Origin of the sequence: Frigoribacterium sp. NBH87 (assembly GCF_014217665.1) — a bacterium.
Classification (GTDB): Bacteria; Actinomycetota; Actinomycetes; order Actinomycetales; family Microbacteriaceae; genus Frigoribacterium; species Frigoribacterium endophyticum.
In genome coordinates, this window is the sequence record NZ_CP043650.1 from 2,442,908 (window position 1) to 2,554,224 (window position 111,317).

105 protein-coding genes, 2 tRNA genes and 1 pseudogene are annotated in these 111,317 nt (G+C 74.4%); 60 read left to right on the plus strand and 48 right to left on the minus strand.

Translation table 11 applies throughout. The annotated features are described in order from the left end of the window. Positions 1-13 precede the first annotated feature (13 nt). Positions 14-1,843, minus strand: a complete 1,830-nt coding sequence (locus F1C15_RS11375; protein WP_185231248.1) for a serine/threonine-protein kinase — start codon at positions 1,841-1,843, stop codon at positions 14-16. A gap of 275 nt (positions 1,844-2,118) precedes the next feature. Between F1C15_RS11375 and F1C15_RS11380 the strand changes: the two genes are divergently transcribed. Continuing rightward, entirely contained in the window at positions 2,119-3,558 is a 1,440-nt protein-coding gene (locus F1C15_RS11380) for an LCP family protein (RefSeq protein ID WP_235491119.1), read from the plus strand. 512 nt (positions 3,559-4,070) lie between these two features. Further along, positions 4,071-4,160 (plus strand) — tRNA-Ser (locus F1C15_RS11385). Positions 4,161-4,261: 101 nt separating this feature from the next. Here F1C15_RS11385 and F1C15_RS11390 read toward each other — a convergent pair. Further along, positions 4,262-4,891 carry a Pr6Pr family membrane protein gene (locus F1C15_RS11390; protein ID WP_185231250.1) on the minus strand — a complete coding sequence of 210 codons (630 nt, stop codon included), beginning with the start codon at positions 4,889-4,891 and terminating at the stop codon, positions 4,262-4,264. Between the two features lie 113 nt (positions 4,892-5,004). Here F1C15_RS11390 and F1C15_RS11395 point away from each other — a divergent pair, with 113 nt between their 5' ends. The 3 genes from F1C15_RS11395 (at position 5,005) to F1C15_RS11405 (ending at position 10,412) form a co-directional block, all read left to right on the plus strand. After that, entirely contained in the window at positions 5,005-7,617 is a 2,613-nt protein-coding gene (locus tag F1C15_RS11395) for an ATP-binding protein (RefSeq protein WP_185231252.1), read from the plus strand. Continuing rightward, complete coding sequence (locus tag F1C15_RS11400; protein WP_056052098.1) at positions 7,614-8,324, plus strand: response regulator; 711 nt, start codon at positions 7,614-7,616, stop codon at positions 8,322-8,324. The genes F1C15_RS11395 and F1C15_RS11400 overlap by 4 nt, the downstream gene beginning before the upstream one ends. A 138-nt stretch (positions 8,325-8,462) precedes the next feature. Continuing rightward, entirely contained in the window at positions 8,463-10,412 is a 1,950-nt protein-coding gene (locus F1C15_RS11405; RefSeq protein WP_056055491.1) for an APC family permease, read from the plus strand. 103 nt (positions 10,413-10,515) lie between these two features. Here F1C15_RS11405 and F1C15_RS11410 read toward each other — a convergent pair whose 3' ends face one another. Then, on the minus strand, positions 10,516-11,562 hold the full coding sequence (locus tag F1C15_RS11410; protein WP_056052101.1) for a hypothetical protein: 1,047 nt from the start codon (positions 11,560-11,562) through the stop codon (positions 10,516-10,518). A 277-nt stretch (positions 11,563-11,839) separates the two neighbouring features. Here F1C15_RS11410 and glgX point away from each other — a divergent pair, with 277 nt between their 5' ends. After that, entirely contained in the window at positions 11,840-13,906 is a 2,067-nt protein-coding gene (gene glgX, locus F1C15_RS11415; RefSeq protein WP_185231254.1) for a glycogen debranching protein GlgX, read from the plus strand. A gap of 183 nt (positions 13,907-14,089) precedes the next feature. Here the strand turns inward: glgX and F1C15_RS11420 are convergent, their stop codons facing one another. Then, the gene (locus tag F1C15_RS11420) at positions 14,090-14,368 is read right to left on the minus strand and encodes a hypothetical protein (RefSeq protein WP_167257940.1); all 279 of its coding nucleotides are present in this window, start codon (positions 14,366-14,368) and stop codon (positions 14,090-14,092) included. Between the two features lie 359 nt (positions 14,369-14,727). On the opposite strand from F1C15_RS11420, the pseudogene F1C15_RS11425 reads away from it, so the two are divergent. Continuing rightward, positions 14,728-15,201 (plus strand): annotated as a pseudogene (locus tag F1C15_RS11425) (DUF4383 domain-containing protein). Here the strand turns inward: F1C15_RS11425 and F1C15_RS11430 are convergent. The 5 genes from F1C15_RS11430 to F1C15_RS11450 all read right to left on the minus strand — a co-directional run bounded on the left by F1C15_RS11430 (position 15,198) and on the right by F1C15_RS11450 (position 19,317). Then, positions 15,198-16,106 (minus strand): aminodeoxychorismate lyase, encoded by a 909-nt coding sequence (locus tag F1C15_RS11430; protein WP_255465202.1) that lies wholly within the window; start codon positions 16,104-16,106, stop codon positions 15,198-15,200. The pseudogene F1C15_RS11425 and the gene F1C15_RS11430 overlap by 4 nt on opposite strands. Positions 16,107-16,411: 305 nt before the next feature. Then, positions 16,412-16,687 carry a hypothetical protein gene (locus F1C15_RS11435; RefSeq protein WP_185231256.1) on the minus strand — a complete coding sequence of 92 codons (276 nt, stop codon included), beginning with the start codon at positions 16,685-16,687 and terminating at the stop codon, positions 16,412-16,414. A gap of 94 nt (positions 16,688-16,781) precedes the next feature. Beyond that, positions 16,782-17,798, minus strand: coding sequence for an NAD-dependent epimerase/dehydratase family protein (locus F1C15_RS11440; protein WP_185231258.1), 1,017 nt, complete (start codon positions 17,796-17,798; stop codon positions 16,782-16,784). A 125-nt stretch (positions 17,799-17,923) separates the two neighbouring features. Next, positions 17,924-18,817, minus strand: coding sequence for a metallophosphoesterase (locus tag F1C15_RS11445; RefSeq protein ID WP_185231260.1), 894 nt, complete (start codon positions 18,815-18,817; stop codon positions 17,924-17,926). Between the two features lie 68 nt (positions 18,818-18,885). After that, positions 18,886-19,317, minus strand: coding sequence for a hypothetical protein (locus F1C15_RS11450; RefSeq protein WP_056052120.1), 432 nt, complete (start codon positions 19,315-19,317; stop codon positions 18,886-18,888). 130 nt (positions 19,318-19,447) lie between these two features. Between F1C15_RS11450 and F1C15_RS11455 the strand changes: the two genes are divergently transcribed. Beyond that, complete coding sequence (locus F1C15_RS11455; protein WP_185231262.1) at positions 19,448-19,864, plus strand: YchJ family protein; 417 nt, start codon at positions 19,448-19,450, stop codon at positions 19,862-19,864. An 84-nt stretch (positions 19,865-19,948) separates the two neighbouring features. Here F1C15_RS11455 and F1C15_RS11460 read toward each other — a convergent pair whose 3' ends face one another. Both F1C15_RS11460 and F1C15_RS11465 read right to left on the minus strand, forming a co-directional pair. Then, positions 19,949-20,338 (minus strand): hypothetical protein, encoded by a 390-nt coding sequence (locus F1C15_RS11460; RefSeq protein WP_167257952.1) that lies wholly within the window; start codon positions 20,336-20,338, stop codon positions 19,949-19,951. Positions 20,339-20,389: 51 nt separating this feature from the next. Next, complete coding sequence (locus F1C15_RS11465; protein ID WP_185231264.1) at positions 20,390-21,850, minus strand: GNAT family N-acetyltransferase; 1,461 nt, start codon at positions 21,848-21,850, stop codon at positions 20,390-20,392. Between the two features lie 166 nt (positions 21,851-22,016). Between F1C15_RS11465 and F1C15_RS11470 the strand changes: the two genes are divergently transcribed. The 3 genes from F1C15_RS11470 (at position 22,017) to F1C15_RS11480 (ending at position 29,105) form a co-directional block, all read left to right on the plus strand. Continuing rightward, entirely contained in the window at positions 22,017-23,225 is a 1,209-nt protein-coding gene (locus F1C15_RS11470; protein WP_185231266.1) for a VIT1/CCC1 family protein, read from the plus strand. 202 nt (positions 23,226-23,427) lie between these two features. After that, positions 23,428-24,918 (plus strand): LCP family protein, encoded by a 1,491-nt coding sequence (locus F1C15_RS16305; protein WP_185231268.1) that lies wholly within the window; start codon positions 23,428-23,430, stop codon positions 24,916-24,918. Between the two features lie 185 nt (positions 24,919-25,103). After that, entirely contained in the window at positions 25,104-29,105 is a 4,002-nt protein-coding gene (locus F1C15_RS11480) for an Ig-like domain-containing protein (protein WP_185231270.1), read from the plus strand. A 117-nt stretch (positions 29,106-29,222) separates the two neighbouring features. Here the strand turns inward: F1C15_RS11480 and F1C15_RS11485 are convergent, their stop codons facing one another. Further along, positions 29,223-29,903, minus strand: a complete 681-nt coding sequence (locus F1C15_RS11485) for a response regulator transcription factor (protein WP_185231272.1) — start codon at positions 29,901-29,903, stop codon at positions 29,223-29,225. 118 nt (positions 29,904-30,021) lie between these two features. On the opposite strand from F1C15_RS11485, the gene F1C15_RS11490 reads away from it, so the two are divergent. Then, complete coding sequence (locus F1C15_RS11490) at positions 30,022-30,300, plus strand: GlsB/YeaQ/YmgE family stress response membrane protein (RefSeq protein WP_056052134.1); 279 nt, start codon at positions 30,022-30,024, stop codon at positions 30,298-30,300. Positions 30,301-30,375: 75 nt separating this feature from the next. On the opposite strand, the gene F1C15_RS11495 is transcribed toward F1C15_RS11490, so the two are convergent. The 3 genes from F1C15_RS11495 to F1C15_RS11505 are packed head-to-tail and all read right to left on the minus strand — an operon-like array spanning position 30,376 to position 33,247. Next, entirely contained in the window at positions 30,376-31,239 is an 864-nt protein-coding gene (locus F1C15_RS11495) for a phosphatase PAP2 family protein (RefSeq protein ID WP_056052137.1), read from the minus strand. A gap of 35 nt (positions 31,240-31,274) precedes the next feature. Next, entirely contained in the window at positions 31,275-32,654 is a 1,380-nt protein-coding gene (locus tag F1C15_RS11500) for an MFS transporter (RefSeq protein ID WP_185231291.1), read from the minus strand. Beyond that, a complete protein-coding gene (locus F1C15_RS11505) occupies positions 32,651-33,247 on the minus strand; it encodes a helix-turn-helix domain-containing protein (protein WP_185231293.1) in 597 nt (198 codons plus the stop codon). Before F1C15_RS11505 ends, F1C15_RS11500 begins: the two co-directional genes overlap by 4 nt. Before the next feature lie 129 nt (positions 33,248-33,376). Here F1C15_RS11505 and F1C15_RS11510 point away from each other — a divergent pair, with 129 nt between their 5' ends. Next, on the plus strand, positions 33,377-33,649 hold the full coding sequence (locus tag F1C15_RS11510) for a hypothetical protein (protein WP_185231295.1): 273 nt from the start codon (positions 33,377-33,379) through the stop codon (positions 33,647-33,649). A gap of 87 nt (positions 33,650-33,736) precedes the next feature. Then, positions 33,737-33,809 (plus strand) — tRNA-Arg (locus F1C15_RS11515). A 258-nt stretch (positions 33,810-34,067) separates the two neighbouring features. Here the strand turns inward: F1C15_RS11515 and F1C15_RS11520 are convergent. Together F1C15_RS11520 and F1C15_RS11525 are read right to left on the minus strand one after the other, a co-directional pair. After that, a complete protein-coding gene (locus F1C15_RS11520; RefSeq protein ID WP_185231297.1) occupies positions 34,068-35,306 on the minus strand; it encodes an acyl-CoA dehydrogenase family protein in 1,239 nt (412 codons plus the stop codon). A 24-nt stretch (positions 35,307-35,330) separates the two neighbouring features. Further along, the gene (locus F1C15_RS11525) at positions 35,331-35,957 is read right to left on the minus strand and encodes an AmiS/UreI family transporter (RefSeq protein WP_185231299.1); all 627 of its coding nucleotides are present in this window, start codon (positions 35,955-35,957) and stop codon (positions 35,331-35,333) included. Between the two features lie 287 nt (positions 35,958-36,244). Here F1C15_RS11525 and F1C15_RS11530 point away from each other — a divergent pair, with 287 nt between their 5' ends. From F1C15_RS11530 to F1C15_RS11555, 6 genes are all read left to right on the plus strand, one after another. Then, the gene (locus F1C15_RS11530; protein ID WP_185231301.1) at positions 36,245-37,264 is read left to right on the plus strand and encodes a LacI family DNA-binding transcriptional regulator; all 1,020 of its coding nucleotides are present in this window, start codon (positions 36,245-36,247) and stop codon (positions 37,262-37,264) included. Between the two features lie 238 nt (positions 37,265-37,502). Further along, the gene (locus tag F1C15_RS11535) at positions 37,503-39,062 is read left to right on the plus strand and encodes a sugar ABC transporter ATP-binding protein (protein ID WP_255465205.1); all 1,560 of its coding nucleotides are present in this window, start codon (positions 37,503-37,505) and stop codon (positions 39,060-39,062) included. A 179-nt stretch (positions 39,063-39,241) separates the two neighbouring features. Continuing rightward, positions 39,242-40,225, plus strand: coding sequence for an ABC transporter substrate-binding protein (locus tag F1C15_RS11540; RefSeq protein WP_185231305.1), 984 nt, complete (start codon positions 39,242-39,244; stop codon positions 40,223-40,225). A 116-nt stretch (positions 40,226-40,341) separates the two neighbouring features. Continuing rightward, positions 40,342-41,916: a sugar ABC transporter ATP-binding protein gene (locus F1C15_RS11545; RefSeq protein ID WP_185231307.1), complete on the plus strand. Its 1,575-nt coding sequence runs from the start codon at positions 40,342-40,344 to the stop codon at positions 41,914-41,916. After that, the gene (locus F1C15_RS11550) at positions 41,913-43,004 is read left to right on the plus strand and encodes an ABC transporter permease (protein WP_185231309.1); all 1,092 of its coding nucleotides are present in this window, start codon (positions 41,913-41,915) and stop codon (positions 43,002-43,004) included. Before F1C15_RS11545 ends, F1C15_RS11550 begins: the two co-directional genes overlap by 4 nt. Further along, on the plus strand, positions 43,001-44,059 hold the full coding sequence (locus tag F1C15_RS11555; RefSeq protein ID WP_185231311.1) for an ABC transporter permease: 1,059 nt from the start codon (positions 43,001-43,003) through the stop codon (positions 44,057-44,059). Before F1C15_RS11550 ends, F1C15_RS11555 begins: the two co-directional genes overlap by 4 nt. A 247-nt stretch (positions 44,060-44,306) precedes the next feature. Here F1C15_RS11555 and F1C15_RS11560 read toward each other — a convergent pair whose 3' ends face one another. Then, positions 44,307-44,945 carry an isochorismatase family protein gene (locus F1C15_RS11560; protein WP_185231313.1) on the minus strand — a complete coding sequence of 213 codons (639 nt, stop codon included), beginning with the start codon at positions 44,943-44,945 and terminating at the stop codon, positions 44,307-44,309. Between the two features lie 114 nt (positions 44,946-45,059). Between F1C15_RS11560 and F1C15_RS11565 the strand changes: the two genes are divergently transcribed. After that, a complete protein-coding gene (locus F1C15_RS11565) occupies positions 45,060-46,124 on the plus strand; it encodes a GlxA family transcriptional regulator (protein ID WP_255465206.1) in 1,065 nt (354 codons plus the stop codon). Here the strand turns inward: F1C15_RS11565 and F1C15_RS11570 are convergent. Next, positions 46,094-47,323, minus strand: coding sequence for an ATP-binding protein (locus tag F1C15_RS11570; protein WP_185231315.1), 1,230 nt, complete (start codon positions 47,321-47,323; stop codon positions 46,094-46,096). The genes F1C15_RS11565 and F1C15_RS11570 overlap by 31 nt on opposite strands. Before the next feature lie 103 nt (positions 47,324-47,426). Then, a complete protein-coding gene (locus F1C15_RS11575) occupies positions 47,427-47,816 on the minus strand; it encodes a hypothetical protein (RefSeq protein WP_185231317.1) in 390 nt (129 codons plus the stop codon). A 108-nt stretch (positions 47,817-47,924) separates the two neighbouring features. On the opposite strand from F1C15_RS11575, the gene F1C15_RS11580 reads away from it, so the two are divergent. Continuing rightward, positions 47,925-48,404 carry a nucleoside deaminase gene (locus tag F1C15_RS11580; protein ID WP_185231319.1) on the plus strand — a complete coding sequence of 160 codons (480 nt, stop codon included), beginning with the start codon at positions 47,925-47,927 and terminating at the stop codon, positions 48,402-48,404. Positions 48,405-48,545: 141 nt separating this feature from the next. Here F1C15_RS11580 and F1C15_RS11585 read toward each other — a convergent pair whose 3' ends face one another. Continuing rightward, complete coding sequence (locus F1C15_RS11585) at positions 48,546-48,689, minus strand: hypothetical protein (RefSeq protein ID WP_156369870.1); 144 nt, start codon at positions 48,687-48,689, stop codon at positions 48,546-48,548. Between the two features lie 270 nt (positions 48,690-48,959). Between F1C15_RS11585 and F1C15_RS11590 the strand changes: the two genes are divergently transcribed. Then, entirely contained in the window at positions 48,960-52,460 is a 3,501-nt protein-coding gene (locus F1C15_RS11590) for a TIM-barrel domain-containing protein (protein ID WP_219731545.1), read from the plus strand. A 109-nt stretch (positions 52,461-52,569) separates the two neighbouring features. Here the strand turns inward: F1C15_RS11590 and F1C15_RS11595 are convergent, their stop codons facing one another. Further along, positions 52,570-52,923: a hypothetical protein gene (locus F1C15_RS11595; RefSeq protein ID WP_185231321.1), complete on the minus strand. Its 354-nt coding sequence runs from the start codon at positions 52,921-52,923 to the stop codon at positions 52,570-52,572. Between the two features lie 224 nt (positions 52,924-53,147). Between F1C15_RS11595 and F1C15_RS11600 the strand changes: the two genes are divergently transcribed. Then, positions 53,148-54,116, plus strand: a complete 969-nt coding sequence (locus F1C15_RS11600; protein ID WP_185231324.1) for a nuclease-related domain-containing protein — start codon at positions 53,148-53,150, stop codon at positions 54,114-54,116. A 232-nt stretch (positions 54,117-54,348) separates the two neighbouring features. Here the strand turns inward: F1C15_RS11600 and bla are convergent, their stop codons facing one another. Continuing rightward, positions 54,349-55,365, minus strand: a complete 1,017-nt coding sequence (gene bla / locus F1C15_RS11605; protein ID WP_185231326.1) for a class A beta-lactamase — start codon at positions 55,363-55,365, stop codon at positions 54,349-54,351. Between the two features lie 218 nt (positions 55,366-55,583). Between bla and F1C15_RS11610 the strand changes: the two genes are divergently transcribed. Beyond that, entirely contained in the window at positions 55,584-55,742 is a 159-nt protein-coding gene (locus F1C15_RS11610; RefSeq protein ID WP_167257980.1) for a hypothetical protein, read from the plus strand. A 203-nt stretch (positions 55,743-55,945) separates the two neighbouring features. On the opposite strand, the gene F1C15_RS11615 is transcribed toward F1C15_RS11610, so the two are convergent. Beyond that, the gene (locus F1C15_RS11615) at positions 55,946-56,458 is read right to left on the minus strand and encodes a hypothetical protein (RefSeq protein WP_185231329.1); all 513 of its coding nucleotides are present in this window, start codon (positions 56,456-56,458) and stop codon (positions 55,946-55,948) included. A 206-nt stretch (positions 56,459-56,664) separates the two neighbouring features. On the opposite strand from F1C15_RS11615, the gene F1C15_RS11620 reads away from it, so the two are divergent. After that, a complete protein-coding gene (locus F1C15_RS11620) occupies positions 56,665-57,507 on the plus strand; it encodes a hypothetical protein (RefSeq protein ID WP_185231331.1) in 843 nt (280 codons plus the stop codon). Positions 57,508-57,552: 45 nt separating this feature from the next. On the opposite strand, the gene F1C15_RS11625 is transcribed toward F1C15_RS11620, so the two are convergent. Beyond that, on the minus strand, positions 57,553-57,801 hold the full coding sequence (locus tag F1C15_RS11625) for a zinc-ribbon domain-containing protein (protein ID WP_056052225.1): 249 nt from the start codon (positions 57,799-57,801) through the stop codon (positions 57,553-57,555). Between the two features lie 114 nt (positions 57,802-57,915). Between F1C15_RS11625 and F1C15_RS11630 the strand changes: the two genes are divergently transcribed. From F1C15_RS11630 to F1C15_RS11655, 6 genes are all read left to right on the plus strand, one after another. Beyond that, a complete protein-coding gene (locus F1C15_RS11630) occupies positions 57,916-58,236 on the plus strand; it encodes a hypothetical protein (protein ID WP_185231333.1) in 321 nt (106 codons plus the stop codon). A gap of 234 nt (positions 58,237-58,470) precedes the next feature. Next, a complete protein-coding gene (locus F1C15_RS11635) occupies positions 58,471-59,787 on the plus strand; it encodes an ice-binding family protein (RefSeq protein WP_185231335.1) in 1,317 nt (438 codons plus the stop codon). Positions 59,788-59,911: 124 nt separating this feature from the next. Continuing rightward, positions 59,912-60,352 carry a hypothetical protein gene (locus F1C15_RS11640; RefSeq protein WP_185231337.1) on the plus strand — a complete coding sequence of 147 codons (441 nt, stop codon included), beginning with the start codon at positions 59,912-59,914 and terminating at the stop codon, positions 60,350-60,352. Beyond that, complete coding sequence (locus F1C15_RS11645; RefSeq protein WP_185231339.1) at positions 60,349-61,500, plus strand: Vms1/Ankzf1 family peptidyl-tRNA hydrolase; 1,152 nt, start codon at positions 60,349-60,351, stop codon at positions 61,498-61,500. The genes F1C15_RS11640 and F1C15_RS11645 overlap by 4 nt, the downstream gene beginning before the upstream one ends. 131 nt (positions 61,501-61,631) lie before the next feature. After that, positions 61,632-61,964 carry a hypothetical protein gene (locus F1C15_RS11650; protein WP_185231341.1) on the plus strand — a complete coding sequence of 111 codons (333 nt, stop codon included), beginning with the start codon at positions 61,632-61,634 and terminating at the stop codon, positions 61,962-61,964. Between the two features lie 104 nt (positions 61,965-62,068). Then, entirely contained in the window at positions 62,069-62,323 is a 255-nt protein-coding gene (locus F1C15_RS11655; protein ID WP_185231343.1) for a DUF4287 domain-containing protein, read from the plus strand. 39 nt (positions 62,324-62,362) lie between these two features. Here F1C15_RS11655 and F1C15_RS11660 read toward each other — a convergent pair whose 3' ends face one another. Further along, the gene (locus F1C15_RS11660; protein ID WP_255465212.1) at positions 62,363-63,583 is read right to left on the minus strand and encodes an MFS transporter; all 1,221 of its coding nucleotides are present in this window, start codon (positions 63,581-63,583) and stop codon (positions 62,363-62,365) included. A gap of 278 nt (positions 63,584-63,861) precedes the next feature. On the opposite strand from F1C15_RS11660, the gene F1C15_RS11665 reads away from it, so the two are divergent. Further along, a complete protein-coding gene (locus F1C15_RS11665; RefSeq protein ID WP_185231345.1) occupies positions 63,862-64,314 on the plus strand; it encodes a VOC family protein in 453 nt (150 codons plus the stop codon). A gap of 21 nt (positions 64,315-64,335) precedes the next feature. Here the strand turns inward: F1C15_RS11665 and F1C15_RS11670 are convergent, their stop codons facing one another. Both F1C15_RS11670 and F1C15_RS11675 read right to left on the minus strand, forming a co-directional pair. After that, positions 64,336-64,548 (minus strand): hypothetical protein, encoded by a 213-nt coding sequence (locus tag F1C15_RS11670; RefSeq protein ID WP_185231347.1) that lies wholly within the window; start codon positions 64,546-64,548, stop codon positions 64,336-64,338. Beyond that, complete coding sequence (locus F1C15_RS11675) at positions 64,545-64,904, minus strand: ATP-dependent DNA ligase (RefSeq protein ID WP_185231348.1); 360 nt, start codon at positions 64,902-64,904, stop codon at positions 64,545-64,547. Before F1C15_RS11675 ends, F1C15_RS11670 begins: the two co-directional genes overlap by 4 nt. Positions 64,905-65,117: 213 nt before the next feature. Between F1C15_RS11675 and F1C15_RS11680 the strand changes: the two genes are divergently transcribed. The 5 genes from F1C15_RS11680 (at position 65,118) to kdpC (ending at position 69,985) form a co-directional block, all read left to right on the plus strand. Next, positions 65,118-65,327, plus strand: coding sequence for a hypothetical protein (locus F1C15_RS11680; protein WP_185234446.1), 210 nt, complete (start codon positions 65,118-65,120; stop codon positions 65,325-65,327). Then, positions 65,324-65,413 carry a potassium-transporting ATPase subunit F gene (locus tag F1C15_RS11685; protein WP_167258001.1) on the plus strand — a complete coding sequence of 30 codons (90 nt, stop codon included), beginning with the start codon at positions 65,324-65,326 and terminating at the stop codon, positions 65,411-65,413. The genes F1C15_RS11680 and F1C15_RS11685 overlap by 4 nt, the downstream gene beginning before the upstream one ends. After that, positions 65,413-67,086, plus strand: coding sequence for a potassium-transporting ATPase subunit KdpA (kdpA, locus tag F1C15_RS11690; protein ID WP_167258003.1), 1,674 nt, complete (start codon positions 65,413-65,415; stop codon positions 67,084-67,086). The genes F1C15_RS11685 and kdpA overlap by 1 nt, the downstream gene beginning before the upstream one ends. Before the next feature lie 3 nt (positions 67,087-67,089). Continuing rightward, positions 67,090-69,306 carry a potassium-transporting ATPase subunit KdpB gene (gene kdpB / locus F1C15_RS11695; protein ID WP_185231350.1) on the plus strand — a complete coding sequence of 739 codons (2,217 nt, stop codon included), beginning with the start codon at positions 67,090-67,092 and terminating at the stop codon, positions 69,304-69,306. 73 nt (positions 69,307-69,379) lie between these two features. After that, entirely contained in the window at positions 69,380-69,985 is a 606-nt protein-coding gene (kdpC, locus tag F1C15_RS11700) for a potassium-transporting ATPase subunit KdpC (RefSeq protein WP_185231352.1), read from the plus strand. 134 nt (positions 69,986-70,119) lie between these two features. Here kdpC and F1C15_RS11705 read toward each other — a convergent pair whose 3' ends face one another. Next, positions 70,120-70,812: a YceI family protein gene (locus tag F1C15_RS11705; RefSeq protein WP_185231354.1), complete on the minus strand. Its 693-nt coding sequence runs from the start codon at positions 70,810-70,812 to the stop codon at positions 70,120-70,122. Positions 70,813-71,010: 198 nt separating this feature from the next. Between F1C15_RS11705 and F1C15_RS11710 the strand changes: the two genes are divergently transcribed. Next, positions 71,011-71,520: a sigma-70 family RNA polymerase sigma factor gene (locus F1C15_RS11710; RefSeq protein WP_056052262.1), complete on the plus strand. Its 510-nt coding sequence runs from the start codon at positions 71,011-71,013 to the stop codon at positions 71,518-71,520. Continuing rightward, on the plus strand, positions 71,517-72,353 hold the full coding sequence (locus F1C15_RS11715; RefSeq protein ID WP_185231356.1) for an anti-sigma factor: 837 nt from the start codon (positions 71,517-71,519) through the stop codon (positions 72,351-72,353). The genes F1C15_RS11710 and F1C15_RS11715 overlap by 4 nt, the downstream gene beginning before the upstream one ends. Positions 72,354-72,593: 240 nt before the next feature. On the opposite strand, the gene F1C15_RS11720 is transcribed toward F1C15_RS11715, so the two are convergent. Then, complete coding sequence (locus F1C15_RS11720; RefSeq protein ID WP_056052267.1) at positions 72,594-73,049, minus strand: Hsp20/alpha crystallin family protein; 456 nt, start codon at positions 73,047-73,049, stop codon at positions 72,594-72,596. A 239-nt stretch (positions 73,050-73,288) separates the two neighbouring features. Between F1C15_RS11720 and F1C15_RS11725 the strand changes: the two genes are divergently transcribed. The 4 genes from F1C15_RS11725 to ppk2 all read left to right on the plus strand — a co-directional run bounded on the left by F1C15_RS11725 (position 73,289) and on the right by ppk2 (position 77,402). Beyond that, positions 73,289-74,635 (plus strand): sensor histidine kinase, encoded by a 1,347-nt coding sequence (locus tag F1C15_RS11725; protein WP_185231358.1) that lies wholly within the window; start codon positions 73,289-73,291, stop codon positions 74,633-74,635. Positions 74,636-74,654: 19 nt separating this feature from the next. Continuing rightward, a complete protein-coding gene (locus F1C15_RS11730) occupies positions 74,655-75,305 on the plus strand; it encodes a response regulator transcription factor (RefSeq protein WP_255465213.1) in 651 nt (216 codons plus the stop codon). Further along, positions 75,302-76,303, plus strand: coding sequence for a hypothetical protein (locus F1C15_RS11735; RefSeq protein ID WP_185231362.1), 1,002 nt, complete (start codon positions 75,302-75,304; stop codon positions 76,301-76,303). The genes F1C15_RS11730 and F1C15_RS11735 overlap by 4 nt, the downstream gene beginning before the upstream one ends. A gap of 187 nt (positions 76,304-76,490) precedes the next feature. Continuing rightward, positions 76,491-77,402: a polyphosphate kinase 2 gene (gene ppk2 / locus F1C15_RS11740; RefSeq protein WP_185234307.1), complete on the plus strand. Its 912-nt coding sequence runs from the start codon at positions 76,491-76,493 to the stop codon at positions 77,400-77,402. 79 nt (positions 77,403-77,481) lie between these two features. Here ppk2 and F1C15_RS11745 read toward each other — a convergent pair whose 3' ends face one another. Continuing rightward, the gene (locus tag F1C15_RS11745) at positions 77,482-77,949 is read right to left on the minus strand and encodes a hypothetical protein (protein ID WP_255465215.1); all 468 of its coding nucleotides are present in this window, start codon (positions 77,947-77,949) and stop codon (positions 77,482-77,484) included. 175 nt (positions 77,950-78,124) lie between these two features. Continuing rightward, positions 78,125-78,700 carry a CGNR zinc finger domain-containing protein gene (locus F1C15_RS11750; RefSeq protein ID WP_185231364.1) on the minus strand — a complete coding sequence of 192 codons (576 nt, stop codon included), beginning with the start codon at positions 78,698-78,700 and terminating at the stop codon, positions 78,125-78,127. Between the two features lie 72 nt (positions 78,701-78,772). Between F1C15_RS11750 and F1C15_RS11755 the strand changes: the two genes are divergently transcribed. Next, positions 78,773-79,756 (plus strand): DMT family transporter, encoded by a 984-nt coding sequence (locus F1C15_RS11755; RefSeq protein ID WP_185231366.1) that lies wholly within the window; start codon positions 78,773-78,775, stop codon positions 79,754-79,756. A gap of 114 nt (positions 79,757-79,870) precedes the next feature. Then, on the plus strand, positions 79,871-80,326 hold the full coding sequence (locus F1C15_RS11760; RefSeq protein ID WP_185231368.1) for an SRPBCC family protein: 456 nt from the start codon (positions 79,871-79,873) through the stop codon (positions 80,324-80,326). A gap of 112 nt (positions 80,327-80,438) precedes the next feature. Here the strand turns inward: F1C15_RS11760 and F1C15_RS11765 are convergent, their stop codons facing one another. Together F1C15_RS11765 and F1C15_RS11770 are read right to left on the minus strand one after the other, a co-directional pair. Next, positions 80,439-80,618 carry a hypothetical protein gene (locus F1C15_RS11765; protein WP_056052278.1) on the minus strand — a complete coding sequence of 60 codons (180 nt, stop codon included), beginning with the start codon at positions 80,616-80,618 and terminating at the stop codon, positions 80,439-80,441. A gap of 246 nt (positions 80,619-80,864) precedes the next feature. Further along, positions 80,865-81,575: an SDR family oxidoreductase gene (locus F1C15_RS11770; RefSeq protein WP_185231370.1), complete on the minus strand. Its 711-nt coding sequence runs from the start codon at positions 81,573-81,575 to the stop codon at positions 80,865-80,867. Between the two features lie 154 nt (positions 81,576-81,729). Here F1C15_RS11770 and F1C15_RS11775 point away from each other — a divergent pair, with 154 nt between their 5' ends. Both F1C15_RS11775 and phoA read left to right on the plus strand, forming a co-directional pair. Further along, a complete protein-coding gene (locus tag F1C15_RS11775) occupies positions 81,730-82,332 on the plus strand; it encodes a TetR/AcrR family transcriptional regulator (protein ID WP_185231372.1) in 603 nt (200 codons plus the stop codon). Between the two features lie 185 nt (positions 82,333-82,517). Further along, positions 82,518-84,440 carry an alkaline phosphatase gene (phoA, locus tag F1C15_RS11780; RefSeq protein ID WP_185231374.1) on the plus strand — a complete coding sequence of 641 codons (1,923 nt, stop codon included), beginning with the start codon at positions 82,518-82,520 and terminating at the stop codon, positions 84,438-84,440. An 88-nt stretch (positions 84,441-84,528) separates the two neighbouring features. Here phoA and F1C15_RS11785 read toward each other — a convergent pair whose 3' ends face one another. Then, the gene (locus tag F1C15_RS11785) at positions 84,529-84,915 is read right to left on the minus strand and encodes an MmcQ/YjbR family DNA-binding protein (RefSeq protein WP_185231376.1); all 387 of its coding nucleotides are present in this window, start codon (positions 84,913-84,915) and stop codon (positions 84,529-84,531) included. 440 nt (positions 84,916-85,355) lie between these two features. Between F1C15_RS11785 and F1C15_RS11790 the strand changes: the two genes are divergently transcribed. Continuing rightward, on the plus strand, positions 85,356-85,760 hold the full coding sequence (locus F1C15_RS11790) for an ATP-dependent DNA ligase (RefSeq protein WP_185231378.1): 405 nt from the start codon (positions 85,356-85,358) through the stop codon (positions 85,758-85,760). Between the two features lie 31 nt (positions 85,761-85,791). Here F1C15_RS11790 and F1C15_RS11795 read toward each other — a convergent pair whose 3' ends face one another. The 5 genes from F1C15_RS11795 to F1C15_RS11815 form a co-directional block, all read right to left on the minus strand. Further along, positions 85,792-85,989 carry a hypothetical protein gene (locus F1C15_RS11795; protein WP_185231380.1) on the minus strand — a complete coding sequence of 66 codons (198 nt, stop codon included), beginning with the start codon at positions 85,987-85,989 and terminating at the stop codon, positions 85,792-85,794. Between the two features lie 202 nt (positions 85,990-86,191). Next, positions 86,192-87,886, minus strand: coding sequence for a ribonuclease J (locus F1C15_RS11800; protein ID WP_056052293.1), 1,695 nt, complete (start codon positions 87,884-87,886; stop codon positions 86,192-86,194). Positions 87,887-88,221: 335 nt separating this feature from the next. Continuing rightward, the gene (locus F1C15_RS11805; protein ID WP_156369877.1) at positions 88,222-88,569 is read right to left on the minus strand and encodes a hypothetical protein; all 348 of its coding nucleotides are present in this window, start codon (positions 88,567-88,569) and stop codon (positions 88,222-88,224) included. A gap of 102 nt (positions 88,570-88,671) precedes the next feature. Next, positions 88,672-88,908, minus strand: a complete 237-nt coding sequence (locus F1C15_RS11810; RefSeq protein WP_056052299.1) for a hypothetical protein — start codon at positions 88,906-88,908, stop codon at positions 88,672-88,674. Beyond that, a complete protein-coding gene (locus F1C15_RS11815) occupies positions 88,880-89,845 on the minus strand; it encodes a helix-turn-helix transcriptional regulator (RefSeq protein WP_185231382.1) in 966 nt (321 codons plus the stop codon). Before F1C15_RS11815 ends, F1C15_RS11810 begins: the two co-directional genes overlap by 29 nt. Before the next feature lie 180 nt (positions 89,846-90,025). Between F1C15_RS11815 and F1C15_RS11820 the strand changes: the two genes are divergently transcribed. Continuing rightward, positions 90,026-91,513: an alpha/beta hydrolase gene (locus F1C15_RS11820; RefSeq protein ID WP_185231384.1), complete on the plus strand. Its 1,488-nt coding sequence runs from the start codon at positions 90,026-90,028 to the stop codon at positions 91,511-91,513. Positions 91,514-91,524: 11 nt separating this feature from the next. Then, entirely contained in the window at positions 91,525-93,108 is a 1,584-nt protein-coding gene (locus F1C15_RS11825) for a GMC family oxidoreductase (RefSeq protein WP_255465218.1), read from the plus strand. A 113-nt stretch (positions 93,109-93,221) separates the two neighbouring features. Here F1C15_RS11825 and F1C15_RS11830 read toward each other — a convergent pair whose 3' ends face one another. Both F1C15_RS11830 and F1C15_RS11835 read right to left on the minus strand, forming a co-directional pair. Beyond that, positions 93,222-94,190 carry a hypothetical protein gene (locus F1C15_RS11830; protein WP_185231388.1) on the minus strand — a complete coding sequence of 323 codons (969 nt, stop codon included), beginning with the start codon at positions 94,188-94,190 and terminating at the stop codon, positions 93,222-93,224. A 49-nt stretch (positions 94,191-94,239) separates the two neighbouring features. Continuing rightward, positions 94,240-95,085, minus strand: coding sequence for a Cof-type HAD-IIB family hydrolase (locus F1C15_RS11835; RefSeq protein WP_255465220.1), 846 nt, complete (start codon positions 95,083-95,085; stop codon positions 94,240-94,242). 220 nt (positions 95,086-95,305) lie between these two features. Between F1C15_RS11835 and F1C15_RS11840 the strand changes: the two genes are divergently transcribed. Next, a complete protein-coding gene (locus F1C15_RS11840; protein ID WP_185231390.1) occupies positions 95,306-95,884 on the plus strand; it encodes a PadR family transcriptional regulator in 579 nt (192 codons plus the stop codon). Between the two features lie 69 nt (positions 95,885-95,953). Here the strand turns inward: F1C15_RS11840 and F1C15_RS11845 are convergent, their stop codons facing one another. Both F1C15_RS11845 and F1C15_RS11850 read right to left on the minus strand, forming a co-directional pair. After that, the gene (locus F1C15_RS11845) at positions 95,954-97,615 is read right to left on the minus strand and encodes a HAMP domain-containing sensor histidine kinase (RefSeq protein ID WP_185231391.1); all 1,662 of its coding nucleotides are present in this window, start codon (positions 97,613-97,615) and stop codon (positions 95,954-95,956) included. Further along, positions 97,612-98,280 (minus strand): response regulator transcription factor, encoded by a 669-nt coding sequence (locus F1C15_RS11850; RefSeq protein WP_185231392.1) that lies wholly within the window; start codon positions 98,278-98,280, stop codon positions 97,612-97,614. Before F1C15_RS11850 ends, F1C15_RS11845 begins: the two co-directional genes overlap by 4 nt. Before the next feature lie 149 nt (positions 98,281-98,429). On the opposite strand from F1C15_RS11850, the gene F1C15_RS11855 reads away from it, so the two are divergent. Together F1C15_RS11855 and F1C15_RS11860 are read left to right on the plus strand one after the other, a co-directional pair. After that, positions 98,430-99,080, plus strand: coding sequence for a hypothetical protein (locus tag F1C15_RS11855; RefSeq protein ID WP_185231393.1), 651 nt, complete (start codon positions 98,430-98,432; stop codon positions 99,078-99,080). Between the two features lie 327 nt (positions 99,081-99,407). Then, the gene (locus F1C15_RS11860) at positions 99,408-100,070 is read left to right on the plus strand and encodes a hypothetical protein (RefSeq protein ID WP_167258047.1); all 663 of its coding nucleotides are present in this window, start codon (positions 99,408-99,410) and stop codon (positions 100,068-100,070) included. A 35-nt stretch (positions 100,071-100,105) separates the two neighbouring features. Here the strand turns inward: F1C15_RS11860 and F1C15_RS11865 are convergent, their stop codons facing one another. Together F1C15_RS11865 and F1C15_RS11870 are read right to left on the minus strand one after the other, a co-directional pair. Next, a complete protein-coding gene (locus tag F1C15_RS11865) occupies positions 100,106-101,431 on the minus strand; it encodes a glycosyltransferase (protein ID WP_185231394.1) in 1,326 nt (441 codons plus the stop codon). Beyond that, on the minus strand, positions 101,428-103,698 hold the full coding sequence (locus tag F1C15_RS11870; RefSeq protein WP_185231395.1) for a glycosyltransferase: 2,271 nt from the start codon (positions 103,696-103,698) through the stop codon (positions 101,428-101,430). The genes F1C15_RS11865 and F1C15_RS11870 overlap by 4 nt, the downstream gene beginning before the upstream one ends. Positions 103,699-103,857: 159 nt before the next feature. Here F1C15_RS11870 and F1C15_RS11875 point away from each other — a divergent pair, with 159 nt between their 5' ends. Then, positions 103,858-104,799, plus strand: a complete 942-nt coding sequence (locus F1C15_RS11875) for a serine hydrolase (protein WP_185231396.1) — start codon at positions 103,858-103,860, stop codon at positions 104,797-104,799. A gap of 188 nt (positions 104,800-104,987) precedes the next feature. Here the strand turns inward: F1C15_RS11875 and F1C15_RS11880 are convergent, their stop codons facing one another. Both F1C15_RS11880 and F1C15_RS11885 read right to left on the minus strand, forming a co-directional pair. Then, positions 104,988-105,812, minus strand: a complete 825-nt coding sequence (locus F1C15_RS11880; RefSeq protein ID WP_185231397.1) for a hypothetical protein — start codon at positions 105,810-105,812, stop codon at positions 104,988-104,990. After that, positions 105,805-106,401, minus strand: a complete 597-nt coding sequence (locus tag F1C15_RS11885) for a sigma-70 family RNA polymerase sigma factor (RefSeq protein ID WP_185231398.1) — start codon at positions 106,399-106,401, stop codon at positions 105,805-105,807. Before F1C15_RS11885 ends, F1C15_RS11880 begins: the two co-directional genes overlap by 8 nt. Positions 106,402-106,594: 193 nt before the next feature. Between F1C15_RS11885 and F1C15_RS11890 the strand changes: the two genes are divergently transcribed. The 5 genes from F1C15_RS11890 (at position 106,595) to F1C15_RS11910 (ending at position 111,161) form a co-directional block, all read left to right on the plus strand. Further along, positions 106,595-107,317, plus strand: a complete 723-nt coding sequence (locus F1C15_RS11890; protein ID WP_185231399.1) for a CHRD domain-containing protein — start codon at positions 106,595-106,597, stop codon at positions 107,315-107,317. 5 nt (positions 107,318-107,322) lie between these two features. Continuing rightward, entirely contained in the window at positions 107,323-107,991 is a 669-nt protein-coding gene (locus tag F1C15_RS16215) for a class F sortase (RefSeq protein ID WP_255465222.1), read from the plus strand. 143 nt (positions 107,992-108,134) lie between these two features. Beyond that, on the plus strand, positions 108,135-109,418 hold the full coding sequence (locus F1C15_RS11900) for a polysaccharide pyruvyl transferase family protein (RefSeq protein WP_185231401.1): 1,284 nt from the start codon (positions 108,135-108,137) through the stop codon (positions 109,416-109,418). A gap of 251 nt (positions 109,419-109,669) precedes the next feature. Continuing rightward, positions 109,670-110,434 carry an SDR family NAD(P)-dependent oxidoreductase gene (locus tag F1C15_RS11905; protein WP_185231403.1) on the plus strand — a complete coding sequence of 255 codons (765 nt, stop codon included), beginning with the start codon at positions 109,670-109,672 and terminating at the stop codon, positions 110,432-110,434. Positions 110,435-110,570: 136 nt separating this feature from the next. Then, complete coding sequence (locus F1C15_RS11910) at positions 110,571-111,161, plus strand: sigma-70 family RNA polymerase sigma factor (RefSeq protein ID WP_255465223.1); 591 nt, start codon at positions 110,571-110,573, stop codon at positions 111,159-111,161. The last annotated feature ends 156 nt before the right edge of the window (positions 111,162-111,317 follow it).

The window sequence follows — 111,317 nt, forward strand, 5'->3', positions numbered from 1 at the left end:
GGGGCGCGCGGGCTCAGTCGGTCGCGGTGCCGGGGCCCTTCCCCTTGTCCTTCCCGTTGCCGGGGCCGGTGACGACCGTGGCGTCGACTCCGGGAACGGCGGCGCCGGCGCCGGTGGGCTTGCCGTTGCCGTTGCCGTTGCCGTTGCCGTTGCCGGTGCCGGTGCCCTGGCCGGGCACGGTGCCCGACGGCGGCGTCGCCTGCCCGGGCCCGCCCTCGTCCTCGTCGGGCTCGTTCTCGTCCTCGTCCGGCTCCTCCTCCGACGGGGCGGGCGCCGTCGTCTCCGGCGCGGGGGCCGGGGCGACGGTGGGCTCCGTGCTCGGCGACTCCTCGGCGGGAGCCTCCTCGGTCGGGGCGACGCTCGGCTCCGGGCTGGTCTCGGTCGTCTCGACCGGGGCGGTCGGGTCACCGGCGGGGTCGCTCCCACGCCCTGCCCCGAGGGCGAGGGCCACGGCGGCCAGCACGGCGAGCAGCACGACGGCGACGACCACGCCGACCAGCACGCGACGGCGGCCCGGTCGCTCGTCGTCGCCGCTGCTGCGCGCGGCCCCCGAGGAGGCGCGGGTCGACCCGAGCGGTGAGGTCGCGGCCCCGGCGGCCCCGGCCCCCGCGGCGACCCCGGCCGATCCGGCAGGCGCGAAGCGTCGCGTGGGGGCGTCGTCCGACGGCAGCGCCCGAGTCGGGGCGTCGCCGGCCCCGGCCGCGGGGTCGAGACGGGCCGTCGGGGAGTCCCCGACGGGGAAGCGGGCGGTGGGGGCGTCGCCGGCGGGCATCGCGCCGGTCGGCTGGTCGGCGCGGGCGCCGGCGCCGGCTCCTGCGCCGGCTCCTGCTCCGGTGGCCGCGGCTGCGGCGCCGGCACCCGCGGCGAGACCGGCCCCCGCGGCGAGGCCGGCCCCGGCGGCGAGGCCCGCCACGGCAGCGGCGCCGGCCCCGCGCCCGTCGCCGGTCGCCCCGGGGGCCGCCACCGCGCCTCCGGCACCCGCTCCCGTGGCCACGACGGGCGCGGCCGCACCGCGCGCCTCCCGCAGCACGTCGAGGGCGGTCGGGCGGGCCGCGGGGTCGCGGGCCGTCATCGCGGTGAGCAGGGCCTGCCAGTCGGCGCCGACCGACGCCGGCACGACCGGGTCGCGGCTGAGGCGCGCGCTCAGCGACTCCATCAGCGTGCCCGGGAACTCACGGCGGCCCGTGACGACCTCGAGCAGCACGAGGCCGAGGGACCAGATGTCGGAGGCCGTGCCGACCTCGCCGCCGAGGGCCTGCTCCGGGCTGAGGTAGGCGGCGGTGCCGAGCACGGAGCCCGGCGCCGTGAGGCGGGTGGCCCCGCTGAGCTGGGCGATGCCGAAGTCGGCGAGCAGCGCGCGGAACTCCTGGCCCGGGACGGGCGACGGCGCCAGCAGCACGTTGCCCGGCTTGAGGTCGCGGTGCACGATGCCGGCGGAGTGGACGACGTGGAGGGCCTCGGCGAGGTCGGCGGCCATGCGCTGCACCTCGTCGCCCGCGACGGGGCCGTCGTGCAGGCGCCGGTCGAGCGTGGGGCCGTCGACGAGCTGCATGACGAGGTAGGGGCGCTCGTCGCCGTCGACGACCGCGACGTCGGCGTCGTAGAGGGTCACGAGGGCGTGGTGCTCGAGCGAGGCGAGCAGGTCGATCTCGGAGTGCGCCCGCCGCAGGTCGTCGGCGTCGCCGCTGTTCGGCGCGAGCAGCTTCAGCGCCACCGGGCGCCGGAGAGCCGTGTCGACGGCGCGGTACACGGTGGCCATGCCCCCGCGCCCGAGGACGCCGTCGAGTCGGTAGCGGTCGCCCAGGAGGGCTCCGCTCAGGTCACGGCTGCGGTCGTCGCCCATGTCGTCCCTCCGGCAGGTCGACTCCCCACTCTAGGCGGGGCCCCGGCTCCCGCGTGCGTCCGGGCGGACCGGCGCAGGGCCGTCGGCCGCCTCTCGTCGACGGGGTCGGCCTCCGCGGTGCGGCACCCCCAGTGAGGGGCTGCGCCGGTCCGTTCCTGTGGCGGGCACCTAGGGCGCTCTGTCTACAATGCCTTCTGCCCGCCCATCGCACGGGCGCCGCCGGCCTCCTCGTGAGCGCCCTGGCCGCGTGCCCGCGACGACCGAGAGGACCCTGCGTGAGCGATCCCCGCGACCGACGAGACCGACGTGACCGACGTGACCGCTCCCCGAGACGCGACCGCGCGACCGGGGGCCACGGCGCGGGTCGGAGCCGCACCACGACCGGGCAGGCCACCGAGACGGCGCACCTCTCGCGGCGAGCCGCGAGGTCGGGCTCGACCGGCATCGCGCGCCACGGCCGCCTGCGCTCGGGCGGGCCGGTCGGCGGCGTCGCGAAGATCCTCGCGGGGGCGCTCGCCGTCGTGCTGGTCAGCGGGGCCTCCGTCGGCGCCATCGCGGCGTACCAGGTGAAGAGCGACCTCGGCGAGGGCGTCGCCCTGCCCGCGGCCAAGGGAGAGACCAAGGCCCCCGAGGTGCCCTCGATCGCGGCCTACGAGGGCGGCTTCAACATCCTCGTCGTCGGCACCGACAACGACGCCTCACAGGACTCCTCGGCGTTCGGGGAGCGCGACGCCACGTTGAACGACGTGAACATCCTGCTCCACGTCTCCGCCGACCACTCCAACGCGACGGCCGTGAGCATCCCGCGCGACATGGTCGTGCCCATCCCGGCCTGCGCCCGCGAGGACGGCAGCGGCTACTACTCGGCGATGGCGGCCCGGCCGATCAACGAGGCCTGGTCGTACGGCGGCCTGAGCTGCGTCGTCTCGACGGTCTCGTCGCTCACCGGCCTCGACATCCCCTTCGCGGGGATGATCTCGTTCAACGGCGTCATCGAGATGTCGAACGCCGTCGGGGGCGTGCCCGTCTGCGCCGCGACCCCGATCACCGACCGCTACACGGGGCTCAACATCCCCGCCGGCGAGACCGTGCTGTCCGGAGCGGACGCCCTGGCCTTCCTCCGCACCCGGCACGGCGTCGGCGACGGCTCCGACCTCGGCCGCATCAGCAGCCAGCAGGTGTACCTGTCGTCGTTGCTGCGCACCGTGAAGAGCGCCGACACCCTGGGCGACCCCACCAAGCTCTACTCGCTGGCCCGCGCCGCAGCGAGCAACATGACCCTCTCGGAGGGGCTCACCGACGTGACGACCATGGTCCAGATCGGCAGCGCCCTGAAGGACCTCCCGCTCGACGCCGTGAACTTCGTGCAGTACCCGGGCACGACCGACGGCAGGGGCGTCTACGCCGGCAAGGTGCAGCCGACCACCTCGGTGGCCACGCAGCTGTTCGACGCCATCCGGGCCGACGTCCCGTTCGCCATCCCCGAGGGCAGCACGGGGATCGGGTCGGAGACGACCGGGACGGCCGCTCCGGTGGACCCGGGTGCCGCGGCTCCGGCGCCCGCCGACACCGCGACTCCCTCAGCTCCCGCCGAGACGACGGCCCCCGCGGAGACGACGGCTCCCGCGGCGCCGGCGGTGCCGGCCGAGGTGATCAGCGGGCTCACGGGCCAGACGGCGGCCGACCAGACGTGCTCGGTGGGCTTCGGCAACTAGCGCAGGCCGTGGCCTGCCCGGGAAGTCGTCCCGGCGAGTAACCAGCTCGCCGGGACGACCCGGGTCTCACGCGGCGGCCCGAACCGGCACGCATGAGGGGCCCTGCGGCGCCGGGATCAGGGGTTCGGCGCCGCAGGGGGACGGAGTCGACGTCGCTGTCGGCGGGGGTGTGCCCACCGCGGGCGTCGGGTACGCTCGCGGAGTCGGGGTGGCACGCTGACGCGCTCGGGCAGCGGGGGAGTGTCCGGCAAGGGGTGGACGAGCTCGTGCTGTCGAGCTGCCGCACCTCCGCCGTCGTCGGCGTCAGGGGTACTCTATGTGTCCGCATAATGGCGGACAAGCCGGTCGTGGCCCCCAGGAGGGGGGCTTGCGGGTGAATCGCGGGTGAGAGACCACGGCCCCGGCCGGCCGTCGAGCGGCGGGGCACGCGGTGCGGGAGGCGCGGTTCGGCAGATCGCGCTCGGCCCGCTATGATCGTCGGTGCGCGCTGTCGTCCACGACGCAGCGCTCGAGGAGCCGTCGCATAGTTCGGCCTAGTGCACCACCCTGCTAAGGTGGAGTTCCCTTTGTGGGAACCGTGGGTTCAAATCCCACCGGCTCCGCTGGAAAGCCCCGATCGACCACCTCTCGCCAGGTGCCGACCGGGGCTTTCCTTCGTTCACGGTGGTCGTGTCCAGGGTGTCCGTGTCGAGGGTGGCCGTGCTCAGGGCGTCGGCGTGGTGCTCGTCCGGCGGCGGCGGCCGACGAGCACGACCAGCGTCGCCAGCACCGCCAGGGCGACGACCAGCACCACCAGGTAGAGCGCGACTCCGCCCGCCCCGCCGACTGCCGACGGGTCGTAGAACGGGTACGGGTAGAACCCGATGACCGCTCCGCGGACGAGCGAGTACACGCTGTAGACGACCGGATAGACGAGGCAGACCGCGGCCGCCCACCAGGGCAGGCGCCGCTCGGGAGGCCACACGACCCAGTCGACCAGCACCGCCACCGGCATCAGCATGTGCACCACGACGTTGACCCACGGCACGAGGGCCCCGACGTCGAGGCCGGCCAGCAGCACGTTGAAGACGATCCCGACGAAGACCATGGCGACGACGGTGCCGGCCCGCACGACCGACCAGGCGCGGGAGTCGGGGGTGCCGCGGGCGACCCTGATCGCCCCGACCGTGAACACCACGGTCGCGAGCAGGTTGCTGAGGTTCGTGAAGTACGAGAAGAAGTTCGCGATCGAGGAGTCGTTCACGAGCGTGACCCGGAACTGCGCGGCCACCGCCGTGAGGGTGAGCGCCGCGAAGACGAGACGGTAGACGATCGTGACGGGGCCGGGGCGCATGGGCCGACCCTAGCGCTCGACGTGCGTCCTCCCCAGGCGGACGCTTCGCGAGGTCGTCCCCGGCGCGACGGGCCCCCGACGCCCCGGTCGTGCACGGGTGCGATGCTGAGCGCATGACACGAGGACGACTGCGGGTGCTGCTCGGCGCGGCACCGGGGGTGGGCAAGACCTACACGATGCTCGAGGAGGGGCGTCGGCTGCGCGACGAGGGCAAGGACGTCGTCGTCGCGGTCGTCGAGACGCACGGCCGCGCCGCGACGGCCTCGGTACTCGGCGACCTCGAGGTCGTCCCGCGCCGCGTCGTCGAGCACCGCGGCGTCGAGCTCGACGAGATGGACCTCGAGGGCGTGCTCGCCCGTCGGCCCCAGCTCGCGCTCGTCGACGAGCTCGCCCACACGAACGCCCCGGGCGGCACGCACGACAAGCGCTGGCGTGACGTGCAGGTGCTGCTCGACGCCGGCATCTCCGTGATCTCTACCGTCAACGTGCAGCACATCGAGTCGCTCAACGACGTCGTCGAGCAGATCACCGGCACGGTGCAGCGGGAGACCGTGCCCGACGCCGTCCTCCGGTCGGCCGACCAGCTCGAGGTGGTCGACCTCGCGCCCCAGGCGCTGCGCGACCGCCTGGCGGCGGGCGACGTCTACCCCGCCTCGCGCGTCGACGCCGCCCTCTCGAACTACTTCCGGCTCGGCAACCTCACCGCCCTCCGAGAGCTGGCGCTGCTCTGGCTCGCCGACGAGGTCGACAGCGCCCTGAAGGCCTACCGGGTCGAGCACGGCATCGACAGCCCGTGGGAGGCGCGAGAGAGGGTCGTCGTCGCGCTCACCGGCGGTGCCGAGGGCGAGACGCTCGTACGGCGGGCGGCCCGCATCGCCGCGCGGTCGGCCGGGGGAGAGCTCATCGCCGTGCACGTCAGCAGCCAGGACGGCCTGCGGCAGGGCGTGCCGGGAGCGCTCGCGGCGCAGCGCGCCCTCGTCGAGAAGCTCGGCGGCACCTACCACCAGGTCGTCGGCGACGACGTGCCCCGGGCCCTCGTCGAGTTCGCCCGCGGCACGAACGCGTCGCAGCTGGTCATCGGCGTCAGCCGGCGGGGGCGCCTCGCGACGGCGCTCACGGGCCAGGGCATCGGCGCCACCGTCATCCGCGAGTCCGGCCAGATCGACGTGCACATCGTCAACCACGGCTCGGCGGGGCGGGGCTGGGCGCTGCCGCGCATCGGCGGTGCCCTGTCGCGCGGGCGCGTCCTCGCCGGCTTCGCCCTCACGCTGCTCGGCGGCCCGCTGCTGGCGTGGCTGCTGGTCGGGCACCGCAGCGAGGACGGCATCGCGGGCGACGTGCTGCTCTTCCAGCTGCTCGTCATCGTGGTGGCCGTCGTCGGGGGCCTCTGGCCCGCGCTCGTCGCGGCCCTGCTCTCGGGCGTGGCGCTCGACCTCCTCTTCATCGCGCCCGTCTACGAACTGACGATCGCCGAGCCCCTGCACTTCCTCGCGCTGGTGCTCTACGTCGTCAACGCCGCGCTGGTCAGCTGGGTCGTCGACCAGGCGGCCCGGCGCAGCCGGGCGGCGGCGCGGGCCCTGGCCGAGACCGAGCTGCTCGCCACCGTCTCGGGCAGCGTGCTGCGCGGGCAGGACGCCGTGCAGGCGCTCGTCGAGCGCACGCGGGAGGCGTTGGGGCTGACGCGGGTGCGGGTGCTGCAGGGCGACGTCGAGCTCGCGTCCTCCGTCGCCCCGGGCGGCGGCGTCGTCGGGGCGGATCCGCGCCCCGACCAGCACTCTGGCCCGCCCCTCGACTCGGACTCGATCGCGACGCTGCCCGCGGGCTCGGGGGCGGCCCTCGAGCTGACCGGCGGCGGGCTCCAGGCCGCCGACCGCCGCCTCCTCGTGGTGGTCGCGGCGCAGGTCGAGGCGGCGCTCGAGCACTCCGCCCTGAGCCGCGAGGCCGGCCAGGTGGCGCCGCTCGCCGAGGTCGACCGCATGCGGAGCGCCCTGCTCGCCGCCGTGGGGCACGACCTCCGACGCCCGCTGGCCGCGGCGACGGCGTCGATCAGCGGGCTGCGCCAGGCCGACGTCGACTGGAGCGACGCCGACCGCGACGAGCTGCTCTCGACCGCGTACGAGAGCCTCGAGTCGCTCGCCGCCCTCGTGACCAACCTGCTCGACGTGAGCCGCGTGCAGGCCGGCGCCCTCGCCGTCTCGACCGACGACGTCGACGTCGACGAGGTCGTGCTCGGGGCGCTCGACGAGCTCGGGCTCGGCCCCGCCGACGTCGAGCTCGCCCTGCGCGCGTCCGTGCCGCCCGTGCGGGCCGACCGCGTGCTGCTGCAGCGGGTCCTGGTCAACCTGCTCGACAACGCCCTGCGGTTCTCGCCGGAGGGGCAGCGGGTGCGCATCTCGACGAGCGGCTTCGCCGACCGGGTGGAGGTGCGGGTCGTCGACCGGGGGCCGGGCATCCCTCCCGAGCGGCGCGGCGAGATCATGACGGCGTTCCAGCGGCTCGGCGACACCGACAACGCGACCGGCCTCGGCCTCGGGCTCGCGCTCAGCAAGGGCTTCACCGAGGCGATGTCGGGCACGCTCACCCTCGACGACACCCCGGGCGGCGGTCTGACGATGGTGGTCTCGCTGCCGGACGGCGACGGCCCCGGCGATCCTGACGGGATCCCTACGCCGGTGGCCCTCGCCGCGGCTCGGGCGTCGGGTACGGTCGGCGAGGAGGAGCCGTGAAGATACTGATCGCCGACGACGACCCGCAGATCCTGCGGGCGCTCAAGGTGACCCTGGGGGCCCGGGGGTACGAGATCCACACCGCGGCCGACGGCCGCGAGGCGCTCGACGCGGTCGTCGCGCACCGCCCCGACCTGGTGATGCTCGACCTCGGCATGCCCCGGCTCGACGGGGTCGAGGTGATCGCGGGCATCCGCGGCTGGTCGACCGTGCCGATCCTCGTGGTCTCGGGTCGCACCGACGCGGCCGACAAGGTCGAGGCGCTCGACGCGGGCGCCGACGACTACGTGACGAAGCCGTTCGCGATGGAGGAGCTGCTGGCGCGGCTCCGGGCGCTCACGCGGCGGCTCGCTCCCGGCGACGACGACGCCCCCGTCGTGGCCTTCGGCGACGTACGGGTCGACCTCTCGTCGACCACCGTCACCCGGGGCGGCGAGACGGTGCGGCTCACCCCGACCGAGTGGCGCGTGCTCGAGCTGCTGCTGCAGAGCCCGGGCAAGCTCGTCACCCGCGAGACCCTGCTGACGCAGGTGTGGGGGCCGTTCCACGCGAAGGACACCGGGTACCTCCGCCTCTACTTCGCGCAGCTGCGCAAGAAGCTCGAGCCCGTGCCGGCGACTCCGCGCTACCTCGTGACCGAGCTCGGCATGGGCTACCGCTTCCTGCCCGACGAGACCCCCGCGGGGGAGGCTCGCCCCGAGTCCTAACGCGATCCTCACGCCCGCTCGGCTCCCGGCGCACCACCGGGGCTTAGCGTTGTGTGCGCGCGCCGTCCCGAGGCCGCGCGAGCGAGAGGTCCGACCGTGTCCACAGTCTCCGAGAAGTCCGGCAGGGACGCCGATGCGCTGGAACCGCAGCCGACCCCGGTGGCCGGCGCGCGCCTCCGGAACTGGCTGCTCGACGGCCTGACCGAGAACTCCGGCGCCCACCAGGGCCCGCACGCCGAGAAGGTGGAGAAGACCCACTCGTGGTGGCGCGTCATGTGCCTCACCGGCGTCGACTACTTCTCGACCCTCGGCTACCAGCCGGCCATCGCCGCCGTCGCGGCGGGCCTCCTGTCGCCGCTCGCCACGATCGTGCTCGTGGTGCTGACGCTGCTCGGCGCGCTGCCCGTCTACCGTCGCGTCGCCCGCGAGAGCCCGCGCGGCGAGGGCTCGATCGCGATGCTCGAACGCCTGCTGCCCTGGTGGGGCGGCAAGCTGTTCGTGCTCGTGCTGCTCGGCTTCGCGGCCACCGACTTCATGATCACCATCACGCTGTCGGCGGCCGACGCCACGGCGCACGCGGTCGAGAACCCCTTCACGCCCGAGTGGTTCCACGGAGCCGAGGTGCCGATCACGCTCTTCCTGGTCGCCCTCCTCGCGGCGGTCTTCCTCCGTGGGTTCAAGGAGGCGATCGGCATCGCCGTCGTGCTGGTCGGCGTCTTCCTGGTGCTGAACCTCGTCGTGATCGCCGTGTCGATCTTCCACGTGGCCGAGAACACGGTCGTGATCGGCAACTGGTGGCAGGCGCTCACGGTTCAGCACGGCAACCCGGTCGTGATGGTCGGCATCGCACTGATCGTCTTCCCGAAGCTCGCGCTCGGGCTCTCCGGTTTCGAGACCGGCGTCGCGGTCATGCCGCAGATCACCGGCGACCCCGACGACACGGACGAGCGGCCCACCGGGCGCATCCGCGGCGCCCGGCGACTGCTGACCACGGCCGCCTTGATCATGAGCTCGTTCCTCATCCTGTCGAGCTTCGTCACGACGCTGCTGATCCCGCAGGAGGAGTTCCAGTCGGGAGGGTCGGCGAACGGCCGGGCCCTGGCGTACCTGGCGCACGAGTACCTCGGCAACGGCTTCGGCACGCTCTACGACGTCAGCACCATCTGCATCCTCTGGTTCGCCGGCGCCTCCGCCATGGCCGGGCTGCTGAACCTGGTGCCGCGCTACCTGCCCCGGTACGGCATGGCTCCGCAGTGGGCCCGGGCCGTCCGGCCGCTCGTCCTGGTCTTCACGGTGATCGCGTTCGTCATCACCATCGTGTTCGACGCGGACGTCGACGCCCAGGGCGGGGCCTACGCGACGGGCGTGCTCGTGTTGATCACCAGCGCCTCCGTCGCGGTCACGCTCTCGGCCCGACGGGCCCGGCAGCGCAAGCGCACGATCGGCTTCGGGGCCATCGCGCTCGTCTTCGTCTACACGACGATCGTCAACGTGGTCGAGCGGCCCGACGGCGTGCGGATCGCCGCGATCTTCATCGTGGGGATCATGGCCGTCTCGCTCATCTCGCGGGTGCGGCGGTCGTTCCAGCTGCGGGCGACGTCGATCACCTTCGACGACACGGCCCTGGGGTACGTGCGGGAGGACGCCGACGAGTACGGCTCGATCCGGCTCATCGCGCACGAGCCCGGTCGCGAGGTCGCCGAGATCTACAAGAAGAAGCTGACCGCGGAGCGGCGCTACAGCGGGATCCCGCAGCGGGCGCCCGTGATCTTCGTCGAGGTGCACCCGGGCGACTCGTCGAACTTCGAGGAGGACCTCGTCGTCACGGGCCACGTCGTGCACGGCTACCGGGTGCTGCGGGTGACGAGCGGCGCGGTGCCGAACACGCTCGCCTCGGTGCTGCTGGCGATCCGGGACGAGACCGGGGTCGCGCCCGACATCTACTTCGAGTGGACCGAGGGCGGGCCGCTGTCGAACATGGGCCGGTTCCTGGTCACGGGCGCCGGCGAGGTCGCCCCGGTGACGCGCGAGGTGCTCCGCCGCGCCGAGCCGAACCGCTCCCGCCGCCCCGACGTGCACGTCAGCTAGCCCGCCGCCGCCGTCCCCTGTCCCGTCCCCTGCGTCGTCCCCGAAGAACCCGCGATCGGACAAAACACCCCTGCGCGCACGGGTTCTTCGTCCGGAACGAGGTTCATCGAGGCCCGACGCCGTCGAACCTGGCACGGGCAGCACGAGCAGCGGCCCGGATCCGCCGGGGATCGAGGGAGACGCCGCCCGCCCTCAGCAGCTCCGCCAGCTGCTCAGGCCGGACCACGTCGACGTAGTCGCAGTGGATGACCGTCCTCACGTCGGGCAGGGCGAGGAGGGCGCGGTCACGTGCCTTCTGCTCGCGGAGCGCCTGGGCGGTCGAGCGGCCGGCGAGCATGCGACCGTCGACGAGCTTCTCCATGCCGTCGAACTCGAGCACGGCCCCGTCGGGGAGCTGGACATCGGCGCGAGCGACGACGCGCCCGTGCAGGCGGAAGACCTTCTGGAGGACGGGCTGCGCGACTCCCAGCTCATGGAGGGCGATCCGCAGCAGCGACTCGCCCCCGTTCTCGGCCCACGGTGACGCGAAGGCGATGATGCGCCTCGCCGCGCGCCCGCCCCTGTGCCCAGGCGGTCCGACCCGGGACACGAGCTCTGCTCGGACCTGCGTCAGCCTCTCGTCGACGTCGGGGCCATCGCGGTGCTCGCCCCCCAGCACGACGCGGCGGAGGACGGCGTCCACGCAGAGCACCCCCTCGGCGAACGACGCGGTCCTGGCCATGTCGGCTGCCGTCCTCAGCAGCGAGGTGGCCCGGACGCCCGCCACCTCGACGACGTCGTCGTCGGTGAGGAGGCCCGGCCGGACCAGGCACGTCGGCGTGCGCTTGACCGTCGTCCGGTGCTCGTCGATCGTGCGGACGATGTCATCGAGTCGGCGCCCCACCGTCGGGAGCCCATGGAGGGCGACGGCCGACTCGTGCGACACCGCGATGCCCGGGGACGCCCCGGCCACGCTGGCACGGACCGTCACGACGTGCCTGCCCCGCGCCTCCAACGCTGTCCAGTCGGCGAGGTCGACGTAGACGCCTCGGCGCACGCGGTGCAGCAGGCCACGCTCGGCCCCGCGACGCAGAGCCCGAGCTTCGCGGGACGAGTCGCCGTGGGTCGCGACGCGCAGCAGGGGCAGCTGGGTGGGATCGGGACTGGCCATGCCCGAGTGTGCGCGAGTCGCGGCCGGGAGCGCCGCTGACGGGAGTGGCCCTGTGGACGGGGGAGGCGCCTCCCGGGCTGGGGAGGGTCACGGAAGAAGCCGGGATCGGACATCGCACCCGTGCGCACCGGGGTGCGATGTCCGATCGCGGGTTTGACGAGGACCGGAGGGGGGCGAGGAGGCGCGGGGCGGGTTTGAGGGGGCGGGGCGAGGGGTACGGAGGCGAGCGGACCGCTCAGCTTGGCCCGCGCCTCCCGCGCTCCTGTACATCTGAGTGATGACCGCATCTCGTTCCAAGCCCTACCCCCTCGGCGTCACGCCCCTCGACGGCGGCGGCGCCCACGTCGCCGTGTACTCCGAGACCGCCGACCACATCTGGTTCTGCCTGTTCGACGACGACGCGGCCGACGGCACCCCCGGCGCCGAGCACCGCACCGAGCTCGTCGAGCGCACCGGCCACGTGTTCCACACGGTCGTGCCGGAGGCGCGGGTCGGCAGCCGCTACGGCTTCCGTGTCGCAGGCCCCTGGGACCCCGCCGCGGGCCTCCGCCACAACGAGCACAAGCTGCTGCTCGACCCGTGGGCCACCGCCCTCGACGGCACCTTCGACTGGGGCCAGGCCGTCTTCGGCCACGACATGGACGACCCCGAGACGATGGACACCACCGACTCCGCCCCCGCCATGCCGCGCAGCGTCATCGCCGACCGCAGCTTCGACTGGGGCGACGACGAGCGCCCGCTCACGCCCCTCGAGGAGACGGTCGTCTACGAGGTGCACGTGAAGGGCTTCACGCGCCAGCACCCCGAGGTGCCGGAGGAGATCCGCGGCACGTACGCGGGCCTCGCGCACCCCGCCGCGATCAAGTACTTCACCGACCTCGGCGTCACCGCCGTCGAGCTGCTGCCGACGCACCAGTTCGTGCAGGACAGCCACCTCGAGGAGAAGGGCCTCCGCAACTACTGGGGCTACAACTCCATCGGCTTCTTCGCCCCGCACGACGAGTACGCCTCGAAGGCCGCCGGCACCCGCGGCGGCCAGGTCGCCGAGTTCAAGGCCATGGTCAAGGCCTTCCACGAGGCCGGCCTCGAGGTGTGGATGGACGTCGTCTACAACCACACCGCCGAGGGCAACCACATGGGCCCGACCCTGTCGTTCAAGGGCATCGACAACGCGGCCTTCTACCGCCTCGTCGAGGGCGAGGAGTCGGCCTACTTCGACACCACCGGCACCGGCAACAGCCTCAACGTCAGCCACCCCGCCGCGCTCGCCCTGATCATGGACAGCCTCCGCTACTGGGTGACCGAGATGCACGTCGACGGCTTCCGCTTCGACCTCGCCACCACGCTGACCCGCCAGGGCGGCGAGGCGAGCGAGCACAGCGCCTTCCTCACCCTCATCCACCAGGACCCGGTGCTGAAGAGCGTCAAGATGATCGCCGAGCCCTGGGACACCGCGGGCTACCAGGTCGGCGGCTTCCCGGCCGACTGGTCGGAGTGGAACGGCAAGTTCCGCGACGACGTCCGCGAGTTCTGGAACGGCGAGCCCGGCGTGCTGTCGACCTTCTCCGACCGTGTGCTCGGCAGCCCCGACGTCTACGAGGACTCGCGGCGCTCGCCGCTCTCCAGCGTCAACTTCGTCACGGCCCACGACGGGTTCACCCTCGCCGACCTGACGATGTACCAGGAGAAGCACAACGAGGCCAACGGCGAGGACAACCAGGACGGCGAGAGCGACAACAAGTCGTTCAACGGCGGCATCGAGGGCCCGACCGACGACGGCGCCGTCAATGCGTACCGCGACCGTCAGCGCCGCAACTTCCTGGGCACGCTGCTCGTCAGCGCGGGCGTGCCGATGATCCTCGGCGGCGACGAGATCGCGCGCAGCCAGGGCGGCAACAACAACGCCTACTGCCAGGACAGCGAGATCTCGTGGTTCGACTGGGAGCAGGCTGACCTCGAGCTGCTCGAGTTCACGCGCGAGCTGATCACGCTCCGTCGCGAGAACGCCGCGCTGCGCCCCGACTGGTTCCGCTACGCCCCCGAGGTCGAGAGCGACGACCACGTGCAGGTGCGCCGGGCCGACGACCACTCGTTCTCGAGCGGCGACTGGCAGCAGGGCGAGAACAAGGCGATCACGTTCGTGCTGACGCACAAGGACGCCGACGCCTTCGCCTTCCTCACCAACGGCTCGACGAGCGTCGTCGAGTTCCAGGTGCCCGAGGCGCCCCACGGCGAGTGGGAGCTGGCCAGCTCGAGCGACCCCGACCAGGTGGTCGAGGGCCCGGTGACCACGCTGCTCGTGCGCGACGCGAGCTTCACGCTGCTGCGGAGCCGCGCCTCCTAGGGGGCCTGCCGGAGGCGCGGGCCGGCCACCCGGGGGAGACCCCGGTGGCCGTGCCCCCGCCTCCGCTCCCGCCCCCCGCGTCGTCGGCGGGGGCACGACGAAGGGCGGGTGCCCGTCACCGTGGTCGATCGAGATCGACCCGGCGACGGGCACCCGCCCTCCGTCGTGCGGTGCGGCGGCCCGCTACGCGGTCGCGAGCTGGCGCGACGTCTCGAGCCGCAGGAAGTCCGCGTAGGTCGGCTCGGCGACCGCGGCGGGGGCAGCGTCGACGCGGATGGTCGTCAGCTCCGACGACAGGCGGCGACGCTTGGGGTAGGGGTGGATGCGGGCGGCGGGCACGCGCTCGTCGCGGAGGTAGGAGCTGTCGCTCGTGACGTCGACGCGCGACCGGACGTGGCGGACGAGCTGCTCGGCCGAGAGCCCGGCGAGCTGGCGGGCGGAGGGGTGCAGCGAGGTGGTCATGTTCATCTCATTCCTGGCGGTCCTGCGAACGCCTAGAGGGGAACTCGGGGCTGGTGACGCCGCCGTGAATCGGCGTCGAGACGAGTGTGGCACGCAGATGTCTAGAGAAACTAGTTAGCGCCATGAACGTTCGCTTCGTGGATACCGGTGTACCCCGCCCGGACGCCGGGGAGCCTCTCGAGGCGTCGCCGGGGCCGCACGTCGGCGTCGGGCCGGGCTCTCCCCTGAGCTCGCCCCTGCGCTCGCTCGCCCGCGCGTGCCCCGTGCTCCCCGCCCCTGTCAAGGCCCGGACACCGCCGGGCCGGGCGGCCTCCATGGGACGGGACCGACCACCAGGGCCCACCACGAAGGAGATCCCCATGAGCACCTCAGCTCGGACCACCACCGCCCGTCACCGCTTCGCCGAGACCCCCGTGCAGAAGGCCTCGCTCGTCGTCGGCGTCGTCTTCCTCGTCGTGGGGCTGGCCGTGTTCATCCCCGGCCTCACGACGAACGTCGGCGAGCTGCACGGCGCCGGCCACGGCTCGGGAGCCCTGCTGCTCGGGGTCTTCCAGGTCTCGGTGCTGCACAACGTCGTGCACCTGCTCTTCGGCGTGCTCGGCGTCGCGCTGGCCCGCGCCGTGCGGAGCGCCCGCCTCTACCTGATCGTCGGCGGCGTCGTCTACGCCGTGCTCTGAATCTACGGCCTCGTCATCGACAAGGAGAGCCAGGCCAACTTCGTGCCGCTGAACTCGGCCGACGACTGGCTGCACTTCGTCCTCGCGATCGGCATGGTCGCGCTCGGCCTCCTCCTCGGCCTCCTCCTCGGCCGCCGCGCCGCACGGCGCCGCTAGTCGCGCCGCGCCTCCATGGCGTCGGCGAGGTCCTGCGAGAAGTCGCGGTCGAACGCGACGGGGACGCCGTCGAGCGACGAGATCGGCGAGATCTGCCGACCGCTCGACGCGAGCCAGAGGGCGTCGGCCGCGCGGACGCTCTCCATCGGCAGCAGCTCGTACGCCGTCTCGTGGCCGAGGGCCTCGAGCGTCTCGAAGACCGCGGCCTGCGTCGTGCCCTCGAGGATGCCCTGGTCGGTGCTCGGCGTGACGAACCGGTCTCCGAAGCGCGCGATCAGCGACGCCGAGGGGCCCTCGAGCGCGTAGCCGTCGCTGCTCACGAAGATCACGTCGTCGGCCCCGCGGCGGGCGGCCTCGCGCAGCACGCTCTTGTTGACGGCGTACGAGAGCGTCTTGGCGCCCTGCAGCAGCCAGGGCGAGGTCTGCGCGACGTCGTGGCGGTAGCCGCGGTCGAGCGCGACTACGGCGATGCCGTCGCGGCGCTCGTGGGAGTGGTCGGGCATCGCGTCGGTGCGCACCCACGCGGTGGGCGTGCCGTCGCCGCCCTCGACGCCGCGGGTGACGACGAGCTTCTGCAGGAGGAACGGCGCGGGCGCGTGCAGCCGCGCCGAGGCCAGGCAGGCCTCGCGGACCACGTCGAGGTCGAGCTCGGGCAGGTCGAGCATCGCGGCGGACCGGGCGAGGCGCCGCAGGTGCGGCTCGAGGGCCTGGATCGCCCCGTCAGCGACTCCCAGCCCCTCGAAGACGCCGTCGCCCCGCGTCACGCCGAGGTCGGCGACGTCGATGACGGGATCGTGCGCGTCGACGACGTGCCAGCCCGTCTCGCCCTCGGCCAGGGGCGGTCCCCCCGCCGTGGCCTTGTCGATCAGCACGAGGACGGGCGCGGAGGCGGGGGAGTCGGTCACGTCGTCAGCATAGGAGTCGCGGGTCGGGTCGGGCCAGGACCTCCCGGAGCCGCACGCCGAGCACCTGTCCGCCCGCAGCCCCGGTGGGCCGCTAGACAGCCTCGTTAGGCCGTCTAGCTAAAAAAGGATGCTGATCAGCTTTTTCTGGGGTACGCAACCCCTGGTGGCTCCCAGTTCGACGCCGTACCGTGGGCTGTGCCCGCCTAGGCCGGCTCGTGGTTCCCCACAGGGTGCGGAGCTTCACACGCAGGGGCGTCTCCTGTGGGGGACCACCACGAGCCGGGGCCACGCGGCGGTGCAGCGGCCTACTCGGGCTTCGGGTGCCCCGGGATCGAGTCCCCCGACAGGTTGAGCTCGGAGGGATCGACCTCGATCTCGCCCACGTCGTCCGGTCCGCCGGTGCCCGGCAGGGTCTTCACGGCGTCGGAGTCGATCTCGTCGTCGTCCATCGCCGGCGAGTCGCCCGGCTCGGTCGACTGCATCTCGCGGATCGTGCCGTCGCTGCGCGGGCTGTCGAACGTCGGGTCGGCGGTGGTCTCGGTCGCCTCGTCGAGGCCCTTGGAGTGATCGTCGTTGGTCATGCCGTGACGCTACGCCGCGGTCGCCCGCGGGCGTCCGGGTGGTGCCCAGCCAGCCGCCGCGGCCACCAGCAGCCGCCAGCCGCTGTCGACGCCGTCAGCCGCTGAGCGGGTGCGAGCCGTCGTGCGAGTCGCGGAAGGCGACCGCGCGGGCGAACTCGCGGAGCGTCGCGTCGGAGCTGTGCCGCGGCGCCCAGCCGAGCACGCGGCGCGCACGGTCGGTCGACATCACCGGGATCTTCGCCGCGATGTCGAGCCAGCCCGGCTCCGTCGGCTGCAGGCGCAGCAGCCAGGTGACCGAGACGAGGGCACGCATCGCCCGGTACGGCACGGGCAGCAGGCGCGTGCCGAAGGCCTCGGCGACGTGCTCCGGGGTGACCACCGGCTCCGCGGCCAGGTTGAACGCGCCTCCGGCCTGTCGGTCGACGGCACGCCAGAACGCGTCGGCGACGTCGTCGGCGTGGACGACCTGCGACACGAAGCGTGGGGCGAGCGGGAGGAAGGGGAGGCGGTGACGCTGCATCCAGCGCGTGGGCACCCAGCGGCCGAGGAAGAGGCCGACGATCTCGCTCGCGGCGGCCGGCTGGAAGACCAGGCCGGGGCGCATCCGGGTGAGGGTCACCTCCGGGTGCTCGCGCTCGAAGTCGTCGAACGCGCGCTCGTTGGCGGCCTTCTGCCGGGAGTAGCTCGAGCGGCGCACGCCCTTCGTCCGGTACGTCTCGTCGACGCGGCGGCGCTTGGGGCCGCGGCTGTAGGCACCGACCGACGAGGCCGCGAGCACGTGCGGCACGCCGGCGCGGACCGCCGCGGCGAGGACGTGGGAGGTGCCGGTCACGTTGGTGCGCCACATGCCGTCACGGTCGTGGCTGGGCTGCAGGGCCCAGCCCAGGTGGACGACGGCGTCAGCGCCCTCGAAGGCGTGCGCGAGCTGCGCCACCGCGACGTCGTCGCCGACGTCGATCGAGAACCAGGCGACGCCCCCGTAGGGCGGCGAGGCGGTGCGGGGCGCCCGGCGGGCGACGCCCGCGAGCTCGGTCACCTCGGGCTCGGCCTGGAGCCGGGTCAGCAGGGCGGTGCCCAGGTTGCCCGTGGCTCCGACGACGACCACGCGCATGCGGGCTCTCTTCCTGTCCGGGGCGGGGGCGACGACGGCCCCCGAGTGCTGCGTCGAGCGTACGCCGGGGCGCCTGGGCGCGGCGCGGGCGGGGGTGCGCCGCCGCGCGGGCGGCGCGCGGGTGCTCAGCGCGGCGGAGCGGCCGGGCCGGCCTCCGCGGCGATGCGGCGCACCGCCTCCTCGTCGAGCACGAAGACCTCCTCGCCGTCGCCGCGGGCGTGCGCCCGCACCACGGTCGAGCGCACCGGGCCCTCGGCCAGCACGTCGACGACGAGGAAGGCCGAGCCCCGCACCGCCCGCTCGGTGCCGTGGGGCGCCGCGACGTCGGTCTCGTTCGTCACGCCCGGCGCCACGAGCACGGGCACCCCGGCCAGCGAGCCGACGATGTGGTGGTGGTAGTGCCCGGCCAGGACGACGCGGACGTCCGTTCCCTCGATCACCGCGCCCAGCGCCTCCGGGGCCTGCAGCGCCAGCGACTCGTGCAGAGTCGTCGGTGCGGGCACGGGCGGGTGGTGCAGCACGAGCACCGTGCCGCGCTCGGCCGGCGTCGCCAGCAGCTCGCCGAGCCAGGCGAGCTGCGCGGGGCGGAGCGAGCCCCAGCCCGCCCGCGGCACCGAGCTGTCGAGCGTCACCACGCGCCACCCGTCGAGGTCGGTCACCCCGTCGATCGGCACCTCGACGGAGTCGGGCGCCGGCCCGCCGTGCCCGTCGCCGAGCACGGCGCCGAAGCCCTCGCGCACGTCGTGGTTGCCCGGGGCCAGCACGACCGCGGCGTCACGACGGCCCGCCCACGTCTCGAGGCGCCCGCGCAGCAGGGCGTAGGAGTCGCGGGTGCCGTCGTCCGACAGGTCGCCCGAGCCCACGAGCAGCCGCACCCCCTCGACCCGGTCGGCCTCGGCGAGGACGCGGTCGAGCGCCGCGGTCGTGTCGACGACCCCCTGGTGCAGGCTGCCGTCGCCGGAGAGGTGGGTGTCGCTGAGGTGGACGAGGCGGAGCGCTCCCGCGGGCAGGGCGTACATGGGGGGAGCGTACTGCCGGGGGCGTGCTGCGGGCGGGGCGTGCGTGCTGCGCGCGCTGCGGGGCGTGGCTAGGAGCTGAGCTCGTCGACAGGGCAGAGCCGCGCGTCGAGCAGGCGGCCGAGGCGGTCGAACATGCCGGTGACGCTCGCCCACTGGTCGGGGGTCGGCGCGGTCGGCTCGACCCAGAGGCCGTAGAAGCGGCGGCCGAGCGAGAGGGACTCGAGCAGGATCGTGCCGGTGAAGTCGGTCAGCACGGTGCCGTCGCGCTTGAGGTCGGCGGCGAGCACGAGGTCGCCGGCGTCGGTGCGGAAGCCGTTCGCGGCCAGGGTACGGGCCGTCCTCGCCGCGGAGAGCCGGGGCAGGTGCGCGCGACGGGCGAGCGCCCCAGCCCGGGTGCGGTCGCCGTCGAGGGCCGCGGCGCCGTCGAGCCGGGCGCGCACGTGCGCGAACACGAGCGCGGGCTCGTGCACGGGGCGGGCGGCACGGTCGTCGGGGAACATGCGCCCAGCGTGGCAGCACAGCGGGCTCCCGGGCGACGCCCAGTTCGGGGAGCCCCGGGACGGGGGAGGCGCGGGTCGGGCCGCGGCCGGGCCGCGGTCGGGTTGCCGCCGACGCGGCAGGATGGTCGCCATGGACGACGCCACCCGCTGCCCCTGCCTGAGCGGCGAGACCTTCGGGGCCTGCTGCGGGCCGCTGCTCCGCGGCGAGCGGCCCGCCCCGACCGCCGAGCGCCTCATGCGCAGCCGCTTCACCGCGTTCGCCCTGCACGACGTGGCGTGGCTGCTCGCGACCTGGCACCCCTCGACCCGGCCGGGCGACCTCGAGCTCGACCCCGGCACCCGCTGGTACCGGCTCGACGTGCTCGGCACCCGTGCCGGCGGCCCGTTCGACGACGACGGCGTGGTCGAGTTCGCGGCGCACCACCGCTCGGCCGACGGCGCCGGGGTGCTGCACGAGGTCAGCCGGTTCGTGCGTGAGCAGGTGCCGGGCGACGCGGGCGGCCCGGACGGCCGCCGCTGGCTGTACGTCGACGGCGACGTCGGGTGACGCTGGCCCCGCGCTGACGTCGGGTCGTCAGGCCCGGTGCGGTGTCGCGTCCGGCCCGGCGCGGGGCCGACGACGCGCCGTCCGTCAGCGCTGCGGCGTGCCGCCCTCGACGTGGCCGGCGCTCGCCGCGGCGGCGTGGCCGAGCGCGGTGGCGACGTCGACGAAGGCCGAGTGCGCCTTGGAGGCGCCGATCGCGCCGCCCTTGACGGCGGCCGTCCCGAGGTCGCGCGAGATGCGGGCGACGAGCCGGCCCTGGTCGTCGACGAAGTAGGCGAGCCAGAGCGTGACGTGGAACCCCTTGCCGGCCAGCCCGCCGAACAGCAGCGTCGTGGCGAGGTTGCCGCGGACGGCCTTGGTCGTGCCGTTCGGCATCGCCTCGAGGGCGAAGCCCTGGGCCTGGACCGTCGAGTCGATCAGGTGCCTGGCCGCGTCGTGCGGCCCGCTGAAGAAGTAGTCGTAGCTGCTCTCGGCCATCGTGGCCCCCCGGTCCGGCTGGCGCGACGCCCCCGCCGGGCGTCGTCGGGCTCACTGTAGCGGCAGGCGCAGCTCCCGCTCGAGGGCGGTCGGGTCGAGGGGGTAGGGCGAGGTCGCGCCGGTCGGGGCGAAGCCGCGGCGACGGTAGAACGCGATCGCCCGGTCGTTGGCCTCGTGCACCTGGAGGAACAGCGCGTCGCCGTGCCCCCTCGCCCACTCGACGACGCCGTCGAGCAGCGCGTCGGCCACCCCGGCGGCGGCGCCCCGCGACGTCGGCGTGACGTAGACGCCGACGAGCACGGGGTGCCCGGGCTCGGGCAGGTACCCGCCCATGGTGCCGAGCCAGTGGCCGTCGGCCTCGTCGACCGCGGCCAGGAAGACCCCGGTCGCCGAGGTGCCCCGTGCCGCCCGCAGCCGCCAGGCCTGCTCGTCGAGGGGCTGTGCGGCGGCCAGCGTCTCGCCGAACGCCCGCGGGGTGTCGGCGAGCATCTCGAGCCGGAGGTCGCGCACCTCCCGCCAGTCGTCCGCCGTCGTGGGCCGCACGGTGACGCCGCCCCGCGGCCCGGACGGGGTGCCCGGCGCGGCTGCCGAGGCGACCGGGTGCCCCCGCAGCGGCTGCGGCGCCGGCTGCCGACGCTGCCCGTCTCGGCAGGGCGTGAGGATGGTAGCGCGACGTCCCCGCGCATCCGGCTCGGTCGCGTGCCCCAGCACCTGCAGCCGACCCGGGGCCTGCGCCCGCAGCGACGCCGTCCACGCGCAGAGCAGGGCGTCGAGCAGGTCCTCGCGGTGCTTGTAGGCCCGGTCGACGAGCGGCGACGGCTCGTCGAGCAGGAGGCGCGACACCGGGTGCGAGCGCAGCTGCAGCGCCGGGGCGGCGGCCGAGAGCGTGCCCAGCCGACGCAGCAGGTCGTCGCAGACCGCCGCGCGGGCCTCGCGCCGCGCCTCCGGCGGGAGCGTCGTGTCGGGCCGCTTGTAGCGCGGCCGGCGCTCGTCGTAGCCGAGCTCGGCCGCCCCCACGAGCGTCGTGTAGGGGTAGCACTCGAAGTAGCTGGTGCGGCCCTCGGGCACGGACTGCACGCCGTCGTCGAGCACGATGCCGGCGCGCTCGAGGCGCTCGCCGAGGTCGCGACCGCCGAGCCAGGGCAGGGAGGCGCTGCTCGCGTTCGCCGCCACGTGCCACCGGCCGTACGACCGCGAGACCTCGCGCTCGCTCGCGCGCATGCCGGTCGCGTTCGGCACGAGGACCGGCGCGTCGATGGCGACCACCGAGCCGGGGGTCGCCCAGCGCAGCACCCACTCCTCGACGGCGTCGACGCCGCGCGCCCAGCCCGCGTCGAGCACGGTGCCGTCGGCCGCGACGACGGCGAGGCCCGTCTCGTTCGCGGGCCGCCCCGGCGTCGAGTCGCGCCAGGCGAGGTCGACCCCGAGGTAGCGCGGGGCGGGCCCGGCGGCCGCGGCGGGCCCGGCGGCCGCGGCGGGCCCGGCGGGGGAGTCGGCGGAGGCGCGGGTCACCCCGGTCACGCTAGTCGCGTCGTCGGCCGGTCACCCCCGGCGCTCGGGCCTGCCTCCCGGCCCCGCGGCCGGTCCGGAGGTCGTGGGGCGCGCCTCCCGCCGGTCCGAGCAGCGCTCCGTGACGGGTCGGCACGCGCGGGCGGGCCGGAGGAGGCACGATGAGGCCATGACCGACACGAGCGACCTCCGCCGCTGGCGCCGCTACCTCGCCGACGAGCGCGCCGAGGAGGCCACCTACCGCGACCTCGCCCGTCGCCGCACCGGCGAGGAGCGCGCCATCCTGGTCGCCCTCGCCGACGCCGAGGCGCGGCACGCGCAGCACTGGCTCGACCTGCTCGGCGACGACGTCGGGCGGCCGGTGCGCACCGACCTCCGCACCCGCGTGCTCGGCCTGCTGGCCCGCCGCTTCGGCTCGATCTTCGTGCTGGCCCTCGTGCAGAGCGCCGAGGCACGGTCGCCGTACGCGACCGACGCCGACGCGACCGACGCGATGGCGGCCGACGAGCGCATCCACGGCGAGGTCGTGCGGGGGCTCGCGGAGCGCGGGCGCAACCGCCTCTCGGGGTCGTTCCGGGCCGCGGTCTTCGGCGCGAACGACGGGCTCGTGAGCAACCTCGCGCTCGTGCTCGGCATCAGCGCCTCGGGGGTGCCGAACCGGGTCGTGCTCGCCACCGGCCTCGCGGGCCTGCTCGCCGGGGCCCTGTCGATGGGGGCCGGCGAGTACGTCTCGGTGCGGTCGCAGCGCGAGCTGCTCGACGCGTCGACCCCCGACGCGGCGGCGCGGAGCGTGCTGCCCGACCTCGACGTCGACGCGAACGAGCTCGCGCTGGTCTACCGGGCGCGGGGCATGTCGCCGGCCGACGCGGAGGCGCGGGCGCGCGACGTGCTGCGCGCCGTCACGCCCGTGACGTCGCCGTTCCGGCTGCCGGGCGAGGCCGTCGCGACGACCCGCCGGGCCGAGCCGACGGGCGACGGGGCCGACACGGCCGACGCCCTGCCCGGCGACGCTGTCGAGGCGGGCGGTGCCGGGGGCGCAGGAGGCGCCTCCCGCGCCCCCGAGGCAGCCGCGGCCCCCGCCCCGGTCGAGCACGAGACCCTCGGCACCGCCCTCGGCGCGGCCGGCTCGAGCTTCTGCTTCTTCGCGTCGGGGGCGGTGATCGCCGTGCTGCCGTACCTGTTCGGGCTGCAGGGGCTGGTGGCCGTCGTCGTCGCCGCCGTGCTCGTCGGGCTCGCGCTGCTCGGCACGGGCGCCGTGGTGGGGCTGCTCTCCGGGGCGAGCCCGCTCCGGCGCGCGCTGCGCCAGCTCGCGATCGGCTACGGCGCGGCCGGGGCGACGTACCTCCTCGGGCTGTTGCTCGGCACCGGGGGGCTCTGAGCGGGACCGCGCCGTCTCCGTCTCCGTCTCCGTCGGAGCCGGGCCCGGGAGGCACCCCGTCCTCGCTCGCGAACCCTGCCGCGACGGGGTTCGCCGGCGAGGACGGGGTGCCTGTCGCTCGGCCGGCGCCGAGACCGCCCTCGGCAGCCGCGCCGGCGGCCCGGCTATGCTCGCCCGACCACGAGCCGGCGCGGGGGAGCACATGGCAGGGACCGACCACGACGAGCACGTCGAGCACGACGACCCCGACCACGCCGTCGAGCACGACGACCCCGTCGACCCCGTCGACCCCGTCGACACCGACCACTCCGTCGAGCACGTCGACCCCAATCACGCCGTCGACCCCGTCGACCCCGACGGCGACGACCGCGACCCGGCCGCGAGTGGTGCCGCTCGCGGCCGCGGCGTCGCCCGGCACGGACGGCTGCGCCGTCGCGGCCCGTGGCGCGGGCTCGCCGCCGGCGTGGGCCTGGTCGCGGCGGTCGCCGTGGCGGGTGCGACGTCCCTCGCGGCCGTCGCCACCTGGCAGGTGCTCGACGGGGCGCCTCCGCCCGTCAGCCTCGCCGCTCCCGGAGCGACCTCGTCGCCGCCGCCCGCCCTCACCGCGCAGTCGGGCGAGGTGACGCTGCTGCTCGTCGGGTCGGACACCCGTGAGGGGCAGGGGGTCGCCTACGAGGACGCCGCGAACCAGGCGGCGAGCGTGGGCGTGGGCAAGAACGACTCGACCGTGCTCGTGCGCATCAACGCCGACCACACGGCGATGGCCGTCGTCAGCTTCCCGCGCGACCTGCTGCTGCCGATCCCGGCCTGCACGAACGACGAGGGCGGCGTCACCCCGGCGAGCTCGCGGGCGATGCTCAACACGGCGCTCGAGCGCGGCGGACGCGAGCACGGCCTCGCCTGCGTGGCCGCCACGATCGGGCAGCTGACCGGGCTGCAGGTCGACTACGCCGGCTCGGTCGAGTTCGACGGCGTCGTCGCCATGGCCGACGCCGTCGGCGGGGTCGAGGTGTGCCTGGCGACCCCGCTGCGCGACGACGACGTCGACCCGGCGCTGGACCTCCCGGCCGGCACACGGGTGCTGACGGGCAGCGAGGCGGGCTCCTTCCTGCGCTCGCGACACGGCGTCGGAGATGAGAGCGACCTCGCCCGCGTCAGCAACCAGCAGACCTTCCTCTCGGCGCTCGCCCGGCAGACGGTGTCGGCGGGCACGCTGACCGACCCCGCCGCGGTGCTCCGCCTCGCGACCGTCGCGTTCGACTCGATGACCCTCAGCGACACCCTCGCCGACCCCGCCACCCTGGCGCGGATGGCCCTGGCGATCGACACCGTCGGCCTCGACCAGATGGTCTTCGTCACCTACCCGGTCGTCGACGACCCCAGCGACCCGAACCGGGTCGTCGAGGCAACCGAGCCGGCGGCGGTGCTCAAGGCGGCCCTCCAAGCCGGTCAGCCGATCGAGCTCGCGGAGGACAGCCTCGGGCGGTCGGCCGTGCTCGACCCCGCGGCGCCCGTGAAGCCCGCACCGCCCGCCGCGGAGCAGCCGGGCGCCCCCGTCGGGTCGACAGACCCGGCCGACCCCACGGCCACGGCCCCGGCCACGGCGGCGCCCGCGCCGCTGCCGGCCGCCGAGCTGCCGTCCTCCGTCTCGGGCCAGAGCGCCGACCAGGTCACCTGCGCCGCGAAGGGCTGACCGGAGCGGCGCCTCGGCGCGTGACGGGGCGCGCGGGCCTGGCCGATCGGCGGTGCAGCCTGCGCAGATCGGACGCCGCCCCTTCCGATGTTTGCGCAAACACCGTACGCTCCCGTTCGGGGGTCGACGACGACCGCCCGGTCGCCGTCAGGGGCGACCGTCAGCACGACAGAGGGGCTGCATCGATGACGATGCGACGATCACGATCTGTAGTACGACGAGCACTCGCGGGGGCGAGCGTCACGGCGCTCGCGGCCGTGGGGCTGGTCACCGGGCTCCCGCCCGCCGACACCGCAGCGGCCGCGGCGACCGCCGAGGGGGTGACCATCACGCCGAACCCCTGGTACGCGGGCGACCCGTTCCAGGGCTGGGGCACCAGCCTCGTCTGGTTCGCCAACGCCACGGGCGGCTACCCGGAGGAGCTCCGCGAGGACCTCTACCAGGCCGTCTTCGGCGAGGAGGGGCTCGACCTCAACATCGCCCGGTACAACATCGGCGGCGGCAACGCGACCGACGTCGTCGACTACCTCCGCGCGGGCGGAGCGGTCGACGGCTGGTGGGCGCCCGACGCCGACGGCAGCGAGGGCACCTACGGGGGCGCCTCCACCGCGTACGCGGACCGCGAGGCCGTGCGCCAGGCCTTCGACCCCGACGACCTGTCGCAGTACGACCTCGACGCCGACGCCACGCAGCGCTGGTGGGTCGACCGCCTCGCGGCCGACGACCAGATCACGCACTGGGAGACGTTCGCGAACTCCGCGCCGTACTTCATGACCGAGAGCGGCTACGTGTCGGGCGGGTTCGACTCGACGGCGCAGCAGCTGAAGACGGCCTCCGAGGCCGACTTCATCACGTACCTCACGCGGGTCACCGAGCAGCTCGAGCAGACCTCGGGCATCGAGGTCGAGTCGATCGACCCGTTCAACGAGCCGAACACCAACTACTGGGGCACGACGATCCGGAACGGCCAGCCGACCGGGCGCCAGGAGGGCATGCACGTCTCGCCCGACCAGCAGGTGCGCATGATCGCCGACCTGCAGGCCGAGCTCGCCGAGCCCGGCACGACCACCGACGCGATGATCGCGGCGATGGACGAGACCAACCCCGGCATCTTCGCGACCAACTGGGCGGCCTACCCCCAGGAGGCGCGGGACGCGGTCGGGCGCATGAACGTCCACACCTACGGCACCAGCGGCCGCCTCACCGTCCGCGACCTCGCGAAGCAGGCGGACTCGCCGCTCTGGATGAGCGAGATCGAGGGCAGCTGGGTGAACGGCTGGGATCCCTCGAACATCGAGAACGGCCTCGGCATGGCCGGCCGCGTGGCGGACGACCTCCGCGAGCTCGAGCCCGACGCCTGGGTGCTCTGGCAGCCCGTCGAGGACCTCTACAACATGGAGCCGCAGGGCGAGGACCTCAACTGGGGCTCGATGTTCATCGACCTCGACTGCGTGCCCTTCACCGAGGGCGGCGTCGAGGTCTGGAAGAGCGAGCGCCGCGTCGCCGACGCGGGGGGCGACTCCACCACCGTCGAGCCGTGCTCGGTGAAGGTGAACTCCAAGTTCTCCGCGCTCCGCAGCTTCACGAAGTTCATCCAGGAGGGCGACCGCCTGGTCGCCGTCGACGACGTCGACACCACCGCGGCCGTGCGCCCCGACGGTGACGGCGCCACGCTCGTGCACCGCAACACGACCGACGCCCCCCGCACCGTCACGCTCGACCTGTCGCGCTTCGGCGCGATCGCCGACGGCGCGGCCGTCACGCCCTACACGACCACCGAGGCGCCCGAGGGCGCCGAGGTCACGTCGACCGGCGTCGTCCCCGGCGCCCCGGTGGCCGTCGACGTCGCCCGCGGCACCGCGACCCTGACGGTGCCCGCGAAGTCGGTCACCACCTTCGAGGTCGCCGGCGTCTCCGGCGTCGCCGCCGACGCCCCCGCGGTGCTCGACGGCCACGACTACCAGTTCGTCGGCGTGCAGAGCGGCAAGGCCCTCAGCACGGGCACCGGCACCGGTGCGGCCACGACCCTCACCTCGTCGGCGACCACGACGGAGGCGGCGGGGCGGCAGTCCTGGACGGCCCGCACCGTGCCCACCGAGTCCGGCGACGAGCGCCGGGTCACCCTCCGGGCCGCCGACGGCCGCTACCTCGCGGCGACCTCCCGCGGCACCGAGCTGAGGAGCGTCGACGAGGCCACCGCGGCCGGCGACCCCGCCTCGCGCTGGTGGGTCACCACGACCGACGGATCGACCTTCTCGCTGGTCGGCGAGGGAGTCGCGCAGTCGCTGGACGTCAACGGACAGTCGTCCGCAGAGGGCGCGGGCGTCGGCGTCTACGGCTCGAACGGCGGCGCGAACCAGCGCTGGGTCGTGCGTGACCTGGAGCCGGCCGTCGGGCAGACCGTCGCGCTCCGGACCGACGTGGGCGTGCCTCCGGCGCTCCCCGCCACGGTCGTGGCCGGCTACTCGTGGGGCTCCGGCGCCGCGGCGAGCGTGGTCTGGGGCGCGGTCGACGCCGCGGCCTGGCAGACGCCCGGCCGCGTCGAGGTCGGCGGCACCGCCACCGACGTGTTCGGCCGCGAGTTCGCGGTCACGGCGCTCGTCGACGTCGGCGGCCTGACCGTCACCGACCCCGTGTCGCTCACCGTCGCGGTGGGCAGCGCGGTCGAGGGGGTCGTCGCGGCCCTGCCCGAGACCGTGCCCGCCCGGGTCGGCGCCTCGGAGCAGACCTTCGACGTGCCCGTCACCTGGAGCTCGTCGAGCCTCACGGCCGACGACCTCGCCCGGCCCGGCGTCGTCACGCTGGCCGGCACGGCGACGGTCGACGGCGGCGAGCTGCCCGCCGAGGTCTCGCTGATCGTCACCACGGCGACCCTGCGCAACTTCGCCCCCGACCAGGGAGTCGCGGCCTCGGCCTCGTCGACCGAGTCGGGCTACCCCGCCGACCGCACCCGCAACGGGGTGTCGGGCGACAAGGGCTGGTCGAACTGGGTGTCGTCCAACAAGCCCGCGCAGAGCTGGCTGCAGTACTCGTTCGACGCTCCCCGCGACGTCTCGGGGATGACCGTCCAGTTCTACCCGGACGGCTCGGCCACCAGCTGGGCCCAGACGATCCAGCTGCAGCAGCGGGCGACCGACGGCAGCTGGCAGCCGCTGCCGGGCTACGAGACGCCGCAGCCCGTCGCGGTGCCGACCGCCGGCGCCCCCGTCGTGACGGCGGAGTTCCCGACGGTGACCACCTCGGGCGTCCGCGTCGTGATGGACGCCTACGCGAACACGCACCTCACCGTGAGCGAGGTGCAGCTCTTCGAGCCGGTCGCCTCCGACTCGTCGGTGAGCACGGCCGCGACCCTGCGCCTCGACGGCGTCGAGGTCGAGGGCTTCGACCCCGCCACGTCGGCCTACGCGGCGACGGTGCAGGGCGAGCGCTGGCCGCTCGTCTCCGCGATCGCCACCGACACGACGGCCGACGTGGTCGTCGAGCAGGCGTCGGAGGCCACCGACGGCGTCGCCACGGTGACGGTCACCTCGCCCGACGGCACGACCACGACGACCTACACGGTCGACGTGACGCGCCAGGTCGCGCTGGGCTCCGTCGTCGTCACCGGCGAGGCGCGCGTCGGGTCGGAGCTGCGCGTCGTCGCGGTCGCCGACCCGGGCGAGGCCGAGCTGACGGCCGAGTGGCTGCTCGACGGCGAGCCCATGGCCCCGGCCGCGGCGCCCGGCGACGAGCCCGCGACCCGCGCCGCCGCACCGGTCGAGAGCGCGACCTTCGTCGTGCCGGCCGGGTCGGAGGGCCGTGTGCTGAGCGTGCGGGTCACCGCCCGCGCGGCCGGCTTCGCCGACTCGGAGCCGGTCACGAGCGACGGCGTCACGGTGCTCGCCGCACCGGTCGACCCGCCCGTGGACGGCACCGACCCCGGCACCGGCACGCCCGGCACCGGCACGCCCGGCACGCCCGGCGGCACGGCCCCCGGGACCGGAGCGGGTGCCGGCACCGGCACCGGAGCGGGTGCCGGGACCGGCACCGGAGCGGGAGCGACCGACACCGCCGCCCGCACCGAGGCCCGCCGCCTCGCGATGACCGGCTCGGGCCCCGCGCTCGGCGTCGGGCTCACCGCGGCGCTCGCGCTGCTCACGCTCGGCGGGGCGCTCGTCGCCCGCCGACGGGGGCGCGCCGCCGAGTAGCGGACAGCACCACCTCAGGGAGGCGCGGGTCGGGCACCAGCCCGGCCCGCGCCTCCTGCGCTGTGCTCCGCGCTCGTGCCCCCCCGCCGCCGCACCTCCCGTGCCGCGCCGCCGGCCTCAGGGCCCGCCGAGCCAGTGGTCGATGCGGTGGTGGTCGGGCGTGAACCCGTTCTGCACGCCCCAGAGCACCGCCTGGGTGCGGCTCGTCGCGCCGATGCGGCGGTACACCGAGCGGATGTACGACTTGACCGTGTTGGGGCTGAGGTACGTGAGCGCGGCGACCTCGGCGTTGCTCTTGCCCTGGGTGATGAGGGCGAGGATCTCGCTCTCGCGGTCGGTGATGCCCTCCTTCTTGCCCGGCCAGTCGAGCCCCGGCGCGCTGGGGGCCCGGTGCCGGACGTCGCTGACGACGAGCTCCCCGCGGTGGACGGCCTCGAGCGCCTCGACGAGCTCGCGGGCCCCGAGGGTCTTCGAGAGGTAGCCGTGCACGCCCTGCGCGAGGGCCGACTCCACCAGCTCGGGGTGGAAGTTCCAGGTGTAGACGACGACGCGCCGCGCGGAGGGGTTCGCGACGAGGGCCGCGAGCTCGTGGTGGTCGGACTCGGGCTGGGCGAACGAGTCGTAGAGCACGATGTCGACGCTGTCGGAGAGCGAGGTGGTCGCGTCGATCTCGGCGACCGTCACGCGGTCGCGGTACTGGTCGAACATGTGGGCGAGGCCGGTCAGCACGACGTCGTAGTCGTCGACGAGGGCGACGGTGATGTAGCTGGTCTGGACGGGCAGCTCCGCGGTGGTCATGGGCTCACCATCCCACCCCGAGGGGTGTGCCGCCACACCTTCAGGGGTGGTCTGCTGTGACACGGCGACAGCACGGCACCGACGGTGCCGGTCGCCGCCCCCCTAGAAGGAGAACACCATGCTCGGTCTCATCGTCAGCCTGCTCGTCATCGGCCTGGTCGCCGGCTTCATCGCCCGCGCCGTCGTCCCCGGGAAGCAGAACCTCTCGATCGTCGCCACGATCGTGCTCGGCGTCGTCGGCTCGTTCGTCGGCGGGCTGCTCGGCTTCCTGCTCTTCCAGCACGACCCGACCGACGGCTTCTTCCAGCCCGCCGGCATCATCGGCTCGATCATCGGCGCCATCGTCGTGCTCGTGATCTGGGTGTCGGTCTCGGGTCGTCGCGGCGCTCGCCGCTGACCGCTGCTCGTCGCACCTCCAGGCCCCGCTCGGCACGCGCCGCAGCGGGGTCTGCGCGTCGTGCGGGGGCGCGGCTCAGAGCCGGCGGTCGAGCTTCCAGGCCAGCCAGCCCGTGACCAGCACCACCCCGGCCGCGGCGAGGCGGGCGCCCATCAGCACCCCGTCGCCGGTCGACGTGGTGACGCTCATGTCGCTGCCGATGCCGATGCCCCAGGTCGCTCCCGACGCGGCCAGGCAGACGACGAGAGCGAGGCCCAGGACGCCCGACGTGACTCCGTGCGCCTTGGTGCCGACGGACTCGTCGCGGCCCCGACGGTCGCCCGTGTAGCGGGCGGCGACCCCGCGGACCACGCCCAGCCAGAGCAGCGCCACCGCGCAGGCGCCGACCACGTCGCTGCAGCGGTGCCAGCCGTAGGCGACGGTCTGCTCGGCGACGATCGCCGCGAAGGCGGTCGCCACGACGTACACGACGGGCCGCGAGCGACGGCCGAAGGCGGTGAGCACGGCGAACATGGCGGCCACGGCGACCGTGGTGTGGCCGCTCGGGAAGCTGTTGGCGTACACGTCGCCCGTGAGCTCGGGGCGCGGCACGACGATCTTGAGCACCTGCGTGGTCACCGTGGCGCCGATGACGAGGGCGCCGGCCTGGAGCGCGGCCCCGGGGCGACGGCGCGCGAACGCGACGAGCATCGTCACGCCGACGACCAGCATCAGGGCCGAGGGCGAGATGGCGTCGAGGGCCGAGCCGGACTGCAGCAGCGTGTCGCCGTCGACCGAGCGGAGGATGCTGTCCTCCATCGCCTGGCCGGTCGGCGTCAGGACAGCGACGACGTACACGCCGACGAGGCCCGCGGCCGAGAGGCCCGAGGTCAGCATCCACCGGTGGGCCACGCGACGGCGGACGGCCGTGCTGGCTCGGGCGGTGGTCGATGCGGTCACGGGACCATGGAACAACACCGCCCCTGGAAGCAGCCTCACACCGACCTCCCAGAGCCCGGAGTGCGGGCGGACTCACAGGCTGCCGGGGCGCGCTCCATCTCCCGCCACGCGCCTCCCGTCAGGGGAGAGAGCGTGACGACGACGTAGACGGTGGCGACGACGCCGAACGCCACGGCGAGGCCGACCGTGTCGGCGGCGACGCCCCCGAGCAGTGCCCCGAGCGGCACCCCTGCCCACGCCCCGGCCGTGATCAGCCCGAAGACCCGGGCCCGCAGGTGCTCGGGCACGCGCTCCAGCTCCACCGCGCCCAGGATGGGGTTGATCGCCCCCGCCGCCAGCCCGGAGACCGCCGTGGCCGCGACGAGCCACGCCAGCGGCAGGTCGAGCGCGAACGCGGCCGACGAGGGGCCGCCCGCGAGGGCGAAGCAGACCGCGAACGTGACGCGACGAGGCACGCGGTGGGCCACCAGGCCGAAGCCCACGCTGCCCACGAGGGCGCAGTCGCCCATCACCGCGACGATCAGCCCGAGCGCGGCGGCGCCGCCCAGCCGGTCGTCGGCGTAGATCGGCAGCAGCGTCGAGCTGCGGGCGGCGTCGAGCAGGTTCGTCACCAGCACCAGGGCGACCACGAGGCGCATCAGCCGGTCGCGGGCGACGAACCGGGCCCCCTCCGCCAGGTCGGTCCAGAAGGAGGCGCGGTCCGCGTCCGTCTGCCCTGCCGCACCCGCCGTCGACGAGCCGGCCCGTGACCCCGCCGTCGCTCGCGGCACCAGCAGCAGCGTCAGCAGCGCCGAGACCGCGAACGACGCCGCGTCGACGACGAGCGTGCCGAGGGGCCCGAGCAGGGCGACGAGCAGGCCCGCGAGCGTGGCGCCGACGAGCTTCGCCAGCCGCTCCGAGCCGTCGAGGAACCCCACGCTCCGTTCGAGGCGCACCCCGGCCGCCGTCGAGAGGGACGGCAGCATGACGCGGCGAGCGGTCTGCCCCGGGGCGTCGAACAGGCCGCTGACGAAGACGAGGGCGAGCAGTGCCCAGAACGGCAGGCCGACCGTCACGGCGAGGACGGGCACCGCCAGCACCGTGACGCCGCTCACGACGTCGGCGACCACGGCGCTCCGACGGTGACCGACGCGGTCGGCGACGACGCCGCCCAGCGGCCCGCCGACGACGACGGGGAGGGTCGCGGCGAGGGCGGCCACGCCGACCTCGACCCCGCTGCCGCCGGTGCCGAGCACGTAGAAGGGGACGGCGAACGAGGTGACCACGTTGCCCGTCTGGCTGACCGCGTGGGCGGCCAGGAGGGCGGTCAGGGCCGTGCGGGGGCGGGCGTGGGGCGCGGTGTGCGCCGCCTCCCCGGTGCCTCCGTCGGCTGCTGCGGGCTCCGAGGCGCCGGCTGGGACCCTCGGCTCCGTCACGGCGCCGTGGGCCGCCGGTACGCCTGGTGGGCCCAGGTGACGGGCTCGACCGCGGGGTCGCCGGGCTCGTGGGCGGCGGAGACGTCGAGCCACCTCTCGGTGAGCCCCTCGAGCTCGTCGCGCAGGGCGGCGAGCTCGTCGACGGTGAGCCGGAGGGTGCGGTCGCCGAGCGCGGCCGCGGCGACCCACTCGCGGGGGAAGGACGGCGCCTCGTCGAGGTAGCGCCCGTACTGCGCGGCGAGGACCTGCGCGATCGAGCGCTGGAACGCGGTGGACGCGGAGGCCCGCTCGGGGTCGTCGAGCATGTCGGCCGGCTCCCACGCGGTCAGGTCGCTCGTGGCCCGCCACCAGCGTTCACGGCGGTCGGGCCCCTGGGCGTCGGCCTGCTCGATCAGGCCGACCGCGGCGAGCTTGCCGAGGTGGTAGCTGAGGGTCCCGGGGGCCTCGTCGACGACGTCGGCGAGGAGGGCGGCGGTCTGCGGGCCGCGCTCGCGGAGGAGCCCGAGGAGGCGCAGCCGAGTGGGGTGCGCCAGAGCACGCAGCGAGGCGGCGTCGGTGAGCTCGGTACGGCGGTCGGGCACGCGAGGGGTCATGGGCTCGACCCTAGATGCGCAAGAAGTGTTGCGCAATGCCTCTTGTGCATGACGAGCCCTTGTCTGAGACGGGCCGCAGCCGAGGGAGCAGACTCGTCCTCACATGACCCGAGCCACAGGAGGCACGCCATGACCAGCACCAACACGAACGAGCCGCACCAGGGCGGCGTCACCGACGAGACCGCCGAGTTCGGCGACCGCACCCGCGTGCCCGTCGCGGGCAGCACCGAGAACCACGGCGACGTCGAGACCGACGAGGGCGCCCAGCGCGGCACCGCCCACCTCAACGGCCGCGACGCGACCGGCGACGTGATGGACCGCAGCGGCACCGTCGACTCCGGCGACGTCGACCGGCTGCTCGGCGAGCGCAAGGACGACGACGAGGGGCCGCGCGCCCCGTAGCCCACCCCGAGCCGGGCCCGGTCGCCTCGATTGGCGAGCGGGCCCGAGCTCGTGTATGGTTTCCTCTGGCCGTTCGGCCGGAGAAATGCGCCTGTAGCTCAACGGATAGAGCATCTGACTACGGATCAGAAGGTTGGGGGTTCGAGTCCCTCCAGGCGCACGAGATCGAGAATCGCCCCTGCCCTACACGGCAGGGGCTTTTCTCGTTGTCGGTGCTCGTCTGGCCGCCTGCCGGCGGCGTGCCGGTGGCGCTTCGCGCACCGGCGGGGGCGACGGCGCTTCGCGCGTCGGCGGGGGCGACGGCGCTTCGCGCGTCGGTGGGGCGACGGCGCTTCGCGCGTCGGTGGGGCGACGGCGCTTCGCGCGTCGGCGGAGGGCGCCTGCCTACGGCCGGTCGCCGGGAGGAGGCGATGGCGGGTCAGCGGCGGGTCGCGCCGATGGCCCAGACCCGTGGCGGCTGGACGTCGTTGACGGCGTGGTCGCCGACGATGCGTGCCTTGAACACCCACGGGTTGTGGCTGCCGGCGGTCCGGGCGTTGCGCCAGTGCCGGTCCAGGTTCTTGGTGGTGCTCACGCCGGACGCCGCCAGCGCGTCGAACAGGTGCGAGGTCGCCTGTGTCGCGAGCGACGTCAGTGCGACCTGCGCCTGCGCGGTGGCGAGCTCGGCGCGGTCGTTCCGCCGCTCGTCCTCGGACTCGTCCAGGAAGGCGCCCTCGTAGGCGCCTTGGAGGGCCTGCGCGGCGCGGTCGACGATCGCTCGGGCGGCGAACCCGGCGGCTGAGACCTCGCCGACGACCTGCAGGATCTGCGGGTCAGCGGCGAAGGTGTCGGCGTTGCCGTGGGAGAACACGCGGGTGCGGTTCCGCACCTCGACCGCGATCTCGCGCTCGGCCGCCACGACGGAGCCCGCGAGGACGCTCAGCAGGACGGCCTGGTAGAAGGCCGTCTGGTACTTGAAGCGCTCGTCGAACAGCACGACGTCGTCGGCGCCGACACGGGCGTCGCGGAAGGTGCTCGTGCCCGAGCCCGTCGTCCGCTGCCCGAACCCGTCCCAGTCGTCGGTGTGGGCGACGCCGTCCTGGTGGGCGTCGACGATCGCGATGACCCGGTCGCCGGTGTCCGTGCGTTCGGCGTACGTGTCGATCCAGTCGGCGAAGATGCTGCCGGTGGAGTAGTACTTCTGCCCGGTGACGCGGAACCCGCCGTCCGGGTCGGGGCTGACCTTCGTCGTGACGTCGCCGACCTGCACCGTGCCCACTTCGGTCCAGGAGTTCCCGGCGATCTCGCCGCGACCGAACCGTCCGAGCCAGACGTCGCGCGGCCCGGACCGGGCGACGAGGCGGTCCTCGACGAGGGCGAAGTGGCCGCGGAGGGCCTGGGGGATGTTGCTGTCCGCCGCCGCGAGCTCGGTGAGCAGTCGGAACAGCTGGGGGAGGGTGGCGCCGGAGCCCCCGAACTCGACGGGGACGCGGAGGGCTCCGAAGCCCGCGTCGGCGAGCTCGCGGATCTCGGCCACGGGGAGGCGGTGCTCACGGTCGCGTTCCGCGGCGCCAGCGGCGATGCGGTCGAAGAGCGGGCGGAAACGCGCGGACAGCGTCTCGTCCGTGGGTGCCGCGGTGGTGACGGACGTGGTGGACGTGGTGGTCGTCGTGGTCATGGGTATCGGTTCCGTTCTGGTGGGTCAGGCAGCGGCGGGGGCTTGCGTGCGTTCCGGCTGGGGACGTGTGGCGGCTCGGCGGGTGAGCAGGGCGGCGCCGCCGAACACCCCGACGAGCGACAGGAGCGCGGTCGTCGTGGCGATCGAGCCGGCCGGCCAGTGCCCGGTGAGGCCGAGGAGCGCGGGGACCGTGGTGGTCACCTGGCTCGCGAGGACGAGGGCCCACCCGGTGTAGGTGCCGATCGCTGATCGGCCGAGGGCGAGCAGGACGAAGAAGAGCGCCCAGAGCGCCGCCCATCCCGCCCAGAGCACGGCGAGGACAGGGTCGTCCGCGACGTGGACGACCGCGAAGGCGACGGCGAGAGCGGCGACCAGGCCGCAGAACCAGCCCAGGCCCACGGCGCCGAGTCCGAGGAGGGAGTCCACACCGACGTAGAGGTAGGTGACGCCGAACAAGAAGGTGCCCGAGATCCCGAAGAGGGCAGGCAGGGAACCGTCGGCCGAGACGGCCACGGCCACGCAGAGGACGAGCTGCAGACCGCCGATCAGGACGTTGAACACGCCGCTGTCCCGGCCGGGCACGCGCCCGAGCAGGGTGAGGCCGTTGACCAGGAGGGCGGCCCCGGAGAGGACCAGACAGATGAGCGCCATGCGGAGACCTTGGCACCGTCCGCCCCGTGGCCGGAGTCGTGTGTCCGATCATGTCCGTCCGCTACGCCCTGTGACAGCGGTGCCCCTCCCGGCACGTCCGCCGATCTCCTGGCCACGGACAGACAGCAGATCGAACTGGCGAGGCAGCGAGGCAGCGAGGCATCGAGGCACGACGTTCGGCGGAGTCAGCGAGGCCCCCAGTACACTGGACCAGCGCCATCGAGCGACGTCCACGCCGGCGCAGACGACGCCGTACTGCGTTGCGGAGCGTGCAGGTTGGAGTCTGGGTGAGCGTCAGAGGCGGCGGTGAGCGGCTGGGTCTCCGCGAGGTGGCCGAGCGTGCCGGTGTGTCGCACATGACCGTGTCCCGCGTGCTCAACGGCCACCCGCAGGTCAAGGAGTCCACGCGCCAACGCGTGCTCGAGGTCGTCGCCGAGCTCGACTTCCGGCCCAACAGCGCTGCGCGAGAGCTCGTCACGCAGCGGGCGCTCCGGATCGGCGTGCTGATCGAGAGCGCCGTCGAGTTCGGCCCCTCGAGCATCCTGCGGGCCATCGAGCGGTCGGCGCGTGACGGCGGGTACTCCGTGGCGTCGTTCGCGCTCCGCGATGACTCGGCGACTCCCGAGGAGGCCGTGCGCCACCTCACGGGCCAGGGGATCGACGCACTCTGCGTGGTCGCTCCGCGCTCGTCGTCCGTGGCCGTGCTCCGGACCATCACGACGGGGCTGCCGACCTTGGTCGTGAAGGCCGAGAAGGACCCGGCCTTCCTGACGGTCTCGGTCGACCAGGCGGCGGGCACGAAGCTGGCCGTCGACCACCTCGCGTCGCTGGGTCACCGTGACGTCCTCCACGTCTCAGGGCCCCTCGACTGGTTCGACGCCCGCGCGCGCGAGCGTGCCTTCCACACCCGTACCCGGGCCTGGGGCATGCGCGAACGGCCGATCGTGATCGGCGACTGGTCGAGCGACTTCGGCTACGACTTCGCACGTGGGCTGGCCAGCGTCCCCGAGTACACCGCCGTGTTCGTCGCCAACGACGAGATGGCGCTCGGGGTGATCCACGGCCTCCACGACCGCGACATCCGCGTGCCGGAGGACCTCAGCGTCGTCGGCTTCGACGACCTGCCCGTCTCGCGCCACTTCCTCCCGCCGCTCACGACCGTGCGGCAGGACTTCCCGGCCCTGGGGTCCCTCGTCGTGGACGTGCTCATCGCAGCGATCGAGGGTCGCGAGATCCCGCAGAACAGCCGGATCCCCGCCGAGCTCGTGGTGCGTGACTCCAGCGCGGCTGCGCGCCAGCTCGGCTGAGGTGGCCCTCTGAGGTCATCCTGCTCGTCGTCGTTCGCCCACGGGCATGCCGACAGCTACAGTCGTGCACGTCGGGCACCGCCCGGCACGAGGCCGTCGAGGCCTCCGACCCGAGGAGCACCACGTGCGTCACGTACGGGCATCGACGACGATGCGCCCGATCGGCCCTCAGGCCGCGGGCCCGACCTGGTCCGGTCGCGGCGATCGGCGGGACGGACCTGCCCGTCCCACGGTGCAGATGCGGGGGGTCACCGTGGCGTTCTCGAACGGCGTCGCGCTCGACGGGGTCGACCTCGACCTCCACTCGGGTGAGGTGCACGCTCTCCTCGGCGAGAACGGAGCAGGGAAGTCCACGCTCATCAAGGCGCTCCTCGGCGTGTACCCGATCGAGGCAGGGGAGGTCCTCGTCGACGGCGAGCCCGTCCGTCTCGGCGGTCCGGCGGACGCACGGGCCCTCGGCATCCAGGCCGCGTTCCAGGAGTCGCACCTCGTGGAGAACCTCAGCGTCGGTGAGAACGTGATGCTCGGCCACGAGGTCCACGGTCGCCTCGGCATCTCCTGGCGTGCGACGCATGCACGCGCCGCCGCGATGCTCGCCGAGCTCGGACTCGCCGAGCTGGACCCACGGGCCCTGCTGGCCGATCTCACCCCCGCCAGCCGCCAGCTCGTCTCCATCGCCCGCGCCATGGTCGACCGACCACGGGTGCTGGTGCTGGACGAGCCCACGTCGAGCCTCGACGCCGCGGATGTCGCGCGCCTCTTCGCGGTGATCCGCCGCCTCCGCGACCAGGGCGTCGCGATCCTCTTCGTCTCGCACTTCCTCGAGCAGGTCCTCGGACTCAGTGACCGGATGACCATCCTCCGCGGCGGCGTGAAGAAGGGCGACTACCTGCCTCACGAGATCGGCCGGGCCGAGCTCGTCGCGCGGATGATCGGCAAGGACCTCGCGGACCTGCAGCGCATCGGGTCGGAGCGTCGGGCCCATCGTGTGGACCCGATCGGTCCGCCGCTCTACCGGGCCACGGGGATCGGACGCCGCCAGATGTTGCGTCCTGTCGACTTCGAGCTGCACACCGGCGAGGTGGTGGGCATCGCCGGGCTCCGAGGCTCCGGCCGGACCGAGCTCGCGCGCCTGTTGGCCGGCGCCGACCGAGCTGACGGCGGCGTGGTCACGCTCGGCGGTCGGGCCGTCGTGATCGACCACCCCGCGGATGCGCTGCGGAACCGGGTGGCGCTGTCCGCCGAGGACCGAGGGGCGGAGGGGCTCATCACCGAGCTCAGCGTGCGGGAGAACATCGTCCTCGCGGTGCAGGCTCTGCGTGGGTGGGCACATCCGCTCTCCAGGGCCGAGCGCGAGGACCTCGTCGAGCGGCACATCGAGCACTTCGACATCACGCCGGCCGATCCGGCGACGCCCGCCGGCGAGCTCTCGGGCGGCAACCAGCAGAAGGTGCTGCTCGCCCGCTGGCTGGCGATCCGGCCGCGCGTGCTGATCCTCGACGAGCCGACCCGCGGCGTCGACATCGGCGCCAAGGTCGACATCCAGGCGCACATCGCGCAGCTCGCGCTCGAGGGCGTGGCCGTCGTGTTCATCTCGAGCGCGTTCGACGAGCTCGTGCGTGTGAGCGACCGGATCGTCGTCCTCAAGGACCGGGAGAAGATCGGGGAGCTGAGCAACGGGCCCGGCGTCACGGTCGACACGCTCGTGGAGCTCATCGCCGCCCCGGACGACGAGGACGACGAGGACGACTTCCCTCCGGCCTGGCCCGACGCACCCCTCCCGCCCCTGGTGCCGTAGCGACGCCTGGCCTGACGTGCCGTCCTCCGTCCGCGCGCGGATGTTCCCCGGGACTCTTGTCTTCGCAAGACTGTTACCGGTAACATCGGCATCACCCGGGAGCATCCGAGCCCCCGCAGCACGACCGGCCCATGGCCACGACCGGACACAGTCGTCCCGTCATCTCAAGGAGGAGATCCATGTCCACGAAGAGGCGCATCGCCACCATCGCCGCCGCAGGGGCCATCGCCCTCGGCCTCGCGGCCTGCAGCTCCGGCACGGGCTCCACCGACGGAGGTGACGATCTGGCGACGGTCGGCTTCGTCGCGGTCGGCCCGGAGGGCGCTTGGCGTCAGGCCAACGAGTCGAACATCCAGGACACCTTCACGAAGGAGGCCGGGTTCGACCTCAAGTACGCCCCCGCCACCAACAACGACCAGAAGTCGCAGATCGACGCCTTCACGTCGTTCGTGGACGAGGGCGTCGACGTGATCCTGCTCTCGGCCACCGAGGGCTCCGGCTGGGAGGACTCGCTCGAGCGGGCGAAGGAGGCCGAGATCCCCGTGGTCCTCATCGACCGTGGCATCGAGCCGGACGACACCTCGCTCTACGCGACCCGGATCGCCCCCGACAACATCGCCGTCAGCGAGTCGGTCGCCGAGTGGGCCAAGACCGCGCTCCCCGAGGGCGGCAAGTACTTCACGCTCGAGGGCCCTGCCGGCGTCTCGGTCGTGAACGAGCGCAACGAGGGCTGGGACGACGTGATCGGTTCCGAGAGCTCCTTCACGAAGATCGGTGCGCAGACCGCCAACTGGTCGACCGAGGAAGCCAAGAGCGTCTTCGAGACCGTGCTGAAGTCGAACGGCAACGACGTCCAGATGGTGTTCGCCCAGAACGACGAGATGGGCCTCGGTGCCGTCCAGGCCGTCGAGGAGGCGGGCCTCACGCCCGGTGTCGACGTGAAGATCGCCACGATCGACGGAACGAAGAGCGCGCTCGAGGCGCTGGCCGACGGCAAGCTCAGCTTCGTCGCCGAGTACAACCCCCTGTTCGGCGACACGGCCCTCGAGGCAGTGCAGAAGCTGCTCGACGGCGACTCCGTCGAGTCGTCGATCGTCGTCGAGTCGGCCACGTTCGACTCGCCCGAAGCGGCCACCACGGCGCTGCCCGACCGGAAGTTCTGACCAGCCCGCACGGCCACACCCGGCGGCGAGGCGGACCTCACCGCCTCGCCGCCCCCGCCACCCCCGTCCGCTGCCCGGCAGCGGGCGGGAGGGTCGGCAGACAAGGAGCACACGCCATGCAGGCATCCAGTCCGATCGTGGAGATGCAAGCCATCACCATCGCCTTCCCCGGGGTCAAGGCCCTCGACGGGGTCGACCTCCGTCTCTTCCCCGGCGAGGTCCACACGCTCATGGGCGAGAACGGCGCCGGCAAGTCGACGCTCATCAAGGCGCTCACCGGCGTCTACGGCATCGACTCCGGCCGCGTCGTGGTCGACGGCGCCGAACGTCGTCTCTCCGGCACCGCCGACGCGCAGGCCGCCGGGATCTCCACGGTCTACCAAGAGGTCAACCTCTGCGGCAACCTCACCATCGGCGAGAACGTCATGCTCGGCCACGAGCGGCGCGGCCGGTTCGGGATCGACTGGAAGGGGACGCACGCCGCCGCCTCCGAGGTCCTCGCCCGTGTGGGACTGGGTCACCTCGACCCGCGCACCCCGCTCTCGTCCCTCAGCCTCGCTCTCCAGCAGCTCGTCGCCATCAGTCGTGCCACGGTCGTCGACGCCAAGGTGCTGATCCTGGACGAACCGACCTCCAGCCTCGACGCTGATGAGGTCGAGGGGCTCTTCCGAGTGATGCGACGGCTCCGTGACGAGGGAGTCGCCATCCTCTTCGTCTCCCACTTCCTCGACCAGGTCTTCGCGATCAGCGATCGCCTCACCGTGCTCCGGAACGGCAAGCTCGTCGGAGAGCACCTCACCCGCGACATCGACCGGGCCGGCCTCATCGCCGAGATGATCGGGAAGGACCTCCAGAGCCTCCGCTCCCTCGACCGGGAGCGGGCCAGTCGACAGGTGGCCGAGGGCGAGCCCGTCTACCGGGCCACCGGGATCGGCCGGAAGGGCTCGCTGGACGCGACCGACGTGGCTCTCCGCCGAGGCGAGGTCGTGGGCCTCGCGGGGCTCCTCGGCTCCGGCCGCACCGAGCTCGCGCGCCTCCTCTACGGGGTCGATCGACCAGACACGGGGACCGTGACCATGGACGGCGTCCCCGTCGCCATCTCCTCTCCCGCGAAGGCGCTGAAGCACCGCATCGCGTTCTCCAGTGAGAACCGCCGTGACGAGGGGATCATCCGCGACCTGAGCGTCCGCGAGAACCTCGTGCTCGCCGTCCAGGCCAAGCGTGGCTGGGCCCGGCCGCTCTCCGCGAAGGAGAAGGACCGAGTCGTGAACAAGTACCTCACCGAGCTCAACGTTCGTCCGGCGGATCCCGACAGGCCGATCCGGAACCTGTCCGGCGGCAACCAGCAGAAGGTGCTGCTCGGGAGGTGGCTCGCGACCGAGCCCGAGCTGCTGATCCTCGACGAGCCCACCCGCGGCATCGACGTGGGCGCCAAGGCCGAGATCCAGGAGCAGGTCGCGGCCCTGGCCGACACCGGCGTCGCCGTCGTGTTCATCTCCTCGGAGCTCGAGGAGGTCGTCAGGCTCAGCGACCGCATCGTCGTCCTCAAGGACCACCGCAAGATCGCCGAGCTCGAGGCGGGACCAGACGTGACTGCTGAGTCCATCGTCGCCGCCATCGCCGAGGAGGGCGTCTCCGAGACGCTCCTCGCGCCCGCCACCCGCACCACGCCCGAGGAGGCGACCCGATGAGTGACCCGACCACCACCGTGACCAGGCGGCGGGGCGCGCACGGCCTCGGCGACCTGCTCCACCGACCCTGGGTCTGGGGGACGGTCGCGATCGTTCTCCTGCTGGCGATCAACGTGGCGAAGGACCCCGGCTACCTCGCGCTGTCGGTGAACCCCACCACGGGGAACCTCGTCGGCAACCTCATCGACATCCTCCGGGCCGCGGCTCCCGTGCTCATGATCGCGGTCGGCATGTGCCTCGTCGTCGCCACCGGCGGCATCGACCTCAGCGTCGGCTCGATCATGGTGGTCGCCGGTGCCGTCTCGATGGAGTTCCTTAAGGCAGCCGGCTCCGACTCCCTCGGAGTCGCGCTCGCCGCCATGGGCCTGGCTCTCCTGATCGCCGGGATCCTCGGGGCGGTCAACGGCATGCTCGTCTCGGTCGTGGGGCTGCAGCCGTTCATCAGCACGCTGGTGATCATGCTCGCCGGCCGCGGCCTGGCGAAGGTCATCACGGGCGGCCAGAACACCGCCGCCGCCAACGAGCCGTTCCGCTGGGTCGCCAACGGCTACCTCGTGGGGCTGCCGGTCGTGTTCCTGCTCGCGGTCCTGATCACGCTCGGCGTCGCCGCCCTCGTGCGGCGCAGCGCCCTGGGCCTCATGATCGAGGCGATCGGCATGGACCCCAAGGCCGCGCGCCTCGCGGGGCTCGACCGCCGCGCGCTCCTGTTCACCGCGTACATCGGCAGCGGCCTGCTCGCCGGCGTCGCGGGGATCTTCGCCACGTCGAGCGTCATGACGGTCGACGTCTCCCGCACCGGCTACCAGCTGGAGCTCGACGCCATCCTGGCCGTCGTGATCGGCGGCACGTCGCTCGCAGGCGGCAAGTTCCACCTGCTGGGAGCGGCCGTCGGGGCGCTCCTGATCGCCACCCTCGACAAGACCGTCGTGTTCCTCGGCGTCTCGTCCTCGGCCACGCCCGCCTTCAAGGCGATCGTGATCGTCGCGATCGTGCTCTTGCAGTCCCGGCGCGTCCGCGCCCTGTTCACGAGGCGCCGGCGTCCGGTGCCCACCCCCGTGCCCACCGAGAAGGAGGCCGTGTCCGCATGAGCGCCACGACGATCCGCCCGCCCCTCACCCCGACGCCGGCAGCTGGTCCCGGCCGTGGGCCCCTCGAACCGCGGCGCCGCATGCGACTCCGGCTCGACTCCCTGCCGACCGTCGCCGCCCTGGTCATCCTCGTCGCGATGCTGGCCTACGGCGAAGTGGCGTACGGCCGCATCCTGCAGGCTGCGACCCTGTCGAACCTCCTCATCAACAACGCCCACGTCATCGTCCTCGCCGTGGGGCTCACGTTCGTGATCCTCACGGGCGGCATCGACCTCTCGGTCGGCGCGATCGTCGCCGTCAGCAGCGTCGCCGGCGTCCTGCTCGCCAACGCCGGCTGGAACCCGTGGGCAGTGACGGTCCTCATGATCCTCATCGGCACGGCGTCAGGCATCGTCTCCGGCGTGTTGATCCAGTTCTTCGACGTGCAGCCGTTCATCGCGACGCTCGCGATGATGTTCCTCGGCCGAGGCCTGGCCTCCATCCTCAGCACGGTGCCCGAACGTCTCGGCGACGAGTCGCCGATCCGCTCGCTCGCCACGAACATGAAGGTGGTCGACGGTCCGAAGGTGAACGACGTCGTCACGACGCCGGGCGTCCTCATCGCCCTGGTGGTCGTGGCCGTCGCGTTCTTCGTGCTGCACCGCACACGCCTCGGCCGCACCGTGTACGCGATCGGTGGATCCGAGCAGTCGGCCGCTCTCATGGGGCTCCCCGTCCGCCGCACCAAACTCGCGGTCTACGTCATCAGCGGCTCGCTCGCCGGGCTCGCCTCGGTCATCTACACGGCCCGACTCGGGAGCGCGCAGAACATCACGGGCATCGGCTGGGAACTCGACTCGATCGCCGCGACGGTGATCGGCGGCACCCTCCTCACCGGAGGCGTCGGCTTCGTGCTCGGATCCGTCGTGGGTGCGCTCGTGCTCGGTCTCATGAACGTGCTCATCACGCGGGACGGAGGCATCCCGCCCGAGGCGACCACCATCATCACCGGCGGGATCCTGCTGGTCTTCGTGCTCCTGCAGCGCGCCGTGATGGCGAGGCGACGGCAGACCTAGGCGACACCTGGGGCGCGCATCGTCTGCGCACTCCCCGAGGACGGCTGCGCTGCACAGGGACCAGGTTCGGGGTGCAGCGCAGTCTCACTCCCCGAGGACGGCGGCGCCGCACACCACAGGGGTGTGCGGCGCGGCCGTTCGTGACGATCGCCGCAGCTCGGGAGGCACGTGCTGTCGGGCGCTGGCACCTCGCCCTGATCTCCGCCCGACGGCTCGGGAACCAGCCCTGCGCTCCACCCGGCGGGCGTCAGCGCGCCGCGGCGGCCTCCGCGCCCGCGGCGCCCGATGTCGCGAGGTCGCTCTTCTCCAGCGGCTGGCCGGCACCGAGGGCGGCCGTCCACGCGTCCGCCGTCGCGACGGCGGCGAAGTTCGAGTGCAGCAGCGCCATCAGGGTCGTGTGCACGGTCTCGGCGTCGACGGTGCCGGCGGCGTTCGCGATGCTGATCGCCCCCGTCGCGTCGGAGAGGACCTCCACGGCGACGCCGTGCGCCTCGGCGTCGGCGGACGACGCGATGATGCAGTTGTTGGTCATGTAGCCGACCAGGGTGACGGTGTCGACCGAGGAGTCGCGGAGGACGCCCAGGAGGTCCGTGTGCGCGAACACGGAGCTGTACTGCTTCGTGACGGTGTGCCAGTCGTCCCGCCGACGCCGCTCGATCTCGGGATGCAGCGCGAAGCGGTCCGTGTTGGGATCGAACACCGGAGCGCCCTCGCCGGCGGTGTGCTGCACGACGACGACCAAGGTCCCGGCGTCGGCGGCGGCGTCGATCGCCGCCCCGATCCGCTCCAGCGAGTCGGCGACGGGCGGGTGCTGGATCTCGAGGGGACCGTCGAAGTACTCCTGCTGGACGTCGACGACGACGAGGGCGCGGGTGGGGGTGGTCATGGTGCCTCCTGGCTGAACGGGACGGGATGGGGCTGGACGGGGCGGCGCGGGTGCGTCGTGACGATCCTCGCTGTCGGCCCGCGACTCCACGACTGGCACGTGTGCACCGTTACGATGGTTCCGGGCCAAGGAGGTCACGCCATCAAGATCGCCGTCCACGCCGTCGACGGCGTCACGATGTTCCACCTCTCGGTGCCGCAGATGGTGTTCGACGAGGTCGCCCGCCTGGGGCTCGGCGACTGGACGACGGTGCTCTTCTCCGACCGGCCGGGCTCGATCGTCACCGCGGAGGGCTACACGGTCGGCAGGGTCGCCGGGCTCGCGGCCATCGACGACGCCGACCTCGTCGTCGTGCCGTCGTGGACGGACGACGGACGTGAGCTCGGGCCCGGGCTCCGTCGCGCCCTGCTCGCCGCCCACGCCCGCGGCGCCGCCCTCGCCGGCCTGTGCCTCGGCGCGATCGCCGTCGCCGACCTCGGGCTGCTCGACGGGCGCAGCGCCGTGACGCACTGGCGCGCCGCGGACGGGCTCGCCGCACGGCACCCGGGCGTGACCGTCGACCCGACGGTGCTGTACCTCGACCACGGCGACGTCCTGACGTCGGCCGGCACCGCGTCGGGCATCGACGCCTGCCTCCACGTGGTCCGCACGCGACTCGGCGCAGAGGCCGCGAACAGGGTGGCGCGCAGCCTCGTCGTCGCCCCACACCGCGAGGGCGGCCAGGCACAGTACATCGAGCGGCCCGTCGCCCCGCGCGCGGCCGCCGACCCGATCGCCGTCGCGACGGCGTGGGCACTGGCGGACCTCACGGCCGACCTCGGGGTCGACCGGCTGGCGGCTGCGGCGCACCTCAGTCGGCGCACCTTCGTGAGGGCGTTCCGCGCCTCCACCGGCACCACCCCGGCGGCGTGGGTCCGCTCGCGACGGCTCGACGAGGCCCGGCGGCTGCTCGAGACCTCCGACCTCACCGTCTACCAGGTCTCGGCGGCGTGCGGGTTCGGCGACCCCGTGACGCTGCGGCAGGCCTTCGTGAAGGCGTTCGGCAGCACACCGACGAGCTACCGGCGGCGGTTCGACGCGCGGGGGGCCGGCGCGGACGTGACGGGTGGCTCCTCGTCGAGCAACCGCTCGCTGTCGACGGTCCGGGATCAGGCCCGAGGCCAGTCCGTCGTCAGGTAGGCCTCGACCGCGCGGTTGCGGAACGAGTACGGCTTTCCCCGAGTGATGATGCCGCGAGTGGTGTCGAGGCGGCGGGAGAACGGGCCGACCTGGGTGGCCGACGCCAGCCCCATCGACTCGGCGATGTTCGTCAGGGTCCGTTCGGACGGCGCGAGGGCGCCCATGGCCTCGATGAACTCGTGCTCGCGCGGGGGGAGGCGGCCGAGGATCCGCTCGACGTGGGCCGACGCCTCGCCCTCTGCCGATCGCCAGCCCGCCAGGACGTCGTCCTCGGTGACGACGTCTGCCTGGCCAGCGTTCCAGGCCCCCTGTCCAGCCAGCTGGAAGAGGAAGGGCTCCCCGCAACAGAGCTCCACGATCGCCCGCGCGGCCTCGGTGCGCATGGTGACCCTGTCGACGCCGCCGTCACCATCGGCCGTCTCCCATCCAGAGATGACGAAGGGCTGGAGGGCGGCGAGCAGGTCTCCTTCGTCGAGGGCCGCCAAGGTGACCGTGCGGAAGCGTCGAGCGAAGGTGGCGCCCTTGCGCGCCCCCGCCCTGTCCTCGAAGTCGGGCAGGCCGGTGAGGTAGACGACGATCGGCAGGAAGCGCAGCGCGGAGCCCCCGCCGGGGAGCCGGACCTCGACCTCGTGCGACAGCGCGTCACCGAGGGTGATGAGGAGCTGTGACAGGGCGGCGTCGTCGGAGATGTTCTGCACTTCGTCGATGTGGATCAGGACGACCACGTCCTGCCGGATCGCCGCGTCGCCCAGCTCGACGAGGAGGTCGAAGAGCGCCGTCGACGGTTCGGGCCCGTCGCTGCCCCGTACGGACAGGGCGAAGCCCGAGATCGCGACCTGCTCGACCCTGTCGAGGATGTCGGTCACGCGCTGACGGGCCGACGCTCGGAGGCCAGCAGCATCGGCGAGGCGGAGGACCGCTGACGCGACCAGCTTGAGGGGGTCCGCTCCGGACGGCATGCGGATCTGGGGCGTCACCCAGTCCCCGGCGTCCGCCGCGTCGCGAGCGATGCGGCGGACGAGGCTCGACTTGCCCGTGCCCGGCTCGCCGAGGATGGTCCGGCCCGTCTCGTACAGGCCGGCCAGCCGTCGCGGCCGCAGGACGTCGCGCCAGTCGCTGAGCTGGTCGGCGCGCCCTGCCCACACGTCGGGCACGACGTCGGAGCCGGCCTGGAAGGGATTGGTCAGAGGAGAACGCACGATGAAGAATTTATCAGACCATCGACGCTAGATTGATAAATTTATCAAGACAGAGTCGAGCCGACGATAAACTTATCGAGCACCGTGCACCCCCAGCTGTCGCTCAGCCCTCCGCGGGCCGCGACCTCGTCGGGAAGGGGTCGTTCGGGCCGGGCGCCGGAGTGCCTCGTCGGTCCTCCTCGTCCTGCGAGTGGCCCGAGGCGGCGTCGACGAACCGCGCCCCGCCGACGGCCGCCGTGCGCCGGACGAGCTCGGCCACGAGGGCGTCGTCCTCGGGCTGCAGGGCGTCCTCGGGGGCGACCTCGACCATGACCTGGCTCGCCGGGCCGAGCAGCAGCTCGGCCGTCACCGCCACGCCGTCCTCGTCCGCGGTGGGCACCTCGACGATGTCCGTCGTGCCGTTCTGGCCGAGGGCCGCCGCGTACGCGAGCACCGCCTCCGCGATCGCGTCGCCGGTCATGACTCGGTTCTCGCCATAGACGATGTACTTCACGGGGCTGTCCTCTCGTTGACGATGCCACTCAACCCCGTCCGCAGCAGCCCGGTCCGGCACGGTGCGCTCCGGGGCCACCTCCGAGGAAGGAGGGAGCAGTCTCGACCGATGACCGACAGAGACGACACCTTCACCGCCCTCAGCGTCCAGCGCGCCCTCGAGAACGTCGAGGCCGGCGGCAAGCCGTTCGCGTGCCTCCTCGTCCGTGACGGCGAGGTCGTCGTCGAGGCCGTGAACCACGTCGCCCAGACCGGCGACCCCACCGCCCACGCCGAGATCCGCGCGATCCGGGCGGCCGCCGAGCAGGGCATCACCGACCTGCGCGGCCTCGTCGCGTACGTCACCGCCTACCCGTGCCCGATGTGCCTCGGTGCGCTCTACTACGCGCAGCCCGACCGCGTCGTCTACGCGGTGTCGCGCGAGGAGGAGGGCGAGCACTACGAGGACGGCAACCGCCTCATGTCGCTCGCGACGTTCTACGACGAGTACACGAAGGGCATCGACGACAGGGCCCTGCCGGCCGAGCACGGCACGGCCGACGACGCGACCGCCCCGTTCGTCGCGTGGGCGGCGCGGCACGCGTCCTGAGCCCGTGCGGGCGACGCTCGCCCGGGAGCCTTCAGCCCCAGTAGCCCTCGAGCTCGGCGGCCGTCAGCTCGACGGCGCCGACCAGCCGAGCCGACACGGCACGCAGCAGCTCCTCGTGGCGGAGCGCCGCGAGGGCGGTGGTCACGAGAGGCCGAGGACGAACAGCACCCCGGCGACGAAGGTGCCGCACGTGGCGACGGCCGACGTGGCGACGACGAAGAGGGTGACCTGGCGGTCGCGGTCGCGGACCTCGGTGAAGGGGCTCCTGGCGGTGTGGAAGCTCATGAGCTTCTCGTCTCCGGCAGCCCTGCGGCGCTGCCTGTTCCTGCGGTGTCTGCCCGCCGTGAACCGGGCATGTGCCGGCGTCGCGGGCACGGCCACATCGTCGCATCGATGGGGGTCCAGATGGTTAACGACGTGAACTACTGCGTTCCGCGGACAGTCACGGCTCCCATTCACGCGCATCGATCGTTGACAGGCACCTGACAACCTTGTCAGGATCACTGTCGATCACCTCGCGCTTCCCCTCACACCCCTCGGACGACGGAGTCCTGCATGCCCTCATCCCCCCGGCGCCGCACGGTCGCCGCCACCTCGATCGTGACGGCGGGCCTCCTCGCCGCCCTCACCGGCCTGGGCACGGTCGCCCCGGCCGCTGCGGCGCCGACGGCCGGGGAGGTGGCCGCGGCGCAGACGGTCACCGAGGGCGACGCCCGCTTCCAGGTGCTGTCGCCCACCCTCATCCGCACCGAGTTCGCGCCGGGCGGCGCGTTCACCGACGCCGCGACCTTCACCGTCGTCGGCCGCGACTCCTTCGCGGCGACGCCGTTCACCACGACGCGCGACGACGGCTGGCTGACCATCGACACGGGGGAGGCGCGGGTGCGGTACGAGATCGGCTCCGGCTCGTTCGACCAGGGCAACCTGGAGCTCAGCCTCACGACGGGCTCGGGCCAGCAGGTCGTGGCCGCGCCCTGGCAGCAGGACGACCCCGCGCGCTGCGTCGTGGGCGTCCGCTGCGAGGCCGAGACCCTCGACCTCGTCGGGCTCGCCCCCGCCACGAACCACACCGGCGCGACCGGCGACGGCTTCGTCGCCGGGTTCGAGCGCGTCGGCGACGCCGCGAGCTTCTCGGTGACCGCCGAGCAGGCCGGCCCGCACGACCTCGTCCTCCGCTACGCGAACTCGCAGGGCGGCGACGGCCAGGTCACGACGCGCACCCTCAGCGTCAGCGTCGACGGCGGCGCCGCGCAGACGATCTCGCTGCCGCCGACCGCGGGCTGGGACGACTGGGCGCTGGCCCGGGCGACCCTCGACCTCGCCGAGGGCGAGCACGACGTCGTCGTCGAGCGCGCCTCCGGCGACTCCGGCAACCTCAACCTCGACGGCGTCGCCGTCGTCGAGCCCGGCGCGGCGTACCCCGCCGAGGCGCCCGCCGCCGTCGAGACCGTCGACTGCGCGTACGGTGCCCCGTGCGAGGCCGAGACGACGGCCCTGGCCGGCGGTGCGAGCGTCGGCGACGACCACGACGGCGCCTCCGCCGAGGCGTTCGCCGCCGGCCTCGGCCGTGGCGCGTCGTTCACCGCGCACGTCACGGGCGTGCCCGCGGGCGAGCACGTGCTGCAGATCCGCTACGCGAGCGCGCAGCCCGACGCACGCACCGTCTCGGTCAGCACCGGTGCCGGCATCGTGACCACCGCCTCCCTCGAGCCCACCAGCGGCTGGGACCACTGGCGCACCGTCAGCGTGCCCGTCGCCCTGTCGGAGGGCGAGGACGACGTGACCGTCGGCTGCCCCGACGACGCGAGCTGCCAGCTCAACGTCGACACCGTCGCCGTCGCCTCGGCCGCCGCGCCGTTGCTCGCCCCGCACGCCGCGCTCGGCGGCTACCGTCGCGACCTCGACACCGCGAACGGCACCGTCGACACCAACGCGGGCCTGCTCTACCAGGACGGCTGGTCGCTCGTCGACGACAGCGCCTCGGCGCAGTACGACGAGGCCACCGAGACCCTCACGCCGCGACCAGTCGCCGACGTGCAGGACGGCTACCTCTTCGCCGCGGGCGACGCCCACGAGACGGCCCTCGGCGACCTGGCCACCCTCACCGGCCCCTCGGTGCTGCTGCCCCGCTGGGCCTACGGCGTCTGGTACTCCGAGTACTACGACCGCACGCAGTCCGACTTCACCGACACGATCGTGCCCCGCTTCGCCGAGGAGGGCGTGCCGCTCGACGTGCTCGCCGTCGACACCGACTACAAGGCGCCCGACAAGTGGAACGGCTGGGAGGTCGACGAGACGAGGTTCCCCGACATGGCGGGCTTCCTCGCCGGGCTCGAGGAGCAGGGCGTCCACAACACGCTCAACGTGCACCCGAGCATCACGCAGGGCGACCCGCAGCTGCCCGCGGCCCAGGCCACGGCGCAGGGGAACCTCGTCCCCGACGGGGACCGCTTCCTGTTCGACTGGTCGGACCCGGCACAGTTGCAGGCCTACTTCGACCTGCACGACGAGATCGCCGACCAGGGCGTCGACGTGTTCTGGCTCGACTGGTGCTGCAGCGACGCGTCGCGCTACTCGCAGCCCGGCGTCACGCCCGACGCCTTCATCAACGACCAGTACGCGCAGCGCACGGCCGACCGCATCGGCCGAGGCTTCGCCTTCTCGCGGGCGTACGGCGCCCTGACCGCGGGCGGCTACGGCAACCCGCAGCCGGTGCCCACCGGCCCGTGGGCCGACAAGCGCACGACGCTGCACTTCACCGGCGACACCACGTCGACGTGGCAGATGCTGCAGGCCCAGGTCGGCTACACCCCCGGCGAGTCGGCGGCGACCGGCCTCTCGGCGATCAGCCACGACATCGGCGGCCACACCGGCGGCACCACCTTCCCGGGAGCGGAGGCCGAGAGCACGAAGCTCGCCGACGACCTCTACGCGCGGTGGGTGCAGTTCGGCACGTTCCAGCCGATCGACCGCCTGCACAGCAACCACAGCGACCGGCTGCCCTGGCAGTACGGCGCGGCGGCCGACGCCTCCGCGACGTCGTTCTTGAACCTGCGCGAGGCGCTGATGCCGCTCACCTACACGCTGTCGGCGGAGGCCACGCGCACCGGCGTGCCCGTCGTCCGGCCGCTCTACGTGCAGTACCCCGAGCAGCAGGAGGCCTACGCCATGGCAGGCAGCGAGTACCTGTTCGGCCCCGACGTGCTCGTCGCCCCGGCGGTGACGCCCGGCGAGACCGCCACGACCCGCGTGTGGTTCCCCGAGGGCAGCACCTGGACGGACTGGTTCACGGGCGAGACGCACGCCGGCGGCACCACCGCCGACGTCACGACCGGCCTCGACGCCATGCCGGTGTTCGTCCGCTCGGGCGGCGTCGTCGCGACGCGGAGCACCGACGTCGCGAACGACGCGACCCCGCTGACCGAGCTCACGCTCACGGCGGCGACCGGCAGCGACGGCGCCTTCTCGCTCTACGAGGACGACGGCGTCAGCGCCGACCTCACCGCCTCGGCCCGCACGGCCGTGACGTACACGGAGCAGGCCGACGGGGGCGTGCTCGACGTCGCCGCGGTCGACGGCAGCTTCGACGGGCAGGTCTCCGATCGCTCCCTGACGGCGGTCTTCACCGACGCCGAGCGCCCCGCGGTCGTCCGGGTCGACGGCACGCCCGTCGCCGCCGAGGCCTGGAGCTGGGACGAGGCCACGCGTCGCCTCACGGTGCCGGTCGCGAGCCGTCCCGTGGCGCAGGCCACGTCGGTGTCGTTCTCCACGACCGCGGTCGTCGACCCGGGCCAGCCGGGCGACCCCGGCACCGGGCCGGGCGCCCCCGTCGACCCGGGCGCACCCGGTGGCGACCCGACGCCCGTGCCTCCCGTGGCGGCTCCCGGTGACGGGACCGCCCCCGGGCAGGCCGCCGGCACCGCGGGCGACCGCGGGCCCCTCGCCTTCACGGGCTCGGACGTCGCCGGGGTGCTCGCCCTGGTCGCGGCCGCCCTCGTGGGCACGGGCCTGCTGGTGACGCGGGCGTCGCGCCGACGGGCACGTCGGGAGGGCTGACAGCCGGAGGGACGACGGAGGCGCGGTGCAGGTCGACCTGCACCGCGCCTCCGTCGTGCGTGCCCCGGGCCCGGCGACGTCGATGCCCCTCGGCACCGCCGGGCCCGGGTCACTCCTGCGTGCTCACCCAGTCGTCGATGTCGAAGTCGGCGCCCTGGGCGGGGAGCGCCGACGGCTGCACGTCGTGCGGGGCGATGCGCTGCGCGAGGCGCCCCTCGATGTAGGCGACCGTCTCGGCGTTGTCGGGCTCGGGCAGCGGGCTGTTCGTGCTCTCGGCGACGAGGGCGACCCCGGCCGACAGGAACAGCGTGGCCGAGACCACGTCGCCGTGGGCGCCGTAGGCGGTGAGGTCGATGGAGTCGGCGGAGCCCGTCTCGCCGAGCATCGCGGCGTACTCGAGCACGGCGTCGGCGATCGCGTCCCCCACGAGGAAGTCCTTGTCGGCGAAGGTGATGTGCTTCATGCGGACCACGCTAGGCAGGCGACGCCGGGCGCGACCGAGGGTTGACGGAGGCGGGGGGCAGGGGGTAGCCCGTCGGCGGAGGCTCGTCGGGTCGCGGGGCGCGGTGCTGTGTCGTGCCGTGCCGTCCGGTGCAGTGTCGTGCTGTGCCGGCCCGGGCGCGCGCGTCCGTCGCCGGGCGGGGGCGCCTCCCCGGGGTCGCCGCTCGCGTGTGCTGTGCTGGGCACATGGATCAGGAGACGACGACGTGGGTGCTGGTCGCCCTGCTGGTGCTGGCGCTCGTGGGGGTCGTGGTCGCGATCGTCGTGGGGCGTCGACGCAGCCGGGCCGCGGCGGCGGCGGCGACGGCGCGGGTCGAGGCGGCCGAGGCGGCCCACCGCCAGGAGCTCGAGCGAGTCTCGGCCTCGCACGACGAGGGCGTCAGCAGCCTCGAGGCCCAGCACGCCCGGGAGCGTGACGAGCTCGAGGCCCGCCGCCGCGACGCGGAGGAGCGCGCCGAGCAGAGCCAGGAGTTCGCCACCCGCAGCATGCGCTGGGACGAGCCCTCGCAGCGGGCCGTCGTCGACGCCTGCACCGAGCTCGGGCTCGACGGCGTGCTCGTCACGAACGTCGTCTTCGTGCCGGTCGACGCACCGCGCACCCGTCGCTTCGTCGCGCAGGTCGACCACGTGCTGCTGCTGAGCTCCGCCGCGGTCGTCATCGAGAACAAGGGCTGGAAGGGCGTCGTGCTCGACGGAGTCCAGCCGCGCGACGTGCACTCGTCGATCGGCACCCTCTTCGGCGACGCGACCTTCGAGCCGCCGTTCGCGGTGCAGGTCTCGCGCGAGTCGCCGACGTCGTTCCGCATCACGAGCCACGAGGGCCGCGAGTCGCCGGCCGCGCAGGTGCGGCGGCAGGCGCAGCGCGTCTCCGACCTCGTCGGGGCCGAGACGAGCCGCACCCAGTGGTTCGACACCGCCGTCTTCTACTCGCACCCCGACGCGGAGGTCTGGGCGGCCGAGACCGACTCCACGGGGGCCGGAGTCACGACGACGATCGTCGCGGGCGGGCGTCAGCTGCGCAGCTTCCTCGAGCGGGTCGGCGACCGGCCGCGCACCCTCGCGCCCACCCGGATCGACGAGCTCGCGGAGCTCTTCGCCCGGCACGGCGCCGACGTGCGTCGCTTCGGCGCGATGGCGGTGCCGGAGGGGCGCTAGCCGTCCCGGGCTGACGCGGCCCGCCCCTGGGCCCCAGCCTCTCGCCCGCGGCGCCCTTCCCCGCATCGCCGTCGCTGCCTCCGGGCCCGATCACGCTCAAATTTGAGAGCGATCGGCTCGACACGGACCAAGAACTGGGGGAGTCGCGGGTCGGCAGCCCGGATCTCTCTCGCTTTCCCGAGACAGCCGGGCCCGGCGCCCGCCCGGGTCCCGGCAGGCATGCCCGCCGCCGCTAGCCGCGCTGCACGGCCTCGAACGCCGCCCGCGCCGCCGCCGCGACCAGCGCGTCGTCATACGCCGCCGCCGGGTCGGTCCGCGTCGTCAGCACGGCGATCACCACGGCGTCACCACCCGGCCGCGTCACGACCGCGACGTCGTTGCGGACCGGCCCCGCGCCTCCGGACTTGTCGGCCACGGCCCAGCCCGCGGGCGCCCCGGCCCGGACGAGCGCGTCGCCCGTCGCGTTGCCCGACATCCAGTCGAGCAGCTGGGCGCGGTCGTCGTCGCCGAGCCACTCGCCCGCGACCACCCTGGCCAGGAGGCCCCGGACGGCGGCGGGCGTGGTGGTGTCGGCCGTGCTCCCGGCCGTCGGGCGGTTGAGCTCGGGCTCGCCGTTCACCACGTCGGTGACGTCGTCGCCCTGGGCCGCGAGGGCCGCGTCGAGGGCGGCCGGCCCGCCGAGGTGCTCGACGACGAGGTTCAGCGCCGTGTTGTCGCTCTGCCGCACTGCGGCCTCCGCGAGCTGCCCGAGGGTCAGGCCGGTGCCCGTCGCGGCGCTCGTGGCGGGGGAGTACCCGGCGGCTGTCACGTCGTCCGCCGTCCAGGTCACGACCTCGTCGAGGTCGGCCGGCTCGGTCTCGTCGAGCAGCGCGGCGGCGGCCAGCGCCTTGAGGCTCGAGGCGTAGAGGAACCGTTCGTCGCCGCGGTGCTCGAGGGCCCGACCCGTGCCGGTGTCGACGACGCTGAGGCCGACGCGGGCTCCGTGCTCGGACTCGAGGGCGGCCAGGGCGGCGTCGAGCTCGGGGTCGTCGACCACCGTCGTGGCGGGAGCGGTCGGCGAGGGAGTCGCCCCCGCACTGGTCGACGTCGTCGAGGAGTCGCGGGTCGGCTCCCCGGAGCCGGCGCCCGACCCGGCGTCGGCCGTCGTGCACCCGGCCAGCGCCACGACGAGGGCGAACCCGGCACCGCTCGCGGCGGAGAGTCCGCGGACGACGGGGCGGGGGAGGCGCGGTGACGGAGAGCGGGTCATGCCTGCATGCTCGCACCCCGCCGGGGCTCGTCGGCGGGGGATCGTCCCCTGGTCGCCGGAGATCAGCCGAAGGGACGACGTCGCGGCCGTCGCGGCGCGAGAGGGTGAGGTCGACCCCGGTGCGACCCGGGGGTCAGCCCCCTGTCGCGGCACCCCGCGAGACGGTGTGCTGGAGGTCGACGCCGACGGGCGGCGTCGACGCCCGAGAGGAGACCACCGTGACCGACGGCCGTCCGCCCCTGCCCCGCCACTTCGTCGTCACGCTCGCCGTCGCGTCGCTGCTGCTCGGCGTCGTCGCCTGCACGCCGGGCCTGCACGACCTGCCGGGCGCACGCGACGCGCCCGATCGCCCGGCGGCCGAGCTCGTCCGCGACTGACGCGCGACGGAAGGGCTCGCCCTCACACCCTGTCGGCGAGCTCCCTTATCCAGTTCTCCGTGGGAACGCCCAGGCGCTCGTTGACCATCACGTGCACCTTGGCTGCCATGGCCCGCTGCTCCGGTGTGATCGGATCTGCTCGGCCAGCGGCGACACGGGCGTCGTACGAGACCACGAGGCGTCGCGGCCCTCCCTCTGACGTCTCATGCTCGATCGGCTCTATCGTCCTCACCTCGTTCGTCGTGCCCTGATCCTCCCGCGGCCGGCGGAGCCGCGTCCAGCCCGTCGGCGGTCGAGTTCTCGCCGCCGAAGAACGGATCGAGAACGGCTCGGACGATCGCCGCCTCGGAGTCCGTCGCCGACTGGACGAGCGCACTGCTCGCCTGGATGCCTGCACTCCGCTCCGTGACGTTGTCGGAGAGTGCGCGGCTGAGCGCCCATTCCGCCCGGTGCCACCATTCCTCCCGTTCTGACGCGCGTCGCTGTTCTCGGGCGTTGCGTTCGGCCGCCGAGTACGCCACAGCAGCCGCGAGGACGGCGAAAGCTCCCGCCACGGGCGGTCCCGTCAAGAAGTCGCGCCAGAACGATGCATCCACGACGAAGGGCGGCAGGAATCCTCGGACAGTGAACCCGGCGACGCCGGCGGCCGCGGTCGTCGCGACGGTGACACTCCGAGTGAGTGGCCTGCTCGGCAGCCTCGTGCCCCTTCGAGGCATCGCACCGTCCTCCCGTCCTCGGCCGGGACATCGATGCGAGCCCCGTCCGACCAGCGTGAGCGTCGAAGAGGCCGAGAAGAGCCGTGCCCCGGCGATCTGTGGAGGGGACACCCTGTGGAGAACTCCACCCCGCCGACGTCGCCCCCCGGTGGACGTCTCCTGGGAGTCGCGACACGTGTCGTGCGCACGCCACTACCGTCCAGCCCATGAGCCAGACACGAGAACGACTCACCACAGCTCTCCTCGTCGCCGGCGTCCTCGGCCTCGCCGCCGGGTGCACCTCCGACGACCAGGTCAGCGCTGCCCCGGCGGCCACGGACGTGGCCCCGGCGCCGGGCGCGGCGGCCTCGCCGACGCCCGTCGAGGCCGCCAGCCCGGAGGAGGCGCTGGTCGCCGAGTACCTCGACGCCGCCGCCGCCGGCGACGCGGCCGCCGCCTGGCAGCTCCTGACCCCGCAGGCCCAGCAGTTCTACTCGACCGAGCAGACCTTCGCGGGGCTCTTCGGCCGCGACGGAACGGTCTCCGCCGACGAGGCGGGCCAGCTGCTCGCCGGCGAGATGGTGTCGAGCGAGGGCCCCGAGGGCGCCTTCACCCTCGTCAGCGTGACCACCGACTCCGAGGCCGACGCCTGGGTCGTGCGGGCCGTCGACGGCGACCCCGCCGACCTGCGCATCGACGACGCGGGCGTGCCGCCGACGGGCGGGTCGCTGTACGAGTGGCGGAACCCCGCAGCGGGCGCGGAGGACGCCCGATACGAGGCAGGCCCCGCCGCGCTCGACCCGAGCCGCCCCGCGACCCTCTCGTTCGCCAGCCCGGCGAGCAGTGGCAGCGACGTCCCGTCGACCGTCGGCTACCCCGACGCCCTGTACGGCTGGGTCGACGGCACCTCCGTGCCCGTCGAGCTCGGCGCCGCCGCCGGGTCGGAACGCCAGTTCACCGCCGACGTCGAGCCCGGCGACGGGGCCCCGACGGCCCTCACCGTCGTGTGGGAGACCGGCCTCGACGGCGGGGCCCCCGCCTCCTGGCGCAGCAGCACCGTCCTGCTCTAGCGCCGCCGACCGCGACCACGACGCCGAGGCCGGCGCCGACGACCCTCAGCCGCGGGCGGCCGACTGCGCGACCGCGTGGTCGGCCTGCTCGCGGCTCAGCTCGGTGAGGCCGCCGCAGTTGCTGCACCGGTTCAGCCAGCGCTTCCGCAGCGTCACGAGCGGCACGAAGAAGAGCGTCGCCTTCGTGGCGTGCTCCTCGACCTGCTGCGGCACCGTCTTGTCGCAGAACCGGCAGGCGAAGACGACCACGGCGAGCACGCGGCTCTTCACGGTGGTGCCGAAGAGGATGAACATCGGTCGACCGTAGCGGCCCGGCCTGCGAGGCGGCGCGGTGGGGGGCAGGAGGCGCGGGCCCTTCCCTGGGACGCGCCCGCGCCTCCTGCGGTTCACTGTCAGGGGGAGGCAGCGATGAAGCACATCCACTACGACGGCAGCATCATCACCACCGGCGACGACATCGCGGAGGCGGTGGTCGAGTACGCGGCCGCGCTCGGCGCGAACGGCGGCACGGACACCGTCCACGTGCCCACCTTCGACGCGCACGGCACCGCGACGACGTCGACCATCCTGATCGGGCCGGCGAGCCAGATCGTGGTCTCCGACGCGGACGAGGACGAGCTCGAGCCCGAGGACGAGGGCTTCGTCGGGCGCCTCCGGGAGGCGTCGGCCGCGGCCGGGTCGGTCCAGGTCGTCCACGCCGACCGCGGGCCGACGGCCTCGGAGCGCTGAGGCCGGGCTCGACGCGAGGGCGGCCGGGAGGGCCGGAGCAGTCCCCGCGGGCGTGGCCCCCGAACGGGTGATCTGCACGATGCGTCGCGGAATGGTCGGGCGGGGGCGGATTGTCAGCTATGCTCCCCCCTCTTGTGGCTCCGGCCGGAGTGGGCGTATAAACGACAGGTAACGGGGAACACGCGACGCAGTCACGCGGAGATCAGGTGCCTCCTCTTCTCAGTCAGGCGCCTCATGGCCCGTTCGACCTCCTCCCGCCCCCTCTTCTCCGCCCGTCCGGTGCTCGCCGGGGCCGTCGTGCTCGGCGTCGCCGCCGCGCTGGCCCTCTCCACGGCTCCCTCCGCCCGGGCCGTCGGGCTGATCGACCTCGGCGACGCGACGAGCTTCGCGGTGCTCGGCGGCCAGACCCTCACGAACACCGGCGTCTCGGTGGTGCAGGGCGACGTCGGCCTCTCGCCCGGGACGTCGATCACCGGGTTCCAGGGCGGCCCCGGCGTCGTCACCGACGGGACCCTGCACGCCACGGACGCCCTCGCGGCCCGGGCGCAGGCGTCGCTGCAGCGCGCCTACGAGCAGTCGGCGAGCCTCAGCCCGCAGGCCAGCATCTCGCTCGCCGACCCCGCCGACCGCCTCCTCACGCCCGGCGTCTACGCGAGCGACGGCGTCGACGCCCTGCTGCCCGACACCGCCGCGCTGACCTTCGCCGGCGACGCGGCCTCGACCTGGGTCATCCAGGTGCCCCAGGACCTCACCATCGGCAGCGGCACGTCGATGGTCTTCACCGGCGGCGCCAGCGGCTGCAACGTCTTCTGGCAGGTCGGGCGCTCCGCGACCATCGGCGGCGGCTCGGCGTTCGCCGGCACGGTCATGGCCCAGACCTCCATCTCGGTCGTCGCGACCTCGACCGTCGACGGGCGCCTCCTCGCCCGCACCGGCGCCGTCACCCTCGACACGACGCGCATCGTCCGCGACGCCTCCTGCAACGAGGCCCCGCAGATCACCTCGTCGGCCCCGACCGACGCCACCGCCGGCACGCCCTACGCCTTCACCGTGACCGCCACCGGCAGCCCCACGCCCACGTTCACGTCGACCACGCTGCCCGCCGGCCTCTCGCTCGACGCCACGACCGGGGTCATCTCGGGCACGCCCACGACGCCCGGCACCACCACGGTGACCGTGACGGCCACCAACGGCGTCGCGCCCGCCGACACCGCGACCTACACGATCACCACCCTCGAGGCCGCCGTGGTGACGCCGCCGGTCGTGCCGGTCACGCCGCCCGTCGTGCCCGTCACGCCGCCCGTCACGCCGGTCGTGCCCGGGACGCCCACGACGCCGGGCGCCACCACCCCGCCGGCGACGACGACGACCCGCATCACGCCCGTCGCCGACCGCGGCCGCGTGGCCGCCCGTGACGGCGGAGCCCTCGCCTACACCGGCTCCGAGGCCACGCTGCCCCTGGCCGTCGGGGCCGCCGCGCTGCTCGCCGGGCTCGCCCTCGTGCTGAGCACGCGCCTCCGTCGTCGCGGGGAGCAGCAGCACCGCGGCTAGTCCCGTCCGCGGGCACGGAGCGTGCCGCGTGCGCCCGCCGGCTGTCAAGCCCCGGACGTCGCCCTGACCGCCGGGTTCGGTGGGTCGTGACCGACACCACGACCACGGGAAGGCAGGTGATCTCGTGATCGAACGAGGGAACACGACGCACGATCCGGAGCAGGACGGGCAGCTGGCACACGAGGCGCAGGGCCTCGTGCAGGGCCGGGGAGGCGCGGGCCACGTCCAGGAGGCCCGCCAGACCGAGCCGCTGCCCGACGACACGGACTCCGCCGAGGTGCAGCAGGCTGCGGGCCTCGACGGCGAGCTCGTCGACGTCGAGACCGCGGTGACGCCGGAGCCGCCGAGCGCCGGGGGCGACGGCACGGACACGCTCACGGAGACCGCCGCGGGGCTCAGCGCCGACCCCGTCGCGGTCAGCACGGAGACGCCCGAGGGAGCCGACGTCGAGCGCGCCGAGCCCGACGGCTCGGACCCGTCGGCGCCCGGCCAGCCCGTCACCGACGTGGCCGGGGCCGACGCACGAGCCTCCGAGGGGGCCTCCGCCGACGGAGCGGGCTCGTGACCGACACCGAGGTCGGCGACTCGCTCGCCCCGCTGCTGCGCGGCGACCGGCCGACGACCTGGGCCTACGCGGACGTCTCGGCCGACCGGGAGGACCCGCGCGGCTGGGCCGACAGCCTCGCCACCGCGACCCTCGACGCGCTCGTGCAGGCCGGCGCCCCGGTGGACGACGCCCGGGTGCTCGCCGAGGAGCTCGTCGCCCCGCCCGGAGTGCCCGCGCCGGTCAGCCGGTACGTGCTCGTGCAGGGCGGCGAGGTCGTGCTCAGCGAGGTGCTGCCCGGCCCGGCGAAGGCCGCCGACGCGCTCGGCCACGGCCCCGTGCCCGACGCGCTGCCGCTGCTGGCGCACCGCCCGGTCGACCTGACCTTCCTCGTCGTCGAGGTGGGGCGCGACGGCGGCGGGTTCCGCGTGTACCGCTTCGGCCACGGCGAGGTGCAGCGCGAGCAGCAGGTGCAGGGCCGCACCGACACTCTCCACAAGATCCAGGGCGGGGGCTGGGCCCACAAGAGGATGCAGTCGCACACGGAGGAGCAGTGGCGACAGAACGTCGGCGAGCTCGGCGACGCGATCGACTCCGCCGTTCGACGTCACCGTGCCGGGCTGGTCGTGGTCGCGGGCGACATCCGGGCCCGTCAGCTGCTCGAGCTCGAGCTGTCGGCGGAGACCCGTGGCCTGCTGTCGGTGGTGCCGACCGACACCCGGGCGCCCGACGCCGCCGAGGACGCCCTCGTCTCGCAGGTCGAGGTCGCCCTCGCCCGCGTCGTGGCCCAGCGGGTGCACGACGCCCTCGACCTGCTGCGCACCCACCTCGGGCGCGGCGACGGCACGGCGGTGAGCAGGGTCGGCGAGGTCGTCGCGGCGCTCGCCGCGGCGCAGGTCGACACGCTGCTGCTCGATCCGTCGGCGGTCGACGACCGCACGCTGCTCGCGCTCGGCGACGCCCCCTGGGTGGCGACCGCCCCCGAGGAGGCGCTCGGGGCCGAGGTGCTCGCGGAGCTGCCCGCCGCCTCGGCCCTGGCCCGGGCCGCGCTGCTGACCGACGCCCGCGTCGTCCTCGCGAGCGCCGGTGCCCTGCCCGGCGACACCGGCCTCGGCGCCCTGCGGCGCTGGCCCGTCGGGCCGGCGAGGCCCGGCACCGACGCGGGCTGAGCGCCGGCCGGCCTGGTCGACACCCGTCCGACCGCACCCGCACACGCCGACCGCACCCGTGAGCATGCACGCACCGACCGCACGCACCGACCGCACGCACCGACCGACCGGCCGCACCGAGGAGGACCCCCGTGAGCGACGACTCCGCCCTGCCCCTGCCCGACTACGACCACCTGCCGCTCGGCACGTTCGAGACCCGGCTGCACGCCCTCGACGAACCCGCCGTCGCGGCCCTGCTCGAGCACGAGCGGGCGCACGGCGACCGGCTGCCGGTCGTGCAGCTGCTCGAGGCGCGGCTGGGCCGCCTCCGCGACGGTGCCGAGCCGACGGGCGGCCTCCCGGCCACCGAGCCGTCGGTCGGCGGATACCCCGCGGGCGGCTCGCGCGTGAGCCCGGCGACGGCCGGCCCGGCGATGAACCCGCCGTCGCAGGGCGACCCGACCAACCCCGCCCAGCCTCGGTGAGCCCGACCCGGCGCGGTGGCTCGCCGCGGCCCGGCGACGGCGCGCAGCCCGCCCGGCTGCGGGGAGGGGTGGAGGCGCCGGGCGCGTCTCACTAGCCTGGGCCCGTGAGCAGAGACCGAGTCCTCGCCCCCGCGCCGCCCGCCGACGGGTCGAGGCCGAAGGGGCCGGCGTCGTACTTCCCGAGCATCGAGGCCACCTACGGCCGGCCGGTGCAGGAGTGGCTCGACCTGGCCGCCGACCGGCTCGACGTCGACCCGCACATGCAGGTCGTCGCCTGGCTGAAGGCCGAGCACGGCCTGGGCCACGGCCACGCGAACGCCGTCGTCGCGTACGTCAGGGCCGCCCGCGCCGCGCAGTAGCCGCCCCCGCCCCTCGTGCCGCGACGTGGCGCGCCGGGCTCAGCCGGCGTCGACGAGGCCGCGGCGGCGGTGCACGGCCCAGACGGTGCCGGCGACGCCGATCAGCACGGCAGAGAGCACCATCAGCGCGGGCCAGCCGCCCACCGGCCAGACGGTGCCCGCCAGCGCCGAGCCGATGGAGCCCCCGACGAAGTTGCCGACGACGAACGCGGTGTTGAGCCGGCTGCGCGCCGCGGGGTCGAGCGACAGCAGCCGCGTCTGCAGCAGCACCTGCGACGACTGGATGCCGACCGACAGCAGCGCGACGGCGATCAGCACCACGACGAGCGAGTCGCCGCCGAGGCCGGCGACGACGAGGGAGACGAGCGTCACCGCGAGCCCGACCCCGATCGCGGGCAGCGAGAGGCCGCGGTCGAACAGACGGCCCGCGCGCTGGGCCCCGACGGCGCCGGCGACGCCGACGATGCTGACGAGCCCGATCTGCGCCGGCGACCAGCCGTACGGCTCGGCCGAGAGCAGGAAGGTGAGGCCCGTCCAGAACATCGTGAAGACGGCCATGACGGAGGCGCCGATCACCAGCGAGACCCGCACCTGCCGTCGACGCGCCACGGTGGTCAGCACCGACCAGAGCAGCTGCCGGTACGGGGCGGCCGCGCGGCGGGGCAGCGACGGCACCGACCGCGCCATGAGGGCGGCGAGCACGACCAGCAGCACCGCCGCGACGACGTAGACGGCCCGCCAGCCGAGGGCGTCCGCGACGAGGCCGCTGATCGCCCGCGACACGAGGATGCCGAGGATCAGCCCGCTGGCTACCGTGCCGACCACCCGCCCCCGGTCGGCGTCGGTGGCGAGGTCGCCCGCCAGCGGCGTCAGCATCTGCCCGGCCACCGTCGTGAGGCCCACCAGCGTCAGCGCCACGAGCAGCAGCGGGAAGCTCGGGGCCGCGGCGCTCGCCGCGAGCGCCAGGGCGGAGAGCAGCATGATGAGCGGCACGGCCCGCCGTCGGTCGACCCGGTCGCCGAGCGGCACGATGAAGAAGACCCCGAGGGCGTAGCCGACCTGGGTCACGGTGATCAGCAGCCCGGTGGAGGCGGGGGAGGCGTCGAGGTCGCCCCCGATGATGCCGAGCAGGGGCTGCGCCCAGTACAGGTTGCCGACCGCGGCGCCGCCCGCGACCGCGAAGAGCAGGGTGCGGCCCCGGGTCATCGTCGCCGTCGAGGGCGAGCCGGGCGAGGTGGGGGCAGGAGCGTCGTTCGTCACGCGGTCGACGCTACGCACTCCCGGGCAGCGGAGGGAGGCCCGGGCGGTGACCCCTCCAGGTGAGCGGCGTACGGTCGACGCCAGCAGGTGCGCCCCGCCTGCCGGGGCCGGTTCGCCGGCTCCTGGTCCCGACTCGTTTCCCGGAGCCGGGGCCGCCCCTCGTCCTCCCGCCGACGCGCCCTTCCCTCCGGGCCCGGCCGGTGCCACGATGTGCACGAGCGCCGACCGGCGCCGCCCGGCGACCCGCCGGTGCCGACCTCGACGACGAGGAGTCGACCATGTCCGTGCAGCTCACCCCCTACCTCGCCTTCCGCTCGGAGGCGCGTGAGGCGCTCGACTTCTGGGCCTCCGTGCTCGGCGGCACTCCGACGACCACCCGCTTCGGCGACTTCGGCGTGGGCACGCCGGCTGAGGCCGACAAGGTCATGCACGGCCAGCTCGAGACCGACGCCGGGCTCGTGCTGATGGCGGCCGACCGTCCCGACGAGATCCCGCTCGAGTCCGAGAACGCCATCTCGTTGTCGCTCAGCGGCGGGGCCGACGACGAGGCGGCGCTGACGCGCTGGTTCGACGGCCTCGCCGAGGGCGGGCAGGTGCACGTGCCGCTCGCGAGGGCGCCGTGGGGCGACTCGTTCGGGATGGTCGACGACCGCTTCGGCATCCACTGGATGGTGAACATCGCGGGCGCGGGCTCGGCCGCTGATGCCGACGCGGACCCCGACGGCGCCTGACCCGAGCGGGCCCCCGGCGGCCTACTCCTCCGTGATCGCGACGAGGCTGATCGGCACGCCCGGCGAGATCAGCAGGTCGGCCCGCTGGTAGCGCCCCTCGCCGATGTCGACCTCGAGCCAGAACGCCTCGCCCCCGGCGACGGCGGCGAGCACGCGCTCGCGCACCGCGTCGAGCTGGTCGCCGGACAGCGTGTAGAGCACCCCGTCGTAGTGGACGTCGACGCGCTTGGTCACGAGGCGGCCCCGTTCGTGACGGGGGCGGCCCCGGGGGCCGTGCCCGCGCCTCCCACAGGCCCGGCGGGCTCGTCGACGACCTGCAGGCCGATGTTGGTGTTGGCCGTCATCTCGAGCGCCCGGACCCACTCGGGGTTGATGCGCGGCAGGCGGCTGCCGTAGTACTTGTAGACGAGCGGGATGGACGGGTGCAGCCAGATGGCGGTGCGCCCGTCGCCGACGGCATGATCGTCCTTCCACGAGAAGTAGAACGACTCCCCGCGGCGCAGCTTCATGCCGATCACGATCTGCAGGTGCGCGAGGGTCCGGTCGTCGAAGTCGACGCTGAGCGCCTTGTCGTACGCGAACTTGCCCATGTCTGCCCCTCTGGCTGGCGGGGTGGGGGGGCGCCCGGCCGGTCGTCCCTCCACGAGCCCTGGCCCCCGGAGGGAACGAGGCTGCTCCCGAACCTATCGGCCCTGCTCCGATGCCTGTCCAGGGCTTGCGCCGACCCCTGCTCGGGGGGTAACGGGCCTCGGCCCCGCACCGTCCGGGCGGCCCCCGCGTCAGCGCCGCGTGAGGATCGGGCCGTGCGGCGTGAGGAAGCCGTGAGGAGCCCCGGCCGGCCCCGTCGCCCGGTGTCTACTGGCTCGCTGTGCCCGCCACGGGCACCGGGCCCGAGCGGGCCCGCCCCGTCAGCCTCCCTGGGAGTCGTCGTGCTCGACATCGTCTACCTGCTCGCCGTCATCGCGGTCTTCGCCGTGATCGCCTTCGTCGCGAAGGGGGTCGAGAAGCTGTGATCGTCGTCGAGATCGGCGCCGCCGTGCTCGCCGTCGCCGCCCTGGTCTACCTCGTCTGGGCCCTCGTGCAGCCGGAGCGCTTCTGATGGACGCCCTCCTCGGCGTCCTCCAGGTCGCCACCGTCGCCGCGGTGCTCGTCGTGGCCTACCGCCCCCTCGGCGACCACATGGCCCGCCTCTACTCGAGCACCCGCCACCTCCGCGCCGAACGCGTCGTGTACCGGCTGATCGGGGTCGACGGCTCGGCCGAGCAGAGCTGGCCCGCCTACCTCCGCGGCGTGCTGAGCTTCTCCGTCGCCGGCGTGCTCGCGCTCTACGCGATCCAGCGCCTGCAGGCCGTGCTGCCCCAGTCGCTCGGCTTCCCCGCCGTGCCCGAGGGCCTCGCCTTCAACACCGCCGCCTCGTTCGTCACGAACACGAACTGGCAGTCGTACTCGCCCGACCTCACGCTCGGCTACGCCGTGCAGCTCGGCGGCCTCGTCGTGCAGAACTTCGTCTCCGCCGCGGTCGGCATGGCCGTGGCCGTCGCGCTGATCCGCGGCTTCGCCCGCGTGCGCACCGGCACCCTCGGCAACTTCTGGGTCGACCTGACCCGCGGCGTCGTGCGCCTGCTGCTGCCCCTCGCGCTGCTGAGCGCCGTCGCGCTGATGATCGGCGGCGTCGTGCAGGACTTCACCGGGTTCACCGACGTCACCACGCTGACCGGCGGCACGGCCACGATCCCCGGCGGGCCGGTCGCCTCGCAGGAGGCGATCAAGATGCTGGGCACGAACGGCGGCGGGTTCTTCAACGCGAACTCCGCCCACCCGTTCGAGAACCCCACGCCGTGGACGAACGCGCTCCAGGTCGTGCTGATGCTCGTCATCCCGTTCTCGCTGCCGCGCACCTTCGGCACCATGGTCGGCTCGCCCCGTGAGGGCCGCGCGATCGCGCTCGTCATGGCGCTGTTCTTCGTCGTCTCGCTCACGGCGCTGACGATCTTCGAGCTCCGTGGCGCCGGCACGGCGCCCGAGCTGGCCGGCGGCGCGATGGAGGGCAAGGAGGCGCGGTTCGGCATCATCGGATCGGCCCTGTTCGGCACGACCTCCACCCTGACCTCGACCGGCGCCGTCGACTCGATGCACGACTCGTACACGGCGCTCGGCGGCATGATGCCGCTGCTGAACATGATGCTCGGCGAGATCGCCCCCGGCGGCGTCGGCTCGGGCCTCTACGGCATGCTCGTGCTCGCCGTCATCACGGTGTTCATCGCCGGGCTGCTGGTCGGCCGCACGCCGGAGTACCTCGGCAAGAAGCTCGGCCCGCGCGAGATCACGCTGGCCAGCCTGTACATCCTCGTGACGCCGACCCTGGTGCTCACCGGCACGGCGCTGAGCTTCGCGATCCCCGCCGTCCGGGCCGACGTCGAGGCGACGTCGATCTGGAACCCCGGGGTGCACGGCTTCACGGAGGTGCTCTACGCCTTCACCTCGGCGTCGAACAACAACGGCTCGGCCTTCGCCGGGCTCACCGCGAACACGCCCTGGTTCAACACCGCGCTCGGGGTCGCCATGCTGCTCGGCCGGTTCGTGCCGATCGTGCTGGTGCTCGCGCTCGCCGGGTCGCTCGCCGCCCAGGACAGGATCCCCGCCACCGCGGGCACCCTGCCCACCCACCGGCCGCTCTTCGTCGGCCTCCTCGCCGGTGTCTCCGTCGTCGTGACGGCGCTCACCTACTTCCCCGTCATCGCACTCGGGCCTCTCGCCGAAGGGCTGAACTAGACCATGCCGACACCATCCGACACCTCCACCGGGGCCTCGACCCGCGACTCCCGCACGACCGGCTCCGCCGGGGCCCCCGGCGACCCGACCGGCGAGGCCGGCACCGGCGCCCCCGCCGCGGGCCGCCCCGCGGCCTTCGGCCCGGCGCAGCTCGCCGCGGCCCTGCCCGGAGCCCTGCGCAAGCTCGACCCGCGCCGCATGTGGCACGACCCGGTGATGTTCATCGTCGAGGTGGGCGCCGCCTACACGACGCTGCTCGCCGTCGCCCAGCTCTTCGGCGTGGGCGACGCCACCTCCGGCGGCTCGCCGGTGCCCGGCTCGTTCACGGTCGCCATCGCCGTCTGGCTGTGGCTCACGGTCGTGTTCGCGAACCTCGCCGAGTCGGTCGCCGAGGGGCGCGGCAAGGCGCAGGCCGAGACGCTGCGCGCCACCCGGACGAGCACGACGGCACGACGCGTGGCCTCGTACGACGCCGACGGCGACGCCTCGGCCGAGCACGCCACCGTCGACGACGTCTCGTCGGCCGACCTCGGGCTCGGCGACGTGGTCGTGGTGACGGCCGGCGAGCTCGTGCCGGGCGACGGCGACGTCGTCTGGGGCATCGCCTCGGTCGACGAGTCGGCCATCACGGGCGAGTCGGCCCCGGTGATCCGGGAGTCGGGCGGCGACCGCAGCGCCGTGACCGGAGGCACCCGCGTGCTCTCCGACCGCGTGGTCGTGCGCATCACGAGCAAGCCGGGCGAGACCTTCGTCGACCGCATGATCGCGCTCGTCGAGGGCGCGAAGCGCCAGCGGACGCCGAACGAGATCGCCCTGAACATCCTGCTCGCGAGCCTCTCGATCGTCTTCGTGGTCGTCGTGCTGACGCTGAACCCGATCGCGGGCTACAGCGACGCGTCGGTGAGCGTGCCGGTGCTGATCGCGCTGCTCGTCTGCCTCATCCCGACGACGATCGGCGCGCTGCTCAGCGCGATCGGCATCGCCGGCATGGACCGCCTGGTGCAGCGCAACGTGCTGGCCATGTCGGGCCGTGCCGTCGAGGCGGCCGGCGACGTCACCACCCTGCTGCTCGACAAGACCGGCACCATCACCTACGGCAACCGCCGGGCGGTCGAGTTCACGCCGCTGGACGGCGTCGCCGAGGCCGAGCTGGTGGAGGCGGCCGCCACGTCGTCGCTCAGCGACCCCACGCCCGAGGGCCGGTCGATCGTCGACCTCGCGCTCACCACCGGCTGGCACGAGCAGGGCGTCGACCGCTCGACGATCGTGCCGTTCACGGCGCAGACCCGCATGAGCGGGCTCGACCTGCCCGACGGCACCGAGATCCGCAAGGGCGCCGCCGGCTCGGTCATCGCGTGGGTGGAGGAGGGCGGCCGGCTGGCCAGCACCGAGCACGACGAGCTGACCGGCCGCGTCGAGGCCGTCTCGACGGCGGGCGGCACCCCGCTCGTCGTCGCGGTCAAGGACGCCGGAGGCGCGGCGCGCGTCCTCGGCGTCGTCCACCTGAAGGACGTGGTGAAGGAGGGCCTCCGCGAGCGCTTCGCCGAGCTGCGCGCCATGGGCATCCGCACCGTCATGGTCACGGGCGACAACCCGCTCACCGCGGCGGCGATCGCGCGTGAGGCCGGGGTCGACGACCACCTCGCCGAGGCCACCCCGGAGGACAAGCTCGCGCTGATCCGCCGCGAGCAGCAGGGCGGCGCGCTCGTCGCGATGACGGGCGACGGCACGAACGACGCCCCGGCGCTCGCCCAGGCCGACGTCGGCGTCGCGATGAACACCGGCACGTCGGCCGCGAAGGAGGCCGGCAACATGATCGACCTCGACAGCGACCCGACGAAGCTGATCGACGTCGTGCGCATCGGCAAGCAGCTGCTCATCACCCGGGGCGCGCTCACGACGTTCTCGATCGCCAATGACGTGGCGAAGTACTTCGCGATCATCCCCGCGATGTTCGCCGGCGTCTTCCCGGGGCTGGGGCTGCTCAACGTCATGCAGCTCAGCTCGCCGTCGTCGGCCATCCTCTCGGCGATCGTCTTCAACGCCCTCGTCATCGTCGCGCTCATCCCGCTCGCCCTCCGCGGCGTCCGGTACCGGGCTGCGTCGGCGTCGTCGATCCTCGGCCGCAACCTGTTCGTCTACGGGCTCGGCGGCGTCGTGGCGCCGTTCGTCGGCATCAAGCTGATCGACCTCGTCGTCAGCCTGCTGCCCGGGTTCTGAGCCCGCGCCTCCCGCAGCACCACCTCTCGCAGCACCCACCTCGCAGCACCAGAGACAGACAGAAGGACTCACCATGAACGCACGCAGCACGCTGCGTCAGTACGGCACCGCCCTGCGGGCCGTCGTCGTCGCCACCCTCGTGCTCGGCGTCGCCTACACGCTCGTCGTGACGGCGGTCGGGCAGCTGGCGGTCGGGCACCGGGCGAACGGCTCCGAGGTCGAGGTCGACGGGCAGGTCGTCGGCTCGTCGCTGATCGGCCAGTCGTTCACCGACGACGACGGGGCCGCCCTGCCCGAGTGGTTCCAGTCGCGGCCCTCCGCCGCCGGCGACGGCTACGACGCCTCCGCGTCGAGCGGCAGCAACTGGGGGCCGGAGGCCCCCGACCTGATCGCGGCGATCGAGGAGCGCCGGGCGGCCGTGGCCGAGAGCGACGGGGTCGACCCGGCGAGCGTCACGGTCGACGCGCTCACCGCCTCCGCGTCCGGTCTCGACCCGCACGTCAGCCCGGAGTACGCGCACGAGCAGGTCGAGCGCGTCGCCGCCGCCCGCGAGCTGCCCGTGGCCGAGGTGCGCGAGCTCGTCGAGCAGCACGTGCAGGGGCGCGACCTCGGCTACCTCGGCGAGCCGACGGTGAACGTGCTCGAGCTGAACGTGGCCCTGGCCGAGCTCGGGCGCTGACGAGGGGCGGTGCCGGGGGCACTGACGAGGGGCGCACGAGGGTCCGGGCACGTGATCGTGCCCGGGCCGTCGTGCCGCCGCGAGGCGCCGCCGCGGGGCGGTCACCGCGGGGCCGGTCGCCGCGCGGCGGGAGCCTAGGAGGCGGGGGTCGCCGCCACGAGGAACTCCACCGTGCCGCTGTCCTCCACGCTGACGAAGCCGAGGTCGGGGGCCTGCACCCCGTAGTCGGAGAAGGTGACCGGGATCGACCCGCTGATCTGCACCCCGTCGCCCGAGAGCGCGGCCTGCAGCGGGACGGTGACCTGCTGCGTGACGCCGTGCATCGTCAGCTCGCCGGTGGCCTCGGTCGTCGCCACCTCGCCGTCGGCGGGCACCGCGGCGTCGATCGGCTGCGTCAGGGTGAAGGTCGCGGTCGGGAACTGGTCGGTCTGGAGGGCCGTGCCGCGGAAGTACTCGTCGCGGTTGCCGCTGTCGGTCGCGATGCTCGCGACGTCGACGTCGATCGTGGCGGCCGAGACCGACGAGCCGTCGACGGTGATGGTGCCGGTGACCTGGTCGGTCGTGCCGACCACGGTGACGTCGGTGCCGTTGAGCACCTCGTCGACGCGGTAGCCGGCGGTGCTGCCGTCGCCGACCTGCCAGTCGCCGGTCAGCTGGCTGGCGTCGAGGGTGCTGCCGCCGGCGGTCGGCGCGACGGTCGGGGCGGCCTCGGGGGCGCCGACGACGACGTCGCGGTAGAAGGCGGGGCCGGCGAACGCGGCGGTGGCTCCGAGGCCCACGACGACGGCGGCACTGACTCCGATGATGATGCCGGTCTTCTTCTTCACGGTGTTCTCCTGCTGGTCGAGGGCGGCGACGACGGAGGTGCCGTCACTGGGAACGACGGGCGGCGGCTGCTCGGGGTTCAGCCTCCCAGCGCACTGTCAGGTCCGCCGCGACCGCGGAGCGGGCAGCCCGGGGTGCGAAGATGCCGCGACGGTGAACCATCCGGCCCCCCGTCTCGTCGTACAGGTGAGGAGGTGGCGATGGACGTCGACGGAGCAGCCCGGCTGCGCGCCCTGCACGACGCGCACGGCGACGTGCTCGTGCGCTACGTGCACCGCCTCACCGGCGACCACGGCCTCGCCGAGGACGTCGCGCAGGAGGCCCTGCTGCGCGCCTGGCGCAGCGCCGCCATCCTCGCGGAGGACGACGAGCCCGCCCGCCGTTGGCTCTTCACCGTCGCCCGCAACCTCGTGATCGACGACCGCCGCAGCGCGCGCCGCGCCCACGAGTTCCCCACCGACGACCTGCCCGAGGGCGCTCCCGTGACCGACGCCTCCGACGCCGTCCTCGACCGCCTCCTCGTCGCGGACGCCCTGGGCTCGCTCTCGGGCGAGCACCGCCGCGTCGTAGTGAGCTGCTACTGGCTGGGTCGCACCGTCGCCGAGACCGCAGAGATCGAGGGGGTGCCGGCCGGGACGGTGAAGTCGCGGCTGCACTACGCCGCGAAGGCCCTCCGGCTCGCCCTGCAAGAACGAGGAGTCACCCGATGACCGACCGCGACGGCCGACCCGACGCCCGCCGAGAGCCCGAGCTCCGCCGCGAGCACGATGCGGTCCACGAGTGGGACGCCGCCTACGTGCTCGGTGGCCTGAGCACCGACGAGCGCGCCCGCTTCGAGCGGCACCTCTGCGGCTGTGAGGCGTGCACCGCCTCCGTCGCCGACCTCGCCGGGCTCCCCGCCGTGCTCCGCCTGCTGCCCGTCGACGACGCCGTGGCGATCGCCGAGGAGGCGCGGGTCGCCTCCCCGGCGCCCGCCCCCGAGGAGTCGCGGGCCGGCACGCCAGCCCCCGTCGCCGACCCGTCGCGCGGCTCCCGCACGCCGGCCCGACGTCGACCGGGGCGTCCTGCGCCACGCCCCCGCGCCTCCGGCCGGCCCTCCTCCCCGCGTCGGCGCGCCCTCGTCGGCGCGGCCGCGGTGCTCGCCGTCGTGCTGCTCGCCGGCGGCGGCTACGCGCTGGGCTCGTCGTCGGGGCGGGTCGCGGAGCCCACGGCCTCGGTCACCACGCCGACGCCCGCCGTCCCCGTCGCGATGACGTCGCTGGTGGGGGGCGCGGTGACCGCCGACCTCTCCGTCACCGCGACTCCCTGGGGCACGCGCTTCGACTGGGAGTGCGCCTACGCCGCCGACCTCGAGGGCACCGGCGTGTACGACCTCGTCGTCGAGGAGGTCGACGGCACCCGCACCGTCGTCGCCACCTGGGACAGCGCGCCCGGCGGCGCGGCCGGCCTCGCAGCTTCGTCGAAGCTGCCGCTCGACCGCCTGCGCAGCGTCGAGATCACGGCGGCCGACTCGACCACCGTCCTCACCCGCACCACCCTCTGAGCCGCAGCGCCCTCTGCCCCCTCCTCCCGGGACGACGAGGGCCCCGCCCGGCCAGTGCCGGGCGGGGCCCTCGTGTCGCCGCTCAGTCGGCGTCGACGTCGTCCGCCGACGGGTCGTAGTACGCACGGTGCTCGCCGAGCGGCTCGGCGAGCGCCCGCGACAGGAACGTGCGGCGTTCGAGCATGGTGCACCTCCTCCGAGGTCGACGGGCGGGCAGGGGCGGCAGGTGCGGGTCGACGGCTACGCCGTCGCCGCCTCCGGCGAGGCCGACAGCTGCTGCGCCCCACCGTCGCCCGATCGGGCGCTGCCGACCTCGATCCGCCGCGGCTTCGCCCGCTGGCTGACCGGGATCACCACCGACAGCACGCCGTTGTCGTAGTTCGCCGTGATGCCCTCGGTGTCGACGCCGTCGCCCAGGCTGAACTGGCGCCGGTACGAGCCGTGCGGGCGCTCCTGTGCCAGCCAGGTCGCCCCGGCGTGGTCGCCGGCCGTGCGCCGGGCCGTGATCGTCAGCAGCTGGCCGTCGACGTCGACGTCGACGGACCCCGGGTCGATGCCGGGCAGGTCGGCGGCGAGCACGTACTGGTCGCCCTCGCGGTACAGGTCGACGGGCATGGCCTTCGGGCCCTGGCGCTGTGACAGCAGGGTGCCGGCGAGACGGTCGAGCTCGGTGAAGGGGTCGAAGGACAGGGCCATGGGTGCTTCCTCTCTCAGTCGTGGTCGAGACCTTGAGTCACCTCGACTCAAGGTCGATGACACGATGATAAGGACGCCGACGAGCTCGTGCCTCAACGGATGCTCCGAGCGCGCTCAGACCTCGCTGGGAACAGCCCCGCGTGGGCGGCGGACAGCAGGGCGCGCCGTCGCCTCCCTCGTCAGGATGAAGTCCACGCGGTCGGGCCGGCCCGGCGCGCAGTGGCTCGTATCGTGCTGCCATGACCTCATTCCGCCCCGTCGCGGGCACCCTGGCGCCGCTCGGCGGCGCCGTCTTCGTCGCCCTGTGGACCGTCGCCGAGGCGGGTCGCTCGGGCCTCGGCGACGTCGTCGTGCTCGCGGCCTGCCTCGGAGTCGCGATCGGCCTGAGCGTCTGGCTGCCCGCGGTCTCGCTCGGCCTCGTCGTCGTGCTGCCACTGCTGCAGCTCGGTGGCCTGGCCCCGGCCGTCGGGGAGACCACCTGGCCCATGTACTCCGCCCTCGGCGTCGTCGCGCTGGCCGTGGCCGCGACCGGTTCACAGGTCGAGCGTTGGGTGGCCCTGCCCGCTGTCCTCGTCGGCTCGGCCGCTGCGGTCGCCCACATGACCCTCCCGACCACCGCCGAGCCCTGGCGATGGACGAGCTGGACGGGCGGCGTCGTCGCGGGCGGACACCCCGTGCGCGACGCCCTGGTCACCCTGGTGCTGGCCGGGGCTGCGCTGGTCGCGCTGAGCTGGGCCGCGGGGTTCGGCATCGGGGCCGCCACGCGCCTCCGTCGGCTCGACTCCGTGCTGACCGACACCGAGGGCCGTCTCGCCCAGACCGACCTCGAGCTGCGGCTCGGCCTCGAGCGGTCGCGGATCTCCCGCGACGTCCACGACAGCGTCGCCCACGCCCTGACCGTCGTCGTGGCGCAGTCGGAGGGAGCCGCCGCGCTGTCGAGACGCGACCCGGAGGTCGTCGCCGGTGCGCTCGCAGCGATCTCAGGCGTGGCCCGTGACGCCCTAAGCGACGTCCGCGGCCTCGTCGAGCGGATCACCGAGCCCGGCGACGAGCTGCTCTCGCTGGCCGACGTGCCGGCCCTGGTCGAGAGGATGCGCGGAGTGGGCATGCAGATCTCGCTCGACGAGCACGGGGATCGGCCCGAGATCCGCCCCGCGCAGCAGCTCACCGTCTACCGGTTGCTGCAGGAAGCCCTCACCAACGCCCTCAAGCACGGCGGCAGCACCGGCCGGGCCTCGATCGTGTTCGACTGGCGCGGGCCCGGCCTCGCCCTGCTCGTGCACTCGTGGGGCGACGCGCCCCTGGTGCGCCGGGACTCCCTGCCGGGCGTCGGCGCCGGCATCGCCGGCATGCGCGAACGAGCCCGCCTCGTCGGCGGGTGGCTGACCGCGGAGCCCGGCGAGGACGGCGAGTTCGTCGTCACGGCCTCGCTCCCGACGCGGCCGGCGTCGCTCGGGGCCAGCCCGCGGGGGGCGTCGGCACCGGCGCTGGTCACCGCGATGGCGACGACGACGGCCGCGACGAGCTCGCCCACGACTCCTGTGCCCGGGCTGGCCCGCGGCGACGAGGCGACGCCCCGTGCGTGAGTCGATCAGGGTGGCGGTCGTGGACGACCAGTTGCTCTTCGCCCTCGGCATCCGCATGCAGATCGACGCGGCCGACGACCTCGTCTGCGTGGGGGTCGCCGGCGACGGCCGGGCGGGCCTCGACCTCGTGCGCCGGGAGCGGCCGGACGTCGTGCTCATGGACCTCCGGATGCCCGTGCTCGACGGTCTCGCCGCCACGGCGGCGCTGAGGGACGACGGCGACACGAGCGTCGGCGACGTCGGACGCGACGCGCCCCGCGTCGTCGTCCTGACCACCATGCGGCACGACGAGGCGGTGCGGGCGGCGGCCCGGGCCGGTGCCGCTGCGTTCCTCACCAAGGACGCCCGGCCGGACGTGCTGCTCGCGACCGTGCGGGCGGCTGCGGCCGGCGAGATCACCGGCGACACCGAGGACCTGCTGAGGGAGTTCGGTTCGCCGCCGCGGGGGATCGACCTCGACGTCGACGTGCTCGCCGTGCTCACGCCCCGTGAGCGGGAGACCTTCCTGCTCGTGGCGCGGGGCCTGACCAACGCCCAGATCGCCGAGGCGTCGTTCGTCTCGGAAGCCACCGTGAAGACGCACGTGCGGGGGGTGCTCGCGAAGCTCGACCTGCGCAGCCGCCTGCAGGTCGTCGTCTTCGCCCACGAGAGAGGACTGGTGCGCTCGTGACCGCACCCTCGCCCGACCGCCGCCCCGCCGACGGGTCAGCGTCCCCCGACGACGCCGTGCGCCCGGCGCACACCGCTCACGGGGCAGGCCGGCCACGCCCGCCCCGCCGGCCGCGGTGGACCCTGCCGAAGCGGATCACCGCGGGGCTGGTCGCCGCCGGCCTCGTGGGGGTCGTGGCCTCGACCTGGTCGGGACCCGCCTCCGTCGCCGTGCCCGATCAGCCCTCCCGTGACGTCGCGGCCTGGACGATGCCGCTCGACGCGGCTGTGGGGGTGCCCTTCGACGCGGTGTCGGCCGCCGAGGACGTCCGGCTGGCCCCGTGCCTGGCCGAGCAGGGCTGGGACGAGCCCGCACCCGCACGGGACGCCGCCCTCCTCCTGCTGCCCGACATGTGGGCCGACGACCTCGTCGTCGTGCCGCCGCTCGACGCGGCGCGGGCAGAGCGCTGGGGCCACGGCCCCGTGGTTGACCCGCAGGCGTCGGCGTGGCGGACGTGGGCGAGGGCGCACAACGCCGACGTGCGGCTGGGGCAGATGCTCGACGTCTGCCTGCCAGGGGCACGGAGCGGCGAGTGGGCCGCCGCCTTCGAGGGGCAGGAGGTGCAGTCGCGGGCGCGGGAGCTGCGGCGGACGGCTCGGCAGCGGGCGGAGGCGGCACCTGACGTCGTCGACGCCGCCGAGCGATGGCGCGCCTGCCTGGTCGACGCCGTGGGCGAGGACGGCACGGGCGAGGGGGTGCCCCTGTCTCCGGAGCGGCTGCTCGTCGCCGACGTCTCCGACGGAGACGTGACGGCACCGGTCACCGATCAGTCGCGGGCCACGGCCCTGGAGGACGCCGACTGCCAGGTGTCGAGTGGTTACCGCGAGGCCCTCTACGACGCCCAGTGGTCAGAGGAGTCCTTCGTCACGCGTGACGACGCCGAACTGCTGGGCTCGGACCGGGCACGTGCCGTCGCCCGCACCGCCGTGCTGGTCCGAGGGGTGCTGCTCGGCCCCTGACGGGCGGCCGTGCCGCTCGAGTGGTCACGATCTGCTGCTCGGAGCCTCCGTGACCGACAGATCGGGACCACTCGGCGCCGTCGTCGACGGACACGTCGGCAGCGGCGTCGTCGGGGCCCGTGACCACGAGGAGGCGCCGAGCGCCACCCCCGGTCGGCCCCGCTCCCGGCTCGGTACCGTCGAGGGCATGACCCTCGACCCCACCACAGGACAGTCGCTCCGCGAGTACATCGAGCAGCTCCGGCACGAGGGCTACCGCGTGTCGGGCGGCCACACCGTCGAGCCCGAGCTGATCGACCCGGCGGGCAACCCGGTCTACACCTGGCGCGAGGACTACCCGTACGACGAGCGCCTCGACCGGAGCGAGTACGAGCTGGAGAAGTACCGACTGCAGGTCGAGCTGCTCAAGTGCCAGAACTGGCTGGGGGAGACGGGCCGCAAGGCCGTCGTGCTCTTCGAGGGGCGCGACGCCGCCGGCAAGGGCGGCACGATCAAGCGCTTCACCGAGCACCTCAACCCCCGCACGGCGAGGGTCGTCGCGCTCAGCACGCCGAGCGAGCGGGAGAAGGGCCAGTGGTACTTCCAGCGCTACGTGGCCGCCCTGCCGACCTCCGGCGAGCTCGTCCTCTTCGACCGCAGCTGGTACAACCGGGCCGGCGTCGAGCGGGTGATGGGCTTCTGCACCGACGACGAGTACGAGACGTTCATGCAGCAGGCCCCCGTCTTCGAGAAGATGCTGGTCGACGCGGGCGTGCACGTCACGAAGTTCTGGTTCTCGGTGTCGCAGAAGGAGCAGCGCACGCGCTTCGCGATGCGGCAGCTCGACCCCGTGCGTCGCTGGAAGCTCTCGCCGATGGACCTCGAGTCGCTCGGCCGCTGGGACGACTACACCGCCGCGAAGGACGAGATGTTCCGCCGCACCGACAAGAAGCACGCGCCGTGGACGATCGTGCGGTCGAACGACAAGAAGCGGGCACGGCTGAACGCGATGCGGTTCTTCCTCGGCCAGTTCGACTACGACGGGCGCGACGGCGCCGTCGTCGGACAGCCCGACCCGCTGATCGTGATGCGGGGCAAGCGGTCCGGCGACGGCGACTGACGGGCGGGCGGAGGAGCCGGGGAGGCGCCCCCGCCCGCAACGGGACCCGTCCGGCCGGGCGGTCCGGCGGTCTGGTGACCTAGCGGCGCCAGCCGAGCAGCCCGGCGAGCGGGCGCTGCTGCTCCCCCTGCTGGGCGCCCATGACGAGCACGACGCCGGTCAGCACCGGGATGACGAACTGCAGCGCCTTCTGCTTCTTCTGCGCCGCGGCGAGGGTCTTGGAGGCGGTGGCGTCGGGCTCGGTGACGCCCTCCGCGCCCTGCTCCGCGTTCTTCGCCATGATGCCGCCCTCGATGCCCGACCACACGGTCGCGCCGACGGCGGCGAGGGTGACGACCGACTTCACGACCGTGTTGCGGCGCGACGACGGCTGGCCGCCGAGGCGGCTCTCGTTGCCGACGATCAGGCCGACCCCGCCGATGCCGTGGGCGATGATCGCGGCCCACTGCACGGGCGCCCACTTGGCCCAGCCGACCGACGAGAGGCGGAGGCGCTCGACGGGGTCCTTCGCCTCCGCCGTGCCGCCGTTGAGGCCGACGGCGCCCATGAGCGTGCCGCCGAACCAGGCGGCGGCGCCGAGGTCGTGCAGGCTGCGGACGAAGGTGTTGCGCTGAGTACTCCCCGAGGTCGATGGTGTGCGGTCCGGGGGACGGTAGGCCGCCTCCGCGGAGCCCGGAGGGCCTTGACGAACGGGCTCGGATGCGCTCCGCGCGGGCGACGGCTCAGCGGTCGACGGGCCGGTCGGCCTCCTCGGCGGCCCGACGCTCGCGGAACGCGACCATGTTCATCCGGTTGCCGCAGCGCACGCTGCAGAACCGCTTCGAGCCGTTGCGCGAGAGGTCGACCAACAGCCCGTCGCAGTCGTCGGCCGCGCAGGGGCGCAGCCGCGCCGTCTCGTCCGACCGGACCACGTCGACGAGGGCGAGCACCGCCTCCACCAGGATCCTGTCGGCGAGCGGCGCGCTCTGCGGGGTGGCGTGCAGGTGCCAGTCGAGGTCGTCGTGGCGGACGAGCCGGGGCACCGCGTGCAGGCGCTCGAGCAGCTCGTTGACCGGGCCGACCATCTCGTCTCGCGGCAGGAGCCAGAGCTCACGGAGGCGCGTGCGGGCCCGCCGCACCGCCTCGAGCTCGGCCTCGTCGCGGTCGCGCCGCCCCGAGAAGCCGAAGGTCGTCATCAGCGCGTCCAGCTGGGCGGGCGTCGCGAGCTCGTCGCCGCCGGAGCGCGACGCCCCGGCCGTCGTGTTGACCAGGGCCGCGTTGAACTCGAGGACGTCTTCCGTGTCAGGGGCGAAAAGCAATTTGACTCCTTGTCGGCTCCCGCTCTAGCGTCAGGATCAACAGGCCGAACGGCCCTGACTGGAGGGTACCCCGTGTCTCGTCGCCATCTCTCGACCGGCCTGCTCGTCGCGGTCGTGGCCGCCGCCTCCTTCGGGGTCTCCGGGCCCTTCGTGAAGCCGCTGCTCGAGGGCGGCTGGAGCCCCGTCGCCGCGGTCGCCCTGCGTGCCCTGGTCGGCGGCGTCGTGCTGGCGCCGTTCGCGCTCGTCGCCCTGCGGGGCCGCCTCGCCCCGGTCTGGCGCGCGCGACGACGGGTGCTCGGCATGGCCGTGATCGGGGTCGCCGGCACGCAGGTGTTCTACTTCGCCGCCATCCAGCACATCCCCGTCGGCACGGCGATCCTGCTCGAGTACATGGCGCCCCTGCTGCTCGTCGCCGTCGCGTGGGTCGCCACCCGGCGACGGCCCGCCGCCGTCGTGCTCGTCGGGTCGGCCGTCGCGGCGGTCGGCCTGCTGCTCGTCGTCTCGCCCGGCGGCGGGGGAGCGCTCGACCCCGTCGGCATCGCCCTCGGCGTCGCGGCGATGGTCTGCTGCGCCGGGTACTTCGTCATCGCGGCCCTGCCCGCCGACGGCCTGCCGCCCGTGGCGCTGGCCGCCTCGGGGCTGCTCGTCGGCTCGGCGCTGCTCGGCCTGCTGGGGCTCACCGGCCTCGTGCCCTTCACCGCCACGGCGGACGACGTCGTCGTGCTCGGCAGCACGGTGCCCTGGTGGGTGCCGATGCTCGTCGTCGGCCTCGTCGCGACCAGCCTCGCCTACGCCACGAGCATCACGGCCAGCTCGATGCTGGGGTCGCGCCTCGCCTCGTTCGTCGGCCTGCTCGAGGTGGCGGCGGCGGCGATCTGGGCGTGGGTGCTGCTCGACGAGCAGCTCACCGCGCTGCAGCTCGTCGGCGGGGCGCTGATCGTGGCGGGCATCGTCGCCGTGCGGGCCGACACGAGCGCCGAGCGGGACGAGTCGGCGGGCGTGCTCGTCGCGGCGGGTGTAGAGGAGCCGGAGCGGGCGGCGCCGTCCCCCACCTGACCGTCCGTCGTGCATCTGGCCCTCGTCGGGCGGACCTCCCTAGCCTCGAGGGAGAAGTCGGGGAGGCGCAGCAGCGCCGAGCCGACGACCACCCCATCGATCAAGGAGCACACCATGGCACAGGCCATCGAGACCGTCGACGTCAGCGTCCCCGTCTCCGTCGCGTACGACCAGTGGACCCAGTTCGAGGAGTTCCCCAAGTTCCTCGACGAGGTCGAGTCCATCACGCAGACCACCCCCACCCTCACGGTGTGGAAGGTCAAGGTCGGCCCCGTCGAGAAGACGTTCGAGGCGGAGATCACCGAGCAGCACCCCGACGAGCGCGTCGCCTGGAACAGCACGGGCGGCGAGGTCGACCACGCCGGCGTCGTGACCTTCCACAAGCTCAGCGACTCCGAGACCCGCATCACGGTGCAGATCGACTGGACGCCCGAGGGCTTCCTGGAGAAGGTCGGCTCGTCGCTCGGCCAGGACAACCGCGCGATCAAGAAGGACCTCCAGAACTTCAAGGAGTACATCGAGTCGCAGGGCCAGGCCGACGGCGCCTGGCGCGGTGACGTCCAGGCCTGATCAGGCCGGGCTCACCCCCGCACTCCCCGAGACGCCTCGCGGCGGACGACCACGGTCGCCCGCAGCGGGGCGTCTCGTCGTCGTCGGGGGCGGCGTGGCGGGCCGCCGGGCGTCAGCCGATCGGGGCGGCGGCCGGGGGCGCGAGGCGCAGGCGCTCCTCGCGGGCGGTGTCCCAGACGGCGGGGGCGACGTCGTCGTCGCGGTACGACGGGCGGCGCGGGGCGTGGGCCGGGGCAGTCGCGGCGTCGGGGGCGGCGAGCTCGGGCGTCTGCGGGGCGACAGGCGTGGTCATGCGGTTCTCCTGGGTGTCACGGCGGGGTGCGTCAGACGATGGTGCGTCACGGAGCCCTCCGCGTGCTGCCCCCAGTAGGAGGCGGGAGGCGCGTCCGGCCCCGCCCCCGGGCGTCCGTCGTCGACGAGCGATCGTACCCCGTTCCCAGCGTGCTCGGAGACACGGCCGCGCCTCCCTCGGGTCGTCGGCCCGCGCCTCCCGGGCCGGCGCCGGTCGTCGCGCGGGCCGGCCCGGAGTCGCCGTCGCTCAGCCGCGGGCGAGCTGCGGGTAGAGCGCCTCCAGCGGCGCCGACAGGGCGGCCTTCGCCTGGCGCGAGGTCTCGTCGGCGAGCACCTCGTGCTCACCGGCCTCGAGGGCGTCCAGCACGTCGGCCACGAGCACGGCGGGGTCGGTCTTCGCGTCGTCGACGCCGGCGGCCATCGCCGTGTCGACGTAGCCGACGTGCACGCCGACGACCTGCACGCCCGCGGGCTGCAGCTCGAGGCGGAGCGAGTTCGTCGCCGACCAGAGCGCGGCCTTCGTCGCCGAGTAGATGCCGGCGACCGCGAACCAGGAGAGGGCGGAGTGGATGTCGATGATCGCCGTGCCGCCGCCGTGGGCGCGGAGCAGGGGCGCGTAGGCGCGGGCCAGGAAGAGGGGGCCGAAGAAGTTCGTCTCGACGTTCTCGCGGATCTCGGCGTCGGTGTTCGCGAGGATGCCCGGCTCGGGGGCGTTCGCCCCGGCGTTGTTGACGAGCACCGTGACGTCGGGGGCCGCCTCGACGACGGCGGCGATCGACGCGGCGTCGGTGACGTCGAGGGTGAGCGGCACGACGCGCTCGTCGCTCCAGCTGCGCGGGGTGCGGGCCGTGGCGTAGACCTTCGCGGCGCCCCGGGCGAGGGCGGCCTCGACGAAGCGGGTGCCGATGCCGCCGTTGGCGCCGGTGACGAGGACGACGGAGTCGCGGATGGTGGTCATGGGGTTCCTTCCAGGGGGTCGGGGCGGTGCGGTCGCGTCGCCCCGGGCGGGTCGTCGTCGCTCGTGAGTGGGATGATGCGGTGCGCGTACCCGATCGCCAGCGACTGACCCTCGTCACAACTGAGCAGAGTCAGTTCTCATTCCAGGAGTTCCCATGTCGTCGACATCCGCCCCGCTCGGCCGTCGAGAGCGCAACAAACAGGACAAGCTCGAGCGCATCACCCGGGCCGCGTCCGACCTGTTCTCGCGGCACGGCGTCGACGAGGTCACCACGCAGCAGGTCGCCGAGGCCGCCGACGTCGGCGCGGGCACGCTCTTCCTCTACGCGCGCTCGAAGGGCGAGCTGCTGCTGCTGGCGCAGAACGCGGCCTACGAGCGCGCGCTCGAGCGGGGCCTCGCCGCGGCGGCCGGCGAGGCGGCGCTCATCGACGCGGTGGTCGCCCTCGTCACGCCGGTCGTCGAGTGCAACCGCAGCCACGTCGAGAACGGCCGCACCTACCTGCGCGAGATGGTCTTCGGCGACGCCGCCGAGCCGCACCACGCGGCGGCCCTCGCGATCGTGGCCAGGACGGAGGAGGCGCTGGCCGACATCGTCGCCGACCGTGCCGGTCGGAGCCCCGAGGAGGCCGCCGTGCTCGCCCGCGTCGTCTCGGCCGTGCTGATGGTCGCGATGGCCTCCGCGGTCGACGAGTCGCTCGAGGTGCCCGAGATCGTGGCGGCGCTGAGGGCCCAGCTGGAGGTCGTGCTCCGAGGGTAGTGACGAGCGGCGACGCGGGGGCGTCCGTGTCGGTGCACAGTGTGCAACTCGTTGGGCTGCGGTCACTCGGGCGACTCCGCAGCGACACCGGCCGTTCACCCTGCCCGACTGCACTGTGACGGTCCCCCGATCAGGGGGTGACGACCTCCCTCCGCACCACCGATCACCTGGAGCTGGACCACACGATGTCATCCACCACCCGCCGCACCCGCGCGGCCCTCGCCACGGGAGCCATGGCGCTCGCCGCCTCCGTGGCCCTCCTCCCCGGAGCCGCGTTCGCGGCGACCCCCGCCGACGTCGCCGAGAACGGCGGCGCCGCCCGCAGCTCCGACGACAGCACGCAGGCCCTGCTCGACTCCGTGCAGGCCGGCCCCGCGAAGAACGTCATCCTGCTCATCGGCGACGGCATGGGCGACTCCGAGATCACCTCGGCCCGCAACTACCAGTACGGCGCCGGCGGCGAGCTGCCCGGCATCGATGCGCTGCCCCTCACCGGCCAGTACACGACCTACTCGCTGACGAAGGCGGGCAAGCCCGACTACGTGCCCGACTCCGCCGCCACCGGCTCGGCCTGGGCCACCGGCACCAAGACGTACGACAACGCCGTCTCGGTCGACATCGCGGGCACCCCGCAGGACACCCTGGTCGAGATCGCCAAGGCCAACGGCAAGAAGACCGGCAACGTGTCGACCGCCGAGATCCAGGACGCGACGCCGGCCGTGCAGGCCGCCCACGTCGCCGCCCGCAGCTGCTACGGCCCCGACTCGGTGACCCAGTGCGGCGCCGACGCCCTCGACCAGGGCGGGCTCGGCTCGATCAGCGAGCAGATCATCGGCACGCGCGCCGACCTCACCCTCGGCGGCGGCTCGGCGTCGTTCCGCCAGACCGCCCGTGCGGGCCAGTACCAGGGCGAGTCGCTCTTCGACCAGGCCGCCGACCGCGGCTACCAGGTCGTCGGCGACGCCGCCGGCCTCGGCGCCCTGACGGCGGCCGACCAGGCCTCGCCGGTGCTCGGCACCTTCACCGACGGCAACTTCCCGACCCGCTTCGCGCCCAGCACGGCGACGGTCGGCGGCGCCGACCTCGCGCCCCAGGCGTGCACGCCGAACCCCGCCCGTCTGTCGACGGACCTCTCGCTCCGCTCGCTGACCGAGAAGTCGATCGACCTGCTCGACGGCGACCAGGGCTTCTTCCTCCAGGTCGAGGGCGCCTCCATCGACAAGCGCGACCACAGCGCCGACGCCTGCGGCCAGATCGGCGAGGTCCTCGACCTCGACGAGGCCGTGCAGGCCGCGCTCGAGTTCGCGAAGGCCGACGGGAACACGATGGTCATCGTCACCGCCGACCACGCGCACACCAGCCAGATCGTCGACAGCACGCCCCCCGCGACGCTCAGCACCGCGCTCCTCACCACCGAGGGCAGCACGATGAAGATCGCCTACGGCACCGCCGCGGCCGGCGGCTCGCAGCAGCACACGGGCACGCAGCTCCGCGTCGCGGGCTACGGCCCCGGCGCCGCGAACGTCGTCGGCCTTATCGACCAGACCGACAACTTCTTCACCATCGTGAACGCGCTCGAGCTCGACCGTGACCTCGACGGCCTGAGCCGCGACGGCACCATCTCGGCCCCGGCCGAGGTCGCCCCCGGCACCGACTTCACCGTCACCGCCTCGGGCGTCGAGGGCGACCGCCAGGTCTCCGGGGTCTACACCCCTGCCTCGGGCGACCCCGTCGACCTCGGCTACGTCGACGTGGTCGACGGCGTCGCGACCTTCACCGTCACGGCCCCGACCGCCCTCGGCGCCGGCTCGGTGACGCTGATCGGCGTGCAGTCGGGCGTCGAGCTCCGTGCTGACGTGCTGGTCGCGGCGGGTGCGCCCACCCCGGCCCCCACCGCCTCGCCGACCCCCGCCGCCGTCCCCGGCGGCTCGGGCACGGGCGCCGGCGGCGCCGGCACGACGGCCTCGGGCTCCGGCCCGCTGGCCTTCACCGGCTCCGACATGGTCCCCGCGCTGCTCCTCGCGCTGATGCTCGCCGGCACCGGTGCGGTGCTGGTCGCGCGTCGTCGCCGCCGCTCCGTGCTCGACCACTCCGGCGCCCAGCTGTAGCGGACGGGCCGGGCGACCGGCAGACCACAGGAGGCGCGGTGCCCGACGGCACCGCGCCTCCCGTCGTCCTGCCCCGGGGCTCGCCGCCTCAGCCGACGCCGCCCGCGAAGGTCGCGGGGTCGACGGGGCGCCGGGCGCGGGGGAGCCCCTCGACGACGAGGAGGTACGACTCGGTCACGAGGTCGTCGAGCAGGTCGGCCTGCACGTCGTCGCCGGGCCGGACGGTGACCCAGTGCCGCTTGTTCATGTGCCAGCCGGGCGACACGTCGTCGTGCTGGGCGCAGAGCGCGATCGCGTCGTCGGGGGCGGCCTTGACCGTCACGACGGGCTGGCCGGCGACCTCGGCCATCAGCAGGAAGACCTTGCCGCGCACCTTCCAGACCTCCCAGTCGGGGCCGAAGGGGTGCTCGAGCCCGGCGCCCGGCAGCTCTTCTGCGCGGGCGGCGGCGCGCTCCTGCAGCGAGTCGGCGTGCATGTCTCCTCCGGGGGTCGGGGGGCGGGGGCGGCGGCCGCGCGGGCGGAACGACGAGCACGAGCCTACGACGACGTCCGTGACGCAGCCCTACCCCGCGGAGCGCCTTATGTCCAGAACTACCTGGGCCGGTCACGCTCCGGCATCGTGAGGGAGTCTCGGCCGGGGTTCAGGTGGCCGAGGCGTGCTCTCGCCGGTCGGGCCCGGGGGAGCGGCGGCAGGGCCCCGTTCGGGTCGGGTCCCTGCCGCCACGGCCCGTCACGACCGCTAGCCTGGGCACCTGAGGAGAGCCGAGCGGGCGCGTCACCGACGTGGCCACGCCGCCGAGGGCGGTACCGCTGAACGGGCTGGCGCAGTGCGGGGTGCCCCGCACGGACACACCCCACCGCAGCCCGGACCCCGCTGCCCAGCACGGTCCGTGCGCCTCATCAACGGAGCACCCCATGGGTTACATCGTCTACGACGGTGAGCAGCTCGAGTTCAAGGTCGAGGACCGCCTCCTCGCCCACCTCCAGATCGTCATCGTCAACAAGTTCCGCGCGGGCGAGTCGTTCGTCTTCTCCTGGAAGGAGCCGATCGAGACCGGCGACGGCCGGTCGACCGTCTGGCTCGCGCCCACCATCGGGCTGCGGTTCAAGTTCGCCGGCAGTCGAGCGATCGACATCAACCCGACGTGGCTCGACGCCCTCTACGCCGGCGCCGCCTCCGGTCGGGGCCTGCGCCCGGAGCCCGAGCCCGAGCTCGACCCGAGCACGACGCTGCCGGGGTCGGCGGGCGCCCAGGTCGACTGGGCCAGCGACCGCCCGGAGCCCCCGAGGACACGTCGGGCACGGCCGCCCGTCGGGTAGCACCGTCGCTCGGCGAGGTGCCGGGGAGGCGTCAGCAGTCGCGGCCCTGCGTGGTCAGCGACGTCCCGCACCGGTGGCAGCGCCAGCGCACGACGTGGATGCCGTGCGGCACGACGCGGCCGCTCATCGTGCGGGGGCCGCCGCACGCCGGGCAGTCGCGCGAGGGCAGCTCCCGGGCGCGGGTGGGGCCCGGCGCCGTGGTCGACGTGATGTGGTCCGTGGTGGTCATGCGCGCCTCCTCCGCCCTCGGGGGCGTCCTCGTCGACGCACCGGTGGGCTGATGTGGACGCTACGCCGACGAGCCTGACCGTCGTGGGGGGTTGCCGGAGGCGCGGTGCAGGAGGTAGGCGCGCACGCCGAGAGCCCCGGAGGTCGTGACCTCCGGGGCTCTCGGGCGCCCGTGCGGGCGGGTGGTGCGGGGTGCCGTCGGCTCAGTCGGCGTCGACGACCACGGTCGTGATGACCGGGGTGCGGCGGTGGCGACGGAGGAACCAGCGGCTCAGGCCGTCCTCGATGGCCTGCTCGGCGGCTTCGCCGTCGATCTTCCCGCGGGCCGTGGCCTGCTGCAGCGCCTTCTCGGCGACGTCCTCGGCCTGCTTCTCCCAGCCGGCGGCCTCGACGAAGCCGCGGGGGATGAACTCGACGGGGTCGACGAGCTTCTGGGCGCCCTCGTCGAAGATGCCGAGCACGGTGATGTGGCCCTCCTCGGCGAGCGAGAGGCGGTCCTTCAGGGCGTCCTCGGTCGCGACGCCGATCGTGGCGCCGTCGACGAAGACGTAAGGGGCCGGGATGCGGCCGGCGATGCTGGCGCGCCCACGGTCGAGGTCGACGACGACGCCGTCCTCGACGACGAGCACGCGGTCCTCCGGCACGCCGGTCGCGATGGCGAGGTCGGCGTTGGCCGTGAGGTGGCGCCACTCGCCGTGCACGGGCAGCACGTTCTTCGGCTTGACGATGTTGTAGCAGTAGGTGAGCTCGCCGGCGCTGGCGTGGCCGGAGACGTGCACCTTCGCGTTGCCCTTGTGGACGACCGTCGCGCCCCAGCGGATCAGGCCGTTGATGACGCCGTAGATGGCGTTCTCGTTGCCGGGGATCAGCGAGCTCGCGAGCAGGATGGTGTCGCCCTCGCCGACCTTGATGATGTGCTCGCGGTTGGCCATGCGCGACAGCGCCGCCATCGGCTCGCCCTGCGAGCCGGTGCAGATGAGCACGATCTTCTTGTCGGGCATCTTGCTGAGCTGCTTGAGGTCGACGACGAGCCCCTGCGGGATGTTCAGGTAGCCGAGGTCGGACGCGATGCCCATGTTGCGCACCATCGAGCGACCGACGAAGGCGACCTTGCGGCCGTGCTTGTGGGCGGTGTCGAGCACCTGCTGGATGCGGTGCACGTGGCTGGCGAAGCTCGAGACGACGATGCGCTTGGGCGCCTCGCGGAAGACGCGGTCGATCGCGGCGCCGAGGTCCTTCTCGGCGGTCGTGAAGCCGGGCACCTCGGCGTTGGTCGAGTCGGTCATGAACAGGTCGACGCCCTCGTCGCCCAGGCGGGCGAAGTGGTTGAGGTCGGTGATGCGCTTGTCCATCGGGAACTGGTCCATCTTGAAGTCGCCCGTGTGCAGGACGAGCCCGGCGCTCGTGCGGAGCGCGACGGCCAGGCCGTCGGGGATGGAGTGGTTCACGGCCACGAACTCGAGGTCGAACGGGCCGGCCTGGTGGTGGTCGCCCGCGGCGACCTCGTGGGTGATCGGCGTGATCTTGTGCTCCTGCAGCTTCGCCGTGATGAAGGCGAGCGTCAGCTTCGAGCCGACCAGGGGGATGTCGGGGCGCTCCTTGAGGAGGTAGGGCACGCCTCCGATGTGGTCCTCGTGGCCGTGCGTCAGCACGATCGCCTCGACGTCCTTCAGGCGGTCGCGCAGCGCCGTGAAGTCGGGCAGGATCACGTCGATGCCGGGCTGGGTCTCTTCGGGGAAGAGCACGCCGCAGTCGACGACGACGAGCTTGCCCTTGTGCTCGAAGAGGGTCATGTTGCGGCCGACGTCGCCGAGGCCGCCCATCGGGGTGACGCGGAGCGCGCCGCGCTTCAGGGGCTGGGGCTTCTTGAGGTCGAGCTCGTGCTTGATCGTGGACATCGGTCTTCTTCCGTCGGAGGGGTGTCGCTGAGCGGAGCACGCGGTCGAGCGGGCCTCGCGGTCGGGAGCCGGCACGTTCTGCCGGTCTCCCTGATGTCGTGGAGGGCGTGGTCGCAGGCCGTGGAGGCAGGGCGACGACGCCGTGTGGTGCGGGCCGTGGGCGGCTCCCGTGAGGAGACCGGCACGGCCGTGAGGTGCAGGGCGGGTGTCGTGCGGAGGCCCGGTCGTGACCGCGGCTCGCCGGCGAGACGGCGTCCTGCGGCCTCGTTCTCCCCTGAGCATGTCATGAGTGGGGCCCAAGTGGGAAAACGGGCGGCGTCGGCCGGCCGCGCCGGTCAGCGCGCGAGGCGCTCCATGTGCGCGGTCGTCTTCTCGGTGAGGAAGGCGCAGAGCCTAGCGACCGAGCCGACCTCCAGGGCCAGGGCGAGCACCTGGTCGGCGGTCGCCCGGGCGTCGCGCTCGCGGGCCTCGAAGGTGACCGTCCACTCGGGCGAGCCGCCGATCTCGCGACGGAGGAAGACCTCGGTGCCCGAGGTCTCGAGCCGCACGACGATGAGGGCGGTGTCGACCATCGACTCGTCCCACGAGGCGTCGACGGCCTGCGGCGACGAGGGGTGGGCCTGCTCGAGGGCGTGGAACTCACGGACCCAGCCGTCGAGCTCCTCCGAGGTCAGACGGGGCACGGGCTTCTCCTCGACGGTCGGGGCGGGGCCGCCGGGCGGGCGGACGACGACCATCCTGCCGTGTCCGGCCCGGGTCTGCCCGCTCCTCCGCGGCGCGCGTCGTCAGCGGCGACGGAAGAGGTCGGCGAAGGCCCCGGGGCCCGGAGCGAGGCGCACCGCCATCTCGTCGCGCACCCGCGCCTCCTGCTCCCGGTCACGGGTCAGCTCGGTGATCTCGGCCGTGGCTGCCCACCAGGTCGCGAGACGGGCGCCGAGCCCGTGGCGGACGGGCGGGGGGGAGGCGGCGGTGCGGGCGTCGCCGCAGCCGGGCTCAGCGGGGCGGTCGGGGACGCTCAGCACGGCGTGCCTCCTCAGGGGCTCGGGTCGGGTGGGCGGGGTCAGGGGTGACGGTCGCGGGGCCCTCGTCGGCGTCGATGGTGGCCGCCCAGCTGGCGAGCAGGCGGAGGCGCTCCTCCGTGGGCGAGCCCGGCTCGGCCGCGTAGACGAGCAGGTTCAGCCCCGGCTGGCCCATCGGCTCCATGGCCTCGTAGACCATCTCGAGGTCGCCCACGACCGGGTGCGTGAACCGCTTCTGGCCGGAGACGTGGTGGCGCACCTCGTGGGCTCCCCAGCGGACGCGGAACTCGTCGCTGCGGGTCGAGAGCTCGCCCACGAGGTCGTGCAGGGCGCGGTCGTGCGGGTCGCGGCCCGCCTCGGTGCGGAGGATGGCGACGTTGATGTCGGCCGCGACCGACCAGGAGGGGTAGAAGCGCTCGGCGAGGTCGCGGTGCAGGAAGACGAAGCGGGCGAGGTTCACCGGGCGCTCGGGCAGCGCGTAGAGGTCGCTGTAGAGGGCGCGGAAGAGCGCGTTCTCGGCGAGGACGTCCATCCGGCCGTTGCGCAGGAAGGCCGGGCCCGCCGTCACCGAGTCGAGGGTGAGCTGCATCGCCCGCGAGACCCGGCTCGGCGGCCGGGGGCGGCGCCGCGCCGCGAGGGGCGACTCCCGGGCGGCCCGCGCGAGGTCGGCGAGGTGCGCGCGCTCGGCGTCGTCGAGCAGGAGGGCCGTGCCGAGGGCGTCGAGGACGGCGGCGGAGGCGCCGCCGAGCCGGCCTCGCTCGAGGCGCGTGTAGTACTCGACGCTGACCCCGGCCAGCAGGGCGACCTCGCTGCGGCGGAGCCCGGGCACGCGACGCCCGGGGCCGCCCGGCAGCTCGACCTGCTCGGGCCGGACGCGCGCGCGCCGGCTGGTGAGGAAGTCGCGGATCTCGGTCTCCGTGCTCGTCGCGTCGATGTCCATGCCCACGACGGTACGACGGGACGGCCCCCGGGAGGGCGCCCTGTCAGGGCCCCTCTCCGCCGGCTGGCCGCTCTCGGAGCGGCCGGGGCCGAGCCCGTACCCCGGCTGCGAGTTCTGTCGGGGGTCGTCCGTACTGTCAAGGGGCTTGTACTTCCCTCTCGCGACCCAGTAGGAGAACCCATGACGTCGACCGAGACGCGCCCCCTCCCGGTGGCCTTCTGCCTGCACGCCCTCGGGTCGAGCGCGCGCGAGTTCGACGGGGTCGCCGAGCGGCTCCGCGGCGTGGTCGACGTCGTCGCCCTCGACCTCCCCGGCTTCGGCGACGCCGACACCAGCGACGGAGTCACCGTCGACGACATGGTGCGGCTCGTGACCCGGCGCATCCGCGAGAGCGGCGCCTCGCGCTGGTTCCTGGTGGGCCACAGCATGGGCGGCAAGATCGCCTCGATCGTCGCGTCGCGCACCCTGGCCGGCAAGGGCGGGGTGTTCGGCCTCGCCGGCGTCGTGCTGCTCGCGGCCTCCCCGCCGTCGCCCGAGCCGATGGAGGAGGAGCGCCGGGAGGCCATGATCGGCTGGGTGACCGGCGGCGACGGCGAGGCCGTCGGCGGCGGCGCGGGCACGGGCGCCCTCGACGAGGCCGCCGCCCGCGAGTTCGTCGACGCCAACGTCGGTGCGCCCCTCGACCCCGCGGCCGACGCGGCCGCCGTCGCCGACGTGCGCCGCGCCTCCGGCGAGGCCTGGCAGGCCTGGCTCGAGCAGGGCAGCCGCGAAGACTGGTCGGCCGAGGTCGGCGTGCTCGACCTGCCGGCGCTGATCGTCGCGGGCGGCGCCGACGGCGACCTCGGCCCGGACGCCCAGCGGCGGGTCAACGGCCACGTCTACGCGCGGGCCCGGCACCTCGTGCTCGACGGCGCCGGCCACCTGCTGCCCCTCGAGCGGCCCGACGAGGTGGCCGACGCGGTCGCGACCTTCTGGCGTGAGCAGGCCGGCGTGGGCCCGGCGCCCTCGCCCGACTTCGTGGCCACCCTCGCCTCCGCACGCACGACCGCCAAGACGCGCGGCATCCTCGCGCGCCGCGCCGTGGCCGACGACACCGACTACCGCCCGGTCGTCCTCGACGACCAGCAGCTGACCACGCTCCGCACCCTGGCCGACCTGGTCGTGCCGCAGCGCGGCTCGGCCATCGACCTGGCGGCCCGCGTCGACGCGCAGCTCGCCCGCGGCGAGGGCGACGGCTGGCGCAACGCCGACCTGCCGAGCGACCCCGAGGCGTACCGCACAGGCCTCGACGCCCTGGTCGGCGTCACCGCGATGACCGCCGAGCAGCGGTCCGACCTCGTCACGGCCATCGTGGCCGGCGACCCCGACCCCGAGCTGGTGGCCCACGGCGACAGCGGCGGCGGCAGCTCGCACCACGGCGCCGACGGCGACGACGGGCCGCCGCGCGACGACGAGGCGCACCCGTTCACGGTCGCGCAGCTCACGGCCTGGTTCGAAGACGTCCGGGTCGACCTCGTCCGCCAGTGGCTCGCCCACCCGGCGACGATGGAGGAGATCGGCTTCGACGGCTTCGCCAACGGCGGCGACGGCCTCCGCATGCAAGGATTCCGCCGGCTCGCCGCCGGTGAACGAGAGGGCTGGGAGCCCCGGATGGAGGTGGTCCGATGAAGCTGGACGACATGACCAGGTACGCCGACGACGAGGTCGTCGACGCCGTGGTGATCGGCACGGGCGCGGGCGGAGCGCCGATCCTCGCCGAGCTGGCGGCGGCCGGGCTGCGGGTCGTGGCCCTCGAGGCCGGCTCGAACCTCGGCCCCGCCGACTACACGTCGGACGAGGCGGAGGCGGTGGTCATCAACTGGATGGACGAGCGCCTCAGCGGCGGCGAGACCCCCACGGCCTTCGGGCAGAACAACTCGGGCAAGGGCGTCGGCGGCTCGACCCTGCACTGGGGCGCCTTCACGCCGCGCCCCGACCCGCGCGACCTCACGCTGGGCTCGCTCACGGGCCAGGGCGTCGACTGGCCCGTCGACCACGACGAGCTGATCGGCTACGTCGAGCGGGTGGAGCGCTTCGTCGGGGTCTCCGGCCCCGCCGAGTACCCGTGGGACGCGTCGCGGTCGTACGAGCTCCCGCCGCCCGCGCGCAACGCGTCGAGCGACATGATGCTGCGCGGCTGCGAGGCCCTCGGCATCCGCGCGACCGACGCCCCCGCGGCGCTGGTCACCCGCGACTGGAGCCAGGAGGGCGGCGGCCTCCGCCAGGCCTGCGTGAACTGCGGCGGCTGCCACCAGGGCTGCCGCAACGGCGCCAAGGTCAGCATGGACACCACCTACCTGCCCAAGGCCGTCCGCGACGGCGCCGAGATCCGCGCCGACTCGGTCGTCACGGGCATCGAGCTGGACGACGCGGGCGAGGTCTCGGCGGTCGTCTACGTCCGCGACGGCGTCGAGCACCGCCAGCGCACGGCGGCCCTCTTCCTCTGCGCCGGCGGCGTCGAGACGCCCCGCCTCCTGCTCCACACGGGTCTCGCGAACAGCAGCGGCCAGGTCGGCAAGAACTTCATGGCGCACGGCGCCACGCAGGTCTGGGCCACGTTCGACGACGAGATGCGCGGCCACCGCGGCTACCCGTCGTCGATCATCTCGGAGGACTTCTACCGGCCCGAGGGCGCCGACTTCGTCGGCGGCTACCTCATCCAGAGCCTCGGCGTCATGCCTCTCACCCTCGCGACGACCCTCGCCCGCGGGGCGGGCCTCTGGGGCAGCGAGCTCGTCGACGCGATGCACTCGTACCGCTACATGGCGGGCGTGGGCATCAACGCGGAGTGCCTGCCGTACGAGCAGAACACCCTCGAGCTGACCGACGAGCTCGACGCCTTCGGCGTGCCCAAGGTCGTCGTGACCTTCACCCCCGGCGAGAACGAGAAGGCGCTCGACCGCCATGCCGTCCGCACCATGACGGCGATCGTCGAGGCCGCCGGCGGGCGCGACGTCCGGGTGCTGGCCCGCACCGCGCACACCATCGGCACCTGCCGCATGGGCACCGACCCGGCGGAGGCCGTGGTCGACGCCGAGGGGCGCAGCTTCGACGTGCCCAACCTGTGGGTCTGCGACAACTCGGTGTTCCCGAGCGCCGTCGTCGCGAACCCGGCGCTGACGATCATGGCGCTCGGCCTGCGCACGGCCGAGCGGTACCTCGCCTCGGTCGGCGTCACCGCCTCCTCGGCGGAGACGACCAGCCACGAGGTCGTCGCGGCCTAGCCGCAGCCGCGTCGAGGTGACTCGACCTGGCTTCTCCGCCGTGGCGGAGGTCCAGGACGAGTCACCTCGATGTCCGCGACGCGACGCGACGCGACGCGACGCCGCGCGCAGCGTCAGCGGCGCAGCCAGGCGTCGACGAGGAGGTCGCCGCGGATCTCGCGCAGCCGGTCGAGCAGCAGCGGCACCGTCGTGCGCCCCAGGCCGCCGACCTGAAGGTCGTACGGCCCGAGCGCGGGCAGCTTGCCCGTCCGCACGCGCACCACCTCCCAGCCGACGCCGCGCAGGGCGCGGTCCTTCCGGCGGTCGGCGTCCTCGCGCTTCCCCACGTGCTCGAGCCCGTGCCGCCCGGTGCTGTCGTACTCGATCGCCACCCGCAGCTCGGGCAGCACGATGTCGGGCCAGGCCTCGACGTGGTCGAAGAACGGCTTGCCGAGCCGGACGGCGTTCTGCCCCGGCGTGAACTCCAGCCGCTCGGTGAGGTCGGCCCGCAGCTGCGCCTCGACGGCGGAGGCCGGAGGCGGTGCGCAGCTGCTGACGAACGGCTCGCCCGGCGGCAGGTCGGGCGTCGCGCGGCAGAGCCCGGGGGAGGCGCGGGGCGCGCGGGACCGCACCGGTCGCCCGCCCGAGGCGCCTGCCGTCGACCGGCGGTTCGCCCAGGTCGCCTCGAGCTCGCGGCCCCGGGTCGAGCCTCCGCTCGGCTGCTCCACGGGCCCCGTGACGAGGGGGCTGTCACCCGGCAGGCGCACCGTCGCCGCCATCGGCAGGCTCGGCGTGCGGGGCCGGGCGAGCTCGGTGCAGTCGGGGCACCACGACGACCGCCGTCGTTCGCGGCCCGGCCGTGACCGCTGCTCGTCGGGCGTCGCCACGACGAGGTGGCCGGCGTCGCAGAGCCAGGTGAGCCACACGTCGGCGGCGGGCGGGATCTGCGTCAGCACGACGCCGCCGTTGAACTCGGGCCGGTACTGCCGGATCAGCACGGGGAACGACGCCCACGCCTCGCGGAACCGCCCGACCTCGTAGGGCACGTCGGTGCCGCGCGACCACTGGCGTCGCGCCCACCACCTCGCGATCGGTTCCGGCACGGCGTCACGCTAGCCGCGGCCTCCGACACCGGCCCCGCACCGGCCGGGCTCAGCGCCCCAGGTGGGGCAGCACCGCCCGGATCGTCGTCAGCACGCCGCCCTCGGTGTTCGCGGGGGCCCCGTGGCGGGCGCGCTCGCGCACGAGAGGGTGGGCGTTCTCGACCGCGTACGACCAGCCGGCCGCCTCGACGAGCTCGAGGTCGTTGAGGTAGTCGCCGAAGGCCATCGTCTGCTCGCGGGTCACGCCGAGCTCACGCTGCAGCCGCTCGAGGGCGCGGCCCTTGTTCACGCCGCGGCGCATGACGTCGACCCAGTTCGCTCCGGAGACGACGACGTCGACGTCGAGCCCCAGGGCCCGGACCGCCGGACCGGTGCGCTCCTCGGCGCGGCCGTGGTCGTAGACCGCGAGCTTCAGCACGTCGTCGTGCCGGGAGGCCTCGAGCACGTCGTCGACGACCTCGAGGGCCGCGTAGTAGCGCTGCACGTGCGAGACGAACTCGGGGTCGACCCGCTCGATGTACGCCGACCTGGCCCCGCAGACGACCAGCCCGGCGGCCGGCTGGGTGTCGCCCGCACCGCCGACGCCCGCCTCCCCGCGGGCCCAGGCCACGACCGGCTCGACGCTCTCGCGGTCGAGGGGCTCGATCGCGATCGTCACGCCCTCCCGCACGACGTTCGTGCCGTTCTCGGCGATGAAGACGAGGCCCGGACGCTCGCCGAAGACCTCGACGAGCGTCTGGTACTGACGCCCGCTCGCGGGGGCGAACAGGACGCCGGCCCGCTCGAGGTCGTCGAGCAGCGGCCAGAAGTCGTCGGGCACGTTCCCGTCGCCGTCGAGCAGGGTGCCGTCCATGTCGCTGGCCACGAGTCGGATGTCGGGGATGTCGTCGGTCACGGTCACCCACTCTGCCGCACCGGGGCGGGTGGCCGGCACCGCGCCTCCTCGGGGCAGGCGAGGGGTGCGCGGGGCCCGCCGCGCCTCCGGGACACCCCGTGCGCCCTGCGGACGAGCGAGGCGGCGGCGCGCGGGCCGCACGGGTGAAAGCGCGGGTGGACAGGGGCGTCCACGCCCGGAGAGCCCGGGGAGCGGGGCCGGCCGTCGCCAGACTGGAGGGATGGTCCTCGACATCCTCGTCCTCGCGACGCTCCAGGAGGGGCCCCTGCACGGCTACGAGCTCAAGCGCCGCGTGGTGCGGCCGAGCCTCTCGACGGTCAGCAACAACTCGCTCTACCCGGCGCTCCGGCGCTTCGAGGAGAGCGGCGCGGTCACCGTCGCGGTCGAGCAGCAGGAGGGGCGCCCGGCCCGTCGCACCTACAGCCTCACCGAGGTGGGCCGCCGCCAGCTCGTCGAGCGCATCTCGACGCTGCCGGCCGAGAAGGCCGCGAACGACGAGGAGTTCGCCGTCCGTTTCGGCCTCTTCGACCAGGTCGGGCCGGAGGCGCGGGTCGCCGTGCTGCGCGAGCGCCTGTCCGCCGTCGAGCACAAGCTCGCCACGGCTCGCGAGCTCGTCGCCGCCCACGACGCGCACGCGCCCGCCAGCCACCGCGACCTCGCCGCGGCCCGCCTCGTGGCCGTCCTGGACGACGAGCGTCGGTGGACGGCGGAGCTCATCGCCGCCGAGGCCGGTCGGGCCGACCCGGACGCGCGGAGCGCGGAGAGCGGAGCCCCCGCCGTCGCCCGGCTCCTCGGCTAGTCCCTGGTAGACTAGGTGACCGTGGGCATCGTCCACAGGGCGCCTTCGGGTGGCGCCCGAGAGGAACGGTCATTCGGGTCTGTTCCTCTCCGCTCCTCCATGCCACGTCGGGTGTGCATGGAGGGGCGTCTCCGTCTGTGCTGACGTCCGCTGGGCCACGGCCGCGGCCGACTGCGTGGCCGACCGGGCCGCGGCCGGCAACCGCAGCTCGAAGCGCGCGCCGCCGAGCCCCGGGTCGGCCCCGCCGCCCGCGGCCCGCGGCAGGCACACCACGTCGCCGCCGTGCGCCCGGGCGATCGCGCGCGCGATGGGCAGCCCGAGCCCCGACCCGCCGTCGCCGCGCGCCCGGGCCTCGTCGAGGCGCACGAGCCGGTCGAAGACGCGCTCGCGGTCGGCGTCGTCCACGCCCCGGCCGTCGTCGTCGACCCCGCGGCTCGCCACCGAGACCCGCACCGACGACCGCGCGTGGCGCACGGCGTTGTCGAGGAGGTTGCCGACGACCTGCCCGAGCCGGTCGAGGTCGCCGGAGACCGGCGGCACCGGCCCGTCCGTCACGACCTCGACGGCGACGTCACCGCCGCGCACCCGCTGACGCTCGGCCGCCCCGCGCGCCACCTCGGCCACGTCGAGGGGGCGGGGGTTGAGCGCGAGACCCTCGTCGAGCCGGGCCATCAGCAGCATGTCGCCGATCAGCCGACCGGCCCGCAGCGACTCCCGCACCACGTGCACCGTGAGGCGCTCCCGTTCGTCGTCGTCCAGCTGCGCCCGCACGAGCGTGTCGGCGGCGGCCTGGATGCCGGCGACCGGGGTGCGCAGCTCGTGGGCCGCGTCCGACACGAACGACCGCAGCCGCGCCTCCGCGGCCAGCGCCGCCCCCTCGGCCCGCTCCAGGTCGTCGAGCATCTCGTCGAAGGCGGCCGCCGTGCGCCCCAGCTCGGTGGTCGGGCGCGTGGGCCGCAGGCGACGACCGCGGTCGCCGCCGGAGATGGAGCGGGCGACGGCCGTCATGCGCTCGAGGGGCCGGAGCGTCCGCCGCACGACGAGCACGAGTGCTCCCGCCGCGAGCAGCAGGAACGCCGCCGACGCCCCGAGCAGCACCCCGCGCAGGGTGGCGAGCGTGTCGTCGATCGAGCTGGTGCCCGCGGTCAGCGCCAGCTCGGTGCCGTCGCTGAGCACGGCCTCGTAGCGGATGAGGTCGCCGTCGTCGACGACCGAGCTCGACGTCACCGACACCGTCGCGTCGCCGCTGGTGGGTTCCGTGCTGGTGGGGTCGGGCGGCGTCGTGCCCCCGGAGCCGGTCGTCCCGCCGGTGGAGCTGCCGGAGTCGCGGGGCCCGCCCGCCGGTCCCGGCAGCTCCCCGAGGGGGTCGGCTCCCGGCCCCGCCCTCAGGTCGTCGGGGCTGGGCCCCGCCGTCACCGCGCCTCCGTCCGGGCTGGTGACGACGACGGAGACGCCCTGCGCCGACAGTCGGTCGGCGAGGTCGTCGTCGTCGACCGTGCCGACGAGCGCGGCGGCCGCGGCGGCGCGGTCGCCGAGGCGCTCGACGACCTGGGCACGGAGGCGGTCGCCGACGAGGGCCTGGACGGTGAGCGCGAGGGCGAGCAGCAGGACGGCGAGCAGGGCGGTCACGGCGACGACCGTCCGGGTCCGCAGCGAGCCGGTGCGGAGCGGAGCCCCGGGCGCGGCCGCCGTCTTCGACGCCGGCCGGGCCCGCGAGAGGGACGGCGTCACGCGCTCACCTGGTAGCCGAGGCCGCGGACGGTGTGGACGAGCCGCGGGCCGTGAGCCTCCATCTTCTTGCGCAGGGCGCTGAGGTGGACCTCGACGAGGTTGGGGTCGACGTGGTCGTAGCCCCAGACCTGCGTGAGGATCTGGGTCTTCGACAGGGTGCGGCCCCGGCTCGCGGCGAGGTGGGCCAGCAGCCGGAACTCGGTCGCCGTGAGGTCGAGGTCGTGCCCGCCCCGCCGGGCGAGGCCGGCGTCGGGGTCGACGACGAGGTCGTCGATCTCGATGACGGCGGCGATGCGGCCGCGGCGGCGCAGCACGGCCGTCACGCGGGCGACGAGCTCGGCGACCACGAACGGCTTCACGACGTAGTCGTCGACGCCCTCGCCGAAGCCCCGCAGCCGGTCGTCGACGCCGTCGCGCGCCGTCATCATGATGACGCCGGCGTCGCTCGCCCGCCGCACGCGCTCGGCGAGCACGATGCCGCTCGGCCCCGGCAGCATCCAGTCGAGCACCACGAGGTCGGGCACGAAGGTGTGGAGCTCGTCCGCCAGCTGCTCGCCCGACACCAGGCCGCGGACGGCGAACCTCTCCGCGGCGAGGGCGGACACGACGGAGGCGCGGATCGCGTCGTCGTCGTCGACGACGAGCACGCGGGCGGGAGGCAGCATCCCTCGACCGTAGGCGGGCCGTCCATGGGCGAGCAGCCCGTCACCTGGGCGAACGCTGTTCTTAAGCACCGCTTCAGGACCGCTGATGAACCTGGTGGAGAACCGGTCGAGAGGCCCCGCCCCGAGGGCCCGCCGGACGAGGAGACGACATGACCCACGACGACACCCCCACCCAGCCCCTCCCGCCGGTGCCCGGCGACGGCCGCGCCGACGCCGGCCCCGGCAGCTCGCTCCGTCGGCGCCGACCGCGCCTCGTGATCGGGCTCGCCGTCGGCGTGCTCGGCGTCGCGGCGCTCGGGTCGACGGCGGCGTTCGCGGCGGGCCCCGGCTCGTCCGGCTCCGGGTCGACGAGCGCCACCTCGACGGCCACGTCGTCGCCGAGCGCTGGCTCGGCGACGCCGACCGCACCGTCGACGACCGGCCCCGACCAGGGCGGGTCGGCGACGGGCGACGAGGCCGAGGGCGACGCGACGGGGGCGCCCACGCCGCCCGCGCCTCCGGCCGGGGACGAGGCCGACGCCGACGCGCCGACCCCGCCCGCACCGGGGGAGTGCGGCCCCGGTGCGACCGGCGGGCCCGGAGCCGGCCCGGCCGGTGCCGACGGTGCCGACGGGCCCGCCGGGCCGCTCGGCGAGGGCCGGCCCACGCCGCCCGCGCCGCCGACCGACGGCTCGGCGCCCACGCCGCCGACCGACGGCTCGACGCCCCCGGTGCCCGGTGACGGTTCGGCGCCGACGCCGCCGACCGCTCCGACGGGTGCACCCGAGGCGCCGGCCGACGACTCGTCGACCGGCAGCTGAGCAGGCGGGACCCGGCCGAGCGTCGGGTCCCGGCGGCTGACGCCGCCACGACCAGGAAGTGCGGTCCAGATCCGCTGATCCACTCCGGAGTGGATCAGCGGATCGATGTCCACTCCGCGGCGCGTGCGGTCGCTCCACTCTGGAGTGGAGCGAGGGTCCGGGCACGGCGCGCGTGCGTGGCGGGCTGCTCCACTCCGGAGTGGATCAGCGATCCTGGACGGCGTTCTCCCGGCGCTCCGCCCCCGCCCCCCCCGGCGCCCCGGCGCCCCGGCGCCCCGGTGCCCGGTCGGCACGACGGCACCGCGCACCGCCGGTAAGCTCGCGCCCATGGTGACCGTCGTGATCCCGTGGCGTCCGCAGCCCAGTCGTGTGCCGGCCTTCGAGACCGTCGTCGCCTGGTGGCGGCGTGCCCTGCCCGACGCCGAGATCGTCCCCGTCGACACCGACGACGAGCTCTTCAACCTCGCGCGCTGCCGCAACGTCGGCGTCTCCCGCGTCGCCGCCGACGAGGTCGCCGTCATCGCCGACGCCGACACCCTGCCCCAGCTCGAGCCCCTGCTCGCCGCGGTCGCCGCGGCCCGCACCTCCGGCCGCGTGCACCTGCCCTACACGGCGTACCACTGGCTCGGGGCGACGGGCAGCGCCCAGTTCGCCGACGGCACCCCGCTCGAGGAGTGCGACCACGAGCTCGTCCGCGGCGCCTGCTCGGGCGTCTACGTGACGACCCCCGCCACCTGGCGCAGCCACGGCGGGCAGGACGAGCGCTTCCGCGGCTGGGGCTTCGAGGACGCCGCCTGGTACCTCGCGCACGAGACCCTGCTCGGCGAGGCCCCCGTGCGCCACGAGGGCGCCGTCTTCGCGCTGCACCACCAGGCGGAGTCGCGTGAGGGCCCCCAGTACGACGCCAACGCCGCGCTGATGCAGGCCTACCGCGAGGCCGCCGTCGACGAGGCCACGATGCGCGCCTTCCTGCAGGTCCCCGCCGCCTGAGGCCCGCCCCAGCGCGGAGCGCCCAGCCCCGGGGCTCAGCGCAGACGGCCCGCCGCCGCGGCGTCCACCGCCGCGAGGGCACGGAGCCGGCCCGGCTCCCGCCGCAGCGACCCCGAGAGCGCGACCAGCGCCTCCCGGGGGCCCTCCGGCAGGTCGAGCACGTGCGCGACCGCGTCAGCCAGCTCGTCGACCGAGGCCGTGTTGGGCGGCAGCACGACGCCCACGCCGGTGCGCTCGAGCGCCGCGGCGCCCGCGAACTGGTCGGTCGAGAACGGCAGCACCACGAGCGGCACCCCGTGCGTCATCGACTCCGTGACGCTGTTGTTGCCCCCGTGCGTCACGCCCGCGGCAGCCCGCGAGAGCAGCCGCACCTGGGGCAGGAACCCTCGCACCAGCCACGACGCGGGCAGCTCGCCGAGGTCGGCGGGCACCGCGGAGCCCGTCGCGATCGCGGCTCGCACCCCCAGCCCGTCGAGCGCCGCGGCGACGCGGGCGAGCACGTCCGACCGCACCGACAGGAAGCTGCCGAAGCTCACGTAGACGAACGGCTCGTCGCTCGAGGCCAGCCACTCCTCCACCTCGGGGTCGAGCGGCTCCTCGCGCACCGCGGAGCCCAGGTGGGCGTGCGGCGGCAGCAGCGGCGTGCGCTCCGGGTCGGCGAGCTCCGCCGGGTAGTTGTAGAGCAGCAGGTCGCCGTGCTCCGAGAACGCCGACGCTGAGGGGGCCGCGGCGGGGTCGAGCTCGGCCAGGGCGGTGTTCCACTCCCGGGTGAAGGAGGCGCTCACCCGGTCGCAGAGGGAGCGCAGGTCGGCCAGCGCGGCCGGGTCGAGCCCCGCCTCCCAGCCCGCGGGCCACTCCGGCGGCAGGCCGTAGACCTCGTCGCCGAAGGGCAGCGCCGAGGGGTGCCCGAGCACCACGTCGGTGTGCGGCACGTGCCCGGCGACGAGCGCCAGCCGGGCGCTGAAGGCCAGGTGGTCGACCATGACGGCGTCGGGCTGCACCTCCGCGACGACCGCCTGCACCGCGCGGGCGGTCTCGACGGGCTGCCACATGAGGTCGGTGAGCCGCTCGCGCGCCTGGTAGGCGAGGGTCTCGACGCCGCCGCGACGGGTCGCGTCGAAGAAGCCGCGCAGCGAGTCGTCCTCGCCCGCAGGCTGCTCCTCGGCGCGGATCACACCGGGGTTCGAGCCGCGCGCCAGCTGCAGGTGCGCCCGCTCGAACCCGAACGACGCCACGATCCCTGCCGTCGCCTCGCCGGTCGCGACGACGACGCGCTCGCCGCGGTCGCGCCAGGCCGTCGCGAGCGTCGCCAGCGGCAGCAGGTGCGACGCGTAGTCGGGCGAGATCACCAGGAGCGTCATCGGAGCCACGCCGTGTCGAGGGCCGCGACCTCGTCGAGGTGCACGCCGCCGTAGACCGAGGCCAGGGCCGCCGCCATCGCCTGGATCGTGAAGCTGCGCTCCACGGTGGCTCGCGACCGCGCCGCCCTCTGGTCGTCGGGCTCGCCCGCCGCCAGCCCGACCGCGCGGGCCATCGCGGCGGAGAGCGCGTCGACGTCCCAGGTGCTGGTCAGCACGCCGGTGACGTCGCGCTCGACGTAGGTCGACGGGCCGCCGCCGTCGGGGGCGACGACGAACAGGCCCGAGCCCATCGCCTCGAGCAGGGCGATGCCGAACTCCTCCTTGAGGCTGCCGCAGACGTAGACGCCGCGCGGGGCGGCGAGGCCGGGCACGCCGAAGCGGGCGGCGGCGACCCAGCGGGCGACGGTGTCGTTGGGGCGGTGCCCCGGCAGCAGCAGGCCGGAGGCGCGGTGCGTCTCCCGAGGGAGGGTCGCGTGGATGAGCTCGAGCTGCTCCCGCTCGTCCGGTGACGGGTTCGTCAGGTCACCGCCCACGAGCAGCAGGTTCGCCCGGTCGCGGAGCGGGCCGCGGGCCCAGGCGTCGACGATCGTCGCCATGCCCTTGACGCGGTGGAAGCGCCCCACGCTGACGACGAGCGGCAGGTCACGGCGCTCGGCGGGCAGCGTCTCGAGCAGCTCGCGCAGCTCCGCCAGGGGCGGGGTCGCCGGCTGTCCGGCGGCGTGGGCGGCGGCCTCGGCGACCGCCCGGTCGACCACCGCGAGGTCGATGCCCTCGGGCACGATCGTGTGGCGCTCGGGGTGCGACGTGATGTCGATGCCGACGAGGTCGCGCAGGTCGGCGGCGAGCTCGGGGCGGGGGAAGAGCACGGTGTGCGACGCGTTCGAGGCGAGCTGCTGCACGAGCCTCGCGCGGAACCAGAAGTGCTCCTTGACGTCGACGTCGCCGAAGTTCTCGCGGGTGAGGCCGCCCGCGAGGTCCATCGACTGGATGACCGCGTGCGGGTCGGGCGCGACCGTGAAGACCACGGGCACGTCGAGCTCGCGCGCGACGTCGGCGGCGGCGAGGCTGCCGACGTCGGCCATGCGCAGGTGCAGCACGTCGACGCCGCCGCTGGCGCGCAGCACGCGGCGGATGCCGCGGCGGGCCGCGACGCGCAGCGGCCAGGCGGCGGCGGAGGGCACGGGGCCGCTCAGCAGCGGCACCCGCCCGTAGACGTGGCCGCGGTCGTAGCCGGCGAGGTCGCTGACGCTCTCGAGCGCCCCGGCGGACGAGCCCCGCGAGAGGGTGACCACCCGGCTGACGGTGAGCGGCGGGCCGTCGTGCACCGCGCCTCCCGCTGATGTGGGCAGCCGGGAGGCCGTCGAGGAGTCGCGGGGCGAGACCGCCTCCGGCCGCACGTCGACCGGGTGCTCGGCCGTGTCGGCCACGAGCGCGTCGCCGAGCCGCACCAGCAGGGTCGCGATGCCCCCGTTGTCGCCGCTGCCGGCCGCGGTGAGGTCGGCGTCAATGTCGGCGTGGAGGAAGAGCTGCGCGACCGTGAGGCCGCGCTCGGCGGCGTCGTCGGCGCCGGCGGCGGAGCCGGGGCCCGCGGCCAGGTCGACGAGGGCGAGCCGGGCGACGTCGGCGAGGTAGCCCTCGCCGTCGGCCCAGCGCTCGAGCGCGACGGCCACCCCGGGGGCGCCGCGGCGCTGGCCGAGGGCCGAGACGGCGGCGACGCGCACGTGCTCGCACTCACCCTCGTCGCCGGCGACGGCGAGCAGCGGGCGCGTCGCGATCCGGTCGCGCACGAGGCCGAGCGTCTCGACCAGCCGGTAGCGCGCCTCCGCGTCCCGGACGCCGATCAGGCTGCCCTCGACCGACACGGCCACGAGGTCGGGGGCGGCGTCGGACCACTGCTCGAGGGTGCGCTGCGCGAGCATGCCGACGAAGCCGCCCTCGACGACGAGCGCCAGCAGGCGGCCGACGGTCTCGGGGCGGGGGAGGCGCGACGACAGCGCCCAGGCGGCGTGCTCACGGAGGAAGGCGCGCTCGCTCGAGAGCACGGCGCTGAGCGCGAGGTCGGCCTGCTCGTCGTGCACCTGCGCGAGCGCGTGCGTCGCGGCGATGGCGACGAGCTGGTCGCTGCTGCCGAGGGCGCCGGTGAGCAGGCGGATGGTGCGCGTGCCGCCCGTGCGCGCGGCCTCGAACGCGAGGTCGTCGGCGAGGCGCATGGACTCGACGAGGCCGGTCGCCTGGTGGACGGCGTCGAGCGAAGTCTGGATGCCCACGGGAGCCCCTCTCGCGGCCGGGGGTCGTCCGGCTCGCCGGCTCCGGGTGCGGGGCCGATCCGACGATAGCGGGGAGCGGGCGGTGCGTGGCCTGGGAACGCCGTGCGGGGCGCCCCGCCCCACCTGGTGCCCCGGTGCCCGGCACGGCAGACTCGGGCGGTGACCCGCACCCCCGACCGCGCCCCGACCGGTGCCCCGACCGGCGCCCGGACCCGGGCCGAGACCGTCCGGGACCACCTCGTCGCCGAGGTCGAGCTCGCGGGCTTCCGCGCGCACGGGCTGCACGTGCTCGTCGGCGACGACGTGGCTGAGCACCGCTGGTCGCCCGACGTCCGGCGCGAGGTGCACTCGGTCGCCAAGGCCGTCTGCGCGCTCGCGGCGGGGATCGCCGCCGACGAGGGCCGGCTCTCGCTCGACGAGCCCGTCGCGGCGTGGCTGCCCGGCGCCGAGCTCGGCGAGGGCGTCGACCGTGTCACGCTCCGCCACCTGCTCTCGATGACGAGCGGCGTCGACCTCCCGTGGTCGCCCACCCTGATGACCGACTGGCCCGACCTCGCGCTCGAGTTCGTCGGCCGACCGTCGCGGGGCCGCGTGTTCCAGTACTCGAACGCGAGCACGTACACCGCGATGCGGGTGCTGGCGACCCGGGTGGGCGACGTCGTCGACTTCCTCAGCCCGCGACTCCTCGGCCCCCTCGGCCTCGACGACGTGGCCTGGGAGCGCTGCCCGCTCGGCTTCGTCACCGCCGGCGACGGGCTCGCGCTCCGCACGGAGGAGGTGGCGCGGCTGGGCCGGCTGCTCCGCGACGGCGGGGCCTGGCGAGGGAGGCGCGTCGTGTCGGAGGAGACCGCCGCGGCCGTGCACTCGGGCTGGGTCGCGGCGGGCACGAGCCCGGGCTACGAGCGCTACGGCCTCGGTGCGTGGAGCGGCCCCGGCTCGGCCTGGCGCCTGCACGGCGCGCTCGGCCAACTGGTGCTCGTCGTCGACGACGCGGTCGTCACGATCACCGCCGACGACCACGAGCGGGCCGACGCCGTCGCGGCCGCGGTCGTCCGCGAGCTCGAGGGGCTGCGGGAGGGGCCGTCCGCGGCGGAGCGCTGACCTGCGCTGACCTCGACCCGCCGCAGCGGGCGGGTCGCCGTCCTCGTGGGTGCTCTCCCCCCGGAGTGCGGCGGGTCGCCGTCCTCGTGGGCGGGTCGGCCCCGACCCGCCCACGAGGACCTCGACCCGCCGACCCGCCCTTGCACCCCCCCCGTTCGGACGGCCGGACGTACCGACCGACGGACGGCTCAGGCGACCGCGGGCACCGCGGCGACCGCGAGCTCGCCGTCGGCCCCGCGGATCTCCACCGACCGGACGTGGTCGCGCGTCACCGCCGCGTTGAGCTGGCAGTCGATCTCGACCTCCGTGCCGAGGAAGGCGCCCGAGGGGTGCTCCCCGCCCTCGTCGTCGATCACGACGACCGAGAACGCCGTGCCCACGGGCAGGCCCGTCACGGTCAGCAGCGTCTCGGTGCCCCAGGTGTGCGCGACGAGGTCGCCCTCGACGCGCACGCCGGTCGGCGCCCCCGCGAAGTCGATCGGCTCGACGACCCCGAGCGTGCCGGCCGGCCCCTCGGGCGTCGAGTCGCGCGGGGCGGCCACGAGCGCGCCGACGCCCGCTCCCAGCGCGAGGCAGGCGGCGGCGCCGAGCACGGTGAGCAGCGGTCGGCGCCGCGGCCGCAGCGGCGTCACCGGGGCCGAGGGCGCCGTGGGCGCGGGTGCGGAGGCGTGGCCGGGTGCCCGGGGGGCCCAGGGTGCCGGAGGCTCGGTGCCGGCGACCGCGGCCGGCCCCGTCGTCGAGGCGGTCGCTCCGGGCGCCTCCGCCCCCGCGACTCCCTCGACCCGGCGGCGCAGCTCGGCGCTCGGCTCGACGTCCTGCCACGATCCGAGTCCGGCGAGGGCGCCGGGCAGCCCGCCCAGCTCGGCGAGCTCGCGGTCGATCGTGGGGTCGGCCGCCCGCAGCCGCGCGAACTCGTCGGCCTCGGCCGGGCTGAGGTCGTCGCCGAGGGCCGCGGCGACGAGCTCGGCCCGTCGGTCGTCGGAGCCGGGGGTCCCGGGCATCGGTTCAGGCATCGGTCTGGTCCCCTTCGTCGAGGTGCGAGCGGAGCGCGCGGAGCGCGTAGAAGACACGGGTGCGGAGCGTGGCGACCGGCACGCCGGTGGCGGCCGAGAACTCCTGGTAGCTGAGGCCGGTCAGGTGCACGGCGACCACCGCCTCCCGGTGCTCCGCGCTGAGGCGGGCGAGCCCCTCGACGATGCCGAGCCGGTCGAGCGGGTCCGCCCCCGTCTCGGCCGGCACGTCGAGCTGGTCGTCGTGCTCGACGAGCGCCGGCCGGCGGGCCCGGGCACGGAGGGCGTCGAGCACGACGCGTCGCTGGATGGTGAAGAGCCAGGTGCGCTCGCTGCCGAGGGCCGGGTCGAAGGAGTCGCGCGACCGCCAGGCGCGGAGGAACGTCTCCTGCACGCAGTCCTCCGCGGCGCTGCGGTCGCGGAGCGCGTTGACCGCGAAGCCGAGCAGGGCCGAGCCGTGCTCGGCGAACGCCGACGGCACGTCGAAGGTCGGCAGGTCGACGGGGTGCACGTCGACGCCGGGCTCGGGCGTGCTCATCGGGCTCCACTCGGGTGCGGGTGCGGGTGCGGGACGCGTCAGCGTGAGCGTCATCGGGTGCCTCCCACTGTAGGGGCGCACCGGTCGTCGCCCTCGAGGGGGATACGACCGACCGGGCGGCTCCGTTCACCCGCCCCCAGGACGGTTCCGAGAATTCTCGGGACTCGGGTGAACGCGGCCCCGCCCTCCGGCGTACCTCCCTGCAGAAGCGCGCCCGACCGGGCGGCTCCCGTCGAGAGGCAGACGAATGTCCAAGAAGCGATCCATCCGCATCCTGACCATCGGAGGAGCCGCCGCGGCCGCCTTCACCCTGCTCGCCGCCGCGCCCGCGTCGGCGGAGACCGAGGTGCAGGCCCCGTCCACGTTCACCAGCGCGTTCACCGTCATGGCGACGCCCGACCAGGTCATCTCGACCGCGGGCGCCCCGGCGCCGGGCGAGGCCGGCGCGACGGGCACGTTCGACTTCCGGATCAACAGCGACCAGGAGATCATCTGCTACGACATCACCCTCACGGGCGTGACGGGCGACTACATGAGCCCGGCGAAGACGGCGACGCACCTCCACCAGGCCGCGGTCGGCAAGTCGGGCCCGCCCCGCATCGCCTTCGCGAACCCCGTCGACCAGGGCGACGGCACCCGCACCAGCAGCGGCTGCCTGCAGGGCCCCTTCACCACCGGCGTCATGAACGACGCGGGGGCCGACACCGGCACCGGCTTCACGCTGGCCCAGATCGAGGCCGACCCGGCGTCGTTCACCGGTGACTCGCACACCGCCGCGTTCACCTCGGGCGTCGTCCGCGGCCAGCTGACGCAGGTGCCCGTCGGCGGCGTCGACACCGGCTTCGGAGGCGCGGCGCAGGCCGGCACCGGCTCGGACCTCGCGCTCGGCGCGGGTGCGCTCGGGCTGGTCGGCGTCCTCGGCACGGCGGCGTGGATCGCCGTCCGCCGCCGTCACGCCCAGGAAGGCTGACCCGCGTGCGACGGCCGCTGCCGGCGCTCGCCGCGGCGGCCGTCGTGCTGGCCGTGCTGACCGGGTGCTCGGGCACGGGGGCCGGGGTCGCCGCTGACGCGACCGGTGCCGGGGCCCGCACCGCGACTCCGTCGGCTCCCGCCCCGGCGCCCGACCCCGCCTCGTCGCCGAGCGCGGCGACGGCACCGCCCGCGTCGGCCGAACCGGAGTCGGCGGCGGTGCCGGCCGTCGGCGTCGCGCCGGCGCGCGTCGACGTCGCCGCGATCGGGCTCTCCGAGCCGCTGATCGACCTGGGGCTCGACGCCTCGGGCGCGATGGAGGTGCCCGTCGACGCCGACGACGTGGGCTGGTTCACCGGGGGAGGGCGCCCCGGCGGGCGCGGTCCGACCGTCGTCGCCGGCCACGTCGACTCGGCCTCGGGGCCCGCCGTGTTCGCGCGGCTCGACGAGCTCGTCGTCGGCGACGAGGTCGTGCTGACCGACGTCGACGGCGGCGTCGCGCGCTACGTCGTGTCGGAGGTGGTGGACGTGCCGAAGGCCGAGTTCCCCACCGCCCGGGTGTTCGGGGCGCAGCCGACCGACGAGCTGCGGCTCATCACCTGCGGCGGGGTCTTCGACCGCGGATCGGGCCACTACGACCAGAACCGCGTCGTCTTCGCCGACCGCGTGGGGTAGCCGGCCGCGTGGGGTAGCCGGCCGCGCAGCGCCCGGGGCCCGTGCGGCGGGCCACCTGCGGTGCACTACCGTCGAGGAGGCGCGGGCCCGGTCCGCGCCTCCTTCCCCTTGTCCCTGGACGGCCCGCGGGCCCGGAGGTCAGCGTGCGCACACTCGCCATCGGAGACGTCGGCGTCGTCGACGACATGATCCACATCGGCGACGAGGCCATGACCGAGGAGCTCGTCGTCCAGCTGCGCCGGCGCCGCGTCGACGCCGTCACGCTGCTCTCGAGCGCCCCCGACGAGACCGCCGCACGCTACGACGTCGACGCCGTCCGGCCGATCGGCTTCGCCCCCGGCCCGCTCGGCGGCCGCGACGGCCAGGTCGAGCGTCTCGAGCGCGTGCTCGCCGCGGCCGAGGGCAGCCGCACCGCCCTGTCGCACGACGACCCGGCGCTCGCCGTGATCGAGGCCGTCCGCGAGGCCGACGCGGTCGCCGTCGCGGGCGGCGGCAACATGGCCTCCCGCTGGTCGCTGCACGTCTTCGAGCGCGCCGCCCTCGGCGCGGTCGCCCGCGTCGTCGGGCGCCCCCTGGTCGTGACGGGCCAGACGATCGGGCCCGACCTCGTCGCCGACGACGAGCGGCTCGTGTCGGGGCTGCTCCGTGACGCGCGCCTCTTCGGGGTGCGCGAGAGCGCCTCGCACACGCTGATGCGGCGCGTCGCCGACGACACCGCGCCCGACCTCGCGCGCAAGGTGGTGCAGAACGTCGACGACGCGAGCTTCCTCGGGGCCGACGCCGCGCCTCCCGCGGTCACCGGCCTCGACGCGGGCGCCCCGGCCGGGCCCGGGTCGCTGCTCGTCGGAGCCGGCTCCTTCCCGTACTGCGCCGTCAGCCTCTCGACGCACGTCGGCGACGCCGACCGGCGGCAGGTCGTCACCGCCCTCGCGCGACTGCTCGACCGGGTCGCCGACGAGACGGGGCTCGAGATCGCGTTCCTCGCGCACTGGGCGTCGCTGAACGAGGGCGAGGAGCGCGGCGACTCCGTGCTGCACCGCCGGGTCATCGACGCGATGACCACCTCGCGGGTGCGGATCGAGCCGACCACCGACTCCGTGGCCGCCGCGCGGTTCGCGCGGGGCGCCTCCCTGCACCTGACGAGCCGCTACCACCCGGCCGTGTTCGCGGTCGCCGGCGGGGTGCCGACGGTCGGCATCTCGGTCGACGAGTACACGCGCGTGAAGCTCACGGGGGCGCTCGGCGCCTTCGGCCAGACGAGCGTCGCCTCGGTCGAGGCGCTGGTGCTCGGCTCGGCGGCGCGGCTCGCGCTGGCGACCTGGGACGACGCCGCGCAGGTGCGGGCCCGGTGGGAGTCGCGGGTCGAGTCGGTGCGCACCGCCTCCGCCGGCTGGTGGGACCGCGTCGCGGAGGAGCTCGGGGCGTAGGTCGCGCCGCGCGCTCGCTCGCGCGCTCGCGCCGCGCGCCCGCCCCGCGCGCTCGCGCCGCGCGCTCGCGTCGCCCGGTCGACGAACCCCGTCTTCGCACCGGAACCCTGCCGCGGCGGGGTTCGGATGCGAGGACGGGGTTCGTCATCAGGGTCTGCCGCCCTCCCGGCCGACGCGCAGCCTCTTTCTGGCACCGCGTGTCACAATGCTCGGGACCGGCACCGAGGCCGGTCCCGACGAAAGAGGCAGCCATGGCCGACCTGACCACCACCCCCGACCGTTTCCGCGGCAAGACCGTCATCGTCACCGGGGCGGGCAGCGGCATCGGCCGTGCGTCCGCCCTCCGCTTCGCGCGGGAGGGTGCCCGGGTCGTGGCCGCCGACGTCGTGGCCGAGCGCCTCGACGCGCTCGTGGCCGAGAACGCCGAGCTCGACCTCGTTCCCGTGACCGGCGACATCACGACGGAGGAGGGCGTGCTGGCGGTCGTCGCCGCCGCCGAGGGACGGGTCGACGCGCTGGCGAACGTGGCCGGCATCATGGACGGCTTCCTGCCCGCCGCCGAGGTCGACGACCGCACGTGGGAGCTAGTCTTCGCGATCAACGTGACGGCCGTCGTGCGCCTCACGCGGGCCGTGCTGCCCCTGATGATCGAGGCCGGCTCGGGCGCGATCGTCAACGTCGCGTCGGAGGCGGCGCTCCGCGGCTCGGCGGCCGGCGTGGCCTACACGGCGTCGAAGCACGCCGTCGCGGGCATCACGAAGAACACGGCCGTCGTCTACGCGAAGCACGGCATCCGCACGAACGCCGTCGCGCCCGGGGCCACCATCACCAACATCGAGGCGCCGATGAAGTCGCAGGTCGCCGCGGCGGCCCTCGGGCCGATCATGCAGACGACCGTGCCGACGCCCGTCGAGGCCGACGTGCTCGCCGCGTCGATCACGTGGCTCGCTAGCGACGACGCGACGAACGTCAACGGGGTCGTGCTGCCCTCCGACGGGGGCTGGTCGGCGATCTGACCCGGTCGGGCCGCCGGGGGCTCGGCGGCGGCCCGAAGTGGGGGTACCGGAGAGGATGCAGGCGCATAGAGTGGCCGCAGCGCCGGGGGGAGCATTCCTGTACTCCTCGCCCTCACGCCCAGACCGGACGGCCCCCGTGACCCTCACCTCAGAACTCCTGCTCCGGCAGGACCCGAGCGAGGACGACCTCGTCCTCGCGACGGCGCAGGGTGACCAGAGGGCCTTCGCCCAGCTCTACGACATGACGTCGTCACGGGTGCTGGGGCTGGTGCGGCGCATCCTCGTCGACCCGGCGCAGTCGGAGGAGGTCGCGCAGGAGGTGTTCCTCTCCGCCTGGCAGGAGGCCGCGCAGTTCGACCCCGCGAAGGGCAGGGCGGTGTCGTGGCTGCTCGTCCGTGCTCGTCGTCGTGCCATCGACAGGGTCCGCTCGGCGCAGGCGAGCCGGGTGCGTGACATGACCGTCGGCATCCGCGACCTCGACGACGTCCGCGACGACGTCGCCGAGACCGCTGCCGTGCACATCGAGCACGCGCGGGTGAGCCGGGCGATGAAGGGCCTCACCGCCGCCCAGAGGCAGGCCCTCGAGCTCACCTACTTCGGCGGCCTGAGCCACTCCGAGGCGGCCGGCGAGGCGGGGGTGCCGCTCGGGACGATGAAGACGCGCACGCGCGACGCCCTGATCGCGCTGCGGAAGCTCCTCGGGCCGGACGTCGTCGCGCGCGGCTGAGCGCCGGGTCCCTGCTTCCGGGCCACCAGTGGTCGTCGTCCGCCGATGCCGAACGAGTGCTGCCCTGGGGTGGCTGTTGCCGTTTCACTGAGCGGTCGTTCATCGGGACACCTACTCGGGCCACTTTTGGCCGGCTGAGGTCAAGTGGCGTCTGGC

Bases quoted from the DNA above. Each gene is read 5' to 3' on its own strand.
- F1C15_RS11375 (WP_185231248.1), bottom strand. From the start codon at position 1,843: ATGGGCGACGACCGCAGCCGTGACCTGAGCGGAGCCCTCCTGGGCGAC.
- F1C15_RS11390 (WP_185231250.1), bottom strand. From the start codon at position 4,891: ATGCGCCCCGGCCCCGTCACGATCGTCTACCGTCTCGTCTTCGCGGCG.
- F1C15_RS11395 (WP_185231252.1), top strand. From the start codon at position 5,005: ATGACACGAGGACGACTGCGGGTGCTGCTCGGCGCGGCACCGGGGGTG.
- F1C15_RS11410 (WP_056052101.1), bottom strand. From the start codon at position 11,562: ATGGCCAGTCCCGATCCCACCCAGCTGCCCCTGCTGCGCGTCGCGACC.
- glgX (WP_185231254.1), top strand. From the start codon at position 11,840: ATGACCGCATCTCGTTCCAAGCCCTACCCCCTCGGCGTCACGCCCCTC.
- F1C15_RS11420 (WP_167257940.1), bottom strand. From the start codon at position 14,368: ATGACCACCTCGCTGCACCCCTCCGCCCGCCAGCTCGCCGGGCTCTCG.
- F1C15_RS11435 (WP_185231256.1), bottom strand. From the start codon at position 16,687: ATGACCAACGACGATCACTCCAAGGGCCTCGACGAGGCGACCGAGACC.
- F1C15_RS11440 (WP_185231258.1), bottom strand. From the start codon at position 17,798: ATGCGCGTGGTCGTCGTCGGAGCCACGGGCAACCTGGGCACCGCCCTG.
- F1C15_RS11445 (WP_185231260.1), bottom strand. From the start codon at position 18,817: ATGTACGCCCTGCCCGCGGGAGCGCTCCGCCTCGTCCACCTCAGCGAC.
- F1C15_RS11450 (WP_056052120.1), bottom strand. From the start codon at position 19,317: ATGTTCCCCGACGACCGTGCCGCCCGCCCCGTGCACGAGCCCGCGCTC.
- F1C15_RS11455 (WP_185231262.1), top strand. From the start codon at position 19,448: ATGGACGACGCCACCCGCTGCCCCTGCCTGAGCGGCGAGACCTTCGGG.
- F1C15_RS11460 (WP_167257952.1), bottom strand. From the start codon at position 20,338: ATGGCCGAGAGCAGCTACGACTACTTCTTCAGCGGGCCGCACGACGCG.
- F1C15_RS11470 (WP_185231266.1), top strand. From the start codon at position 22,017: ATGACCGACACGAGCGACCTCCGCCGCTGGCGCCGCTACCTCGCCGAC.
- F1C15_RS16305 (WP_185231268.1), top strand. From the start codon at position 23,428: ATGGCAGGGACCGACCACGACGAGCACGTCGAGCACGACGACCCCGAC.
- F1C15_RS11480 (WP_185231270.1), top strand. From the start codon at position 25,104: ATGACGATGCGACGATCACGATCTGTAGTACGACGAGCACTCGCGGGG.
- F1C15_RS11485 (WP_185231272.1), bottom strand. From the start codon at position 29,903: ATGACCACCGCGGAGCTGCCCGTCCAGACCAGCTACATCACCGTCGCC.
- F1C15_RS11490 (WP_056052134.1), top strand. From the start codon at position 30,022: ATGCTCGGTCTCATCGTCAGCCTGCTCGTCATCGGCCTGGTCGCCGGC.
- F1C15_RS11505 (WP_185231293.1), bottom strand. From the start codon at position 33,247: ATGACCCCTCGCGTGCCCGACCGCCGTACCGAGCTCACCGACGCCGCC.
- F1C15_RS11510 (WP_185231295.1), top strand. From the start codon at position 33,377: ATGACCAGCACCAACACGAACGAGCCGCACCAGGGCGGCGTCACCGAC.
- F1C15_RS11520 (WP_185231297.1), bottom strand. From the start codon at position 35,306: ATGACCACGACGACCACCACGTCCACCACGTCCGTCACCACCGCGGCA.
- F1C15_RS11525 (WP_185231299.1), bottom strand. From the start codon at position 35,957: ATGGCGCTCATCTGTCTGGTCCTCTCCGGGGCCGCCCTCCTGGTCAAC.
- F1C15_RS11535 (WP_255465205.1), top strand. From the start codon at position 37,503: ATGCGGGGGGTCACCGTGGCGTTCTCGAACGGCGTCGCGCTCGACGGG.
- F1C15_RS11540 (WP_185231305.1), top strand. From the start codon at position 39,242: ATGTCCACGAAGAGGCGCATCGCCACCATCGCCGCCGCAGGGGCCATC.
- F1C15_RS11545 (WP_185231307.1), top strand. From the start codon at position 40,342: ATGCAGGCATCCAGTCCGATCGTGGAGATGCAAGCCATCACCATCGCC.
- F1C15_RS11550 (WP_185231309.1), top strand. From the start codon at position 41,913: ATGAGTGACCCGACCACCACCGTGACCAGGCGGCGGGGCGCGCACGGC.
- F1C15_RS11555 (WP_185231311.1), top strand. From the start codon at position 43,001: ATGAGCGCCACGACGATCCGCCCGCCCCTCACCCCGACGCCGGCAGCT.
- F1C15_RS11560 (WP_185231313.1), bottom strand. From the start codon at position 44,945: ATGACCACCCCCACCCGCGCCCTCGTCGTCGTCGACGTCCAGCAGGAG.
- F1C15_RS11565 (WP_255465206.1), top strand. From the start codon at position 45,060: ATGGTTCCGGGCCAAGGAGGTCACGCCATCAAGATCGCCGTCCACGCC.
- F1C15_RS11580 (WP_185231319.1), top strand. From the start codon at position 47,925: ATGACCGACAGAGACGACACCTTCACCGCCCTCAGCGTCCAGCGCGCC.
- F1C15_RS11585 (WP_156369870.1), bottom strand. From the start codon at position 48,689: ATGAGCTTCCACACCGCCAGGAGCCCCTTCACCGAGGTCCGCGACCGC.
- F1C15_RS11590 (WP_219731545.1), top strand. From the start codon at position 48,960: ATGCCCTCATCCCCCCGGCGCCGCACGGTCGCCGCCACCTCGATCGTG.
- F1C15_RS11595 (WP_185231321.1), bottom strand. From the start codon at position 52,923: ATGAAGCACATCACCTTCGCCGACAAGGACTTCCTCGTGGGGGACGCG.
- F1C15_RS11600 (WP_185231324.1), top strand. From the start codon at position 53,148: ATGGATCAGGAGACGACGACGTGGGTGCTGGTCGCCCTGCTGGTGCTG.
- bla (WP_185231326.1), bottom strand. From the start codon at position 55,365: ATGACCCGCTCTCCGTCACCGCGCCTCCCCCGCCCCGTCGTCCGCGGA.
- F1C15_RS11615 (WP_185231329.1), bottom strand. From the start codon at position 56,458: ATGCCTCGAAGGGGCACGAGGCTGCCGAGCAGGCCACTCACTCGGAGT.
- F1C15_RS11620 (WP_185231331.1), top strand. From the start codon at position 56,665: ATGAGCCAGACACGAGAACGACTCACCACAGCTCTCCTCGTCGCCGGC.
- F1C15_RS11625 (WP_056052225.1), bottom strand. From the start codon at position 57,801: ATGTTCATCCTCTTCGGCACCACCGTGAAGAGCCGCGTGCTCGCCGTG.
- F1C15_RS11630 (WP_185231333.1), top strand. From the start codon at position 57,916: ATGAAGCACATCCACTACGACGGCAGCATCATCACCACCGGCGACGAC.
- F1C15_RS11635 (WP_185231335.1), top strand. From the start codon at position 58,471: ATGGCCCGTTCGACCTCCTCCCGCCCCCTCTTCTCCGCCCGTCCGGTG.
- F1C15_RS11665 (WP_185231345.1), top strand. From the start codon at position 63,862: ATGTCCGTGCAGCTCACCCCCTACCTCGCCTTCCGCTCGGAGGCGCGT.
- F1C15_RS11675 (WP_185231348.1), bottom strand. From the start codon at position 64,904: ATGGGCAAGTTCGCGTACGACAAGGCGCTCAGCGTCGACTTCGACGAC.
- kdpA (WP_167258003.1), top strand. From the start codon at position 65,413: ATGGACGCCCTCCTCGGCGTCCTCCAGGTCGCCACCGTCGCCGCGGTG.
- kdpB (WP_185231350.1), top strand. From the start codon at position 67,090: ATGCCGACACCATCCGACACCTCCACCGGGGCCTCGACCCGCGACTCC.
- kdpC (WP_185231352.1), top strand. From the start codon at position 69,380: ATGAACGCACGCAGCACGCTGCGTCAGTACGGCACCGCCCTGCGGGCC.
- F1C15_RS11710 (WP_056052262.1), top strand. From the start codon at position 71,011: ATGGACGTCGACGGAGCAGCCCGGCTGCGCGCCCTGCACGACGCGCAC.
- F1C15_RS11715 (WP_185231356.1), top strand. From the start codon at position 71,517: ATGACCGACCGCGACGGCCGACCCGACGCCCGCCGAGAGCCCGAGCTC.
- F1C15_RS11720 (WP_056052267.1), bottom strand. From the start codon at position 73,049: ATGGCCCTGTCCTTCGACCCCTTCACCGAGCTCGACCGTCTCGCCGGC.
- F1C15_RS11725 (WP_185231358.1), top strand. From the start codon at position 73,289: ATGACCTCATTCCGCCCCGTCGCGGGCACCCTGGCGCCGCTCGGCGGC.
- ppk2 (WP_185234307.1), top strand. From the start codon at position 76,491: ATGACCCTCGACCCCACCACAGGACAGTCGCTCCGCGAGTACATCGAG.
- F1C15_RS11745 (WP_255465215.1), bottom strand. From the start codon at position 77,949: ATGGGCGCCGTCGGCCTCAACGGCGGCACGGCGGAGGCGAAGGACCCC.
- F1C15_RS11760 (WP_185231368.1), top strand. From the start codon at position 79,871: ATGGCACAGGCCATCGAGACCGTCGACGTCAGCGTCCCCGTCTCCGTC.
- F1C15_RS11765 (WP_056052278.1), bottom strand. From the start codon at position 80,618: ATGACCACGCCTGTCGCCCCGCAGACGCCCGAGCTCGCCGCCCCCGAC.
- F1C15_RS11770 (WP_185231370.1), bottom strand. From the start codon at position 81,575: ATGACCACCATCCGCGACTCCGTCGTCCTCGTCACCGGCGCCAACGGC.
- F1C15_RS11775 (WP_185231372.1), top strand. From the start codon at position 81,730: ATGTCGTCGACATCCGCCCCGCTCGGCCGTCGAGAGCGCAACAAACAG.
- phoA (WP_185231374.1), top strand. From the start codon at position 82,518: ATGTCATCCACCACCCGCCGCACCCGCGCGGCCCTCGCCACGGGAGCC.
- F1C15_RS11785 (WP_185231376.1), bottom strand. From the start codon at position 84,915: ATGCACGCCGACTCGCTGCAGGAGCGCGCCGCCGCCCGCGCAGAAGAG.
- F1C15_RS11790 (WP_185231378.1), top strand. From the start codon at position 85,356: ATGGGTTACATCGTCTACGACGGTGAGCAGCTCGAGTTCAAGGTCGAG.
- F1C15_RS11795 (WP_185231380.1), bottom strand. From the start codon at position 85,989: ATGACCACCACGGACCACATCACGTCGACCACGGCGCCGGGCCCCACC.
- F1C15_RS11800 (WP_056052293.1), bottom strand. From the start codon at position 87,886: ATGTCCACGATCAAGCACGAGCTCGACCTCAAGAAGCCCCAGCCCCTG.
- F1C15_RS11815 (WP_185231382.1), bottom strand. From the start codon at position 89,845: ATGGACATCGACGCGACGAGCACGGAGACCGAGATCCGCGACTTCCTC.
- F1C15_RS11820 (WP_185231384.1), top strand. From the start codon at position 90,026: ATGACGTCGACCGAGACGCGCCCCCTCCCGGTGGCCTTCTGCCTGCAC.
- F1C15_RS11825 (WP_255465218.1), top strand. From the start codon at position 91,525: ATGACCAGGTACGCCGACGACGAGGTCGTCGACGCCGTGGTGATCGGC.
- F1C15_RS11840 (WP_185231390.1), top strand. From the start codon at position 95,306: ATGGTCCTCGACATCCTCGTCCTCGCGACGCTCCAGGAGGGGCCCCTG.
- F1C15_RS11850 (WP_185231392.1), bottom strand. From the start codon at position 98,280: ATGCTGCCTCCCGCCCGCGTGCTCGTCGTCGACGACGACGACGCGATC.
- F1C15_RS11855 (WP_185231393.1), top strand. From the start codon at position 98,430: ATGACCCACGACGACACCCCCACCCAGCCCCTCCCGCCGGTGCCCGGC.
- F1C15_RS11860 (WP_167258047.1), top strand. From the start codon at position 99,408: ATGGTGACCGTCGTGATCCCGTGGCGTCCGCAGCCCAGTCGTGTGCCG.
- F1C15_RS11865 (WP_185231394.1), bottom strand. From the start codon at position 101,431: ATGACGCTCCTGGTGATCTCGCCCGACTACGCGTCGCACCTGCTGCCG.
- F1C15_RS11880 (WP_185231397.1), bottom strand. From the start codon at position 105,812: ATGCCTGAACCGATGCCCGGGACCCCCGGCTCCGACGACCGACGGGCC.
- F1C15_RS11885 (WP_185231398.1), bottom strand. From the start codon at position 106,401: ATGACGCTCACGCTGACGCGTCCCGCACCCGCACCCGCACCCGAGTGG.
- F1C15_RS11890 (WP_185231399.1), top strand. From the start codon at position 106,595: ATGTCCAAGAAGCGATCCATCCGCATCCTGACCATCGGAGGAGCCGCC.
- F1C15_RS11905 (WP_185231403.1), top strand. From the start codon at position 109,670: ATGGCCGACCTGACCACCACCCCCGACCGTTTCCGCGGCAAGACCGTC.